Here is a 115343-nt window from a genome sequence, read left to right on the forward strand (position 1 = left end):
TCCGTGAATACTTGGAACATCACGCCGAATTTATCGGTCACGATGCCGTAAGCCGGGCTGAAAAACGTGCTCTGCATCGGCATGGCAACTTCCCCGCCCTGCTCCAGCGCCTCAAAGATTCGTTTTGCCTTCTCAGGATCGTCCATTGAGATGCAAACGGAAAGCTGGGTCCCCGACTTCGGCGGGTTCCCCGGAAATGCATCGGAAAACATGAGTATCGATTCTCCGATCCGAAGCTCAGCATACGTTATCCGATCCTCCGAACCCGGCGGTACCGTAAAATCGGGATGACTCGGCATTTCGCCGAAGGTCCTTACATTGACAGCCTTAGCCCCCAACACTTTTTCATAAAAAGAGATTGCTTCCCTGGCATTCCCGTCCATCGTTAAATAAGGAATAAGTTGAATTGCCATAGTACCACCCTTCTACTGATTGAACTGATTCTCCACCTGCTGCAGATCGTTACGGTCCTGCTCCAGGCTTTCGCGTGCCCTATCCAACGGTTCTTGGGACAGATCTCCCCGTCCCTCCGCGTTGATTAGTGCATTTTCCGCCTTGTTGATGGCATTACGGGCATTTTGAATCGTCTCTTCCCTGGGGTGGGATTGCGCCTGCTTCACGGCACGGTGTACATTTTCAATCGATTCCTGGGCGTGGGATATCGGGCTCTGCGCTTGCAAACTTGAATATGGATTTTCTTTCACGATGAGATCCTCCTCGAAAATATGACTCGCTTCTAATTTGAGGCAAAATCCCGGAAGTTATACAGCATCGTCAAGTACCCCCTCTTTGCATCCCCGGAGTCGTTTCCATTACAATCATGAAATAGGGAAAATTTAATTTTTCAGGAGGAACCCATAGTGAACGATTTCGATACATTATTGGAAAAATACGCGGAACTGGTCGTCAAGGTCGGTGTCAATATACAGCCCGGACAGGTTTTGATCGTTCAGTCACCGCTTGAAACGGTGGAATTCACCAGATGGATCGTCACCAAAGCCTATGAAGCGGGTGCAAAATATGTACAAGTGGATTGGGATGATGAAGCGATTTCCCGGATCCGCTACGAAAAAGCGCCGGAAGATTCATTCGGCTACTATCCGAAATGGCAGGCTGATACGATGGAACAGTTAGCCGAGGGCGGGGGTGCTCTTCTACATATTAAAGTTCCGGATCCAATGCTGCTCCAAGGAGTCGACTCAGCCAAAGTATCCACCGCTGTAAAAGCGGCGGCTGTCGCCCGGGAAAAATTCCAAGGATACATCCGCACCAACAAGGTCAGCTGGTCGTTGATCAAAGCACCGACGCGGGCATGGGCGAACAAAGTGTTCGCAGACCTGCCTGAAGAGGAACGAATCGGTGCCATGTGGAAAGCGGTATTTGAAATGAACCGCGTAGGGAACGGCGATCCGATCTCGGCTTGGCGGAAACATATTGAGGAACTGAAGCAGAAGCAGAATTACATGAACGCCAAACGGTATAAGGCGCTTCATTACCGCGCACCGGGGACCGATTTGAAAGTCGAACTGCCGGAAGGTCATCTGTGGCTCGGAGGCGGCGACACGAATGAAGCCGGGATCTATTTCGTTGCGAACATGCCGACCGAAGAAATTTATACCATGCCTCACAGAACGGGAGTGAACGGGACGGTGACGAGCACCTTGCCGCTTAATTTGAACGGACGTCTCGTGGATGGGATCCGTCTTACTTTTAAGGACGGCAAAGTCACGGACTTTGATGCAAAATCCGGGCGGGAACATCTGGCTTCCCTGCTGGCAACCGACGAAGGGGCATCTTATTTGGGCGAGGTGGCGCTAGTCCCTTACGACTCCCCGATCTCACGGATGAATCGCGTCTTTTACAACACCGGTGTGGACGAAAATGCTTCCTGTCACCTGGCGCTGGGCAGCTCCTATCCCGTGAATATCGAAGGCGGGACCAAACTCTCCAAGGAGCAGTTGTTGGCGAAAGGCGCCAATGTGAGCTTGACACATGTCGATTTCATGATCGGCTCCGCCGAACTGGAGATTGACGGCGAACGGGAAGACGGAGCGATCGAACCTGTTTTCCGGAAAGGAAATTGGGCGTAGTCCGCCGATATACTTGCGAACAATTAAAAGAGGGCCCCGAGGTTTATTCAACCGCGGAGCCCTCTGTTCGTGGGAAGCGATATGCTTATCAAGCTATTTTCCAATTGCTAGGGTATTCTACCGGACAAGAAACGAAGCAGTTTCTTTCGTCTCTTCCTTTTTGCAAGAGAGTTCATGGTGAATCAGCTACCTTTCCGGATGAAATTAACTCATCCAAGAACCGTATGATCACTACCACTTCCCACTTGTTCTATATTTAACCGACGGATCCGAAATGAATCGGATATTCACTCTTTTTTCGTCAAAAGATCCGCAATCGACATCGCCGTCTTTTCCCCGTTTGCGATGCAGTCCGGGATGCCGACGCCGTAATAGGAACAACCGGCCAAATAAACGCCCGGATAGGCGGCTGACAATTTTGCCTCCAACGATTCCACAAGCTCGTGATGTCCGATATGATAATTCGGCATCGCATCCAGCCATTTGGTGACCGCATGGGTTGCCGGCTTGCTCTCGATACCGAGACTTGCGGCGACATCCTTAAGGGCAACTTCAAGCAATTCATCTTCGGGCATCCCTTGAAGTTTGGCAAAGTACGGATTTGCGCTTTTGTAAAAAAGCCGTACCAAAAAGCGGCCATCCTTCGAAGTATGGCTCCATTTCCGGCTGGTCCAGGTGCATGCGTCGCATACGACGCCTTCCGATTGCGCCGTAATAAAACCGGTACCGTCATAGGGGAGCTTTTCGTCGGGAAGATCAAAGCCGAGATACACGCTGATCATCGAGCTGTTGACCAGTTGGTCAAAATCTTCATTCAGCGAACGGTCATCAAGGACCCTTCGGGCAACGTCATGCGGGGCGGCAAGCACGACGGAGTCCGCCTCCAGTTCCCGTCCATCGGCCAATGTAACCGAATATGGGTGTTCCGATCCGGATTTTTCGATGCGCTCCGCCCGGACTCCTTTCAAAAATTCAACCTGATCCAGCGCGCCTTCCATGGCGTCGACCAAGGCCGATACTCCGTTTTGAAAAGAGAAAAACTTTTTGTCGCCGTTCCCCTTGAATTGCTTGCGATTCTCCGCGAGCCCTTGCATGATGCTGCCGTACTTGTTTTTATAATCCAACAAATACGGCAGCGTCGATGCGATCGTCAGGTCGTTCAGTTTGCCGGAATAGACGCCGGACAAAACCGGAGCGATCTGCTTTTCCACGATTTCCTTGCCGAGAAAGGCTTCCAAAAACAATCCGACCGAATCATTCTCGCCGAACGTTTCATTGGGCGTATAATAATCCTTCAAGGCCTCTACTTTTCCTTCCGCCGAAATCAACTCGCTAGTGGCGAGCGCTTCCAGGCTCATCGGAATGCCGAACACCGCATCCTCGGGAATCAGCTTTAATTTGCCGTCGGCATAAATATACGATTTTCCGGTTTCATTGTAGACGACTTCATCGCGCAGGCCGAGCTCATCGATCAACGGAGCGGTGTTTTGCTTTCGCGTCACGATGGAATCCGCCCCGGTTTCCATGATAAAGCCGTCTTGATGAAGCGAGCTGATTTTTCCGCCCAACCGCTTTCCTGCTTCGATGACTACAATGCGGGGTTGAATGAGGCCATCCGCCTCGATCTTCTTTTGCAAATAGTAGGCGGTGGCTACTCCCGTTATTCCCCCGCCGATGATGACAACTGTCTTCAACAAACTCCACCTCGATTAGAGAACTCTTTCACATACTGTTTATAATGATACTCCAATTTCCGGGGCGGAGACAAATGATTAACGGGTAAAGATCAAAATGGCCTCGCGCAGAAATTCGGCGGTTCCCGAACCGTGCTGATCATAATAAGCTTTAAAACGTTCGTCGGCCACATACATTTCCGCAAGTCCGGCGTGCGCTTCCTTGGAGTATTGATCCCAATAGAACGTCAGCCATTCCTTATGCAATTGCGCCGCGCGTTGCGCCGCGTCCCCCGCGGGGTCTCCGGAAGCCATTCCTTCCCGGAGGGCTGCAAACATATCCTCTTGCAGCCGCTCTACCTCTGCGTACTCCGCTTCCGTCATGTTCTCTAATTTGGCATTCGAACGGATGATGGTGTCTTCTCCATATTTTTCGCGAATTTCCGCACCGTATTTCTCCTCGTTCTCCTCGATCAGCTTCCGTTTGAATCCTTCGAACTTTTCTTTATTTGACATGGTCATTCTCCCTTCATTCATTGCAATCGTTCTTTCAACGGTCGATAGTAAAGCATCCAACTGCTTTCTTCGCGCCAGGAGCCGTTCACGGTGTTCGATCAGCGCCTGAGCCGCGTCAAATCCGGGTTCGGTCACGATGGACTTAATCTGCTCCAGGGAAAAATCAAGCTCCCGGTAAAACAAAATTTGCTGCAGCCGATCCACCTCAGCCTGACCATAGATCCGGTAACCCGATGAGCTCATTCTCGCCGGCTTGAGAATGCCGATTTCATCGTAGTACCGCAAGGTTCTGGTGCTGATCCCCGCCAGACGCGCCAGCTTCTGAATCGTGTATTCCATAGGTTATACCTCCTGACAAACCGAGTGTACACGTTGACGCAACGTGAAGGTCAACAGATTTTTTACTTCATTGGAAAAAATCCAATAATTCAACGTGAATCCAATTAGAGCTGAACTACTCCTTATTCTATATAAGGTGATTGGATTTTTTCCAATCTTTGCAGGGAGACGTAAAACTGCGGCGTGGACGGCCTGAGGGCAATTCGGCGATACGCTAACGCTTGCTATCAGCCTTATTTGACTCAATTTCAGCTTTTCGTCAATGTAACGCTAGCCAGCGCGCTTATTTGCAGAAATGTAGGGAGAAACAGCTTATATCTGGTAAATAACAACTGTGGAAAGCGTTAGAATTTAAACTTGCCCGTTTTAGGTGAAATAACGCTGAATTCAAGCGTTAGAGCAACAATGGATGGGTCTGCATAGAGCGCGCGGTTTGCAAGGAGCAGAAAAATCCCATCCCGGCGAATCCGCCGGGATGGGATTATCAATAAGACCGTATTACCAAGCATATGCCCGGGGCGCTTCTCCGCCCGGACCCGGGAAAATCTCGTCCAACCGGTTCAGTTCTGCCTCGCCGAGCTTTATGTCGACCACGCGAAGCGCGCCTTCGAGCTGCTCCAGTGTCCGCGGGCCGATGATCGGCGCGGTCATTGCGGGACGCGTCAGCGTCCAAGCCAGCGCAACGTTCGCTTCGCTTTCGCCCAGTTCACGGCAGAACTGCTCGAACGCTTCCAGCTGAGCGCGATGCTTTTCCGTGCGCTCCGGGTTGTTGGCCCGCTTCGATCCCGGCTGGGGACGCAGGGCGTGTCCGCTCAGCAAGCCGCCGTCCAGCGGGCTCCACGCGATGACGCCGATGCCGTGCTCTTCGGCGGCCGGAAGCACTTCCAGCTCCGGCAATCTGCAGAGGAGGCTGAATTTATGCTGCTCGGAAACCAGGCCGAGCATCCCCTTCGCTTTCGCTTCATACTGCGCCTTCACCAGGTCTCGGCCGGCGAAATTACTGGAACCGACATACCCGATTTTGCCTTGATAAAGCGCAATGCTGAAGCCTTCCCAGAGCTCGTCCCATGACACGTTACGATCGACGTGGTGCATCTGGTAAAGCTCGATATGATCGGTTTGCAGCCGGCGGAGCGATGCCTCCAAATGGCGGCGCATTTTGTAGGACGACAAGCCCGGCGCATTGTTCGGCCCGTCGTTCACGTCGTTCATTTCCCCGTAAAACTTCGTGGCCAGTACGACTTTTTCACGGCGTCCCCCGCCTTGGGCAAACCATTTCCCGATGATTTCCTCGGTTCTGCCGGCGTTTTCGCCCCATCCGTAAATATTGGCCGTATCAAAAAAGTTAATGCCGGCATCTACAGCGGCGTCCATGATTTTAAACGCTTCGCTCTCTTCCGTATCCACGCCGAAGTTCATCGTACCCAGGCACAATCTGCTCACTTTCAATCCCGAACGTCCCAAATAGCTGTATTGCATGCATTCGTCACTCCTTATTTTAATAATGGAAAAAATTATAACGGCAGCTCCACGACTTTTGGCGACCACCTCCCTTCCATCCCTTGCTCTTTCTGGTATCATAAACATATCCAAAAATTCAGAAATCGGAGAAGGAACAATCCATGAGTTCACCATTAACGATTCGGTTGATCAAACTACTCTGCGGACCCATATCCTACGATTTGGGCGAGGCTTATTTCCGCAGGAGAAAAGTCGAATTTACCCATACCGACCCGCAAAGCGGCCAATACCAGGCTCTCGTTCGCGGCACCGATACTTACCGGGTTTATGTACAGCTCGAACATGACGGTAACGTCATCGCGGAATGCGGCTGTTCGGCCTATACTTCATACAATAACTACTGCAAGCATATCGCCGCCGTACTGCTCGGTATTCACGAACTGCAAAGCCGTATGGGAATGTATGCCGAAGATGAAGGATCCGAACGCAGCGGTGCTTCGGCTCGACGCCCTGCGGGGTCAACCCGGGACGTCTGGTTAACCCGGGATATGATCGGTCTGTTCGATTCCAAAACTTCACGGCGAAGCCGAAGCGAAACCCGGTTTGACACCCGTAACCGTTTACAAACGGAGTTTATCATAAAACCCGTTCCCTACGGCTCGGGCAGACATATGTTTGGAGCCGAACTGAAAATCGGAAACAAACGTCTTTATATCGTCAAGCAGATCCGGGAGTTTCTCGAGGCGCTGGAAGCGGGAAGACCGTTTTATTTTTCGGAACATTTCACTTACGATCCTGCGCTCTACTGCCTGGAAAGTGCCGACGATGACATTATCCGCCAGTTGATCGAAATATGCAACAATGAACGTTTATATATGGAGGGTTCGCCTGCCAGACCCCCATCCGGCAAACGTTCCGACAACGAGCGGTTGCTCGTCATTCCGCCTTATGTCTGGAGTACGCTTTTGCCGAAGCTTCTCAGGGCAACCTCCGTCAAGCTGGAGCGGAGTCCAGGCAAAGTTTCGCGTTTCCTGGTTTCGGATGTCCCGCTCCCCGTGGAGTATGGCTTCGAGCAAACCGAGGACGGTGAATATCGGCTAAACATCGAAGGTTTGGATAGACTTACCATCCTGGATGCTTACGGACTCGTCCTTTCGGACGGGCTCCTAATGAAGGTCCCGTTGGACGAATGCCGGCGTCTGGCCGATATGAAAAGCATGCTGGAATCTTCGCGCAGGCAGCATATCCGAATTTCTCCCGAACAAATCGAGCCCTTCATGCAAAAGGTGCTTCCCGGACTGGCAAAGCTCGGCCACGTCCACATCGCGGAAGAGGTTTCTAACCGGATGGTGCAGACTCCGCTAAAAGCGCGCCTCTATCTGGACCGGGTACGAGACCGGCTGCTGGCCGGATTGGAATTCCAGTATGGCGATATCGTCCTCAATCCGTTGGAAGAAGGCCCGGCCAGAGGCAGCGACCTGATTCTGATGAGGGATGACGAGCAAGAAAACCAAATTCTTCAACTGATGGACGAAAGCGCATTTACGAAAACGGAAAGCGGATATTTTCTGGATGACGAGGACGCCGAATACGATTTTCTGGTGCATATCCTGCCAAGGATGGAAAAGATGGTTGAAGTTTATGCGACCTCCGCGGTCAAAATCCGGATTCGCCCAGTATCCGCGCCGCCGAAAATATCGGTCCGCATGGACGAACGGACGGATTGGTTGGAGCTCTCGTTCGAACTCACCGGCATTTCGGAGCAAGAAATTCGAAACGTCCTGCACGCTCTGGAAGTAAAACGGAAATATTACCGATTGCCCGACGGGGCCCTGATGCCGCTGGACAACGAGCAATTCAAGGGAATCGTCGACTTTATGAACGAGATCAAACCGTTCCTGCCCAACGAGGCGGGTACCGGCTTTCGCGTCCCGGTGACCAGCGGCTTGCTTCTTCTGGATGAGGAACGTTATGCAGGCACGGTAAAACTCGGAAAGTCGTTCCGTCAGCTGCTGCATCATATTAAAAATCCGGACAACCTTGATTTTCCCGTTCCCGAACGCCTGGCTCCGATATTGCGGGATTATCAAGCCTATGGTTTTCAGTGGATGAAAATGCTGGCCCACTACCGGTTCGGCGGGATTTTGGCGGATGATATGGGACTCGGTAAAACGCTGCAGAGCATCGCTTTCCTTGTTTCCGTCCTGCCGGACATCAGGGAGCAAAAACTCCCTGCCATCATCGTCGCCCCGGCTTCGCTCGTCTATAATTGGCGAAACGAGCTTCGAAAATTCGCGCCGGAAATCCGCTCCGTCATCATGGACGGTAATAAATCAGAGCGCGTGCGTGCACTAAAAGATGCGAATGACGCAGACGTACTGATTACATCCTACCCGCTGCTGCGGATGGACATCGATTTGTTTGCCGGCAAGCAATTTCATACACTTTTTCTGGACGAGGCCCAGACATTCAAAAATCATGCGACGCAGACGGCGCAAGCGGTTAAAGCCTTGCAGGCCAAGCACCGTTTTGCATTGACCGGAACGCCGATCGAGAACCGGCTCGAAGAGCTGTGGTCGATCTTTGATGCCGTGTTCCCCGCCTTGTTCCATGATCGCAGGCAGTTTAACGAATTGAGCCGTGAACAGGTTGCAAAGCGCATCCGCCCGTTCCTGCTTCGCAGATTAAAGACCGACGTGCTCAAGGAGCTCCCGGAAAAAATCGAATCTGTACAGTCTTCCGAGCTGCTTCCGGATCAGAAAAAGCTTTACGCCGCCTATTTGGCCCAGCTCCAACAGGAAACGCTCAAGCATTTGAACGAGGACAGCTTCGAGAAAAACAAAATCCGCATCCTCGCCGGATTAACCCGGTTGCGGCAGCTTTGCTGCCACCCGGCCCTCTTTGTCGAAGACTACCAAGGGAAATCGGCCAAATTCGAGCAGCTTCTCGAGATCGTGGATGACGCTTTAAGCGCCGGGAAACGCCTGCTCATTTTCTCCCAGTTTACCGAAATGCTCGGTATGATCGGCAAAGAGCTGGGTTACCGGGGAATCCCCTTCTTCTATCTTGACGGGAAGACCCCGGCTCCCGAGCGGGTGGAACTATGCAACAAGTACAATGAAGGCGAACGCGACGTGTTCCTGATTTCGCTGAAGGCCGGCGGAACGGGCTTGAACCTCACGGGGGCGGATACGGTCATACTTTATGATCTATGGTGGAATCCCGCAGTGGAACAACAAGCGGCCGACCGGGCTTACCGGATGGGGCAAAAAAATGTGGTTCATGTCCTTCGGCTAGTTACCGAGGATACCGTTGAGGAAAAAATGTATGAGCTCCAGCAGAAGAAAAAGGATCTGATTGACGAAATTATCCGGCCTGGACAGGAAAAGGTATCGACGCTGACCGAGCAGGAGATCCGTGAGATTCTGATGATCTGAAATGTTTGCAATCAGCGGTAACGGGTAACTATAAATAAGGAATTACACTTAGATCAGTCACGCAAAGGAGGACATCCACATGCCGAATCAAAATAACCAATCGTTCAAGGATGAGGCCGAGCTCCGGAATAAGCCGGACCATGCGGGAGATTCTCTCGCCGAAAAGAAGAAGCTGGAGAACGGTGTAGATATCGAACCCGAAGCCGACGAATGGGTTGCCAAGCCGGTAGCCTTTACGGACACGGAAGAAGCCAAAGATTGATAAGTTGTACACCCTGCCGCCCGATTCGGGCGGCTTTTTATTGCGGCTTTAGCCAGTTGAGCTCGCGAAGCGTGCGAAACAAAAAACCACCCGCTATGCGGGTGGAGGGATCAAGGGTTTGACCAACAAGACCATTCCAATAAAATTGAGATGTTCAGGCTCAATAATGAAAGGAATGGTCTTAGATGGCAAACAAGAGCTATAGTCTAGCTCACACGAAGTGGATGTGCAAATACCACATTGTGTTCACCCCGAAGTATAGACGGAAAGAAATTTATAATCAAGTGAGAAAAGACTTGATCGAGATTTTCAAGCGTTTGTGTAAATACAAGGGAGTGGAGATAATAGAGGGCCACATGATGCCGGATCATGTACATATGTTAGTAGCAATTCCCCCAAAAATCTCAGTATCATCATTTATGGGATATCTGAAGGGAAAAAGCTCGTTGATGATATTCGAGAAACACGCGAGCTTAAAGTATAAGTATGGGAATCGGAAATTTTGGGCGGAAGGATATTACGTCAGTACTGTTGGCTTAAATGAGGCCACCGTCGCAAAATATATACGTGAGCAAGAAGCACATGATCAAGCAATTGATAAACTGAGCGTGAAAGAGTATGAAGATCCCTTCAGCAGGAACAGCAGCAAGAAGAAGTAAACCAGTTTAACTGGTAAGTGAAAGTGACAAATAACACTGAGCCTGAACAATTTTATTGTCAGGCTAGCGTCTTTAGGCGCAGTTTGGCAACAGGGGGTTATACCCCAAGAGCAAACCACCCGTTGGACGGGTGGTTATGATTTTTACACTTCTCAAAAGAGAGGTTTAAAGATATCACGGACCGAATACATACATAATTGGCAGCGATTTCATAAATAAGGAGGACTTGCGATGAACATATTTTCGGAGCGTCTGCTGCAGGATAAGGTCATTCTGATTACAGGCGGAGGTACCGGACTCGGGAGATCCATGGGGAGCCGGTTTCTGCAGTCGGGAGCCAAGCTGGCCATTTGCGGCCGCCGGGAAGACGTACTGCGCCAAACCGCCGAGGATCTTGCAACGGATCGGTATGAGGTCTTTTATCAAACATGCGACGTTCGAGATCCCGATCAGGTTCGCGAATTGGTTGCTGCCGTAGAGGAACGGTACGGAAGAATCGACGTGCTTGTTAACAATGCAGCCGGCAATTTTATCAGTCCCACGGAACGCTTATCGCCAAGAGGCGTGGACGCCGTCTTGAACATCGTGCTGCACGGCACGTTTTATATGACGCTGGAAGTTGGAAAACGCTGGATCGACAGACGGCAATCCGGAACGATGCTGAATATCGTAACGACATATGCCTCCACCGGTTCGGGTTACGTTGTTCCTTCAGCGGCGGCCAAAGCCGGCGTTCTGGCACTCACACGCTCCCTTGCCGTAGAATGGGCGCCTTACGGCATCCGGCAGGTTGCCATCGCTCCCGGTTCTTTTCCGACGGAAGGCGCCGGAGCCCGACTATCCCCCACTTCCGAACTGGAGGAGCGGATGCTGTCCCGTATCCCGTTTGGACGGACGGGAACGCCGGATGAGCTGGCCAATCTGGCGGCTTTCCTGATCTCGGATGCGGCGGCGTTCATCAACGGGGAGGTCGTAACCATCGACGGCGGAGAATGGCTTCGCGGAGCCGGACAGTTTAACGACCTCGCCTCCGTCACTGCCGAGGAATGGGATCATCTGTCTGCCTTAACCCGCAAAGGTAAGAAATAACGATACCATTTACATCAGGCCAGCTTCCCTAAGGAATCCTTTTGCCATCTCGGTTTGGTAACTTACACGATCCGCCTTGTTCAGGCTCCAGCACGTCTCAACCGTCACCGCGCGAGCTCGCAGCAACCGTGCCGCGGCAGTTCGCGACGAACCGGGTAGTTCGCGAATGCGTAAATTGAAATGACGGGACTTCTTGGCTATCGTACGGTTGATACTCCCGATGAGGCGCCTTGCCGAAGGCAGACTTCCGTTGCCCGAGTTGGCGATAAGCGTTTGTCCCAAACGTCTGGGAGAGAGCGCGGACAGCCCGTTCGCCTCGTGCAAATCAAGATACCAGGACAATCGGTGCTCCTTCGCCAAACGAAACAAGGCTCGCGATAAGGCATGTTGAGCCGGTTGCCCAGGGGAGCGGGGAAACGTACGGTTCAAATCGGGAACTCCCCGGATATTTTTCCGGTACGCCGCCTGATTCACGATCGGAACGATAATCAGCGTTCCCCTCCGTACTCTGATGGAGCCCGAACCTGCCAGGCGAACCAATCGCTTGGCAGCCGTCACGCTCGCTCGCTCATTGCCGTGAATTCCCGCTACGATCATCATGGTTGCTCCCTTTTTCTCCCCATGAACAACGTAATAAGGAGTAGAAAATGATGTTTTTGGAGCCAATATCCTTTTTTGAACAGGCATAACCTTCACCCCTCAGAAAGAATTTAGGTATGTATATATATGCCCCCATTCTTCTGCCAGATTGGACAGGGGTTTATTTCTGACGCCTTTTGTTGCGCCGGAGGATCATGACCCCAAGCAGCAAAGCCGGCATGACCATAAGTATATATGGATCCACTTTGTCCAGTAAAACCCCGATCCCTAGCCATAAATGATGAGTAAAATTCGGCGAAAGAAATGAAAAACCGAATATCGCAAGCCCCACCGGAATGACCCACTTTTTATAAGATGTACCGGTAATTCTCGAAAATCCTGTCGCCGCTCCTATATAGAAGATCAAAATCTTCGTCCCCAATCCCAAGAACAAAACGAGCACGAACAGGACATCCATCCTTTCAAAAACTTCGGCCATCTCGATCAATTGCACGACCTGCAACAGCGGAAACATCGTCATCCCCGTGATCGAAGGTCCAAGAACAAGGATGTTAATCTGATTCATGACAATTAGAAACAAAGCGACGACTGCGTAGGCGATCATGACGGATCGCCGTAAATTCGATGCCTTTTTTACTAGCGGGAAAAATACCAGATATAGCATGGTTTGAGCGAAAGGAAATGAAACGATTTGAGGAAAAGCCGCATCCCAAACCGGTTTAAAGCCATTTTCCAGCACCGGCAGCATGTAATCGAACCGAAGCATTCCCTTTGACGTGATCATGACGATCAATATCAAATAGCTGACGATCACCATAGGGAGCATGACCATACAAACCAAAAAAACCATATGCGGACCGTATCGCGCGCTGTTTCCCACTACGACAATGGCGATCAGCATAATGACCGAAAGCGGGGTACGGTCCAAAAGGACAAAGGCGGCAAGCTCCCCCAGATCCCGTAAATTCCGAGAGGATTCGTACGCAAAATAGACAGACAGAATCAGAGGAAATAACGTGCCTATCCACTTCCCCAAATATTCCCTGCATATCTCAAACAAATCCTTTTCGGGCTCTCTCCGATGGATTTCCAAATATAAAAGGAGCAGCAGAAAACCGAAAGAGGCCCCGATCAGCATCGCTAACCAGGCGTCCTGCTTGGCACTCGCCCCGATTTGGAAAAGTGTCGTACTTCCTATTTCGTACAAAACGAAACTGGCGATCAATTCGCTGGTTCTGCTTTTCCCAGAGTTCATGAGTTACAACCCTCTCGATGATCATCCTTAGTCCTTGAGGCGCTAATGGTTCTTTGATAAATGTTCGAAGGACTTGTTAAGCAACCCCGGACGTTTAACGGACACACTGATCGTGATCTCCAGCTTCATTTGTGAAAATAGTTCGGGCCAGTCCTTCTCGATTCCTCTCCAATCCTTCGGATACTTGCGATGCACCATATCTGCAAATCCCGCGAGGTCCGCGCCCATCCTTTGAGAAGCTGCCCAACCGTTGTTTATGAGTCCGCTAATTTCTTCGGCAATGCTCTGCTCGATAGACCGGATCGTTTCCGGTTTGGACAAATCCCCTTCGCAGTTATATTCCAGCAATTGGCCTTTGACTTTCACGTTGACTATAGCCTTATAGTGATCCCGCTCTTTCGTGATGGAGAGCTTCGTTTTGGATTGAGTGACGCGAAACGTGGACTGCTTGGGAGAATCCTTCTCTTGGCAGCGGAACGAAATGGTGCTTCCTTTTACTTTGTCCGTCAACCAGGAAATGCCGAGGCTTTCATCTCTTCCTATCCATCCCGCCAGCCGATCCTTTTTAATGACTGCAAGCCGCATTAATTTTATCTCTTCCTGGGAAAAGGTCTTTTTTTGATCATCGGTATTTTCCATCTCCCCGCTCTTTCCCGTGAACCCGACGACGGGTACGCCTGCCGCCCCGGCGTCCGAGGTTATCTTCTGAGCCAATTGGTACACTTTTATCATAGGAAATGTCGAAGAAAATTTCGATTCTTTCGACAAAATATCGGCCAGCGCAGCACCGGGCATCTTTTCAGGCGGTATTAGTTTTCTTAAAATCTCTTTGGCGGTCCCGTCCGTCAAGGTAACCAAGACAGTCTCCCTGGCATCGTTATTCCTGAAATAGAGATCGAGAATTTCCATCAATCCGTATTCCGCCGCCTCCTTGCCGATAACCATCACATCCGTATGCGCAAAATACAGCCGACGCGGATTCTCTACATAGCTGAAATCGGCGGCTTCCCTTATCGTGTGTCCTTCCGATGTAAAGGTGTGAACATTCGGATTGGATCCTCCTCCCCCGCCGCCCCCGCCTTGGATAGCTCCCATCGTAGAAGGAACGATCAATTGGTAGGACAGGACCCATTTTCCGTTTTGCCGGTCAAAACCGGTCGCGCTCGTAATTCCAAGTTCGTCAAGCTCCGTCCGGTTCCAGCAACCGGAGGTCAGAAGACAAATGAAAACGGCGGCTAAGCACCCTAATCCAGTCCGGCGCATGGCCTCGCCTCCTAATTTTTCCGGCTTCCTTTCGAAGAAGGAGATTGCCGCTTTTTATTTTGCACGCTGATATACGCAGGTCTTTTGTTCATGTATGGCCAAGGAATCCGTATGAACGTATCCTTCAAATTCGAGACAGCTATCGGAGAAGCCGGTAATACATACGGTACTCCGAAAGAACTTAAAGAGATCATATGGATCATAATGGGGACTAACCCTGCAAGTATCCCGAACAATCCAAAACTGCCCGCCAAAAACATCAGGGCAAAACGGATCAACCGGACCGCCGAAGACATGCTGATTACGGGAATCACGAAGCTCGATAAGGCTGTAAAGGATACGATGATGACCATTGCTGCGGATACGAGGCCGGCCTGAACGGCGGCTTGCCCGAGTACCAGCGCGCCGACGATGGAAATGGCGGGCCCGACCACGCGCGGCATGCGCACTCCGGCTTCCCGAATGACTTCGAAAGTCAGTTCCATGCCGGAAGAGGAGTTCCTTCCCGCTGTGCCGCAAGACTGATGAGAAGCGTTGTCGGAATCATTTCCTGCTGGAATGTCGTCACCGCAATGTAAATGGAGGGCAGCAGCATCGCGACAAAAAAGGAAAAGAGACGAACCAGGCGAAGGAAGGACGCTATCAAAAATCCCTGATAATAATCTTCGCTTGAGGTGAAGAACTTGAAAAAAGTCACCGGTGCAATCAGCACAAACGGAGTACCGTCGACCAAAATGGCGATCTGGCCTTCCAGCAGACTCCCTGCAACCGTATCCGGGCGTTCGGTATTCATTATCGTCGGGAACGGACTATGGGTGCCGTCCTGTATAAATTCTTCGATATATCCGCTTTCCAGGATACTGTCCGTGTCAATGGCATCCAGCCGTGCGAACGTCTCTTTAACGACTTTCGGATTGGCGATTCCGTTTATATAAGCAACGGAAACGCGGGTCTGCGTAAGCTTGCCGATATACCTGTCCTCAAATCTTAAATCTGCCGAGCGAATTTTTCGCCTCAATAATGAAATATTGGTCGAAATATCTTCGTTAAAGCCTTCTTTAGGACCGCGAATGACCGTTTGTGAAGAAGGCTCTTCGACTCCCCGCCGCTCGCCCCCGGGTAAAGGAACAGCATAAGCCTCCGGTATGCCGTCAATCATTACGACGCAATTTCCGTCAAGTATCGCTTGACTTAAAGACATTTCCGTCTTTGTTACGCTCAAATCGCCGGATTGCATGTAGTTTTTCAACAAATAAGGCAGTTTTTTGACGAGTTCGATGTTTTCCAGTAATTCATGACTGATCCGGGTTATCAGATCATTCAGCAATTTGAGGTCGACCAAACCATCAAGGTAACAAAAGGCTATCCTGACTCCCTCATCTTCAAGTTGCCCTAACTCCCGGATCGAAAAATCGGAACTGAGGCCGATACCGTCGCGAAGCATGCCAAGCTTCTTTGTCAGCGATACCTCCAAAAGGGATTCCTCTTCCGATGGGTTTACGTTTTCCGGGCTAATGGCCTTTTCAAACGAATATTTTGATGTTTGCCGCCGTTTCAGGCCCATTCGGTAACGTCCGGATTTATGCATGCATATCCTCCTGTCGCAGCCGTGGTATCCTGTAATATTCCCTTTTCCAATTCCTGTATTCAAAAAGAAAAGCCCAAGCAATTCAGCTTGGACTTGAACTAGCGGCTTCGCCGCGAACTTAGATAGATGATCAGATACAAAATAATAAACAAGACCATAAAGCCTGCGGAATAAAGGTACATCTCGGCATAATCCGTCGCCGAGGCGATTGCCCCGAGAATAACCGCCCCGATCGCAACGCCGAAGTCGGTTGAATTATAGAACATACTGTTGGCGGATCCGTATTGCTCCGGTGTTGAAGAGCGCAGCATCCACGCTTGAAGCGTCGGCTGGATCGCCCCGAAACCGAGCCCGTACAGGAGCGCGGACAGGATCAGCATCGGCAGCGCCGTGGTAAAAGACAGCACGGTCATGCTTGCCACGACGCATACGGCCGCAGGAATCAACACGGCTGCGTGCCCTCTCCGGTCGAATATCCGACCGGATATCGGCCGAATCATAATGATCGTGACCGCGTTAAACAAGAAGAACAGCCCCACTTGGTCCAAATGGACAAATTCGCCGAAAAGCGCGATAAAGCTGAGCAAACCGCTGTAAGTAATCGAAAGAACGACATTAAGCAATGCCGGGAACACCAGCTTGCGATTAAAAGGAGCAGGACGCTTTGGCGATTCAACGCTGGATTCCGGTTTAACCGGCGGAAGCGGCGGAAGCGAACGGGTTAAGACGAGAATCGGAATAATCAAGGCAACGGTAACCGTCCCGACCGCAGTAAGCGTGCCGAAGCCGGACCGTTCCATCACATTGAGTCCGATCATCGGACCGATCGACATCGCCAAACTGGTTGATAGCCCGAAATACCCGATTCCTTCGCCCATCCGCCGAAGCGGGATGATCTGCGAAACCAGCGTCGGAAGAATCGTGCTTGCGATTCCAAATCCGACCCCGTAACCTGCTCGCATTAGGATCAAAGTTCCAACCGAGCCGGCAAACACGTAGATGGCCGTAACGATCGCCGCAATGACCAGCCCGATGAACAAAAGCGCATTTCGCGAATATTTCCGTAGTAAAGCCGCCGTAAGAAACCGGGTTAAAATCGCCGAAACCGCAAAAACGCTCGTAACCAGGCTGACGAGCAAATCCCCGGCCTGAAATTCATTTTTGACGTATGCCGGAATCGACGACAACAGCATTTGCAAATTCAAAAAAAGCAAAAACGAGCAAATCGTTAAGGAAACAAACGATTTGGTCCATAATTTCCCCTGTTGTTCTTCTAGATGCATAAGCTTCTCCCTCTTCCTTCTATCTGGATGAACGAATGTAGCGGTTGTTCATCTTTACATTAGTCTTTGTTTTCAATGAGTTGGCCCATATGATCATTGATCCTCAACAATAGCTCCGTAAGCAGGCCATACTCTTCATCGGATAAACAGCGTTTGACTTCCTCGGTCACTCCTTCTTCGATCGGAAGCGTTTCTTGGATCAACGATTTGCCGCGCTCGGAGCTGTAAACCATATAAGATCTCCGGTCATGTTTACCGGTACGCTTATAGACGAGTCCCTTACTTTCCAAATGATCCAATATTCGCGTCGTCGTCGGTTTGTCCTTTCCGGTACGCTCGCCGATCTCCTTCTGGATCATGCCTTCCGACCGGTCGATCTGGTTCAGCACCGACCATTGCTCCGGGGTAATGTCGTATTCTTTTAACCGGTGATGCAAAACTGAAGCGATTTTCCGGTAAGTGACGCCCATGATGAATCCGATGGCCAGCCCGCTGGAGTCTTTTGAAGTCATAACGACCATCCTTTTCGATTAATAGTTGCATAAACAACTATATAGAATTCGTCTATTATTTGTCAAGGCTTTATTGTTTAAGAAGCCTGCCCGGCCGCCGGAATAACCCGATCACCCATAATACGAACGGAATCATCAAACCGTATATCATCGGATAAAAAGCGAAATACTTAAACCCATTTTGGTATGTGATCGAATTAGGCATAAAGCGGGTCAAAAACGCGAGAGTAAGCAGGCACAAAGGGAGCAGCAGCGGCCTGTAGTCCTTCATCCGGAATACGCCGGCTAATCCATCCGCGGCCACATAGAGAAACAAAGCCATCCGAAAAAATGTAGTCATAAAGTACAGCATCGCAAAAAGAATCTCGAACCGCTCGATAATTTCGCCCAAGGTGATCGTTCGCATCACAAAATAGCCGCTAAACGTCAAATTCCCGGTGACGCCTTCGGTTAGAACGCCAATCGTGGTGATGATCTCGCTGACAAAAAGAAACCCGCTCGTCGCCGTGCTCAAGTAGACGGCTCTCTTCCAATTTTTCGGCTCCATATGATGAACAACAAACAGCAGTAAAAAACTTTCGCAATACGGAAGTCCAAGTATTAGCACGGATCCGTGTACAATCGGCTTCACCCCATTTTCAAATAGGGGCAGTAAATAACTGATATGAAACGACGGCGATAACGTTAATAAAGCCAATATGTAGAACAAGATCAAGCTTAAAAACAAGATTTCCCCCGTTCGGCCGATGACGACGACACCCGATCTGACTACGCTGTAGACGGCGATCAGCATTAATATACCCACCGCCGTGGCCGGGGTTTCCGGAAGGATGGAGGTGAGCAAAAAATCGCATAGAACCCAGAGCGAAAACAGGAAGCCCGTCAACGAACCGAATATGGAGAACAAGAACAAGAACGCTTTTCCGATCAATTTCCCCAACAGCGATTCGATGTAATCGCCGAATCTCATCCCTTGCGCCTGTCCGCATATGGAAACGTACAGCGGAATGACTAAAATGAATTGGATCGTCAGCGCCAGCAAAATGGAGATCCATGCATCCTGATGAGCGATATCCGTCAGAAGGCCGGGAAGCGCCAAATAGATGCTGCCGAACTGGACCATCGCAAACCATTGCACCGCTTGTCTTAACGATAACTTTTCAGCCTGCTCCATCTGCAGGTCACCTCTTTTCAAGACAAAATAACCGATACCCATTCCCCGACCGGCCGTGATATAAAAAAGACGATACCTAACGGACTGGGGAGTTTTATGCCTGCGATGTGCAGGCACCAAAAAACGATTCCAACACCTAGAAAAATGGCACATACGGCTAGATCATGCAGGTTTCCGGATCTTTTAAGGCCGGCAAGTTCGAGCCCTGAGACCACTAAGGCAATCACGAGAATCAGCGTATTCATCTTCACTCCTGCTCCTTCCCGTTGGTATGGTCGTCGAATATATTGTTGATTTTCCCGTGGCGAATCAACCGATAATCCATTTCGATCTCATAAGTTAAATCGTTCTTGAACCTCTCATGCCAGTTATCCTTCCATGATCGCCATTGCTTCGGAAATTTCCGGTGGAAAGCTTCCCCGAATCCGAAAATATCGGCACCGTATTGCTGAACCTTTCTCATCCCGTCATTCAATATAGCCATCACTTGTGCGTGGGCCAGATTTTCAAGGGTAGTAAATTGTTGCGGATCCATGATATCGACGGAACACTGCATTTCGTCGAGGTTGGCCTCGATATCGGCTTTCATTTTGACATGGGGCTTACCTTCTAAAATGATCGGCGTTATTTTTACTTTGGATTTGGTGAGTTCTGCCGTAAACCAGCTTTTCCCGTCCGGGCACTTAACTCTTCCGGCCGTACTTTTAATATGGTTCGTAATATAGCTGTAGGCTTTGCTCTCATCCTCATCCAGCCAGCCGAGTAATCGGTCCTTGCGGAATACCCCTATGCCTTCGAACTTGAAGTCGGCAAGCGATATGGGCGATTTGACATTGTCTTCGGTTTTTCCCCTTTCGATATTCCCGATCAGCGACAATCCGGTTATTGCCGGATCCATTCCCTTCTTAGAGAGGGCGATCATTAAATCTTTGACATTGGCGGCCGAAGTGGGAGACCATACTTTTTCGGACGTTTTCAGCGAACGGTACATATCGATTCCCGACAACTTCTCCGTCGGGCTGACAAATCCGATCACATCCTTGGCTCGGCAGTTTTTCGCCACGGCCACGTAAAAATCCGGTCTGACCTCGTGGTCCCGAAACAGGAAATCGAGCATGTTGCTGATCCCCTCCCTGGCGGTTTGTTCATCGAAGACGATAAACCGCAGATGGGACACGTACAATCTCCGGGATGCCTTCGTCGTTATTTTTCTAAGCGCCTCAAATACGGATGGCTCGGTTTCGGACATGACGATGATGGGGGACGATGGGACTGATTTCGGGCCGCAGAGTTAGGGTCGATATATTGAGCGCTAATCTCGTACTCTTCGCCGACCTTATCCACACCGAGGGCAAGAACGATCGACAACTCGTTGAGTTCATTGCGATTCCAGCATCCGGTTTGAAAAACCATGAACAGTACGCACAAAATCAAACCTGCTTTTTTATGCATGATAGTCCTCACTTTGCTCCCTGTCCGGAATTATTCATTTTCGAACTCCGATAAGGAAAGCGGAATAAGGAATCTTTGAACAACCGCTTGTTATAAGGAGCGAACGGAGTGAAATACGGTTTGCCGAAAGAACGCAAATGACAAAGGTGAACGACCAAGAGAATAAACCCGATGGTGATCCCGTAAGCGCCGAAAGCAGCGGCCACAGCCATGAAGACGAATCGAATGATTCGAATCGGAATCGCCATACTGTAAGAAGGAATTACAAAGCTGGAAATCCCCGTTATAGCTACGACGATAACCATAGCGGCCGATACGATGCCCGCTTCAACGGCGGCTTGTCCGACGACGATCGTGCCTACAATGGAAACCGCCTGCCCGATGGTTCGCGGCATCCGAATCCCCGCTTCACGAAGAACCTCAAAGGTAACTTCCATGAGTATCGCTTCAAGAAAAGCCGGAAACGGGATTCCTTCCCGCTGGCTTGCAAGGCTAAGAAGCAGCTGCGTCGGGATCATATCCTGATGGAAAGTCGTCAGGGCTATATACACGGCAGGAGCAAGCATACAAATAAATAACGCAATATAACGAATAACCCTGATCATACTGCTGTAAAGGTAGGGCTGATAATAATCCTCCGCCGAATGGACAAAATCCGTAAACATAGTCGGCACAAGCAATACAAACGGCGTCCCGTCTATAAAAAAAGCGATTCTCCCCTCCATAATACCGGCGGCGATGGTGTCCGGCCTGTCGGTATTGTAAAATCTCGGGAAGATGGAAGGCTGCTTATCTTTTAGCAAAATCTCCTCCAATTGCTCCCCCTCAAAGATTTGGTCCTCGTTGATATTTTTTAATTCTCCGATCAGCTTGGCAACGAGCAGTTCATTTGCAGCACCCTCAAGGTACATGACAGCGACGGCGGTTTTTGACATCTTGCCGATCTGATATTCGGCCAAGCGTACGTTGGGGTCCTTGACTCTCCTCCGAACCAGCGTCGTGTTCGTCCGTAATTTTTCCGTGAAAGCATTTTGCGGCCCTCGAATGACCGGTTCCGTTTTCGATTCATCTACGGCGCGGTCTTCCCATTTCGCGGTGGATACCACCAAACCGGCCGCTTCCCCTTCCATTAAAATCACCAGGTTACCCGCAAGAATCTGATCAAGAGCGTCATCCAAGGAATCGGCAAAACCGACTTCGCTTGCCTGGATGACCTGCTCCGCAAGAAAAGAGAGAGATACGTTTTCCCTTTCGTCGCATTTTAATAATGGAGATATTATATGCCCCTGAATCGTCTGCACATCGGTCATGCCGTCCAAGTAGATTAGAGCGGCATGGATGTTTCGGCATATGACGATTTGACGTACGACAACATCCGAGCTATGTCCCATGAATGAGCGAATCGTACCGATGGTTTGATCCAATTTACCGGAAAAGCTTGAAGGCGAATACGTGTGGTTCATATGTCATCCCTCCGAGCTTACTATTTCCATGAAAATAAGAAAGAATGCGAATTTTACCAAAACAATTCATACATAAAAAAACCCGCCGTGACTCAAACGGTCGGGTTTTGAACGTATTAACCGGTAACTCGAAACGTTCCGCTACCAAAGGCGCACAATTCTCCGTTTCCCATGGTAACCGAAGCCTGCGCCGTTATCGTTTTCCTTGAAGCATGGACCAGTTCCGCCACCACGCGAATCGGGCTTTGATCCGCTTTTGCCACATAATTAATGTTGAGATTCGTTGTTACTACGCTCGCATCGGGTTTCGCGATCATCGCCAGCATCCCCATCGCCGAATCCATCATAGCCGCATGAACACCGCCGTGCAAAATGCCGATCAGGTTCATGTGGTGGGGCTTTGGCTCCAAGGTTACGACAACCTTGCGATCGTCCGCATATTCGATTTCGCAGCCGAGCACTTCCCAAAATGTGCCCGCCGCAGCTCGGTTCCATGTTTCCCATTTCGGATGAGCTTTTATTGAATCCGCTTCCATTTCACAGTCCTCCCAGTCCCGGATAAAGCCTTTCAAGGCCTTGCTACAGCTTCATGTCGGGTTTTCCATCGCCGGATCGGTTTCGTTCCTTTTCTTCTTCGATCAGCTTCCGGCGGAGTACTTTGCCGGCTAATGTTTTCGGCAGGCTGTCCCTGAATTCGTAGACCTTCGGAACTTTATAAGCGGCAAGCTTTTCCTTGCACCAGCGTTTCAGTTCCTCCGCGTCCGGCTTGGAACCGGTTCTGGGCACGATATAAGCCTTTACCGTCTCTCCGCGGTACGGGTCGTAAACACCAGCCACTATAGCTTCTTCCACATCGGGATGCTCGAAGAGCACTTCCTCCACTTCACGGGGATAAATATTGTAGCCTCCCGCAATGATCAGATCTTTTCTCCGGTCCAAAATATAGAAGTATCCGTCCTCGTCCATTCTCCCCAAATCCCCGGTAAGCAACCACCCGTCTTTGAGGCACTTGTAGGTTTCCTCCGGCTGGTTCCAATACCCTTTCATCACCTGAGGGCCTTTGACCGCCAGCTCGCCGATTTCGCCGATCGGTACTTCCTCCATCGTCTCCGGCTGGACGATTCGGGCCTCGGTATCCGGAAACGGGATCCCGATCGAGCCCGTTTTGCGTTTTTCCCAGATGTTATTCGCATGCGTCACCGGAGAGGCTTCGGTCAACCCGTAGCCTTCGATCAGCTTGCCTCCGGTCAACGACTCAAACCGGGTCTGCACTTCAAGGGGCAGGGAAGCCGCCCCGCTGATGCAGACATTGATGGACGACAAATCATACCCGCGATTCGCCGGGTGATTGATAATGCCGACATACATCGTCGGCGCCCCGGGAAAAACCGTCGGCTTTTTTCGATGGATCGTCTGGAGCACCTGATTGATTTCAAAACGAGGAACGAGGATCAACGTGCCTCCCAGTGCGACAGCTTGATTTAACAGTACGGTCAATCCGAACACGTGAAAAAAAGGAAGCGCTGCCATGTAACGCTCTTTTCCCGGCTCGGAACGGTAGAACCAGAGCATGGTCTGCAGCGTATTCGCAACCATGTTGGAATGGGTCAGCATGACCCCTTTCGCCAGCCCTGTCGTCCCTCCGGTGTATTGAAGCAGCGCGAGATCTTCATCGGCGTCGAGCGGAACGTTGATCGGTTCCTCTTTTGAATTCTTCAAAAGTTCGCCATATGGAAGCACTTTATCGTCGTATGTGACTTTTGCCGCCATGCCGTCATTCTTGGCTTTGATCGGATAAAGCACGTTTTTCGGGAACGGCAGCGCGTCTTTAATCGATGTCACGATCATATATTCCACGGGATTCGCAGACATTGCGCTTTTGACTCTTGAAACGAGAGCATCCAATGTCACAATGACTCGGGCTCCGGAGTCCGTCAATTGATGTTCGAGTTCCCTCGGCATATATAGCGGGTTCGTCATAACCACGATGCCGCCGATCAGCAATGTACCGTAGTAGGCAACGACCGTTTGCGGACAGTTGGGAAGCATGACCGCTACCCGGTCGCCCTTGCGGATTCCCAGGCTCCGCAAGGTATGCGCAAAACGGTAGCTTTGCTGAAGCAGCTCGCCGTAGGTCGTCCTTTTGCCCATAAAATCAAGTGCGACGCCGGAGGGATATTTCGCTGCGGTTTGAATCAAAAACTCGGCTAAGTTTTGCTTCGGATAATCATAGGATGATGGCACTTCGACGGGATAATGTTTTAACCAAGGCTTGCCTGATAACATCGCCTTACCTCCCATCCGATCTGCTTTATTACACTACATACTTCTCCGCCTCGATCACTTTTGCCGCGATCCGGCGTTTCAATTCCAGTGTATTCACGGGAGAACGTTTCGCCATTTTTTTCAGCACCGACAGTTGAGTGCGCAGTGTGTCCCCGGATTCCATCGCGGCCAATACTTCCTTGGCCCACGTTTCAACTGCGCCAAACTGTTCGTGAACAAATATCGTCGTCATGGCGATGGCAAGGGACGATTTGCCTTCTCCGGAACGATCGATCATCTTGCGGGTACGAAGAAGCGAGCTTTCCATCGCAAAGATCGAAATCATGATATCGGACAGACGGCTCAATATCTCCTGTTCCTGCTCGAGGTTCATTTGATATTTTTGTACGGCCTGTGCTCCGGTCATCAGGAACATTTTCTTCGCCATCGTGAGCAGATGGGCCTCCTGATCCAGAGTGCCTTCAAACTCCCGGGCCGGCATCGGCTCCATAAGCTCCGCCTGCAGCTTCTTCGCCTTTTGCAGCAACGGCAGTTCGCCCTTCATGGCCCGTTTCACCAGCGTTCCCGGGATCAGCAGGCGGTTGATTTCATTCGTCCCTTCAAATATCCGGTTGATTCGCGAATCCCGATAAATCCGCTCGATCCGATACTCCTGGATAAAGCCGTATCCGCCATGGATTTGAACGCCTTCATCGGCGACAAAGTCCAGCGCTTCCGAACCGAACACCTTGTTGATGGAGCATTCCAGCTGGTATTCGGCGATCGCTTTCGCCGATTTGTAACCGACATCAGGGCTGCCATGGTCCACATCGGCCAGGACCGCATCGAACAATCCGGCGGTACGGTAAACCATGCTCTCCATCGCAAAGGTACGGATATTCATGTCCGCCAGCTTTTGGCCGATCAGCGGAAAAGACGAAATTTTGCGGCCGAATTGGGTCCGCTCATTCGCATAGGCACTGCTGAGCTCGATGGCATCCTTTGCGGCACCTACGCAGCCGGCGGCCAGTTTGAACCGCCCGATGTTGAGGATGTTAAAAGCGATCAAATGGCCTTTCCCGACCTCCCACAACAAATTTTCAGCCGGAACCTTTACATCCTCCAAAATCAGCGGGCGTGTCGAGGAGCCTTTGATGCCCATTTTCTTCTCTTCCGGTCCAACGCCGACCCCTTCCATATCCCTTTCCACGATAAATGTGCTGAAATGTTGGCCGTCGACCTTCGCATAAACGATAAATATGTCGGCAAAGCCCGCATTCGTAATAAACTGTTTCGTTCCGTTCAAAACGTAGTGCGAACCGTCATCCGAAAGCTTCGCCGTCGTTTTGGCGCCCAGCGCATCCGAGCCGGAAGAAGGTTCGGTCAGACAATAAGCGGCGATTTTTTCCCCGGTGGCGAGCAGGGGCAAATACTTCCGCTTTTGCGCTTCCGTGCCGAAATAAACGATCGGGAGCGTGCCGATGCCGACATGGGCACCGAAGGATAACGCGAATGAGGAGGCTTTCGTCAGCTTTTCGTTGATCAGCGTCGTACTCACTTTATCCAGCCCCATCCCGCCGTAGGCCTCGGGAACATCGGCTCCGAGAAGACCGAGTTCCCCGGATTTGCGAAGGAGCTCTACCGTCAGCTCGTAATCCAGTTTCTCGATCTGCTCGTCATGGGGAGCGACCTCCCCTTCCACAAACTGCGCCGTCGTTTCGGCGATCATCCGCTGCTCCTCGGTGAAATCCTCCGGCGTCACGATGTCCCGGTAATCGAAATCCTCAATGACGAAGCTTCCGCCAAGCACCTTGCCCTTCGTATCCTGACTCAATTCGATCCTCTCCTTTTATGAAATTGGCATCGTTATTACTCATATGAAGAAAAAAACGTTACTCTTTGGATGGCGTGATGTAGTCGCGGTGCAGTTACTGATGTGCTTTCGATGTGCATCCGATGTGCTCCTGATGTGCATCAGCTTTCGTTTTGCTCTTGCAATGCGCTAACGGTTGCCACAGCCGCTAATCTCCCATTTTACGCACATTGCAGATTTTAACGGTTGCCACATGCCTTAACTGCCCCTTTTTACGGTGAACTGGCCCTTTTAGCCCAAATAGCGCTTACTGCAACCGTTAGAGTAATTTTTTGATTCAAATTGACCAATTAGCGTCGTTTATAATCGTTAGACGCGGTGACTTGCTTCTGATGTACTTCCGATGTGTTTCCGATGTGCAGATGATTTGCTTCCGATGTGCTTCCAATGTGCTTCCAATATGCAGAAGATGTGCTCCTAATGTGCTTTCGTCGTGCGTCCGGATGTGTTCCTGAGGTGCTTTAGCTTTCGTTCTGCTCTTGCAATGCGCTAACGGTTGCCATAGCCACTAAATTCCCATTTTACGCACTTTTCAGATTTTAACGGTTGCCACAGGCTTTAACTGCCCCTTTTTACGGTGAACCGGCCCTTTTAACCCAAATAGCGCTTTTTGCAACCATTAGAGTAATTTTTTGATTCAAATTGACCAATTAGCGTCGATTTTAATCGTTAGACTCGGTGACTTGCTCCTGATGTACTTCCGAAGTGCTTCCAATATGCAGATGATGTGCTCCTAATGTGCTTTCGTACTGCGTCCGGATGTGATCCTGTTTCCTGTCGTGTTCCTGATGTGTTTTAGCTTTCGTTCTGCCCTCGTAAAGAGCTAACGGTTGCCATAGCCGCTAATTTCCCATTTTACGCCCATTGCAGATTTTAACGGTTGCCACAGGCCTTAACTGTCATTTATTACGGTGAACCGGCCCTTTTAGCCCAAATAGCGCTTACTGCAACCTTTAGAGTTATTTTTTGATCCAAATTGACAAAATAACGTCGTTTATAATCGTTAGACTCGGTGACTTGCTCCTGATGTACTTCCGAAGTGCTTCCAATATGCAGATGATGTGCTCCTAATGTGCTTTCGTACTGCGTCCGATGTGCTCCTGTTGTGCTCCTGTTGTGCTCCTTTTGTGCTCCTGTTTCCTGTTGTGTTCCTGATGTGCTTTAGCTTTCGTTCTGCCCTCATAAAGAGCTAACGGTTGCCATAGCCGCTAAATTCCCACTTTACGCACATTGCAGATTTTAACGGTTGCCACAGGCCTTAATTGCCCCTTTTTACGGCAAACCGACCCTTTTAGCCCAAATAGCGCTTACTGCAACCGTTAGAGTAATTTTTTGATTCAAATTGACCAATTAACGTCGTTTATAATCGTTAGACTCGGTGACTTGCTTCTGATGTGCTTCCGACGCTCCAATATGCATAAGATGTGCTCCTGAAGTACTTCCGGCGTGCTTCCAATTTGCATCCATAGCGGTCATACAACCTTTATAGTAGTTACTTTTTAATCGATAAAGATCAAATTGCGATATTTATAGACGTGAGTGCTGCGAATTCCTATTGCGAGTTATTGGGAAACTGCCATCGTTTACAAGAGTGTTATCTTCCAATAACACATGCACGATCACGCCCACCCATTATCGCCATTCGTCCAATCGGCAAAACCGTGACTCATTTATGAACTTGCTCGCTGCGCATGCACCTCAAACACGCCGGCAGCGCCCATTCCCCCGCCGATGCACATGGATACGACGCCGTAACCACCCCCGCGGCGGCGAAGCTCATGGATGAGCGTGGCGGTCAGCTTGGTGCCGGTACATCCGAGTGGATGACCTAGCGCGATTGCGCCGCCGTTGACATTCACTTTGTCCTCGTCAATCCCGAGCTCGCGGATAATGTGCAGGCACTGCGAGGCAAACGCCTCATTAATTTCGAAAAGCGATACGTCGTCCAAAGCGATTCCCGCCATATCGAGCGCCTTCGGAATCGCCTTCACCGGGCCGACCCCCATCAACTCGGGTTCGACGCCCGCCACGGCGAAGGACCGAAACGTCGCAAGCGGCTGAAGCCCCAACCGTTCGGCCCGTTCCCGACTCATCAGCAAGACCGCGGCGGCACCGTCGCTCATCTGGGACGTGTTCCCCGCCGTCACGGTGCCCCGGGCTTTGAAACCGGGCTTGAGCTTCGCCAGCGCCTCCAAGGAGGTGTCCTCCCGAACGCCTTCATCCGTATCGAAGGTCAGCGTCTTTCGCTGGAGCTTTCCATCCTCTCCGATATGTGAAAGTTCGGCCCGGACGGGTACGATCTCGTCCTTGAATTTGCCTTCCGCAATGGCATTTGCCGCCTTCCTGTGCGAGCGGAGCGCAAATTCGTCCTGATCCTCGCGGGTAATTCCGAACTTTTCCGCGACCCGCTCCGCCGTATGGCCCATAGCCATGTAGACTTCCGGCATTTCCTCCACGATCTTCGGATTCGGCGACACCTTAAAGCCGGTCATCGGCACATGGCTCATGCTTTCGACGCCGCCTGCAATGATCACGTCCGCGTGTCCGAGCATAATCCGTTCGGCCGCAAATGCAATCGACTGCAAACCGGAAGAACAGAACCGGTTGATCGTAATCGCCGGAACCGTCACGGGAAAACCGGCGTACAGAGACATGATGCGTGCAAAATTTAACCCCTGTTCCCCCTCCGGCATGGCACAGCCGATGATGATATCCTCCACATCTTCTTTTTTCACTCCCGGCGCCCGTTCGACAACCGCTTCCAGCACCGTCTTGCCCATATCCTCCGCACGGGTCTGCGCGAGACTTCCCCGTTTGGCCTTGCCTACTGCGGTTCGCGCAACAGAGACAATAACCGCTTCCTTCATACCTTCACCCTCCCGTTGTAAGGTAGTCATTATTTTTGCAGCATCCTAATTCCGCAGCGGCTTTCCCGTGGTGAGCATATGCTGCATGCGCTGCCGCGTTTTCGGCTCGCCGCAAAGGCTGAGGAACGCTTCGCGCTCCAAGTCCAGCATGTGCTGTTCGGTCACAAGCGCCCCCGGCGGGACGTCGCCCCCCGCGAGCACATGGGCGAGCTTGTTTGCGATCAGCAGATCGTGGTCGCTGATAAATCCGCCTTCCCGCATACCGAGTGCGGCCATGCGCAATACGGCTTTACCCTCCGTGCCGACCACCCGGAGCTTCGTTTCCGGAATCGGCTCATAGCCTGACGCGACCATGCTCAGCACAGCCTGCTTCGCTTCGTGAATGCGATGGTCCGGATTCAGCACAACCCGGTCGCTCTGCCGCATGTATCCCAGCTTGATCGCATCATGTCCGCTGGTCGACACTTTGGCGGTTCCGACCGTCTCGAAAATCCGGTTGATATAGGGCTGAAGGTCCGCCTCAGGCAACACCGCCCGGCTGGCCCGTAAGGCGAGCTCCTTGCAGCCGCCTCCCGCCGGAATGAGGCCGACGCCTACTTCAACGAGGCCATAGTAAGTTTCGGCCGCGGCGATCACCTGGTCCGCCGGCAAGCAAGCCTCCACGCCGCCGCCCAGCGTCATCCGGTGAGGCGCGGCCACGACCGGCTTTTCGAACCGCTTCAGCTTCATCATCGTGTTCTGGAACAGACGGATGATATCATCGACCTCATCCCATTCCTCGTCCTGCGCCTCCATCAGCAGGAGCATGAGATTGGCGCCGACGCAGAAATTTTTGCCTTGGTTCGCGATCACAAGCCCGGCATAGTTGTTTCGGACCTCATCGACGCTTTGCGATATCATCGATAATATGTCCGCGCCGATAGCGTTATTCGGTGAGTGGAATTCCAAGCACGCCACGCCGTCGCCGATGTCGATCAAACTCGCGCCGCTGTTACCCTTTATCACTTTGTTCTGCGCCTTCAAACCTTGCAGCGAGATCGCTTCCGGCGGCAATTCGACATGCTTGAAGCGTCCTTCATGGACATGGAACAGCTTTCCTTCCTCCTTCCGGTAAAAAGAAGCATTGCCTGCCGCAATCCATTCCTTGACCCAGGAAGGTACTGATAAGCCTTCCGCTTCCATTCGGGCAACCGATCGTGTCAGTCCGATGGCATCCCAAGTTTCGAACGGTCCGAGCTCCCAGTTGAAGCCCCATTTCATCGCCTCGTCGATTTCCCGAACACTGTCCGCGATTTCGCCGAGCTTCTCGGCGGAGTAGATCAGCACTTGCTTGAGCACATCCCAGGCCAGTTCCGCATATTTATCGCCGCCGCTTAACAGGGCCGCCGTCTTCGCCTTCGCCCCTTTCGCCAATTTGGCGGCTTCGAGGGATCCCGAAACGGGCTTCCCCTGCGGCCGGTACTCCATCGAATTCAGATCCAGAGCCAGGATCCGACTTCCTTCCGGCCCTTTGACCTTTTTGTAAAAACCGGCGCCGGATTTTTCCCCGAGCAGGCCCTGCGCCACCATCCGCTTCAAAACTTCAGGTGAGGCGAACACGCTTTTTTCCGACGCGTCATCCACATTTTGATATACATTATCCGCCACATGCAGGAACGTATCGAGCCCGACCAGATCCAGCGTCCGAAAGGTCGCGCTTTTCGGACGGCCCATCGCGGGCCCGGTAACGGCGTCCACCTCCTCGACCGAATAGCCCTTTTCCAGCATGGCTCTCATTGTCACGAGCAGGCCGTAAGTTCCAATGCGGTTCGCGATAAAATTCGGCGTATCTTTTGCCAGAACAACGGTTTTTCCGAGCTTCCGCTCGCAAAACGAACGAAGTTCCGCAATCAAGCCGGGATCCGTCGCTTCCCCAGGAATGATTTCCAACAGCTGCATGTACCGGGGAGGATTAAAAAAGTGCGTGCCCAGAAAATGTTTCCTGAATTCCGGCGATCTTCCCTCCGCCATCGCATTGACGGAAATACCCGAAGTATTCGTACTGACGATGATGCCGGGCTTCCAAACCTGTTCTACTTTAGATAACAGTTCCCGCTTTACCTCCAGATTTTCGACGACGACTTCGATGACCCAATCGACTACGGAAATTTCCGATAGATGATCCTCCAAATTTCCCGCCGTGATGCGATCGGCAAAATCGTTGTCATAAAGCGGGGCCGGGTTCGTATGCTTCAGCCTCTCGATCGCCGCGGATGCCAAACGGTTTCGGACAGCCGGATGTTCCGGCGTATAGCCTTTTGCGGCTTCCGCTTCCGTCAATTGCTTCGGCACGATATCGAGGAGCAGGCATGGAATTCCGGCGCCTGCCAACAGGGCCGCGATCCCCGAACCCATAATCCCGGAGCCGATTACGGCGGCTTTACGTATCGGTTTGTTCATATTGCTTTACCCTCCAATCCATGATTTGGTTGTTGTTCTTCGAACACCGAGAGCGCAAGCAGTTCGGCGATGTCCCTGGTTTTCACTTCTTCCGAAACATCCTTCATTTTCGCGCCGTCCTCCAGCATGGTCAGACAATAAGGGCAGGCGCTGCTGATTACGGTCGGCCGCACCTGAAGCGCTTGCTCGGTACGGGCTAGGTTGACGCGTTTGCCGCCGTTTTCCTCCATCCACATCATCCCGCCCCCGGCACCGCAGCACATTGCGTTTTCCCGGGATCGCTCCATTTCCACGAGTTCAACGCCGGGGATCGCCCGCAGCACATTACGGGGCTGGTCGTAAACATTGTTGTAACGTCCCAAATAACATGAGTCATGGTAAGTGATCCGCTCCTTCACTTCATATTTGGGTTTCATCCTGCCTTCCCGGATCAGCCGGTCCAACAGCTCGGAATGGTGCAGCACCTCAACGTCCTTCAGGCCAAATTCCGGATACTCGTTTTTGAATGTATTGAACGTGTGCGGGCAGGCGGTGACGATTTTCTTGACGCCGTACTTCTGGAACAGGGCGATGTTCTCCTGGCAAAGCTGCTGGAACAGCAGCTCGTTACCCATGCGGCGCGGCGTATCTCCCGAGTTCTTCTCCTCGTTGCCGAGGACCGCGAAGCTGACGCCGGATGCATTCAGCAGCTTGACGAAAGCCTTTGAAACTTTGCGGCTGCGAAGATCATAAGAACCCATGGAGCCTACGAAAAACAGCACTTCAAAATCGGGGTTCTCCTTGACGGTAGGCACGCGAACCCCCTCGACCTCCCCGGTCCATGCGGCCCGGTCGTTCCGGCTGATGCCCCAAGGGTTCCCCTGCCGCTCGATATTGGTAAGCGCGCGCTGTCCTTCCTGGGGTACGCTGCCCTGCATCAGCACCAAATGGCGGCGAAGATCGATGATTTTGTCGACATGCTCGTTGCCGACCGGGCACTGATCCTCGCAGTTGCGGCATGTAGTGCAGGACCATATCTCCTCCTGGGTCATGACGTCGCCGATGAGCTCTAAACTTCGAGGATCACCGCCTTGCTCCCGCGGCTTCCAGGTTTTTTTCTGCCAATCCAAGGTGGGATGGATGTCGGTGATGCCATGACCTTCGGCAGAAATCCAATCGACCTCCACATCCGCCGCTCCCGCAGTCAAGCCGTGAGACGAAGTTCCGTCCATAGCGAATGCGAATGCCGGTGCCCAGGGCGATTTGCCGGTGACGGACGCCCCTTTTTCCTGCAAATGATCCCTTAGCTTGGTGATCAGATGCATCGGGGAGAGCGTCTTCCCTGTATTCGAGGCCGGACAGACATTGGTGCAGCGCCCGCATTCCACGCAAGCGTAAAAGTCGAGCATCTGTTTTTGCGTGAAATCCTCGATTTTGCCGGCGCCGAAGCTCTCCGCTTCTTCGTCTTCCAGATCCAGCGATTGGAGTCGTCCGGCCGGTTCGCGGCGGCGCATCAAGATATTGAGGGGTGCCGTAATGAGATGAAAGTGTTTCGATTGAGGTACGTATACGAGAAATGAAAGAAGAATGAGCAAGTGCAGCCACCAGAAAACGTAAAACAAGATTTCCGCTCCCGGGGAGGGGACTCCCGATAAAGCGGCCGCAATGAGCGAGGAAACCGGCGCCAGCGCCGAGGGCTCAAGTCCGAGCCACAAACGCTCGAAACCCAGCGAGAACACAACAGAAAGCATTAAAGCGTAAATGAAGAAGATGACGATGCTCGGCTTCCAGCCTTTTTTCAGCCGGGGCAGCTTTTCCCCGTACCGCCGATAAGCGGCATAGGCCATCGCCAGCAATATAAACAGCACCGTGATCTCTTGCAGCAGCCCGAACACTTCGTACGCGGGAAAAGGCAGGTGACCGCCCCGGGTCAATCCTTTGACGATCAGATCGATCGCGCCGAATTGCAGGATGATGAAGCCGTAGAAAATAACGATGTGCATGATGCCGCTTTTGCGGTCCTTCAGCAGCTTCTTTTGACCGAACACCTGGGAAAGAACCGGCCCGATCCCCCCTTTAAGACGCTCGGCAAAATTCACCTTCTGTCCCAGCTTCACGTAACAATAACGATGATAGACCGCCAGCCAGAACAGATAGACTCCATAACCCGTGACCGCCAAAAAAAGAAGCAGATTGAGGATTTGCCATGCCATTTGGGAACCCTTCCTTTCATCGAAATTGTGAAATCCGGCAGGGCCAAGCTTGGGTAAGCGTTTACAATATGGAGGTTTAAATGAGCGCCATGTATTGACAAAGCGCCGGGTTTACCCTAAGATTAAGAAAAAATGAATGAGCATTCATTCATTTGATTTAAATTTTAGCATTGAGGTGTCGTCATGACAAGTAGGAAACAGGAAAAATTTGAAATGATTTTGGATGCGGCGGAAAAAGTGATTGCGGAGAACGGCTTCCATGGGTCCCAAGTGTCCAAAATCGCCAAGGAGGCTGGGGTCGCGGACGGTACGATTTATTTATATTTCAAGAAAAAAGAAGATATCCTCATCTCTTTGTTCGAAGACCGGCTGGGCAAGCTCGTTGCCATGTTTAACGCCAGCATACGGGAAACGGATTCCGCCTCCGAGGCGCTCCGAAGAATATGCGAGATCCACTACACCCAGCTGGAACAAAATATTTCTTTGGCTTACGTGACGCAAATCGAGCTGCGCCAAAGCTCGCTGGAACTGCGCAAGGCGATCGGTTTGTCCCTGAAGCCCTATATTCAGTTGATCGAGCATATTTTAATACGAGGGATGGAGGAGGGAACGTTCCGTGCCGACCTGGATACGAAGCTGACCCGCCAGCTTATTTTCGGGGCCATGGACGAAGTCGTAACCTCCTGGCTCATCTCCGGCCGGAAGTACTCCTTGTCCGGACAGGTCGGCGGAACGGTCGACTTTTTCTTGCGGGGCTTAAAGTAAGGTTGACTTTTATCCTAGGTTGAGAGGAGATTTGCATAATGAATCTATTCGTGATCCTGAAGCAAACCTTTGAAACGGAGGAAAAAATCGTCATTCAAAACGGTGCCGTCAGCGACGAAGGCGTGAAGTATATCATCAATCCTTACGACGAATACGCCGTGGAAGAAGCGCTGCGTCTGAAAGAACAGCACGGCGGAAATGTGACCGTCGTCTCCGTCGGCCCCGAAAGGACCGCGGAAGCGTTGCGGACCGCACTCGCCATGGGTGCCGACGAGGCGGTGCTTATTTCGGACGATGGCTTGCAAACCGATGAATTCGTCGTTTCCGCCCTGCTTGACGCCTATTTCAAGAATCAAGCTTTCGATTTGATCCTCGGCGGCTTTTTTTCGGTCGATAACGGAGCGGGCCAGGTCGCCATTCGCCTCGCCCAGCTGCTAGACATTCCTCATACCTCGGCGATCGTCAAGCTTGAGATTTCCGGCGGAAAGGCCGTTGCGGTTCGCGACGCCGAGGGCGACAGCGAAACGGTCGAAACTTCCTTGCCGGGGGTATTTACCGCCCAGCAGGGGTTAAACGAACCTCGTTACCCTTCCCTTCCCGGAATCATGAAAGCAAAGAAAAAGCCGTTCCATCACTTGAGCCCGGAAGATCTCGGCGTTGAACCCGCAGCCATTTCCCCGAAGACGGAGCGTACTGCCCTTTTCAGCCCGCCATCGCGTAAAGCCGGGGTCATCCTGCAGGGAAGCTTGCCGGATCAGGCCGCGGAACTCGTTCAGCGTTTGAAAACCGAAGCCAACGTCCTTTGACCCAATCGCTAACCTATTCGAGGAGGAATCTCCTATGAGTAAAACGTATGTGATCGTGGCCGAAACCCGTGACGGCAAGCTTCGTCAGGTTTCGTTGGAAGCGCTTCATGCGGTGTCGTTGGCCCGGCAAGACGGGGACCGGACAGCCGCCGTGCTGATTGGTTCCGGGCTTGACGGAACCGCCGAAGAACTGGCCCGTTACTTTGAAGGCCAAGTCCACGTGATCGACCATCCCGATCTGAATTCGTATTTGGCGGAAGCTCATTTTTCCGCCCTTTCCCAGGTGCTTGAAGCCCTGCAGCCCGATGTCGTGTTGTTCGGCCACACTACGGTCGGACGGGACCTTGCTCCGATGGTCGCTTCGCGTTGGCAGCTCGGGCAAATCTCCGACGTTTCGGCCATCGATAAAGTGGATGACGCCATCCTTTACACGCGCCCCATCTATGCCGGCAAAGCTTTCGAGCAGAAAAAGCTGACCGGTGACGGCAGAGGCGTGATCACCTTGCGGCCCAATAATATTCCTCCTGCGGCCCCCGTTGCCGCGCCGGCCGAAATCGTGCCTTTCGACTATACGCCTGCGTCTTCCTTACGTTCGGTCGTCAAAAACGTTGTCCGCAAGGCGGCAGGCAAAATCGATTTGACCGAGGCCAAAGTCGTTATCTCGGGAGGTCGGGGCGTCAAAAGCGAGGACGGCTTCAAGCCGCTCGAGGAACTGGCCGAGGTGCTCGGCGGCGCGGTCGGCGCTTCTCGCGGGGCCTGCGATGCGGGCTACTGCGATTATGCCCTGCAGATCGGGCAGACCGGGAAGGTGGTCACGCCCGAAATCTACATCGCTTGCGGCATTAGCGGCGCAATCCAGCATCTGGCCGGGATGAGCCAGTCTCGGATCATTATCGCCATCAACAAAGACCCGGAGGCACCGATATTCAAAGTGGCCGATTACGGCATCGTTGGTGATTTGTTCGAAGTCGTCCCGTTATTGACGCAGGAATTCAAACAGGCACTTCAATAGATCAAGTGGACAGGAACCATGGAGCCTCCGGATTTTCGAGAAACCCGCGTCGATCGGATGTTGGGTTTCTCATTATCTATGAGTCTTCCGGATCTAATATCTGCGGTTATTGATTTCCAATTCCGCGGTGACTTCGGTAAAGACGCTTTCCGGGGTGACGATTTTTTTGGGCAGCGTGCGCCCTTCCATCAATTCATTCACCGCTTGCATCAGGTTCGGCCCCAAGAGCGGGTTACATTCCACAACAGCATTGATTTTTCCCGCGATCATTTTTTCCAGCGCCCTGCGCGTTCCGTCGACGGATATGATCACGATGTCCTTCCCCGGCTTCAATCCGTACGCTTCAATCGCTTCAATCGCGCCCAGCGCCATGTCATCATTATGGGAATATAGCACGTTTATCCCGTTTCCGAACTCTTGCAGAAACGATGTCATGACTTCCCTTCCTTGCTCATAGGTAAAATCGGCGTACTCGCTCTGCAACACCTGAAACTTGGCTTGTTCCCGAAGCGTATCCGCAAACCCCCGGCCCCGGTCGATGGACGGGGTGGAGCCCGCCGTCCCCTTCAACTCCACGATACCGACCGGTCCTACCGTCCCTGCCATTTTGTCCACCAGAAATTTCCCCGCTTTGACCCCTTCCTCATAAAAATCCGAGCCGATAAGGGTCACGTATTTCGACGCGTCCTCCACATCGACCGCCCTGTCCACGATGATAACCGGGATTCCCGCCTGCTGCGCCTCATCTAAAATAGGATCCCAGCCGGATTGAACGACCGGGGCGATCGCAATCACGTCGACCTTCCGGGAAATAAAGCTGCGTACCGCTTCAAACTGCTTTTTTTGGGACTGTTCGGCATTTTCAAAAATCAACTCGATTCCGGCTTCCTTCGCCGCTTCCTTGACCGATTGGCTGTTTGCGTTGCGCCAGTCGCTCTCGGTGCCCAGTTGGGAAAAACCCAGCAGGATCTGACGCTTACCCGTACTGAACGGCCCCTCGTCCGGCGTCAATCCGGCCGAATAGGTTAGGGACGCCCCATCCGCGGTTTCGGCTCCTGCGGGCGAAGTTGGAGATCCCGAGGTGGATTCGCAGCCCGCCAGAATGGCAATAACGGCGGCAAATAAGAACAGCATAAAAGGGGGGAGCAAGGTATGTACATAGAAGCGTCTGAAAAATTGCGCCCGTAAATATCTTGGATTTTGTTTGATCAAACTGCCGGCCTCCCTATTTAAATATCTATATGCCATTCTTACCACATGCTCCCAATGAAGAAAAGAGCGAAAAAACCTGATGCGGCCGCTTCAGGTTTTTTCTTTACTGCTCCGTTATCGTCTCTCCCTTATCCTGAGCTCCGCCCGGCCAGTCGCCGTTCACCAAGCAGCCTTTGAAGCAGAATGAACAGCAACAAAAGCGCGCCGATCACGATCCGCGTCCACCAGGAGCTGAGCGTCCCTTCAAAACTGATGATCGTCTGGATAACGCCCTGGATCAAGACGCCGAAGAAAGTGCCGACCACGTAACCGACGCCTCCGGTGAGAAGCGTTCCTCCGATCACGACCGCAGCGATGACATCGAGCTCCATACCGTTAGCATGCAACCCATATCCTGACAGCATGTAGAAGGTAAACACCACGCCAGCCAAAGCGGAGCAAAAGCCGCTGAAGCCGAACACCATCATTTTCGTGCGCGCCACAGGCAATCCCATCAGCATCGAGGACGGTTCGCTGCCGCCGATAGCATACGTGTTGCGGCCGAATTTCGTATAATGGGCCAGATAGATCCCCATAAGCACCACGGCCAGCGCAATCAGGACGCTGATCGAGATGAAGCTTCCGCCCGGGAGCATGATCTTCGTCTGGGCAGCCGCCGTGTAAAAAGCATTATCGATCGTAATCGTATTAACGCTGATGACGTAACAAAGGCCACGGGCCAGGAACATGCCCGCCAGGGTTACGATGAACGGCTGGATGTTAAAGTAATGAATGATGGCTCCCATGGCGGTTCCGAACAGTACGCCAATGATCAAGACCAGCAAAATGACGATCACCGGCGGCCATCCTTGCTGCAGCAAGCTGGCGGAGACCATCGTCGTCAAAGCGATCATGGAGCCCACGGACAAGTCGATTCCGCCGGAAACGATCACGAACGTCATGCCGACGGCCGCGATCAGGAGAAACGCGTTGTCGATCAGCAGGTTCAGCAGCACCTGCATGGAAAAGAATCCCGTATACCGGAAGGAACCGACGATAAAAATCAGCAAAAACAAGCCGATCGTTACCCATAGCGGAATGTACTGGCGTTTAAGCATGCCGCTTCACCTCCGGATTTAAAGTTTGCGAACGGCCCGCATTCGGACGACGGCGCAGCAATCCGCGGAATTTCTCGGATTGGACCAGGCAAACAGCCAGGACGACCAGCGCTTTGACCACCAGCGTAATTTCCGGGGGTACGCCCACCATGTATATCGTCGTCGTCAACGTCTGAATGATCAGCGCGCCGACCAGCGTTCCGGCCAGATAAAAGCGACCGCCGGTCAAAGAGGTTCCTCCGATGACGACGGCCAGAATCGCGTCGAGCTCGTACCAGAGTCCGGCATTGTTGCCGTCAGCGCTGGAAACGTTGGAACTGAGAAGCAGCCCGGCGATACCCGCGCACAACCCGCAGAACATGTACACGGCCAGCATCACCGTCCGTGAACGGACGCCCGCCAGCCGGCTGGCCGTCGGCTTGCAGCCGACCGCCTCGATAAATAGCCCGAGCGCGGTTTTTCGGGTGAGCAACGAGGCGATTCCGAACATCGCCGCGACGACAAAGATCGAAAACGGAAGCGTCAGCAAGGAGCCCGCACCGATGTATTGATATTTGGGGCTGAGCACGGTAATGATTTGCCCGCCCGTGATCAATTGGGCGATACCCCTGCCGGCGACCATCAAGATCAACGTGGCGATAATCGGCTGAATGCCGATGCGGGCCACGAGAAATCCGTTCCATAGGCCCAGCAAAGCTGACAAAACAAGCGCAAGACCGACCGCAGCAAGCACGGCGGCCAATCCGTTTTGGTCGTTCGCCCGGCTGATGCTGAGACAGGCCATCGCTCCCGTAATCGCCACGACCGAACCGACCGACAGGTCGATGCCGCCGGTAGCGATCACCAGCGTCATGCCGATCGCTACCAGGATCAGCGGTGAACCGAAATTCAAAATATCAATCATGCTTCCGTACAGATGCCCGTCCCGCATCTTGATCGAGAAAAAATCCGGCGAATAGATCAAATTAAACAACAATAACGCGACAAGCACCATGAACGGCCAAAACAAACGATGCTTCATCATCCCATATCCCCTCCTGCTATCGCCTGCATCACTTGTTGCTGATTCATTTCCGGCCCCGTCATTTCTTTCACCTTCCGGCGGTCCCTAAGCACGACGATCCTTTGACTTACCCGCAGCACTTCTTCAAGCTCGGAAGAAATGAAGAGCACCGACACTCCCTTTTGCGCGAGCGAAAGCACCAGCTTTTGGATTTCCGCCTTCGCACCGATATCAATCCCCCGGGTCGGCTCATCCAGGATAAGCAGCTTCGGCTCCGTCAGCAACCAACGGGCAAGCAACACTTTTTGCTGATTGCCACCGCTGAGATGACGGATCAGCTGCTCCGGGTCACGCGGATTGATGTTCAGCAGAGAAATATACGCCTCCGCAATTTCTTTCTGCCGCTTCCGCGGAATTTTCCGGAACCACCCCTTGGAAGCCTGAAGCGCCAACACGATATTTTCCCGGACCGTCAAATCGTCGATTATGCCTTCCGTTTTCCGGTTCTCGGAACAAAAGGCAACGCCCTGATCGATCGCCTGTCTTGGCGTATGGATGCTCCCGGCACGTCCCCCAATCCGGAGACTCCCCCTGTCCGATCGGTCCGCCCCAAAGAACAGCCGGGCCATTTCGGTCCGACCCGAGCCCAGCAGCCCGGCCAAGCCGAGCACCTCGCCCTGATGGATGCGCATGTCGAACGGCTCGATCGCTCCTTGCCGTCCAAGTCCCACGGCTTCCAACATGACATCGCCATGATGGCTGCCGCCGCTATCCGCCAAATTCGGAAGCGTCTCCAGCATCCCCAATTCCTTGCCGATCATTTTCGAAACCAGTTCGATTCGCGGCAAATCCGCAACGGGATACTCTCCAATGAATTCCCCGCCCCGCAAAATCGTAATCCGGTCCGATACCTCGTAAACCTGATCCAGAAAATGCGTGACGAACAAAATGGCGAGCCCATCCTGCTTCAGCTTTCTCATAATGTCGAACAACTGCTTTACCTCGCTTTGATCCAAGCTGGAGGTCGGTTCATCCAGAATCAATACCTTGGCTGAGATGCTTAACGCCCGGGCGATGGCGATCAATTGCTGCACCGCCACCGAATAGGACTCCAGCGGCCGGGTCACGTCGATCTGGAGATGAAGCCTTTCCTGAAGCAGCTGTTCGGCATTCCGGTTCATTTCTTTCCAGCGGATCCGCCCCATGCGGCTAGGCTCGTTGCCGATGAATATATTTTCCGCGACCGACAGATTCGGGCACAGATTCACCTCCTGATAGACGGTGCTGATTCCGGCGCGCTGCGCTTCCTGGGGGCTGTGCACCGAAAGGGCCCGTCCATCCATCTCAACGCTTCCCATATCGGCGTTATAAACGCCGGTCAGCACTTTGATCAACGTCGACTTCCCCGCTCCATTTTCGCCCATCAGCGCATGCACCTCGCCGGGAAACAAACGAAAATCCACTCCGCTCAAGGCTTTTACGCCGGGAAACTGCTTTTGGATCCCGGTCATTTGCAATATCGGTTGCAGTTCCTTCATCTGCTCTTATCTCCCCTCCAAGAGAACAGGCAGCTCCGGCGAAGTTCCATCCCCCTCGCGAAGCTGCCCTCCCTCCCGTTACTTGCAATTTTTACGCAGGGCCACTCGAACGAACCCGCTTAATATTGGCGATTTGGCAGTTCCCGTTTGGCATCCTCGGACGTAAATACGCCTTCTTCCGTGACGATCCGCTTCTCCACTTCCTTGCCGTCAACCACATCTTGCACCGCTTGCATCAGTTGGGGACCGAGCAGCGGATTGCATTCCACGATGAAATTGATTTTGCCTTCGCTGGCCGCGACGAATCCGTCTTTTACCCCATCCACGGTAATGATCTTGATGTCTACGCCCGGCTTCAGTCCGGCCGCTTCGATAGCCTGAATCGCACCGAGTCCCATGTCGTCGTTATGGGCGTACAGCACGTCGATCTTCTTGTGAGCCTTCAGGAACGCCTGCATGACTTCTTTCCCTTTGGCCCGGGTGAAATCGCCGGTTTGCGAAGCGATCACCTTCAGATTCGGGTTGGAAGCAATCACTTCGGCAAAACCCTTTTGACGGTCGATGGCCGGTGCGGAGCCCGTCGTCCCTTGCAGTTCCACAATATTAATTTCTTCCGTGGAATCCTTATATTGATCCACAAGCCATTGCCCGGCGCGACGGCCTTCTTCGACAAAGTCCGAGCCGATGAACGTTTCATACAGCGAGGTGTCCGCAGAATCCACGGCCCGGTCGGTCAAAATGACCGGAATGCCGGCATCCTTCGCTTCTTTCAGGACGGTGTCCCAGCCGGACTCCACGACCGGAGAAAAGGCGATGACGTCCACTTTTTGCTGGATAAAGGTGCGGAGCGCTTTGATCTGGTTTTCCTGTTTTTGCTGCGCATCGGAAAATTTCAGATCGAACCCGGCTTCTTTGGCCGAATCCTGGATCGATTTCGTATTGGCCGTTCTCCAGCCGCTTTCTGCGCCTACCTGCGAAAATCCGAGCGTGATCTTTTTATCTGCCGATCCGTCTTTTTGATCCCCATTGCTTTCCGCCCCCGCTTGCGTCGGCTGATTTCCGCCGTTTGCGGGCTCCTTCGCGTTTCCTCCGGACCCGTTGTCCCCGCCGCAGGCAGCCGAGAACAACAGCATTAATGAAGCGGCCAGAATCAAGCCCGATTTTTTGAACGAATTCATTTTGTTTCCTCCCCTTTTTGGTTCACCATAGCCTGGCGTGTCTCGATTATAAAACGCTTCCATTTCGGGAAGATACGGAGTTTCATCGCTTGCCGGTGGCTTTTTTTCGGCGGAATTTCCCGCTGAGCAGGAACGTCATTTGTTTTTTTGTGCCGATGGTTCAATTTTTTATTAATGATTGCGTTTTCATAGGCGATCCGTCATAATTTGGAACAAAAGAGAAGGTTTTGGTGTACCCGATGCCGTTATTCTCCATTCGAAAGGCAGACGTCCGATGAAGCTGATCAACTGGATCTCCTCCAGCCTGCGCGCCAAGCTGCTGATGATGTTCCTGTGTTTGACCGTCATCCCGTTAATAGGAATCGGGTTGGTTTCTTATCAGAAGTCATACAACACCGTCTATGAAAACAGCAAAGCCAGCGCGGTGCTCACCGCGGACCAATTGGCTCAAAGCCTGGAAACCCTGTTCACCGACAGCGGCAAATTGCTGGAACTCGGGAGTCATCCAAGGGCGCTCCATTTTCTATATTCGCAAAGCGATACCTACGAAGATGCCAAAGAGATTTTAAGAACGATAGATTCGTACCGCCAAACCTACAAATACGAGAGCGTCCGCAATATTACGATGATCAATTTATACGGAAGAGGCATTAGCGAACGGCGAGGTGTGTTTCAACTGGACAAAAATCCGCTGCGCAATCCTCATTTCGCCTATTTGATCAACCACCCCGATTCCGTGCTTAACATCCCGCCGCTCGACTCCGAGCCGCTGGACCGGGTCGACGGATTGCAGGAGAAGCCCGGGATTTCCATTATGGCCGCCGTAAAGCAGCGGATCACGCACGAAGTGATCGGTTTTATCATTATTGACGTTGACGACTCTGCGGTGGGCCGGTTTTGTGACGAGGTTGTCATTGGCGACACGGGCTTTTTTTATGTCATCGACGGCAGCGGCCGTCCGATATTTACCCCCGACCGGCTGGACCGGGACGGCGTTCTTCCGGGTCGAGACATCCTATCCGCCATGGCTTCGGGCTCTTTAAGCAGCTATGTCGATAAGACTAAAGGCTTGCCGAAATTTATTTTCGCCTCTTCCTCGCAAGCCACGGGGTGGAAAATTATCGGTCAGGTTCCCCTGCAGGAAATCGTCAAAGAGGCCGATTCGATTCGTCAGCTCATTATCGTCAGCGTAGCGCTAAGCATTCTTTTTGCCGTTTCGCTGCATTTTTTCATATCTTCCCGGCTCACGCGTCCGCTACAGCTGCTGAAGAAAAAAATGAAGCTCGCGGCGTCCGGTTTCCTCGACTCGAAGGTCACCCCGTCGGGTAAGGATGAAATCGCCGATTTGGGCCGGAGCTTTAACATTATGCTTGGAAAAATAAAAAACCTGCTCGAACAAAACATCCGCGAGCAGGAGGAGATCAAAAAGGCGGAGCTCAGGGCGCTGCAAGCCCAAATCAATCCTCACTTTCTGTACAATACGCTGGATTCGATCCTCTGGATGGCGGAAGCGGGAAAAAACGACCGGGTCATCACCCTGGTGGAATCGCTCTCCCGCCTGTTCCGGATCAGCCTGAGCAAGGGCCGGGACTGGATCACTCTCGAAAAAGAAATCGAGCACGTCCACAGTTATCTGGTCATCCAGCAAATGCGGTACCGCGATATACTCGACTATGAAATCGAGGCGGACCCCGAGCTCGGATCTTGTTCCGTCCTCAAAATGACGCTTCAGCCGATCGTGGAAAACGCGCTTTACCACGGCATCAAGAACAAGCGCGGAAAAGGACGGATTACGGTCAGCGCCAGGAAGGCGGGGACTCGCGACCTCCTCCTCACCGTTCAGGACAACGGCTGCGGAATGACGCCGGAGAAACTGGAGCAGCTGCGGCGGAATCTGCTTAACCGCCGGATGCCTGAGGAGACCGGAGAAGAGGTGTCGGGCGGATTCGGGCTCCATAATGTGCATCAGCGGATCAAGCTTTTTTACGGGGATCAATACGGGGTTCGGATCGACAGCGCCCCGCAAGAGGGCACGATTGTGACCATATCCATTCCGATGAAAGCGGGGGACTAACGGATGAAAAAAGTACTGCTCGTCGATGATGAAATCCTGATCAGAGAAACGATTCGGGACTGTATTCATTGGGAACGGGACGGGTTCAAGTATTTGGGAGACGCCTCCGACGGCGAGATGGCCCTGCCGATGATCGAGCAGCTGAAGCCCGATATTCTGATTACGGATATCAAGATGCCGTTCATGAACGGACTTGAGCTGAGCAAAATCGTACGCAACAGAATGCCGGACGTGAAAATCATCATTTTAAGCGGGCACGAGGAATTCGAATATGCGCGGGAAGCGCTCAGTATGGGCGTAGTGGAATACTGCCTCAAGCCGATCAGTTCCTCGGATCTGATGAGGCTGCTTCGCAGGGTTAGCGACAAAATCGATAAGGAACGAAGCGAAAAGGAACAGTTGGCAGGCTTGAAACAGCGGGAGCTTGAGAAGACCGAACTGTCCAGGCAAAAGCTGCTCAGCGATTTGTGCGGCGGCCTTCTGTCCGCGACGGAGGCGATTCAAACCGCGGAGGCCTTATCGCTCAGGCTCGTGGCCCACTGCTATGCCGTCGTTTTAATCGATCAGCGACATTCCGCCGAGGATTACGACCGTTTGGATACGGATACCGCCTTGTTAGCGTTGAAGCGGGTTGTCGATGAGCAACGGGAGCACTTTTTGGAATACCGGTCCAGCCTGACGAAGACGGTATGGATCGCGAAGGGCGAAACTGCGGAAACGTTGGAGATCTTACTCCGGCCGTTTCGGGAGATACAGGAAAAGATGGAAGCCCAACCTCAATGCTATGCCTTATCCCTAGGAATCGGTTCGGTACAAGAGCGGCTCCAGGGAATACATCTTTCTTTTTTGGAGGCGGAGGAATCTCTTTACTGGCAGCGGCTGAAGCGGCAAAACCGGCGAAATTTGCTGGAGGCGACGCGAAGCTCGATCCACCACAGTATTTTACTGGATCGTCAGGCATTTATACAGTTTCTTAAAATCGGAACCCCCCGGCAGCTGGAATCCTTTATCCCCGGGTTTGCTTCCGCGCTTGCTCAGGTCGACTGGAACGCTTCGCTTACCGGCTATTATATTTTGAACGATCTTACGCTTGAGGTTTTCAAAACCGCCGAGGAATTGTACAGAGGGCCTGAAGCCGCAAGGCAAAGCTTAACGGATTTTCAGCATTCGATTGAATCGATTCGTACCTGGGAAGAGGCATGCCATTATTTAACCAGGCTGGTCGAGCATTTCTGGCACTTGCGCTCCCATGCCTCCGACCGCTATGCCCATCTGCTGCTTCGGGTGAAGGAATACATCACTTCCAACTACGATAAGGATCATATCTCCTTGCAGGACGCCGCAGAATCCATCAACATGAGTCCCAGCCACCTCAGCAAAATTTTCAGTCAGGAAACGGGGCAGACGTTCATCGAGTTTTTGACGCAAACCCGGATCAATAAAGCAATGGAGCTTCTTCAGTCCACTCAGGCCAAAACTTATGAAATCGCTTTCCGGGTCGGTTATAGCGATCCGCATTACTTTTCCAACTTATTCAAGCGGGTTACCGGCATGACGACGACGGAATTTCGGAAACAAGGCGCATTGCCAACAACGGCGGTTTCTTTCGGGATATCGGAAGGAGAGCAAGATGAAAATGAACAGGCCTCGTCTTTTTCATAATATCAAATTATTAGCATTCGCTTTGGGGCTCATGGCGGTATCGGCGGTCGTGCTGGCAGGATGCCAAGAACAGCCGGACCCCGGCTCCTCTCGCATCTCCTCGCTTCCGTCGGAAACGTCCATAAATCAGGCGCCGCTCTATACCTTCGGTATCATTTACCCGATGGCGCATCCGTTTTATGAAGAGATTACCCGCTTGACGGAAGAGGCCGCGATCCCCGAAAGAGTCCGGCTTGTCGTAAAAGCGCCTGAAGCGATAAACCTGGAACAGCAAATCCATATGATGGAGACGATGATCCAGCAGAAAGTGGACGCCATCGCCATCTCGCCTATCGATTCATCGGCCCTGGCGTCCGTGATCAACAAGGCGGTTCTGGCCGGCATCCCCGTCATCTGTTTTGAATCGGATGTGAAGGACAGCAAGCGGTCTGCTTTTATCGGTACCGATAACGTTGAAGCGGGCGTTCAAATGGGCAAAATCATCAAGCAAATAATGAAAGACAAGGGTATGCTTCTGGTCGAATCCGGCGTACAGCGTATGGAGCTTCATCAGGAGCGGCTTCAGGGACTGCTGGATTACCTGCGGGACGAAACCCGCATTCAAGTGCTTGAAGTCCGACATAACGATGGAGACAGCGACAAAGCGCTGACCGATCTTGAAGCGATGATCGACGCCCACCCGCATTTTGATGCTCTGGTGTCCATAGACCTTATTTCCAGTTCCACCTCGGTTCTCGTCTGGAAAGCCAAGGGCCTTAGCCGCTACGCCGTCGCCTTCAACATGACGCCCGAAATGAAGGAAAGCCTGAGCAACGGCCAGATCACCTCCGTTCTATCGCAAAACGAAGAAAGCTGGGGCAAGCTGCTGATCGGCAATCTCCTCCAAGCGGCCCGGGGAGAACCCGTCCCCCCTTTCACCGATACCGGAAAAATAGTCATCCACAGCTCCGATTCATAGGAATGAATTAAATCACCCGCTTTGTTAGGCCATTCATCTGCGAGTGAAAATGAGCCAAGCGAGCGGGTAATTCAACGCGCTAGGTTTTTCCTGACGCATTTTGCCGGTTTCCTCCGATTTTACTTTGCATTCCTCTTTTATTCTCCCCTCTTCTTTTCAACTGCCCCCATATATCGGTCAACCCGGCTAACCAATGATGCCGGTTTCTATCTGCCGGTGCGATCATTTTCTGTTGGTTGCACTCTGCGGGTATCCTCATAGGATGGTTACGCGGATCATGAAACCTCTCCAGTTCCCTTTCACGTCTGAAATATTCCTCGTAGTTCATCATTTGCGCAAGCTCCTCTCTTACCACCGTTTCTTTTTGCGATCTTTTTTTCCATTATCTGCTTCAAAACGGGGAAGAAAAAGTGTACACTATGAAAAACGTATTTCCCCTTTTCGAGGAACAAGGGTGTCATGAGCTTATGAGGAGGTTGTTCAATGCTTACGGAGGAACGGTATTTTACCCTGCTGAACCATTTTGCGGGGCCGGGAAACCGGGATCGCGATGAATTCGAAGTCGCGCTTGAGGAATTGACCGGGCTTTTCCATTGTACGGAACGGAACGTCAAGCTGATCGTACGCAAGCTCCAGGAAGAGAACTTGATCGATTGGCTGCCCGGTCGCGGACGCGGGAACCGGTCGCGCATCCGCTTCAAAGTGGAGCGTGAGCCGTTTCTGCTGGAGTTTGCCAAACGTCTTTCGCAAAAAGGGGAATACCGGACGGCCTTCGAGTTCCTCCATCAATACGAAGAGGATAAACCGATCTTTGATCAGTTTATCAAATGGCTGAACGGCAAGTTCGGCGTGGAAAGAGCCGCGGCGGATTCTCCCGACAGGGACGTCTTCTGCCTTCCCGTCTATCGGGCTCCCGCTACGCTCGATCCTTCCGAGCTATACTTCGGCTTTGATTCCCACCTTGTTCGGCAGATATTCGACCGGCTTTTGGAATACGATTCGGAACGGGAACAAATCACCCCGAAGCTCGCCCACCATTGGGAAAGCAATGAATCGGGAACGGAATGGACGTTTTATTTGCGCAAGGGAGTCCAGTTTCATCACGGTAAAATGCTCGCTGCGGATGACGTTGTGTTTACACTGGAACGAATGAGGTCTTCCATGAACTCCTGGCTCGTGGAAACGATGGAGCGGGCGGTTGCGGTGGATCCGAGAACGGTTAAAGTCATCCTTCGCCAACCGAACGCGCTATTCCCGCGGCTCATGTGCTCCTCCTGCGCTTCCATCGTTCCGGCGGATAAAGTCGGCTTAACAGGCAGCGAAAGTCCGGACCTGCCCAGCGGAACGGGGCCGTTCAGAATGGTGCATTGGAGTGCCAGCCGGATGGAGCTCGCCGTCAATGAAGGTTACTTTTTGGGCAGGGCTTATCTGGACGGAGTCAAGCTCATTTTTATGCCCGATGACATCCCGAACGTATCCAAGTTGAAATGGGAACATCTCGTAGCGAATGATTCCCGGTTTCCCGCTAAAGCGGGCAGCGATTGGGCCCGGATCGAAACGCTCAGCAAAGGCTGCAGCCTGATCTCATGGAATCGTAACAAAGACGGACCTCACCAGTCCCTTTCCTTCCGGCAAGCCGTCAATCTCATTATGGACCGCTCCGGCTTGATCTTGCATTCCGGCAAGCAGGGCTATCCGGCGCGCAGCTTTTTGCCGCAAGAAGAAACGGCGTTCGGCGTGCATTGGCATGATCCCGAGGCTGCCAAGCGGCTGCTTGAGCAGTCCGGTTACGACGGCACCCCGTTGCGGCTGATCGCCGGAGAATCGGAATGCGAGGACGCCGAATGGATACGGGAGCAATGCGAGTCCATCGGTATCCCGGTCGATATCCGCTACGAAAAAAAGTATTCCCTCACTTATCCGGAAACCGCTATGGAGGCCGATGCCGTATTGATGTGTCTCGTTTTTGCGGATGATGAAATATGCGAGCTTGAAACCTTTCTCCAGAAGAACAGCATCATCAACCAGCATCTCCAACCGGGTTTGAAAAAATGGATTTACGGCCTGGTCGACGAAATCTATGCTTCACCGTCGAAGGCCAAGCGGCGCGCTTTATTGCAGCAAATCGAAAATCGGCTGCACGACGAAGCCCAATTGCTGTTTTTGTTTCATCAGAAGCTAAATACTTACGTCCACCCTTCCGTCCGCGGATTGATAATCAATAATCTGGGCTGGATGGATTTCAAGGACATCTGGCTGACTTCGGCAACGGAGCGGGAAGAGCGGCAAGAGCATGAGGTCCAAATGGCAAAAAGCGTTTGACGACGATTGTCGCCAAACGCTTTTTTTCTAAGGTTGCCCTTATCTTATTTGAACACTTTCAAGCGGCTGTCCAACGGAGCGAATTGTTTTTCGCCCGGCTCGGCGGCAATATTGCCGAACGGCATTTGCGCAATCAGTTTCCAGCTCGCAGGAACATTCCATTCCTTGGCCACTTGCTCGTCAACAAGCGGATTGTAGTGCTGCAACGACGCGCCGACGCCTTCTACCGCCAGAGCGGTCCAGACAACATATTGCAACATGCCGCTGGATTGTTGAGACCATACCGGGAAGTTTTCCGCGTATGCGGCGAATTGCTGTTGAAGGCCTTCAATGACGGCTTGATCTTCAAAAAACAAAACAGTCCCGCGTCCGCTGCGGAAAGCGGCCATTTTCTCTTCCGTCGGTGCAAAGCTGTCAGCCGGAACGAGTTTGCGGAGGGTTTCTTTGGTGATGTCCCAAAACTTGTCATGCTGCTCGCCGAACAGAACGACGACTCTTCCGCTTTGAGAGTTAAAAGAGGACGGCGAATGAAGAACCGCTTCCCCGATAATTTCCTCAATTCGGGCGTCCGACACCTTGGTGTCCTTGTTAATCCCGTATACACTGCGTCTTTTTTTGACTGCGTCCAAAAATTGGCTCATTTTTAGCTTCTCTCCTATTCCAACGATGTTTACTTACCCAAATTTAGTAGCTGCAAAATTTATACTACATAAACTATAATTCGTTTGCAAGCATTTCGTATTTTTCCCTCATTCAATTTTGTTAAGACTGGGTTATAATGGAAAAGGAGTGATCATCCGGGGGGAGGTTCTCGATTTGGCAAGAACCAAAATTTTTATTAGTTCCGTGAACGAAGACGGCCTCAAGCCTCTCAGACGAAGGGTATTCCGGGAACTGGAGGCCCTTGGGCATGAACCTGTCATGTGGGAAGAAAATCTAGGTCCCTGGCCGGCGCATGTCGATCCGGTCGTCCGTTGTCTGGAAGCCGTGGAGCAATGCGACATATATGTATTGTTTATCGGCGGCAAGGCAGGTACATACCACGCTAACGCCTTAAGAACGATTACCCATATGGAGTTCATCAAAGCGCACGAACAGGAAAAAACGATTCTCGTTTTTGGAGACGTGGAGGTCAAATCGATATTTTTCGGCACCGTCAGGCCGATTTTGGAACGCTTTATTGACGATTGCATCGCGAAGGAAGAGCGTTTTCCCACACCCGCACATATGATGGAAATGTTGAAGAAAGATAACCGCATGCCGAAAGACGTGGATCCCTACGTCTGGTATTTTTACTATGACATGCTGCTGAGAAAAGTGTATATCGATGATCTTTCCATGGGAGTCCCGATCGATTGGAAGGCTTATTTCAGCGATTTGCTTCGGCGCGGCGCCTTGCTCCTGCCGCTGGAGGATTCGATTGAACAAAACGCCGACCGGCTGGATCAATTCGATGAAGCATTTGAGCTCATGTCGGGTTTGCTGCCGCTTTTGCGGATATCCGGGCTCAGGCATGAAGGCGAACCGTTCCTCGAACTCATCATGAACCGCTTAGGCGGAGGCATGATCGAGCAAAAGTACGGGCAATATATGTCCGAAAGCGTGGGATATTACGGCGATTGCTGTGCGGCAACGCTTTATGAGCTTCGCGAGGACGGTCTTTTCCTCGTCGCCAAGGCCGGATCGGCCGCTTCGGCCCCGTTTTTCGCGCCGGACGACAAAAGCTCCTACATCGTGCTGACCGCCGAAATGGGCGATCCCGGGGAGCAAGTGTTTTTCAAAGAATCGAAAAGCATGTTTTATCACTGCATCCGGTCGGGGAACTATGTCATAACCCTTCACTACCCGGCGGATCCGGACTGGAATTATAAGAAATTCATCCACTACAAACAGAGTGTCAATCATGCTATAATGAGTAAAAATCCGCTTGTCGTCGAAATCGTCAAATTGTGCCTGGGAGGAATGCAGCCATGAGTTCGGGAGTGTTCGTATCCAAAAACGGACGGGTCACTAAAGCTGTCGGCAATCAACCCAAAGAAGCGCTGCTGTTCGCCCCTTTGGCGAAAAATTCGTCGCAGATCCTTCGCGAGCAGCGTATAGCGATGAAACGCACCAACAAACAAATCAAAGACCGCTTGGCTCAGGCGTCCAAGAGAGCGTGACTTTATATTTTCGGCAAAAAAAGATCAACCGCACCTTCCCTCTTCGTGATCTCCACGATTCGGAAGATGCGGTTTTTGTTATCCCGCCAGTTTCAATCCTACGGCCGCGGCAAGAACCATGGCGATAAATAAAAGTCGCTTCCAATCCTTCGATTCCCCATAGAGAAACATGCCGGCCAGCGTGCTTCCGACCGTCCCCATCCCCGTCCAAATCGCATATGCCGTCCCCATAGGTATGGATTTCATGGCGATCGACAATAGTCCCAAACTAAGGATGAATCCGCCGGCCATCAAGGCAAACGATTTGATATCCCGATAACGGTTTAACCGGTTGATTCCCGCCACTCCGATGACTTCACCTACTCCGGCAAGAACAAGCAAAACCCATGCCATATTATTTCGCCTCCTTCGGTTCGGATTGTCCTTGCGGCTCCGCCGTAATTACCTTCAGGCCGATCACGCCCGCCAACAACAGCAGAATCAGCAATATTTTGACGATCCGGAAGGGTTCTCCGAACAGGATCATCTCGGCAAGCACCGTACCCGCCGTACCGATCCCCGTAAATACCGCATAAGCCGTGCCGACCGGAAGCGTACGGGTGGAACGGATGAGCAGATAAGTACTAAACCCCAGGGACAAAATCGTGCCGGCCCATGTCCAAGCATCATGCGAATGCTTCAACCCGATGACCCAGCCGATTTCCAACAGCCCGGCAATCCAGATCAGATTCCAGTTTCGATTCATTTGTTTCTCCCCTTTTTTCTGATTCACACAAATAGCCCGGGAAGATATCCTTGCGGTATCCTCCCGGGCTTTTATCCCTCCGTGTACGCAAAGACGCTCTGCCTTGCGCGTCCCCTCTCGGACCAGATCCGGCCATCAGCCGCGGAACCCTAGGGGACAAAGCGAGACTATGTTACACGATACGGGCGTTTGGGTCAAGGGGGCGGACTTGTTTCCTGAATTCGTTTGTTCTAACATAGACAGCGGAGGCTCATAAATAAACCAAGCCTACAATCATGAAATAAGGAGCGGAAACCACTATGAAGAACAAACTGTTTTCACCCTATACGATAAAAAACGTCACTTTAAAAAACCGGATCGTCATGTCTCCGATGTGCATGTACTCTTCCGTGAATGAAGACGGAAAAATCACCGACTGGCACCGGGTTCACTATGCGACCCGCGCGGTGGGAGGCGTCGGCTTGATCATCGTGGAAGCGACCGCCGTGTTGCCCGAAGGCCGGATTTCGTACCGAGACCTGGGAATCTGGAGCGACGAGCACGTCCAGGGCTTAAAGGAAATTACGAATCTCGTTCACCAAAACGGCGCCAAAGCAGCTATCCAGCTCGCCCATGCCGGCAGAAAAGCCGAACTGAATGAAGATATCTTCGCCCCTTCGGCCCTTGCGTTCCCAGGTATGAAAACGCCGCTGGAAGCTGATGCAAACTACATAAAGGGGGTTGTCGCAGCTTTTAAAGAGGCGGCTCGTCGGGCCAAAGATGCCGGATTCGACATTATTGAAATCCATGGCGCCCACGGTTATTTGATCAATCAGTTCCTCTCCCCGCTCGCCAACAAACGAAGCGACGAGTACGGCGGCAGTCCTGAAAACCGGTATCGCCTCCTCGGGGAAATTATCGACGCGGTGAAAGCCGAATTCGACGGACCGATTTTCGTCCGCGTTTCCGCCAATGAATACGATCCGAACGGAAATAGTTTGGAGCAGTATATCGAATATGCCAAAAACATGAAGGCACAGGGCGTGGACCTCGTAGACTGCAGTTCGGGAGCCGTCGTTCCGGCGGAAATCAACATATTCCCAGGCTATCAAGTCAATTTGGCCGATCAAATTCGCAGCCAGGCCGGGATCGCCACCGGAGCGGTCGGTTTGATCACGGAGGTGGATCAGGCCGAAGAAATCCTCGGCAACGAACGGGCCGATCTGATTTTACTAGGACGGGAGCTGCTTCGCAATCCGTATTGGGCCCTGAATGCCGCCAAAAAGCTGGGTGCTGAAATCGACCGGCCGAAACAGTACGGGAGAGCTTAAAATGACGGAATCATCCCCTATGTCGAAGCGGGTACTGATTATGACCGCGGTCGACGCCGAGCGGGAAGCCGTGCTGCGCGGGCTTGCGGCCGCGGGCGGCGATGCCGCCGCCTACGTGGACGTGCGGCTCGCAGGGGTCGGGCCGGCGCTCGCGGCCGCCTCCACCGCGGCCGAGCTGGCGGGCGGCGGCTACGCGCTCGTGATCAGCGCCGGCATCGGCGGCGGCTTTCCCGGCCGCGCGCCGGTCGGCTCGCTCGTGGTCGCGAGCGACGTGATCGCCGCCGACCTCGGCGCAGAGACGCCGGACGGCTTCGCCGGCGTGGACAAGCTCGGCTTCGGCTCCGCGCGCGTGCCGGTAAATGGCGGCCTGGCCGCCCGTTGGGGCGCGGCGCTCGATGAGGCCGGCCTGCCGGCCTGTCTCGGGCCGGTGCTGACGCTGTCCACCGTCACCGGCACGGCGGCCACGGCCGAGCTGCTGGCCGCGCGCGTGCCGGGCGCGGCGGCCGAGGCGATGGAGGGCTACGGCGTGGCCGTAGCCGCACATCGGCTTGGCATCCCCGTATTGGAAATCCGGGCGATCTCCAACGCGGTCGGACCCCGCGACCGCGAAAAATGGAAAATCGGCGACGCGCTGCTGGCGCTCGAAAAGGCTTGCTCACTATTACCGGAGGTTTTGCAATCATGAATATCGCTTTTTCACCATGTCCCAACGATACATTCGTATTTCATGCCCTGGTGCACGGGCTTATTCCCGGCGCACCGCAGTTCGAAGTCACTTACGCGGATATCGACATTACCAACGGTCTTGCGGCCTCAGGAAACGGTCCTGATATCCTGAAAATCTCTTACGCCGCACTTCCATGGGTACTCGATGAATACGCGCTGCTTCCATGCGGCGGGGCGCTCGGGCGCGGCTGCGGTCCGCTCGTGCTGACGGCGGGAGAAAATCCAAACGCCGCGTCGCTCGCCGGAAAACGGGTCGCGGTTCCGAGCGAACGCTCGACCGCATACCTGTTGTTCCGCCTGTGGGCTGCACAAAACGTGCCGGGAGGAGTCGGCGAAATCATCGTCATGCCTTTCGACGAAATCATGCCTTCCGTCCGGAACGGTTCCATCGATGCCGGTCTCGTCATCCACGAAGCCCGGTTTACCTATCAGACCTATGGGCTGAACATGCTCGCCGACCTCGGAAACTGGTGGGAGTCGGATACCGGTCTGCCAATTCCTTTGGGTGCCATTATCGCCCGCCGGACGCTCGATCTTGAGTCCGTATCCGGCTGGATTCGCGAATCGGTGCGTTATGCTTGGGCTCATCCGGAAGCTTCCGCGAACTATGTATTGGAGCATGCTCAGGAAATGTCCCCCGATGTGACCCAGGCCCATATCAATCTGTACGTTAACGAATATACGGAAGATTTGGGCGACGACGGCTACGCGGCCATTACCGCCCTGCTCGACCGGGCCGCGCGCGAAGGGCTCGTTCCTGAAATCGACCTTTCCCTGCTAAAAAAGTAAACCGATGAAAAAAACGGCCGAATGTATCGGCCGTTTTCTTTATGTTCACTGTCTGTCATCATTCTAACGAAACTGGATAGTGTTATTTGAGTAAAATGAAGGTTTATCAAATTATAACGAAACACGGTATCGCTAATTTACAAAAATTCGTAGTTTATTCGCTCCAAATACCTAATAGCGTTACCTTGTTTCCTTAAGTTTTTGGAGAGGAAAAAACGGTGCAATAAAAATATACCGTTTCGTTAGCGTGCACCCGCCCTTCCGGTTCCGGAAAAACGGGGGCCGTTCGCCTGTTTTATTACGCCCCTCCGCCGAAACGCTGACGGTATCCGCATTTCCGGCACAGCTCCTCCACGGCGACGCGGCGGGAGAAACCGTCATACAACCGGGTGGCCCGCTCCCCCTCGATGATTTCCGAGAACGACGTCTCGTACACATTGCCCAGATTGATGACGCCTTCCCCGTCAAGGCAGCACGGAATGACCGTGCCGTCCACAAGAATGCCCGCCTGGTTACGGAGCGCATGGCAGAATCCCCTGCCGTCGTCTTCCTTCGCGTGCAGGCTTGGCCAGTCGAATTCATGATCCTGATTCAAGTAAATGCGGTCGGCCAATTTGATGCCGCTGCCGGGGATGACCTTTTCCTCGATCCGGTAGTCCAAACCGAACTCCTTCTCAATCAGCGCCAGGGTGGCACGGTTGCGGCTTCGCACCAAATTCGTTTCATTGTCCCTGGTCAAATTCCAGAGCCGGAAGGAGACAAGCATGTCGGATGCCGCCGTCGCCTCTCTGACAAAAGACAAAATACTCGTTAGGTACCCTTCCCTGTCGGTCGAGCCTTCGTGCCCGTCAAAGCTGTGCAGCGAAAAATTCATCTGCCGCAGCGCCGGCTTGCCCAGCAGCTTGTGCGCATTTTTCTGAATCAGCGTGCCGTTCGTCGTAATGTTGACCTTAAAGCCTTTTTCATGGCTGATGTCGAGCAATTGATCGATTTTCGGGTGGAGTAGAGGTTCGCCTTTGACGTGAAAATAAATATAGTCCGTATGCGGTTTGATGTCATCCAGAATTTTCGCGAAATCCTCAACGCCGATAAACTTGGCCTGTCGATGCGTCGGCGGGCAAAAGCTGCAGGCCAGGTTGCATATGCTTGTCGTTTCGATATAAAACTTTTTGAATTTTTTCATGATCGTCCATAACCTGCTTCTCTCGTAAATTGCTGAGCTTTTTCTTTTATGAAAATATGATACTTGTCACACCAAGCCTTATTCTATCGCATTTAGACGCAAAGCCACAAGCACATTGCCGAAATGGGATCTTTCAGTCAAAAAATTGAATGTGCGGCTTGCCCGATTTATAATACGCCAGCCTGTCCGCGAGGGTGCCCGTATGAAATTCGAACATGTGCCCGTCCGGATCGAGAAAATAAACGGATTTCCCGTCTCGTTCATCCCTCGATCTGCCCGGCAGAATTTCCGCCCCCGCCCAGTTCAATTTATCGATCCATTCGTCCCAATCCGCCTCCTCGATCGAAAAAGCGATGTGGGTGTATGTACGCGGTCCCGCATTTCGCTCCGTATCCTCCTGGTTCAGCGCGATCCAGAGTCCGTCCAGATCGTAATAGGCGAGCGCCCTTCCTTGCGCCAGCAGCTTTGCGCCGAAGGCTTGCCGGTAGAAAGAAACCGATTTATTCAAATCCGATACGGAAAAACATAGATGGTTAATTCCTTGTAGTTTCACTTTAATTTCAACTCCGTTTTGATTTTGACTTCGGTTCCTACGGACCGTGCATTTCAAACTTTTACAAATTCGGATTTTTCCGTTCTTCGTTCGGTTCCGCTCTTTTTCGGCTTTTCCACCCCGCAAGGTTGGATCCCACCGGGATTTCCAAAAGCCTGCTTTTGGAGGCGCCGATGAGCTGGGAGGTGTAAATGCCGCTATGTCCCGAAAACATATAGCTCACCAGGCAGGCGATAAACATGTAAACCGCCCCTTCCGAGCCAAACAGCTCAATGCCCATAATAAAACAGGCCAGCGGCGTGTTGGCGGCTCCACAAAAAACGCCGATGAATCCGAGCGCCGCGAGAAAAGGACCGTATACATGAAGGAAGCCGGAGAGCGCGCTTCCAAGCGACGCTCCGATCGCAAACAACGGCGTTACCTCCCCGCCTTGGAAACCGGTGCCAAGCGTAACGGACGTAAACAGCAGCTTCCATAAAAATCCGAGCGGAGATACCTCGCCATTTTCGAAGGAATCCACAATTAGCGGAACGCCGAGCCCCAGATAATCCCGGGTTCCCAACGCGTAGACGAGCCCAATGATGATTAGGCCCCCGACCGCGCTTTTAATAACCGGATTGGGAAGGATGCGCGCGGACCATTTTTTCAAGAAATGAGTCAGTTCACTGAAGCAGAGGGCGGTTAGTCCGAACAACATCGAAGCGACGATGACCTTGAACAATACGGCTGCCGAGAGACCGGGGACTTGTCCGATTTCATAGTGAAGGTGACTGACCCTCCAAACCTTCGTCGTGACCAGATCGCCGACAAAGCTGGCCGCAAAGCACGGAATAAGCGCCCTGTGGCTAATCAAACCCAGCGCGACAACCTCGAGGCCGAACACCGTTCCCGCCAACGGGGTCCCGAAGACCGAACCAAAACCGCCGCTGATGCCGCACATGAGCAGGATTTTCCGGTCGATCGCATCGATGCGCAGCAGTCTTCCGAAGCCGTCGGCCAAGCTGCCGCCCATCTGCACGGCAGTGCCTTCCCTGCCGGCCGAACCCCCGAATAGATGGGTGACCCATGTGCCGAACAGCACCAGCGGAGCCATCCGCAAAGGGATCGGGGCACCGCCGTTCTGGATATTTTCCAGGATGAGGTTATTTCCTTTCGAGCTATCTTTACCGATTTTCATATACAGATAACTTACCAGAGCACCGCCAAGCGGCAGCAAAAAAAGCAGCCATGGATAAGTCATCCGTTGATCCGTCACAAAATCCAGGCCTGTCAAGAACAGCGCCGAGGCGCTCCCGGTCAATATGCCGACCGCACTGCCGAGCAACACCCATTTGAAAAAGGAACCGGGAAAAGCCGCATACGGAAATTTCTGAGCCGCCCGCTCCCAGTACTGGCCGATCTTATTCGCGCTCATGTCTCTTTTCTCCCCTATATAACAAAAATAGACCCCTACCATGGCATAGCAAAACTGCTCTGGTAGGAGTCATCAGCCTTGTCGGCGGTTATGGCGAACTCCATCGCCGTATATGCAAATGTTTTGCCCGAGGCAACAAGCTATACACATTTTATCTCAGGTCCCCCGAATGAGTCAATCCCGCCCATTTTCAGTAAACCTTCAGGGCAACCGCATACTATATAGCAAATTGATGAAAAAAGGTGATGCCGTTTTGGCCAGTTTTTTCAAGGCTTATAAACTTAAACAGCGCTACGCGCGCCGATTGCTGAAGCAAAAAGGGATTCACGGCGTCGGCGTCGGTTACCTGAACCCCGCCAAACCGGGCAAGGGAGCGGCCGTCATTGTTTATGCCGATCAAGTTTCCGCCGCTGCCGCCAAAGGAAAAAAGGGAGCAAAAGCGGGAAAACATCGGTTCAGCCCGTCCCTTCCCGGCAAACTGAAAGCAGCGATCCCCGTTCGACTGATTCGTTCCTCCAGGTTTCGGAAAAACGCCGCTCCCTCTTCTCCCTTTCAGAGGCGCATTCGGCCCGTCATCGCAGGATTCAGCGTAGGTTCCCCGAACGTGTCCGGGACGGCCGGGTTGATCGTCAGCGATAAACGCCGGCCCGGTAGCCGCTTCATTCTAAGCAACAACCATGTACTCGTTAACGAAAATAGCACCAGGACCTCCTTAACGCTCCAGCCGGGGGGAGCCGATGGCGGCACGATCAAGAACGATACGATCGGCCGCGTGGACCGGTTTGTTCGCCTTCGGAAAAAGGGGACCAACTTCATGGATGCCGCACTTGCCAAACCCCGGCGCCCTTCCCTGCTGTTCCCCGCGTATGCCGTGTACCGTAAGGTTCCCGGATATGTCCGGTCTTACCGGATAGGCGATCGTTTCAAAAAAGTCGGCCGCACGACAGGAGCAGTGAACGGTATCGTCGAATCGATCCATACCGACATTCAGGTCGATTATGGCGATTACGGGGGGTTGGGGACGATCACTTTCAAAAATCAGAGCGTCATCCGCGGCAAGCGTCCGGTATCGCTGGACGGGGATTCCGGTTCCGTATGGCTCACGCGTCGCGGCAATTTGGCGGCAGCCGTCAATTTTGCCGGCTCGAATGAAGGCCGCCTGTCTATCGCATATCCGGTGGACTGGTTCATGGAGGTATTCGGCACCCGCGTCGCCAAGCCCGGGCAGCGCTCCATCGTTCGACCGGGTCGAGGAAGCAGACAGAAGTATATGTGCACTCGGCCGCTATCCCGACAAACGGCAGTCAAGCTTCGTACTTGCCGATGCCGGCCGGGTACGGCCAGAAAATCATAAAACAAAAAGGAAGGCTCACTTTATCCGGCCCGACCGGACTTCAAAGTAGCCTTCCCCTTTTTGTTAATTCAAAGTTATATTTACTCCATAAAATCCTTCAGACGTTTGCTGCGGCTTGGATGTCTCAGCTTCCGGAGCGCCTTGGCTTCGATTTGGCGAATCCGTTCACGGGTCACGCCAAATTCCTTGCCCACTTCTTCCAGGGTCCGCGTCCGGCCGTCATCCATGCCGAAACGGAGCCGAAGCACGTTCTCTTCCCGCTCGGTCAGCGTGTCGAGCACTTCTTCGAGCTGCTCCTTGAGCAATTCGTAAGCGGCCGCCTCCGCAGGAGCAGGAGCATCGTGGTCCTCGATGAAATCGCCCAGATTCGAGTCGTTTTCCTCTCCGATCGGCGTTTCCAGCGATACCGGTTCTTGGGCAATCTTCATAATTTCCCGAACCTTCTCCGGCGTCAGATCCATTTCCTTGGCGATTTCCTCAGGCGTCGGTTCACGGCCGATTTCCTGAAGCAGCTGTCTGGAAACCCGGATCAATTTATTGATCGTTTCCACCATATGCACGGGAATACGGATCGTTCTCGCCTGGTCGGCGATCGCTCTCGTAATCGCCTGGCGGATCCACCAAGTCGCATAAGTACTGAATTTGAAGCCCTTGGAATAGTCGAATTTTTCGACCGCTTTAATCAAACCCATATTCCCTTCCTGGATCAGATCCAGGAAAACCATGCCCCGTCCCACATAACGGCGGGCAATGCTGACAACGAGACGGAGATTCGCCTCGGCCAAACGACGTTTGGCCTCCTCGTCGCCTTGTTCGATTCGTTGTGCCAGCTCAATTTCTTCGTCGGCGGACAAAAGCGGAACCCGACCGATTTCCTTCAAATACATCCGTACCGGATCATCAATTTTCACGCCTGGCGGCAGCGACAAATCATCCGAAAAATCAAGCTCATTATTTTTGGTCAAATCTTCAGTCATGGCTCAGACCCCCACCCTAGAAATGGAAACAACATGAAATTTTCTCTACCCTGGTAATACTCTATTTGACAAATAAGTGCTATTATGCTATTATATATACAACATTGAATCTAAAACCGTTTGATTTGACTATCCGTCATTGTAGCATGAATTTTTATTTTTTACAACTTTATTTTTATAGTAAATGAACGCTGATTCCAATCGGAACCAGCGTTTTTTGTTATATTGTTTATTTTATGCACTATTTTTTAATCAATCCCATTTCCTTTGCTTGTTCCTCCGTCAAAATAAACTGTTCATTCTCCCATACATCATCTTCGCGTGAAATGCCGAACGCTTGCATGACTTGAGACCATATCCCCTTCTCAACGGCTTCGCTTTGCGTTATGATGACCTTCATCAGATCACGGCTCCTTCCCTTCCTGTATTTTGCCCGGTTTTAAAGAAAGCAAATAGTCGACCAGGGCTTGCTGCTCTTTTTCGGTAAAACCGGCTTCATCATCGACCCAGAAGAAATGCCCAGTTCCTGAAACATGAACATCCCGAAGCGCGGACGAACTCCGGTTTGCGGCCACGACCCTTTTTCTCAAATCCCTGTCGATCAAGGCGCGCAAGCTATTCACGGGATCCGGCTTGACTCCCTTCATAAGAGTGCCGGGTATCCCCAAATCCTTATTCGGGTCCGGGCCTACGGCAACGCCCCCGTCATGGAGATACGGTGCCGTCCAGGAAAGTCCGATCAATCCCTTTACTTTATATCCCCCTTTGGAATTTCCGTGCGCAAAGCCCATTTTCAGCTGTTCTTCGTCCAAATCCATGGAACGGACCGGAACGGGCTTTGTCCCTTCGGGAATCGGCACGGGTGTTCCCGGAGGAAAAAACAGCGACTCGCCGAACCCGTTTTCCGTTCTTTTGAGAGCGGCCGCCCTCGACGGTTCCGTGCCGATTTGCTCTACCGGAATGATCTTGTGATTGGTGTAAGCTTCCCCGGCGTGACAAGCAATACAGCCCGCCCTCCGAAAAACGTCTTGCCCAAGCTTGATTTGATTCGGATCTTGCTTTGGACGATTTGCCGGCGGCGGCGTTAGCGCGTCCTGATAAGCGGACATGGCATGGATCTGCTCGCCCGCAAACCTGCCTGGAGAGCTTGCAACAAGTCCATCGGGGGCAAAATACGTCATTTTGGGGTATGAAGGCGGCTTTATAAGTTCATTTACCCCGGGAACGCCCGGCGTCGGATCCCAGGAGGCAAAAAATTCGCTCGGTTTCCGGCCCGATTCCGGACGAAAGCGAAATTTGGGATTGGCCGCACGTTGCAAAATAGTTCCCACATAAACTTCCGGGTCGATCCCGAACAGATGATGGCTTGTCCATTGCTGGGCCAGCGAATCCGTATTTTGGGCGTTCACATTATTGGCGAATACGCTCAAGCCATGAAAGGGCCCGACAGCCGCAAATCCGCTCCAGCTGTAGGGATGGGCCCCTTTCGTAAAAGTATCCGGCGTTTGCGTCGGGTTGCTTCGCCAGTCGATCGTCGTATCAAAACTGCCCTTCGGCCATTTGGCCAACGTTTCGTCCACGGCCTTCTCCAAGCCTTCCGCATCCGGCAAAACGGCTGATTTTCCATCGGTCGTGACGACATGCTTCTTCCCTTCCTTAAAAAAACGCGCCGTCTGCTCCACTTCCGTATGCGTAAAATAAGCGGCGCTGTTCGGAGCCAAGGCCATCAAAAAGCCTGCGTTCAAATCGCTGTTCGGAGCGCCCTCCACTACCTTTCTTGTAACCGGATCCCAGGTCGCATGACACAACATGCAGCTAACTCCGACCCTTATTCCGTTTCGGCCGATTTTGACGGGAAGTCCGATTGGGGCAGCGGCTTTTGATGCCACGTCAAGGCCGGTATCTATTTTATCGCCTTTTTTGTATGTCTTGTTCCCAATCGTAATATCTTCAGCGAGTTCAACCTGCAGATTGCTCGTTCCGGCTCCTTTTAATTGCACGATCGCCTTCATGATCTTTTCTATACGAAGAGCGCCTTTGTTGATCCCCATAATATCGGAAAAGAACACTTCATTGCCGAAGGTTTCGGCGTACAACGCCTCCCGCCCGAGTTTCAACGTTTCATCATCAGCTTGGTTGTCCGATTTAATGCCGATCATACGATTTTCGAGGTTCGAGGGCCTTTGGATCGGTTCGGCGATTCGATTCGAAGCAGGGATATACGCATATTCCGGTTCAAAAATCGCTATGAAAAGGGCCGTGATGATCAGAAGGCAAACCATCCCCGTACCTGTCACCAACCATTTCTTCGTCTTCACCCGGCATCCCCCACTCCCCGAAAAGTTTAGTCCGATCCGATTATTGACTAGCTTTCCCTTGTTAAAAATATTAAATTCGCCCCAAATATCCATCCTTAGACCTATGGCAAAATTCGACATTTTTTACGAAAATGAATGTGTATTTACATTTCATATCAAAACAGGAGGTAAGGCCTGGATTTCACTCCATAACAACCTACTAATCGCCCGCCGTTCTCTCAACATCCATACTATAAGAACTATTTACTAAAGGAGCGTACATCCAAGTGAAAACCGGCACCATCCTCCGCCAAATTCCCATAATTATGTTTTGTCTTCTCATTATTTTCTCCACCGGAAACCGTAATGCCATAGCGGATAGTGCCGCACAGCCCATAAAAACGACCTGGTTGTGGAACACCGTCTTGATCAAATCATCCCCCGACGAACTTATAACGTTCAGCAAATCGCAGGGAGTACGAATTATCTATTTGCAAATCAGCGCGAAGGTAGATCTTCCATCCTATAAAAACTTCATCAAGAAGGCCGGGATGAACGGCATCGAAGTCCATGCATTGAACGGCGCTCCCAACTGGGCATTAACCGCCAATCAACCAAAGCTCGAAGCATTTATCAAATGGGTTAACGATTATCAAAAATCCGCCGCCGCCGATGAAAAATTCAAAGGAATCCATGTCGACATCGAGCCTTACGTTCTCCCCGAATGGAAAACCGACTGGACCTCGGTAGTCACCCAATGGCAAACCGCCGTCGATTATCTGGTCGGAGAAGCGGATGCGGCCGGTTTACCGATCTCTGCAGCTCTGCCGTTCTGGCTGGACAATTATAAAGCTCCGGACAGCGATCAAACGTTGAGTTCCTGGATGATCTCCCGCTTTCAGTCCGTAACCTTAATGTCCTATCGCGACAAGGCCACCGCCATTTACGATGCCTCCAAAAACGAGCTCGCCGAAGGCGAACGGTTGAACAAAATCGTATACACCGGCGTGGAAACGAAGGCCAGTTCGGAAGGTGATTTCATTACTTTTTATGAAGAAGGATACGACGTACTGATGGAACAGTTACAGCAATTGGAGAAACTGACCTCCTCCCATGCTGCCTTCGGCGGAATCGCCGTTCATGATCTGGCAGGCTGGATGGATTTGGCCAGCCGTGTCGAACCTTTAAAATAAGGGATATAAAGATCAGAGCCCCGGATGACCCGCCGTTTATGGCGGTAATCTCCGTGGCTCTGTTTCGTTTGGTTCAGCTTTTTACTTTGGAATTCTCGACACGATCAGCACATCCCGGCCTGTGGACCGGCGGATCAACTCCGGAGCAACCGTCCGGGGAACATTTTTCAGACAGCGCTTGCGCGGCTGACCTAATATCCCTCATCCAGCGAATGCTTGGAATCCGCTCCAGCCCTTCCATCTGTTCCGCCGTTCCTGATTTATTCAGCATCATCACCGCGCTGACCGCGACATCGATGCCAATAGCTCCTCCGGCGTCTTTCTTCGGTAATTCGTCATCGCAAGACACCGCTCCCGTCATTCCTTCGCTTGTTCCATTTCCTTTTGCAGAGCCAAATTTAACTTCAGGACGTTGACTCTCGGTTCTCCAAAAACGTTCAAGTCCCGTCCTTGCGTCGCTTCCTCAACAAGCCTGAGCAGCTTCTCCTCGCTGATGCCGGTCAAGCTTCCGATCCGCGGGATTTGTGCCTCAGCCGCTTTCGGTGTGATATGCGGGTCAAGCCCCGATCCGGAATTCGTGATCAAATCGATGGGCAGAAGTCCGAGAGGCACTTCGGAATTGTTAGCGGTCCAGTCTCCGATCGAGGCTTGAATCCGCTTGATCAGCTCGGGATTGGACGGCGCATAGTTGTTCGAGCCCGACCCTTCGGCATGATATCCAATACTGGAGACGCGGCCCTGAAACAGGCTCGGGTCAGTAAAGGACTGGCCGATCAGCTCGGAGCCTACAACCTTCCCCTCGCCGTTCTTCAACAGACTTCCATTGGCCTGAGTGGGAAACATCAGTTGTGCCAATCCCGTACTGACGAGCGGGTAAACGATCCCGCAGACGACGATCAGAAGCAAGCTAAGCCGCAATGAGGAACTAAAGACCGAGATAAAAGAAGACGACCACAATTGGCTTTTGACGCAATGAGACCGAAATTGATTCATAAGGATATCTTCCCTTCCGAAAACATGAATTCGGGCCAACGATGCACCCGGTCAATTTTTTTAAATCCACAAATGAACGACCAGATCGATCAGCTTGATTCCGATAAACGGCGCAAGGACACCGCCGAGCCCGTAAATCAACAAATTGCGGGACAGCAATCTTTGAGAGCTCATCGGTTTATAGGCTACGCCGCGCATGGCAAGCGGAATCAGCAACGGAATGATGACCGCGTTGAAAATTAAAGCAGACAGTACCGCCGACAACGGGGAGCCGAGGCTCATGACGTTCAGCGAATCCATTTCGGGGATCGCCACCATGAACATCGCCGGAATAATAGCAAAATATTTGGCGATATCATTGGCGATGCTGAACGTGGTCAGTGCGCCCCGGGTCATTAGCAACTGCTTGCCGATGGCGACGACCTCGATGATCTTCGACGGGTCGGAATCCAGGTCGACCATATTGGCCGCTTCCTTGGCAGACACGGTCCCGCTGTTCATCGCCAGCCCGACGTCCGCTTGAGCCAGCGCCGGCGCGTCGTTCGTTCCGTCCCCGGTCATGGCAACCAATTTACCCTGTGCCTGTTCACGGCGGATGACGGCAATTTTGTCTTCCGGTTTGCTCTCCGCGATGAAATCGTCGACGCCGGCTTCCCGAGCGATTGTCTGCGCCGTTAAGGGATTGTCGCCCGTACACATGATGGTCTTGATGCCCATCTTGCGCAGTTGTTCAAAGCGTTCCTTCATACCCGGTTTCACCGTATCCTTCAAATAAATGATCCCGAAAACCCGGTGGTCAACGGCCACCGCAAGCGGTGTCCCGCCTTCCGAAGCCACGCGGTTTCCCTTCTCCTCCAAATCGGGAGGGACGGCTCCCCCTTGCGAGACCACCCATCCCCGGATCGCGTCAATAGCCCCTTTGCGAACTTTGCGTCCGTCCTTTAAGTCGATCCCGCTCATTCGGGTTTCCGCCCGGAACGGAACGGGTTCCCCGCCTTCACCGAGTCTTGCGTCGCATGACATTTCGCGCGCCCGAACATACTCCATGACGGATCTTCCTTCCGGCGTCTCGTCATGGAGAGAGGCGATCGCTCCCCAGGCCGCAAGCTCCTGCACATGTACGCCGCCGACAGGGATCAACTCGGATGCCATACGGTTGCCGTAAGTTATCGTCCCCGTTTTATCCAGAATCATCGTATTGATGTCGCCCGCCGCTTCGACGGCTTTCCCGGACATGGCGATTACGTTGTAACGGGTGACCCGGTCCATTCCGGCGATCCCGATCGCGGACAGCAGCCCGCCGATCGTCGTCGGGATCAGGCAGACGAGCAGCGAGATCAACACCGGAATTTCAAGCGGAATGCCCATTTTATCGGCAATCGGCTTCAGGGTGACAACGACGATGAGGAAAATCAGCGTCAGCACGGTAAGCAGCGTGCTCAGCGCGATTTCGTTCGGCGTCTTCTGACGCTTTGCCCCTTCGACGAGCGAGATCATGCGGTCAATGAACGATTCGCCGGGATCGCTCATGATCCGGACAACGATCCGATCGCTCACCACCAACGTTCCTCCCGTCACCGAACTGAAATCGCCGCCTGCTTCCTTGATGACCGGGGCCGATTCCCCGGTGATCGCGGACTCGTCCACAGAGGCGAGCCCTTCGATAACTTCTCCGTCACCGGGGATCATCTCGCCTTGCTCCACGACGACGATGTCTCCTTTTCGCAGCTCCGCGGAGGATACATTACGAACGCATCCTCCGACAAGCTTATTCGCCGTTACCTCTTGCTTCGACTTTTTCAGCGAATCGGCCTGAGCCTTTCCCCTTCCCTCCGCAAGAGCTTCGGCAAAGTTGGCGAACAGCACCGTAAAAAGAAGAATCAGGAAAACCGATAAATTGAAACCGAACCCGTTGCCCGATCCGAACAGATTCGGGAACAACAACAGCAGAAGCACAAGGATCATGCCCAATTCGACGACGAACATAACCGGATTTTTCATCATCGTTAAAGGGTTTAATTTAATCAGGCTATCCAGTGCCGCATGACGGACAATCGGACCGGTCAGCATCGTTTTTCGGTTGTTTGTCATTATTCAACCCCTCTTTTCGCTTATCCTAAAGTTAAAAACTCGGCGATTGGGCCCATGGCCAAGACTGGCAAAAACGTAAGCGCGCCGATTAACATCACCGTGCCGATCAGAATGCCGGCGAATAAACGGTTGTCTGTCCGCAGCGTCCCGATCGTTTCCGGTACGGGCTCTTTGGACATGAGCGAACCCGCAACCCCCAAGAGGGCGATGATGGATACATAGCGTCCGAACAGCATAACCAGGCCGGTCATGATATTCCAGAACGGCGTGTTATCCGCCAATCCTTCGAATCCCGATCCGTTATTCGCGGCGGAGGAAGTAAATTCGTACAGCACCTGGGTCAAGCCGTGAAACCCGGGATTGGTTATGGCGCCGTGCCCCAGGTTCGTCATAAAGCTGATTGCCGTCGGCAGCAAAATAATGAACGGATGTACCAAGATCGCGACCGCGACGAGCTTTATTTCCTTCGCTTCAATCTTGCGGCCCAGAAATTCCGGCGTCCGCCCGACCATCAGTCCGCATATGAACACGCCCAAAACGGCGTACATCAACATATTCATCAGTCCCACGCCTTTGCCGCCAAACACGACGTTCAGCATCATCTGCGCAAGCGGAACAAGGCCGCCTAGCGGCGTCAGCGTATCATGCATATTGTTGACCGTCCCTGTCGTAGCGGCCGTGGTCACGGTTGTAAACAGCGCGGAGCCCGCGATACCGAACCTTACCTCTTTCCCTTCCATGCTGCCCTGCGAGGCGTCGATACCAAGCGCGTTGATCGCCGGATTCCCCTCCTTTTCGGAGAAATATGCGGTGGAAAGAAAGACAAGGAACAGAATCATCATGGCCGAGAATATCACCCAGCCTTGCTTTTTGTTTTTGGCGAACAGACCGAAAGTGTATGGCAAAGCCGCACCCATAATCCACATCGACCATATTTCGATCGCATTCGTAAGACCGTTCGGATTTTCGAACGGATGCGCCGAGTTGGCGCCGAAAAATCCTCCGCCGTTCGTTCCCAAATGCTTGATGGACTCGAGCGAGGCAACCGGTCCCACGGAGATGCGCTGCACGTTGCCTTCCAGCGTTTGAATCGCAAGTGTCGGCTCCAATGTCTGGGGAACCTGCAACGCCACCAGGATCAGCGTAACCAGCAACGCCGCAGGCAAAAACACCCGGATATGGGCTTTCGTAAAATCTTCGAAGAAGTTTCCGACCGTTCTCCCCCGCCGGGTCAGCCCGCGTATAAAGGCAATCGCCACGGACAAGCCGGTCGCCGCCGAGGTAAACATCATCATCGTAATGACGGCCATTTGCGAAAAATACGACAATCCCGACTCTCCGCTGTAGTGCTGCAAGTTCGTATTGGTCATAAAGCTGATGACCGTGTTGAACGAAAGCGTTGGCTCCATCGCTCCGATCCCGTTCGGATTGAAGGGAAGAATACTCTGAAGCCGCAATATCAAATAGCCGATTCCCGCCAGTACGACGTTCACCGCAATCATACTGAACGCATACTTTTTCCAGCTCATGCCTTCAAGGTTTTTGAAACCGATCAGCCTATATATCAGCCGCTCCGTTCCGCCGAAAATCTTGTCTGTCCGGTTCGGTTCTCCCGAAAATACATGATATAAATAAGTGCCTACCGGCTTCACCAACAGTAAGATGACGCCGATCACGACAAACATTTGCACAAAATCCATTGGGATCCCCCTCAATATGATGGCTTTGTTAAAACTTCTCGGGATGAATCAGAGCATAGATCAAATATAGAAATACCAGTACAACCATCAATCCGATCATAATCACGGTTTATTGCCTCCCTCGGTTCCAGTTTGCTATTTTTCAAGTTCGGCTTCCGGAAGCCCATTTGCCAAAAATCCGACCTCGCCGCTTGCGGAATGAATGATGAAGTCGGCCCCCAGCCCCTTATAAATCATTCTCGGATCCTGTTGGGGCGTGATGACGATAATCGGGCCGGCCGCCCACATGCGGCAAAGCTTCAAATACCTGCATGTCAGGGCCAGACTCGTTTCAAAAATAAACGCCCGCCCGATCGGATACCCGGGTGCCTGCCATGTATTCTCATCATCCGTCTTTACACGGATCACTTTTTGGGCTCCCAGCTTCCCTGCCTTTAGCTCTTCGGTCCTGTTATTGACGATTAAAACAACCTTCCGTCCCTTTGCCAGAAGCAACAGCGTAAAATTACGGGCCGATTTGTTCGGCGCGGCGACGAGGATGCAATCTTCTTCCAACTTGATTTCCTCCTTCAAACGAAAAAGGCCGCAGGAAAGGAGGGTACCTTTCCGCGGCTTAAAAATGGCGTTCGGGCCAAATCAGCTTATGGCGGGTGCCTCTCTCCATAACGCTTACGAGGTTAGCTGTCGGATTCGGACGCGAGAGTCGCCCTACGCCGGAAACATTCCGGCGATTCACCCCAAGAAATCTCCGATTTAACGGTCCGAAAACCGGTAAACGGAGGTTGATGGTTCCCCCGTTTCTGCGTAAGCAGAATTCAGCGAATGAGACATTGTTTTTCATGAAATTCAATCATTTTTTCATATTAGGCCATAAAAAGACCACGGAGGCATACCGAGGTCCCCTGTGGCCAATTTTGGTGCGGCTCGCAGTTCACCCATCCTCTCTCCATCCACGCTTACGAAGTTAGCTGTCGGATTCGGGCGGTGAGAGTCGCCCTACCCGTACGGAAGCCATGGATTCCGTACGCGATTCACCCCTGTCCGAAGGTCTCTCCCACTCTCACATGGAATTGAAATTCGAACTATACGGCCACTTTTAAATGGATGGCCGTCGGTTCCCCCGCTTTCCCGCTACCGGGAAATTCAGCGATCAGAAATGGTTGTTATTTATTTCATGGATTGAATCATAACTCCAGTTCCGAACAGAGTAAAGTCATGCTGGCGGCAAAAAAAGAAGGGGATTTGACGAATATACGAATCAGCAGCGTTTTCATTCATCACAATCTCTCTCATTTTCGCGATAACTCGACTATACTCTTATTTTCTAGATTTCGACCCGGCTTATCCGATTAAAGGACAATAAAAGGATATTGCCCTTAGAAAAAACTTGCGGATACAATAATAAATGTAAACGTTTACAATTATATGGAGGCGGGCCGCTGTACGATCCGTCAGAAAGCGAGGGGTATTTATGCCGAATTTTGATCAAAGTTTGATGAATCGGTTTGTTCGCCCGACACTCAAATGGCTTTCTGCTGCATTGTTTCTAGGCTTCCTGTTGTTTGTCCTTATCCAGGTTCCGTCCGTCCGCGCCGAATCCCAGTTAACGATGGATTCTCCGAAAAGCGGCGAGTATGTGTCACCGGGATGGCTGCGGGTCACGGGCCAATATTCCGACATCTATGACATCAAGCTGATTGTCAACGGCACGGAGCAGATTCCGGCCGTGGTGGAGCAGTCGGACGGATTTGAAAAGGGCAACTGGTACGCGGATCTGAACACTTCCAAATATGATGGAGACGTTTCAATCATCGTCAGGGGACTGCAAAGTGTGACTCGTTACGGGATCACTACCGCAACCACTTCCGTTTATGTGGATAACCCTGAAGCCAGCCTCCCTGTCGTGAAAATAACGAACCCGGACGACGGTACCACGGTTCACGGATCGGTTCCGGTAAAAATTCAGGTGGATTCCAAAAATGCGATCGATCAGGTGGAAGTGAGAATTAACGGCGGACCGTGGCTCTCTGCCAAACGTACGGGCAATCATTATCAGTTCAAGTGGGATGCCAAGCGCCTGGACAGCCGTACATCGAGCATCGAAGCGCGCGCCATCGATACGTTCGGCAATATCGGGCGGAGTACGACGGTATACGCACATACCGGGAATTGGGCACCCGAGCCGATCACACTGGAGCATCAAGACCGGGCCATGTGGATCTGGGAAAAAGCAGCTTACAACTTGTTCCTGAATCCCGGTTCGAGAACGGCGCTCCAACAGATGGCCGACGATACCGAAACGTTCGGCTCCGATCCGATCACGACCTTCTATATCGGCGTCTTCCCTTACGAGGGCGTGGACATTCTTGAAGACGAGCCCGGAAAGGTCCGCGATTTCATCCGCTGGGCGCATGCCAATGGATATCAGGTTCATGCATGCATTGCCGGAGGCACGGTTCCTCCCTACTACGGTGCATTAGAGCCCTACCACGGCTACGCGATCCGGGAAATCGAAAAAGTAATCAACTTCAACCTTTCCTCTTCGGAAGCGGAACAATTTGACGGCGTGAACGTGGACATTGAGCCGTATATTTTACCGGAATTTAGAGCGGAAAAACCATCCGTCCAGCTTCAATATCTCGATATCCTGCAAAAAATGATCGACCGCAGAGATACCGCCGGCATCGATCTTCCCTTCGGCCCTGCTATTCCGCGCTGGTTTGACAGCAGCGATGCAGCACAGGACATTACGTGGAACGGACAAACAAAATGGCTTTCGGAACATGTCCAAGACATTAGCGACTATATTTCGATCATGGATTATAGGGATACCGCCGAGGGTGGGCCTGGCATTATCCCTCAAGCACAAGGCGAACTCGATTATGCCAACGCGATCGGCAAACCGGGCTCGGTCATTGTCGGCGTCGAAACGCTGGATATTGCCAGCAGCGGGGACCCTGAAACGATCACCTTCCGTGAAGAAGGCAGACTTTATATGGAAAGCGAACTTGATAAGGTGTACGCCGCCTTTAACGGGAACCCGGCATTCGGCGGAATGGCCATGCATCATTACGATTCCATCCGCTGGCTGCCTTCAGCCTGGGGGCCCGGAGGTTTCAAATGGAACGTAACCCCTACGGATACCTCGCCTCCTTCCGGACTGAATCGCGAGCCGGAGGCTGCAGTGTGGGATTACAACTCGATCCAGCTCAACTACGGGCGGGCTACCGACAATTCCGACATCGAGGAATATGTCATTTACAGAAGCACGGAACCCGGATTCACGCCGGACGAATCCACGATTGGCGGAACCTCCCGTAATCTGTCCTACCGGGACACCGGACTGTTGCCGGACACGACCTATTACTACCGGGTAGCCGCGGTCGATATCAGCGGCAATATCGGCCCCGTATCGAGCGAAGTCTCGGCTACAACAGAGAGCACGAGCCTCCGCCCCATGATCATTGGCGATATGACTATCGTATTTGACGGCACACGCGGAAAAGTCACCCTGCAAGTCATCGACCTGGAGACAGGAGCACCCGTTGCAGCACAAGTTCATGGCCGTTTCACCTACAACGGCGGCAGATATGTGGATCTTGTGGCCGATGCCCAGGGCATGACTTCGGCAACCTCCGAAGCGTTGCCCAAATCCGCCGGACTGGTAGGATTTTTGCCGCAGCGGATAACGGCTCCCGGCTATTACTGGGCTTCCGCGCTTGACCGGCCTCATTCCGTAACCGTATCCTGGCCGGAGTGATAGAAATTCGCCGACAAAATCCCCCGGACGACAATTCGTATCGTCGTCCGGGGGATTATTATTTTCGTCCTAACGGTACGTTTTTAAGAACGCACCAAATCCGTTGGATTTTTTCTCGCCCTACGGAAAAAGGCTTTCATATAAAATTCAAAAAGGGATTATTTAACATATCAAATATTAATTGTATACTGAGATTAGGATACTAGAGATAGATGCAGGTACATACCATTCGAGCAACAACGTATCTGTTAATTTTATTCTAAAGGAGCGAGAAAAGAATGAAGAAAACAAGATTTCTGAAAGCGCTTTTATTAGTTTGCGTATTTCTTGTTAACCTCCCTTCCCTATCTATGGCAAGTGTCAGTGATCCTGTCGGAACGGCTAATGTTACCAGAGAGGAGGCAGATACAGTTGCAGCATTATTCTTGGAGAGGCATCAATTTTCGGAACCATTTTCGTCTTTGATTTCCGTTGAACCAGTTTACAATATTAATGAAATATTGCTTGGATATTATTATAAGTTTGACAAGCAATACGTTCTAGTATCGGCTAACAAATCTTACTCGCCGGTATTGGCTGCAGGTAAAGGATCTCTTGAAATTACTGAACTGAGCAATGGAGAAAGACTGTATTATATGGGAGGTATTGAAGCGGTTTATGCTTCAAATTCCCAGAATGTTATATTGGGAGATCGGGAGAATGGACAGAAAGTTTCCGCCCAATCACCCCCCCTCCTTTCAACAAACCCTAATGCGGCATCCGCATGGAATGCTTATTTAAACGGTTCGGCAACTGCCATAGGGATTAGAGCGCTATCGGAGAGAAAGCTGACGATTGAAACGTTTGACCAGTACGCTTCCGGTGTAAATCATTCTAACTCGGCATGCGGGCCAACAACTATGGCGGCTATTTCGGAGTACTGGAGAACCAATGGATTTGGTCTGTTGCCATCCACTACTTACTACGGCTCAAAAGCTGCCACGATCAATCACTTTTATAGCGAACATGGGGGTACCATAGTAGGAATGAGCGTTGCAGGAGTAAAAAACGGGCTTGTCGCCCATAATGGCGATTTTTACCGTTCCGCAACGGCTTCTACAATCACAACAGGATATGCCACGTATAGAAGTGAAATTAATGCTGGCCGCCCGGTTGCGGTAAAATTTGATACGAAATTCACGTTTTTTGAACCGGATAGGGACTACGCATACGATTATCACTGGACAGTGGGTAAAGGGTATGCATACGATAACTTTGACAGTATGATTATTATTAATGACAATACCGGAACCTCCCAAGAGCATTACATTGATTTCCCAACCAATCAGCCGATTTTGTCTTTAGTCTCATTCTCAATGTAACTAAACTCCGGAAATAAGCAGGAAAGGAAAACTAGTGAAAAATAAACGTACATTAATCATGTTCATTGCACTTCTAACGATAATCATCATTTCGGTGGTATGCTTCTTCATTTCCGAGCATCGAAATAAACAAGCAGCGGAAAAGCTGGGAAAAGCCTACGTCATCGAAACTTACGCGGAGAACAATGATTTGAAATTAACGGCTTCATGTCATCCGTTCTTCAGCAAAGGGGATTATCAAATCATTTTGGAAAATTCACGCGGTGAAGCCTATTTTCTAATGATCATGCTTACAAGAGACCGAGCCCTGATGTCCGTCGATGATTTAACGTCCGACGTCCGCCAAGGAGATTCTGTGTTCCCATGTCGGCCTTGATTCGCCCAGTCCAAACCTTTAATCGCCGCAGAAAATCCCCCGGGACGAATCCGTATTGTCGCCCGGGGGATTTTTTAATTTACGTTCATCCGATAGGTTTTTACGGCATGAACCAAATCCATGGCGTTTTGCGTGATTGCCTCGTAACGTCCTTCACGAATCAAAGCCGGATTGGCCAAACATCCTCCGAGTCCCACGGCTGTCGCTCCCGCGGCCAAAAACTCGCCGATGTTGTCCAATCGCACTCCGCCTGTGGCGATCAGCGGAATCCGATCGAGCGGAGCCCGGATTTCTTTTAAATAACCGACACCTAAAGTAGCCATCGGAAATACTTTGACCGCCGTCGCCCCGGCCTTCCAGGCCTTGACGATTTCCGTAGGCGTCATTGCGCCCGGAAACACGCCTACGCCTTTTTCCAAAGCGTATTCGATGACCTCCTCGTCCAAATTTGGAGAAACCAAATACTCCGCACCGGCGCAAACGGCCTCTTTCGCAGCCTCAACATCCAGGACGGTTCCGGCTCCGATACGCATTTTGGGTCCGAATCTTTCTCTCCACTTCGAAATGATATCGAGCGCGCCCTCGGTATTCAGCGTCACTTCGGCAAATACGATTCCGCCTTTGCATAGCGCTTCCGCTACGTCTAATCCGCGTTCCTTTGGAATACCGCGCAAGATGGCGACGATCTTTTCTTGTTCCAACAGCTCCATCAACGGTGTTGTCATTCCTGTCCTCCTTGATTGGCATCTCTTTTATCCTCATTTTAGCCGATGAATTAGGACTTGGGGAGTCAAACCGATATAATAGAATTGAAAACTTCCATTTTTTCAAAGGAGTGATCTATGTTGAAGCTGACCTATTTGGGGCATTCCTGCGTGCTGATCGACACCGGCGAGCATCGACTGATTATCGCCCCTTTCCTGACGGGGAATCCGGTCGCCGCGGCACAGGCTGAGGATATCCATGCGGATTACGTGCTCCTCACTCACGGGCATTCCGATCATATCGGAGATGCGGAAGCCATTGCCCGCCGTACCGGAGCAACGATTGTAGGGATTGTGGAGCTGGCAAGCTTTTTTGAAAACAAAGGGTTAAAGACGGCCGGGATGAATTTGGGAGGTTCGTTTCAATTTCCGTTCGGCAAGTTAACGTTTACCCCTGCCTTGCACAGTTCTTCCGTTTCCGTTGACGGAACCAATGTCTATCTTGGCGTGGCGGCCGGCATCGTCCTGGATCTTGGAGGCTTTGTCGTGTACCATGCCGGGGATACCGCGTTGTTTAGCGATTTAAAACTGATCGGAGACCGAAAACAAATCGATCTTGCTTTTCTGCCGATCGGCGATTACTTTACGATGGGGCCCGAGGAGGCGCTGATTGCCGCCGAATGGCTGCATCCGAAGCATGTCGTACCGGTCCATTACAACACCTTCGGATTAATTGCCCAAGACGCCGGACAATTCACGGCTGCGCTTGGCAAGTACGGCATCGAAGGACATGCCTTGAAGCCGGGCGAAAGCCTGGATTCGGAGCAGCTCTCCAAATAATCTGCACTTCAAGCCAAATACCTCCACAACCATTCGCCCGAATGACTGTGGAGGTATTTTTAATCCGCCAATTCTTTGCCTTTCGTTTCCGTTCCCAGCACCAGAACCGCCAAGGCTCCGATGAGGATCGTGATGAAGAAAATCCAGAAAATCGCGCCGATCGATACTTGGCGGGCAACCAGCATCCCGACCAGATATGGCCCGATGATGCCTCCCACCCGGCCAAAGGAAGCGGCGAGCCCCACCCCAGTGGAACGAACCCGGGTAGAATACAGCTCGGGCGTATAGGCATACATGCCTCCCCATGCGCCAAGGTTGAAGAAGGACAAGCAAATGCCGGCGGCGATCAGCATGCCTTCGCTCGTGGCATTTCCGAACCAGGCGGCGCTTGCCGCCGTTAACAGCAAATACAGGACTAACACGAATTTCCGGCCGAACTTCTCGATGAAATAAGCGGCCGTAAAATATCCAGGCAATTGGGCAAGGGTCATGATCAGCACGTATTCAAAGCTCTTCACCAAGCTGAAGCCTTTCATGACCATCACGTTCGGCAGCCATAAAAACATGCCGTAATAAGAAAACACCACGGTGAACCATAAGATCCACAGCATAATCGTAGGCCGTCTGTTCGGACCCGTCCAAACCGACATAAACCGTTCGCGGGCCGTAAGCTTTCGTTCCCTGGATTTGCCCGCTTGTTCAATGAATCTTGGCGGATCCTGAATCGACTTGCGCAAGTACAATGCATACAAGGCGGGAATTGCCCCAATCAGGAAGGCGGCTTGCCAGCCATAGGAAGGAATAACAAAATAGGCGATCAGCGCGGCGGCGATCCAACCGGCAGCCCAGAAGCTTTCCAGGAGCACCACCATCCTGCCCCGATCCTTGGCGGCTACCGATTCGGACACGAGCGTTGACGCGACAGGCAGCTCTCCGCCCAAGCCGAAGCCGGCGATAAAGCGCAGCACGCACAATACGGCAAAGCCCGTAGCCGCCGCGGACAGCCCGCTTGCCAGCGAAAAGATCAGGAGCGTCCAAAGCAGCACCGCTTTTCGCCCGTATTTGTCGGCCATGATTCCCGCGATGGCGGCACCGAACGCCATGCCGATCGAGTTGATGCTTGTAAACAAACCGGTTTGCTGCGGTGTCAGGCTCCATTCCGCAGCCAACGCGGCGGCAATAAACGAAATGATCCCGACGTCCATCGCGTCGAACATCCAGCTGAGGCCTGCGCTCACAAGCAGCTTCCGCTGCTTGGGGGCGGCGGCCGGTGCCGCTTCCGTATGATTCATATGATTTCCCCCACTCTTCCTTATCGTGCTTTTCTATATATTGCACTTCTAGCGTTTGATTGAATCGCCATTTTATGCGGTCATCCCGCTGTCCTTATGAGTCATCTTACGTTGTCTTACATAAAACACCACGATGAGCGCAAGCAGAAATCCCGCATATGACAGAATCAGCATCCGCAAATCCATATCCGGAAAAACGATCGACGCGCTAAGAATGCCGAACAGCCATATGCTCGACAGATTTCCGACGATGTTGGACCAGGCGTAGGAGGATGTTTTTAAATTCGAGACGGCCGCCATAAAGGAAATGAGGTTATTCGGCATGATCGGAAGGGTCCGCAAAAAAATAACGGCCCATACCCCGTACCGGTCCAAGCTCCGCTGCCAACGTTCGTATTTCTGCAGCTTGGAGAGCCATTTGCGGTTAAACCAATCGGTAAATAAAAATTTACAAAGCAAATATACGGCCATACCGGCCAACGAACCGCAAATCCAGCTTGCGGCGAGACCGTTCATGACCCCGAGCACGGATATGTTCAGCATGACGATTGTCGCAAACGGAAACACGCCGAATATGCCCTGGATGAGCGCCATGGGAATCGTGATCAGCAAAATTCCAAAACCTTCAATCTGGGTCACGTCGAGTAGCCAGCCGGTGAACTGTTCTATCCATTCATTCAATGAAGTTCTGCTCCATTCTCTTCATCCTGTTCGACTCTTCGCCCCAGAATGATCAAATCTCGTTCCACGCCGTCCAGGTTTGCTACTCGGGGTAACAAAGCCCAATCCTCGAACCCGAATTTGTGCAGCAAGGCCAGACTAGGTTCGTTATGGCCGAAAACAAAGCCCAGCAGCGTTTTCACCCCGATTTGCGGACAGGCTTCAATCGCTTTCTTCAGTAAAATGCTCCCGATGCCTTTACCGCGAAAAGCGCCTGATATATAAATACTGATTTCCGCAGTCGCCAAGTAAGCGGGTCTTCCGTAAAATGATTGGAAACTGATCCAAGCGACTACGCGTCCTTCCGATCTCATCACCCATAGCGGACGAAAATCCGGGGAATGCTCTTCAAACCAGCGCATCCGGCTTTCTACGGTGACCGGCTCCAAATCGGCCGTCACCATTCTCCCGGCGATCGTTTCATTGTAAATGGCGACAATTTCAGGCAAATCGGCCAGGTGTGCGTCTTCGATAGTATAATTGTTAAACTCGGATTTGCACATAATGTTCCACCGTTGGAAAAGGATCGTAAAAATGATGCAGTAGCGCTTTCCATTCTTCATATTGAGGGGATTGTCTGAAGCCCACCTCATGATCGTTAATGGAATCCCACTTGACGAGCAGCAGGTATTTATCCGCGGTTTCCACGCATTTATGAAGCTCATGGCTTATGTATCCGCGCATCTGCGAAATAATGGCGGACGCTTTTCGGAAATTGCTTTCAAAATCATTGATGGTGCCGGGTTTTACCCGCAGTTCAGCCACCTCGAGTATCATCCTATCGTCCCCTTTCGATACCTGATTATAGCACGGACCGGATGCATAATAAATTCATATCCGCATTTTGGTTTAACCGCCATGCATACGAGGTAATGATCAGGGAACCCTAGACCTACTTGACACAGAGCTGATAGGGAGGTGAAATCATGGATAAAATATTGGTAAAGCTGCTCGGAAACGGTGTCATCATCGTCGCGATGATGTTGATGTTAAGCAATGCCAGTTTTATCGGTTCACTGCTGACCGCCATCGTTTTGTCGGCGTTAGCTTACATGCTCGGCGATCTGTTTATTTTACCCCGGACAAGCAATATGGTAGCAACCCTTGCGGATTTTGGACTTGCGTTCCTTCTCCTGTGGGCCATTGCCGCCAACGCGGCCTGGACGCTCTCCATCGGTGAAATTTTGTCCATTTCTTTGGTACTGGGCATTTTCGAATATGCCTTCCATACTTGGCTGCTCAAAGACGGTATTCGCCGCGACGAAAATGTTAGGGTAAGATAAAGTTTTGAAAAAGCCTGTTGGTGACCGGCATGACGCCGATCCACCAACAGGCTTTTGAATGTCTGCAATTAGGAGCCTAGCCCAGCACGACGCGGTCGTCGGACAGTTTGTGACCGCTGATCCGCTCAAACTCGCCGATCAAGCGCTCCATCGTCAAATCGCGTTTCATTTCCTCGTTCACGTCGAGTATGATGCGCCCAGCATCCATCATAATGAGCCGGTTGCCGAGACGGATCGCCTGCTCCATATTATGGGTTACCATGAGGGTAGTCAGCTTTAGTTCGCTGACGATGGATTGCGTAAGACGGGTTACCAGTTCCGCGCGCGCAGGATCTAGCGCTGCCGTATGCTCGTCGAGCAGCAGAATTTGCGGTTCCGTAAAGGTGGCCATCAACAGGCTGAGCGCCTGGCGTTCCCCGCCGGACAGTGTACCGACTTTGGCGCGAAGCCGTCCTTCCAAACCGATGCCGAGCCGGCTTAATTGCTCCCTGAACAGGCTCCGGCGTTTCGCGTTCACCCCGAAACCGAGTCCGCGGCGTTTCCCGCGGGCGTACGCCATCGCGAGATTCTCCTCGATCGTCATATGCGGAGCGGTCCCCGCCATCGGATCCTGGAACACGCGTCCGATCCAGCGGCTCCGCTTATATTCCGGCAAATGGCTGATCTCATGACCGTCGATGCGGATTTCACCCGAATCCGGTTTTAATACGCCGGAAATCATGTTCATCAGCGTCGACTTTCCGGCCCCGTTGCTGCCGATGACGGTGACAAAGTCACCCGGTTTAAGATGCAGATTGACATCGATCAGAGCGATCTTTTCGTCGGGAGAGCCGGCATGAAACAGTTTAGACACATGGCTAAGCTGCAGCATCAGAAACCACCCCCAACTTGTTTCTGTTCAGGCAGGCCGTTGATTTCCGCAGATCGCCGTTTCGCCACGTTCTGCTGTTTCCAGGATCTCTGGATCGACGGCAGCACCAGTGCGAAAACGACGATGACCGCCGTGATCAGTTTCAGGTCCGTCGGATCCAGCCATTCGATGCGCAGCGCCAAAGCGACGACAACGCGGTAAACGATCGAGCCGAGTACGGCGGCCAGTGTCGCAAAAAACACCGTTCTCGCCCCGAAGATCGCTTCGCCGATGATGACGGAAGCCAGTCCGATGACGATCATCCCGATACCGGACGAAATGTCGGCAAACGCGGTTTGCTGGGCAATCAACGCTCCGGAAAGAGCCACGAGGCCGTTGGACAAGCTTAGCCCGAGAATAACCGTATTATCCGTATGGGTACCGAAGCTTCGGATCATTCGCTGATTGTCGCCGGTGGCGCGGAGCGCCAGTCCAAGTTCCGTATGAAGAAACCAGTCGAGCAGCAGCTTCACGATCACGATGAAAAACGGCATCAGGACCAATGGAGCGATGTTTTCGAACACGGTGCTTTCACCCAGCAAACTCACGTTGGGCTTGCCCATAATCCGCATATTAATGGAATGAAGAGCGATCATCATCAAGATCCCGGACAAAAGTCCGTTAATTTTTCCTTTGGTATGAAGCAGTCCGGTGATTGCGCCGGCAACCATCCCTCCACACAGCGCGGCCAGCGTAGCTATCCAGGGGGAGGCTCCCCCCGATATCATAATCGCGGCTATGGCGCCGCCGGTCGTGAAACTTCCGTCAACCGTCAGATCCGGAAAGTCCAAAATTCGGAACGTAATATAAACGCCCAGCGCCATCAGCGCATAGATCAATCCCGATTCAAGCGCTCCAAGCAATGAGTTCGCCATGATGTTTTCCTCCTAATGTGAGGCCGTGCCCCTATTCGATCAGATTGGTCTCCTTGTCTTGGATCTGATCCTTCATCGCATCGGTCACTTCAATGCCTTGCTCGGCGGCAGCCTTGACGTTAAGAATCAGATCCAGCTTCTCGGGCTTCGTCACGGGCAGATCACCGACGTTCTTGCCGTTTTTCAGTACTTCAACCGCCATTTGTCCGGCTTGGTAACCATGATCAAAATATTTGAAGCCCACAGTGGCAAACGCCCCGCGTTCTACCGTATCCCGGTCGCTCGAGAAAAACGGAATATCGTTGTCGTTGGCGACTTGGATGACGGTATTGACCGCCTCGACCACCGTATTGTCAAGCGTGATGTAAATGGCGTCCACGCGACCCACCAAGGATTCGGCAGCCTGCTTCACCTCGGAGGTGTTGGTTACCGTGGCTTTAACCATTTTGATGCCGTGCTTCTCGAGCGCTTTTTCCGCCAAATCCGTCATAATGACCGCATTCGGTTCGCCTGTATTCAAAATAACGCCGACATTTTTGACGTCCGGAATGTTGCCGGCGATAAAGTCCATGATTCTCGTAATTGCTTCCGGGTTCGTATCGGAAGCGCCGGAAATGTTACCGCCCGGATGCTCCAGGTCTTTGACAAGCTTTGCGTCGATCGGATCCGTTACCGCCGCAAACAGAACGGGCGAATTTTTAACCTGTCCCGCCAGCGCGATCGCCGGAGGAGTAGCGATGCCTAAGACAAGGTCGTACTTTTCTCCCGCGATTTTTTGGGCGATCGACATATTGTTGGTCGAATCATTTTGCGCATTGTTGTAATCCACCGTCAAATTGTCGCCTTCAACCAGACCGGCGTCTTTCAATGCCGCCATGAAACCTTCGCGAGTCGCGTCCAAAGACGGATGCTCGACATATTGCGAGATTGCGATCTTGTAGGACTTTTGCTCGCTGTTCTCCGTTGCCCCGCCATTGGAAGCGTTCACGGCAGTTTCACCGCCGTTTCCTTTTTCCGTGTTGGAAGCCGCCGTATTTCCCCCGTTATTGCCGCAGCCGACCACGCCGATCAAGAGCGCCGTCATCGCCAAAAACATACCAAGCCTTTTTTTCATCTTCATCGTGAATCCCCTCTCTTTTTTGAACATAGATTCGCCCTTTGGTCATTTAGACCATGAAAGCACAATCCTATTACCGCTTTTATCGGTGAAAGTATTAAAGCAAGAAGGTGCAAAGTCATGGCCATCCTGCTTCCCGATGTATTATTCCTATATTAAATGGTGGTCAATTTCCCGTCAATCCATTTTGTAAAGTCCGAGCAAAAGAAATGGAGCCGCAAGACGGGCTCCAGGTTTTTTTGACTAAAATTTTCAAATTCGTAATTTGTATTATTTGTCAGATATTACTTTTCCGAGTCAATATATATGTGTTTTGCATGGATTCCTTGGGTTGTCAGTTCCAAAATGCCGAAAGAGCATTTAGGCGCTCTCCGTTTGTCGGTCGGCGAACCCGGGTTAAACAAAAGAATCCCGTTAACCCGTTCAAGCAGAGGCTGGTGGGAGTGACCGAACAAAATAACGTCCAACGGGTGGCCCTTGAAAGTGCGGAGTGCCTTTTCCCTTGCCACAGCCCGCCCTTCCGGCAAAAATCCGTGGGTCAAACCGATGCGAGTCCGGCCAGGCCCCAGGGTGAGCACCTTATGATATCCGAACCGGGCAACGATGTCCTCGGGATCATTGTTTCCGGCGACCCCTTCCACCGGTGCCAAGGCGGCAAGCTGCTTTAATACCTCCGAGGACGTCCAGTCCCCCAGATGAATAATCAAATCCGTCTCCCGAAAGGCTTCGACCAGCTTTCGCGGCAGCGATTTGGCTTTTCGCGGCATGTGCGTATCCGAAACAACTCCGATCCTCATTATTGATTATCACCTCACCGGGGAAGCAGCCATACGGATATAGGTGTGTCTGCGTCCGCGAATGGCGACCGATAACGCCATTATATTCTCGGGGACCGCCATCCCCGCAAAACCGGCGTCGCCGATGTGAAAGATATCGGCTCCCGCCCGCTTGGCGCTGAGCCCGATGGAACGGATCGTCTCTTCGTCCGCCCCCTCCTGGCTTGTGCCGATCGCCGTGAGCGCCAAAGCCCCTTTTGCTTTCACCTCGCCGATGATCGCGGCCAGTTCTTCTTCGAGAAGGCCCGGCACGGTCCCCGGAGCCGGAAACAAAACCACGTCCGCGCCCGCTTCGGCGAAAGAAACGGCAGCATCCCTATCGATGACCGTCCCGCGCGTGCCTGCTCCGTGCATTTTTCCGGCAATGATAAGCCCGCCGAATTCCTTTTTCGCCGTTGCGATGGTCCGCAAAATCTGCGGGTTGGTTACGCCGGTTTTCGGATTTCCCGTCAAACATACGAAATCGCATCCCAATTCCTTCGCTTTGGCCAGGCTTCGAGCCGTTGCTCTGCGCCCTTCCGGAAGCGCCTGCAAGGCTTCGACAGTTTCGGCCTGCTCATCGACCGGCTCCAGATTGATGCCGACCGGAAGCCCGGTCAGCGCTTTAAGCTCCGCGACGGGATTGGCCGTTCCATGTCCGGGATTCGGATGGAACATATCGAATGGAACGATGCCGTTCACTCGCGGATGAAATACGTCAAACACGTTCAACAGAATCATATCGGCACCGAAAGCCTTGGCCAGCTCGGCATTCGTGATTTCCGGCAGCAGCGGCTGCGATACGACGACCGTCTCCGCGATCAAAGTCCGGCCTTCCGCCGCCAGAATAGCCCCCTTCAGCTCCTCCCTGCCCATTTGCCGAAAATCCGAGGCACGGCAATCCAGCATTCTTTTCATAAGTCACCTCATTTTTTTAGATACACCCTTGCTTCGTAAGGACGCAGTTTTAAACGGTATAAATCTTCGCCTTTTTTCGGCTCGTAATTCGATATCAGAAGCTCCATGCCATCCGGATTCACTTCCTCCGGCAGTTCGAACACCGGTTCTTTGCCGAAAAAGTTCAGGATCACCAGCAGCTGCTCCTTATCCAAAGTCCGGGTATACGCATAAATTTCCTCATGATCCGGCAGCAGCAAATCGTATTTCCCGTACACGATCACTTTATGCTTTTTACGGAGCTCAATCATTTTTTTATAGTATTGATAGATGGAATCCGGATCCTTCACCGCACTGACCACATTGATTTCCATATAGTTGGAATTGACGTTAATCCACGGTGTTCCCGTCGTAAACCCGGCATTCTCGGTAGCATCCCACTGCATCGGCGTCCTGGCGTTGTCGCGGCTTTTTTTATGGATCGCCCGCATGATCTCCTCTTCGGGGACGCCTATTGACCGCTGCTCTTCATAGTAGTTCAGCGTTTCGACATCCCGATAGTCTTCGATCGAATCGAAGGCAATATTGGTCATGCCGATTTCCTCGCCCTGGTAGATGTATGGCGTCCCTTCGAGAGTCAGCAGGAAAGTGGCCAACATTTTGGCGGAGGGAACCCGGCAGAGCATATCGTCCCCAAACCTGGACACCGCGCGCGGCTGATCATGGTTGCACAAATAATTGGCGTTCCACCCGCGATTGTGCAGTACCGTCTGCCAGTTGCTCATTACTTTTTTCAGCTCGGTCAGCCTCCAAGGGACGGTATCCCATTTCCCGCTTCCCGCCGAAGCGGCATCCAGAAACATATGCTCAAACTGAAAGGTCATATTGAGTTCGCGCCTGCCGTCACCCACATAGTCCAGCGCTTCCTCCGGTCCCAAGCCCGACGTTTCGCCTACCGTCATGATATCGTAAAAATACAACACCTTATCATATAAATTTTGCAGCAGGGTGTGCACATCCTCCAGGTTAGAGAACATTTCGTAAGCCCGGACCGTCGTCGTCTGATGCGGATTGTCCGCGTCGGGAAGCCCTTCTTGCTTTACGATATGGGCGATGGCGTCAAACCGGAACCCGTCCACGCCTTTTTTAAGCCACCACTCGACCATCTCATGCAGCTTTTCGATGACCTCCGGATTTTCCCAGTTCAAATCGGGCTGGTATTTGGAATATAGATGAAGATAATATTCATCGGTCTGCGGATCATACTCCCATACCGAGCCGCTGAAATAAGACTCCCAGTTGTTCGGGGGACCTCCGTTTTTGCCTTTTCTCCATATGTAGTAGTCCCGTTTTGGATCGTCCTTGGAGCGCCTCGAATCCTGGAACCACGGATGCTCGTGCGAGGTATGGTTGAGCACCAAATCCATCATGAGCTTCATTCCCCGGAGATGGATTTCTTTCAGCATCAGGTCAAAGTCCTCCATCGTCCCGAATTCCTTCATAATGTCGCAATAATCGCTGATGTCGTATCCGTTGTCATGATTCGGGGATTTATAGATCGGGCAAACCCAAATGACATCGACCCCAAGGTCCTTCAAATAGTCCAGCTTGGAGATGATCCCTTGCAGATCACCGATGCCGTCCCCGTTCGAATCCATGAAACTGATCGGATAAATCTGATAAACGACACACTCTTTCCACCATTTTGGATTCATACGTCACGCCTCCTTGTTGTCCATATGTATAACATACCCGAATCGGTCCCGATGCTTTACGTAAATCGCGATCTCGGTATAGTATAATTAACTAAATATTAAAAATGGATAATGTTAGTATGTCCAAAATAAGAGCAAGGAGAGGGATCGAGTGATCAAATTTTTAAATGGGATCGGAATTGTGATCATTGCGGGAAGCTTGGTGTCGGGCGCGGTTATGGGCTTTTCGATGGGGGAATGGGGACAAGCTTTCTGGACCGTCGTTGCAGGGATTCTATTCGGAATCATTTATATCGCGCTTGCCGTTATTCTTGAACGGGTCGACGATAACCGTTACTATCTCGAGGAAGTGATGAACAGATTGCCTGAACCCGAAAGACCGGAAGCACCTCCTAAAGCACGGGTTTTCGCCCAATCGCAGAAAAGCGCCCTGGAGGCTTTGAAAGGGTATAAGATGAACGGCGAGGATTAGGATTTGGATCGGACTCGGTTCGATTCGCCGCCCGTCAAAAAATAAGGACATTTTTGGGCTCTATTTTGTCGAAAAAAGCTCATTCGCAAAAAATAAGAACCATTTTGGGCGCTATTTCCGCTTTTCACCCCATTTTATCCCCTTTTAGCCTGTAAAGCGAAAAATAAGGACTTAAAAGGTCTCTATTTTGCTCTGCATGCCCGAATTGTGTGAAAATAGCGACCTTTTTTGTCCTTATTTTATGAAGTCAAGAGGTATTACTCATACCTCTCCACCAATTGCACGTATTTCCTATGCACCGTATCCAGCTCATTCCGGATTCCCCGTTCGGCGCTGCTTAGTTCGGAGACGATCCGGCTTACTTCACGATGCTTCGCCAGCACTTGATCCAATGCGTCATTGATGCGTCCCTGCACCAGCCAGTCGGCGAGAAATCCGTCAAAAAAGAAATCCGAAAATCGCAGCAATCCGCCAACCTCCAGCTTCGAAGCATCCAGACTGCCTCCGACATCCCGAAGCTCTTGCTCAAACCGGCGTAAATTCGTTTGCGCCGCGTAAATCCGATTCATCGCCTCATCGAGGCGATTGTGCTTGATATGCGTGGAAATCATGCCTCCGCCCAGCATATCGTAAGTCCCCCAATTCCGGGCGGATTGGAGCTCTTCTTCAGCCCGGCTCAAGTCATCCTGAACCGAGCGTCCCGCTCGGATCGCTTCGTTCAGTTCCTTTGCCTCCACGCCAAGATCGGCTTGGCGCTCGGCCAGCTCTCGAAGCTCGGTATTTTCGTCGAGAATCTGCTGTTCCTTTTCCCGGAAAACCCGGTCGTAGTCATTCTTCCAGCCCGCGATTTCAAGGAGCTGCCGGTCGATGAGCGCGATCTGAAGCTGCGTATCCCGGACCGCACGGTCGGCTTCTTCGTATTTCAGACGCGCCGCAACCGCTTCCCTCTGCTCCTCGTCAAGCTTTCGCTCTTTTTTCCCCGCCAGCGTATACAGAAAATTGGAAATGGAAACTCCGGTCAGCCGTTCTACGTCCTTCTCTTCCTCTTCAAGCCTGTGATTCGCCGTTTGAAGGGCTTGTTCCAACCGGACTAACTCCTCTTTTAAATGGTTACGGCGTTTTTCCCATTTCTCCTGCTGACGCCCTTTTTCTTTGAGTTCCGTTAACCTTTCGTTCAGGTGCTCGAACAACGCGATCTCCCCCTCTTTGGAATCAACCTTGTAATCCGGCTAATTCTCTTCCTGTCCTGCGAATGACCATAAAAATCATCATGAATGCGATCCATGAAATTCCGCCGGCCAAGAGTACTACTTCATTCAATCGTTCGAAATTAAATATATACGGAAAAAATAGCATATAAAGCGCCGAACTGCCGAAATATAACCACCAGCGGAACCGGATCGCGGCTGCCAGACCGCCTTTTCCACGAATGGCCGCCAGCTTGAAGGCCCCGTTGCAAATGCTGTACAGCAGTGCCCAATTCAAAAATGTCTCGGCCAGTTGAAAGATCAAACCGACATGGAGGGACTCGCCCGGATAGCTAAAATTGAGTATAAATCTCTGAAACGCGCTTGGGATCGAAATGACCGTGAGTACTCCCGAAATCCAAGCCCCCATAGTAAAACTTTTCTCCAGTCTTCGTAATTCCAAAAGTGCAGACATCATGATCAGGTAACCGATCGGATCAGGAAGCAGATCAAAGGTGTTGCCAATATTGAATATGACGAAAATCATGCCAAGGCCGACACGGTAAAACAACTTTTTCATTGTCCCGCCCTCCTGATCTGCACGTATTCGGCAACCTGCCTATTCGTAAGGCTTGGGGTGTATGAAATATGTGCCGGATAGCGATACGTATTTCCTTCCTCGTCCTTCATCTCCATTCGGAACATGAGATGGTATACATCGGTTTGATCCGCAACCGTCGTATGGTCCGCAACATTCATCCGATAAGCCAAAGTCACGAACTCGTCAGCTTCAAGCTTTACGGGATACGGAATCGCTTCGATCGGCGCTCCGGTATAGGCGGCCTCGCTTCCGACCTGGATTTCCTCAAGGGAAACTGTATTCTGGTCCAGCATTCTGACCTGTTTTGCATCAAAAATAAACCTCCAATGATCCGCCAGCTGCGGCATAAAACCGGAGACAATCCCCGTAAGCTCGGCATCTTTCAGCATTTTTAACCGGTCATACCCCGTTCCCTCGGACGAAGCGCCGGATGAAGAGTAACGCGCTACATCCTCTGCTTCAGAGCCGGGGGCATAGACTCGGATCTCGCCAATGTCCATTATTTTTGAAGTGCCGTCATCAAAAAAAGTCTCGACCTGCCGGATAATCATCGGTTCACCATCCGTCAATCCGGGCTTTCCGCTCATATCGGCATTTGAGATGGATACACGCATCAAACCCTCGACTTGATGAGTATAATTTTCATAGGACGTCCATGGCTGAATTTTCGCTTCCGGCAACTCGGGGATCCGAATCGTTTGAATATGGTTCTCGGCTGATTTATTTTCAAGATAGGCCAGTTCAAACGAAGCTCCCTCCCCATATTCGATTTCAATATAATGCTTGAAAAAGACCGGCTCAGGCAACTGAGAGCGATTATATATCCATAAGTTACCCGCCCAGCTTCCTGCGGACAGAACCAGGACCGCGATCACGACGATCCGGATTATTGCAGCGTTTTTGACCATGGAAAAGCTCCCTGTTCTTCCGCCTGCCGAACGATCCGCTCGCACAACCGGTGGCTTTCAAGCGCATCCCTCAGCGAAATAGCCGGCTGCTTATTTTCCCGGACGCAAGTCAGGAAATGGTCGATGATTTGCACGAATCCCCGGCGGTACAGCACGGGATCCCAATCCTTGAAACCGATCCGGCTCTCCTTGCCCCCGGAATAATGAACCGTCGAATTCAACCCTTCCACGACCCATTTGTTCCCCGGATTCATCACCTCGAGAATTTCGTCATTAGCGCCTGAATCCCGGTTCATCGTACCTGTGCCTACGAACCCGTCTCTCTCCAACTGCAGCTGGACATGCACCAGCTTGCCTTCCTTGGCGAATACGGAAATTCGCTCAGGCGCTGTCGGTTCGCCCGGCGTCAAGTAACGAATCGTATCCGCAACATGGATGAAATCGTCATAGATGAACCGGCGGGCAAAGTCCGGCGAATGAAGGCGGTTTTTTTGCAGCAAAACGATTCGGCGGTCTTTCTCCTCCTTCAATGCGGCCACCATCGGCGCAAACCGGCGGTTAAAGCCAACCATCAGCATCACGCCCAGCTCTTCGGCCAACGCCGCCACACGCTCCGACTCCTCCAGATGGTAGGAAATCGGTTTATCCACGTACACATGGATTCCATTCCGCATCAGCTGCTCCGCAATTCCCGCATGCGACTCCGTCGCCGAATGGATAAAAGCCGCGTCGATCCTCGCCGCAATCAACTCCTCCACCGTATGTACCGCTTCCGCTACCCGGTATTTGGCCGCGAGCCGCCCCAGCGTCTCCCGGTTCCGGGTACAAAACACCAGCTGAACATCCTCTCTAGCCGCAATGACCGGAAGGTACGCTTTTTGTGCGATATCTCCAAGCCCGATAATTCCAACCCGCATCGTTCAACCTCCTGGAAATTCTGATTAGTTCCATTTTGGCATAAGGAGGGAGGGGTGTAAACTTTGGGGAGGTGTTAAGAGAAGATTTGTTACAAAATTCACGGTCTATTACCGATATATATATAAGATAGGTTAAAACTAATCTATCAACCTCAATGATTTCTTTTAAAGGAGGTGAGCAAAATGCATATTTCATTTTCGACACCGGCTTCAACGCATTTTTCAATACCCGGAATCAAGGTCTCTGGCCTTGAACAAAAACCAAACAAGCAAGATTCAAAGCAAGACTCCGGGCAAGATTACATATCGATCAGTTATAAAGCTCGAAACTTGCAAGGTGATCATGGCCGTTCCAAGGTCAATCAAATCGTTGAATCTTTGATGAAGCAGAAGGAAAACCTGCAGGAAAGCAAAAAGAACTTAATCGACAGAACTTTGGAAAACGGCGGGCAGCTGAATTTGATCAAGGATCAGCTCAGCGATTTGGATGAGCAAATCCGAAACATTGACGAGCAAATTAGTCAACAACTCCTGGACGAGCGTAAAAAGGCGCTGGGCCTGGACGATGAAGATCCGAAAAATGAAAAGGCCGATGCAAACAAACCTAAAACAGAGCAGGAAGCTGAAGCGGAAAAATTGCAAAATGTAGTCTCTTTGGTAGGAAATATGGATCAAGTGAAGACGATGTCTTCTTTAAAACGTAATCTGCAAGGGCAAGCACGTATTTTACAAATGGAAATTTCACTTGACGAGCAGCGTTCTTCTTCCCCGTCATCCTTGAAGCGTGAACAACTGGACAAATTAAAAAAAGGAATCTCCGAGCTTGAGCGCCGAATTGGCGAAACGACATCGGGGATTATGGACAAACTGAAGGAAGATTCGAAGGAATCCGGTCAACAAGAGGTTTCCGAACCTTCAGTGACCGATTCAGAGCGAATTCGATCTGCTTATAGCCTGACTCAACAAACTGCAAATCAAAAAGAGGACGAACAACAGTTCGATTTCATCGCATAAAAAAAGGGGTAGTCCTTAAATAAAATGTACCCTATAGAATAGACACTTAAAAAAAGTGCTCTTTCTATAGGGTGTTTTTTGTATAATTTAAAGAATAACATAGAGAAATACGTGGAGACGGAGAATTATGAGTAAAAAATTATTTACAGAGAAAGATATCACAACACTATCTAAGAACCGATATGTTAAAACAGTCAGTTCAAAGGGCATCACATACACTGATGAATTTAAACAACACTTTGTTACTGAATATAGGGGTCCCGCCAACATTTTATCGAAAATATACGCTAAGCCTTCGGATGTTTCCGGCTTCGCTTTTTTTCTTACTCTAAGTTCAATAGTCCGGGCGGCATAGCCCGGACCACCGGTTATTCAACTTCCAGTTCTTTCAGCGGTGGATTGGCCATCTTCAAATAAAAGGTTGGCGCTACGGCGCTGACCCTTTTCTTTTTAAGGAGTAAAAAGATCAAACTGGACTCTTTGGCTTGAGATACTCACGTTTACAAATATGGTCCATAAAGTAATCCGTCATCCAATTATGGCGGACGTCCCAGAAGCACATATTGCAACTTCTTTGATACAGGAATACTTCCAGGATTTGTGGGAATAAATGTTTATTAAGTTCATGGCTTCCTTCCAGTTTGGATAACAAGCTGAAGAAGAAGGAACCATTTGTTGTTGAGGGGACTATTCGATATGGTTAATAAAACAGGTTTCGCCATTGGCACAATCCCATCGTTTTCCATCATTGCCTTAGCGGTAGGGTTAATGAACCATGTCATGGTCATTCCCTCCTTGTTGCAAGAGGCGAAAAGAGACGCGTGGTTAAGTGTTTTGGCCATGATTTTGCCGTATATAATATGGACACTTATTCTCTACTACATCATGAAAAAGACAAAACAGCAACCGATTGTGACCTGGTTACAGGGGAATTATGGAACGGTCATTTCCGTCGCATTTCGTTTTTTTTTCATCGCCTATCTATTTTTGATTATTGTTTTAACGGTAAAGGAAACAACCACTTGGACGCATGCCTCCTACTTGCCAAAAACGCCACAACTTGTTTTATCCGTTTCATTGATTCTTTTATGTTGTTATGCCGTCCATTTCGGACTCCGAACCATTGCGATTACTGCAGGCATTTTGCTGCCGTTCGTGGTCGTATTTGGGGATTTTGTCATGAGCTCCAATCTTCCCAAGAAAAATTATGCTTTGTTGACACCCATCATGGAACATGGAGTGGAGCCCGTTCTCAAAGGATGTATGTATGTAGGTGGAGGACTTGCAGAATTCATTATTATTCTGCTATTCCATCATCGAATGAAATCAAACGTTCGTCCATGGTCGCTATGTTTATTGGCTATCTTTCTGATCATACTGGTATTGGGGCCAGTTACCGGCGCAATTGCTGAATTTGGTCCTTTTGAAGCGTCGAAACTGCGGTACCCGGCTTATGAAGAATGGCGTCTCGTACAAGTTGGAAATTATATTCGGCATGTAGACTTCTTATCCATTTATCAGTGGCTATCGGGGGCATTTGTCCGGGTTTCCATTTCGCTGCTTTTACTAATCGATCTATTGCCAGCAAGTCATAACAAGAACTTTAGGCTTGTATGGTTAACGCTCCTCGGCATCATTATTGTCGTCGTTGTTGAGTTACCCGTCAGCGACATGCAATATGCCAGCTTTTTGAAACAGGTATATTTACCTTTGTCATTAGGTTTAGTTGTAGGGGTATCGCTTTTGTTGTTTATTGCTGTACTCGTGAAAAATAGAACTGGAGTGAGACATAAATGAAATTTCGCCGGTTATGGAAATCCCTATTGAAAAATCATACATCTTCCCCGGTACCATCGGTTGCCCTGCCCCAAAATCACGAATGGTCACCGGAAGGGTTCCGCTCCTTATTTCGCAATTGCGCAGATGTGAAGATGGATAAGTATGACTTTGGCGATGTGGACTCCCTGCAAACGGTACACCTTATCTATTGCGAAGGGTTGGCGGATATACAGCAGATCAACGAATACGTGTTTCCGCGATTGGAAAGTATGTTGCATCATTCGAAACCTGGTATAGAGTTCGATAAAAAGCTCGAATTAACCCGAGTCGATCAGACAGGGGATCTGACAACCCGCGTATTTTCGGGTCAACTCATCATTTACCTTTCAAACCTGAATGCTCTATATGCATTGGATATTGCTTCTCCCCCTCATCGAAGCCCCTCGGAATCAAACACGGAAATATCCATCAAAGGGCCAAAAGATGGGTTCGTGGAAGAACTAACAACCAACGTAGCATTAATTCGCAAACGCCTTCGCACCAATTCCCTTTGTTATGAACAATTTACGATTGGAAGAAGGAGCAACAGCAAAGTGGCTTTGCTCTACATCGAAGATATCATTCAGCCTGAAATTGTGAAGGAGGCGAAAACCCGCTTACAACACATCGATATAGATGCCATAATGGGGAGCAGCCAATTGGAAAAAATCATTTCCGATTATTCGTTCACCTTATTCCCTTTACTGGATTATTCCGGTCGCCCCGATTATGTGGCAGACTGTCTCATACACGGACGATTCGCCGTTATTGTCGAGGGGGCCCCTAATGCCATTATAGGACCTGCCAATTTAACCCTCTTACTAAAATCACCTGAAGATGCCTATTTCCCGTTTTATTATGCTACTTTGGGGATGTTTTTGCGTCTTGTGGGTCTAGTCATATCATTGCTGCTGCCGGGTTTTTGGATTGCGCTTTCGTCCTTTAATGTGGAACAAATACCGTATCCACTTTTAGCAACGATTTCGATGTCAAGAATTGGCTTACCTATGCCTGGGCCCATGGAGGCTTTATTAATGATCTTTATGTTCGAGCTGTTTCGAGAAGCCGGAGAGAGGCTGCCTAAAGCGGTTGGCCAAACGGTAGCTGTTGTTGGGGGAATTGTGGTTGGGGATGCAGCCATTCGTGCTGGACTTGCCTCAACGACTTTGCTTGTCGTAGCGGCCGTAACCGCAGTTTCAAGTTTTACATTGGTCAATCAATCGCTCGTTGGTTCGGTAACCATCATCCGATTTTTTGTATTGATTTGTTCGTCGGTGCTGGGCATGTACGGATTTATTTTGTCTACGATTGCGATTGTTTTGTATCTTTCGCGGTTGGAGTCCTTTGGTGTACCGTATCTTGCCCCCTTATCCCCTTTAACTTGGAAGGACTTTATTGCGGCTGTTATCCGAAAACCGTGGAACACAATAAATCGCCGACCCGAAATGTTGCATACGAAAGATTCCACGAGAAGAGGTGATTCCTAAATGTCGGGATGGAAGAAATTGACGTCCATCTATTTGATATTCCCACTTCTTTTAACTGGCTGCTGGGATATTAAGGATATTCAAGATGTCAATTATTTAACAAGTATCGGGATCGATTATGTCGAGGGTCAATACGTCGTTTATGGGCAACTGCTGGACTTCTCGGATGTCGCAAAAATGGAATCAGGGAAGCCGCTCCGGCCAATTCCCGTGTGGGTCGGTCAAGGCATGGGGGATACGACACTTAGTGCCGTTAATGATTTGTACCACACATCGGAGATGCGGATTTTTTATGGCCAAATTATCACCGTTGTCGTAAGTGAGAACGTATTGAAAAAGGGATTAAAGGAGATCGATGAACTGCGGCACCGCTATTATGAAATGCGCTACACACCATGGTTTTTTGGCACTACAGAGCCGATAGACCAAATTTTCGCGGTAACTCCTTTTTTTAATCTATCACCGCTTATGTCATTGCTTCATCAACCGCAGGAGAGTTACAAACAAGAATCGGTCATTGCCCCGATAACCTCGAGGGAGTTCGTGTCCGATATCCACGAACCAGGAAAGGCGACCCTTTTACCTTCTTTATCCATTTCGGATCGGCATTGGAAAAAAGGTGGAGACCCGCATTCGATGCTTGAAATGGATGGTGTTTTCGTTTTGCAGGATGGAAAATATCGAGGTCGGCTCACCAGGGAAAACATTCCGGGCCTCCGCTGGGTGGAACCCCAAACCCAACGTAGCCCTTTAATACTTCGCAGTGGTGGAAAGCCACAGGTTGCATTGTCTCTCGAGAATCCAAAGGTTAAAATCATTCCGCATGTCAAGGGAAAGGAAGTTACGTATACCGTCGATGTTAAGCTTTCGGGAAATGTTAGCGAGATCATCCAACCCATGTCTGAACGGCTTATGGAGGAGAAAGCGGCAGAACTAGTACAAAATGAAATCAAAAGAACGTTCGAAAAAGGGCTTGAAATCCATTCCGACCTGTTACAACTGGAACATGCGCTGTATCGTCAGAAAAATAAAGATTGGAAAAAGATCTACGCGGAAAGAGATTTCAAAATAACAACGGAATCCCTTCAAGAGATCAAGGTTTCGGTTAAATTGAACAATGCAGGGAAACTAAAGTTACCTTGAAACATGGTAAGTGTTGAAGTGGATGGAAGGGGGTCGATCAGGATAAAAGGAAGGAATGGCTAAATGAAACCCATTTCCAGATAACTACAAAAGAGGTGTTCCACAAAATGACACGGGGTAGGAAACTGTTATGTTCGTTAATTCGAATCTGCATCACTCTTAACTGGATCGTTGCGATTTTCTTCGCGTTCCACTTCGCAATAACCGGGAGGATGTATATGTCAAGCTCCCCGGTTTCCTCAATGTTTGTTATATTTACCTGTATCCTTGATGCAGTCCTGATTTTACCCCAATTTCTCAAAGACATAGAGAATGGGGTTAATAACCCCGAGGATAGTAAATGACGTCTATTGCTTCTCGTTGGCTATTTCATGGGAATCCAGGAAAATGCAACGAACGGCCGAATGATGAAGAGAATTTAACAAAACATCTTGTGGGTATTTCCAGATTTATTTTCGTGGTTAGTATTGCCAGCCAGATCGGGGATTTCGTAAAATATCGTTCTGGGAAGACAGTTGGCGCAATCAGTCATGTTTAAACTATTGCCGCAATCTGGAGAACTCATTTGGGAGCATTATAACGCGGACTGGGAAACTGGGAAATCGATTGGAATTATAATAAGGGAAAAACAAAAGACGAAACTCGTCCGTATGGATATATTTTTGGTCATTCTATTGAATGGTGCAAAGTTGCTTGATCAGTACGCTCCGGAGGTTTGGCATGCCCTCTATGCCGAGCGATTATTTCGATTTGCAGCGACCAAGGGAGTGGACCGAGAGAATGGAGGGATTTTCTACTCGATGGATGATCCCAATAGGAGAATCATCGATACCGACAAATCGTATTGGGTCATGGCCGAAGCGATCGGTGCATCTGCACTGTTAGCATCAAAAATTGGGCAATCTGAATATCGAAAGTGGTATATCGATATTTTCAGTTATTGTTGGTGACCATAAATTCGGAGGCTCCAAATTGTGCCGTTTCTTCATTTTCGGCAGATGTTCGGGGGGCCGGATAATGGCACTAAATCAGGACCTAACGACGAACGTCGACCTCAGACGTTAATCAATCTCATTTTCCTAATCTTCGTTCCTTTACGTTGAAGAGGTCAACAAATAATAGCATGCTCCCTCGACGGTTTGTTCCTAAATCACAGGATAATATTGTTTATATCTTGGGTTACAGTAGTAGGTTTACCCAAATTCGGAAACTTCCCATTTCCCTTAATTACTCCAAACTCTACAAAGCGAAAGAAAAGTTATTTGTAAATCCCGCCGTGCGAATCAATAGCTCGTATATAAACCACCTTCTCATCGTGATTGATTTCGAAAAGAATTCTTAACGTACCGATCCGCAGTCGGTACAGGCCAATAAAGCCTTTCATTGGTTTGATATCTCCAACTGGAGGAATGATGAGCAGACCTTTCAAACCTTGCGTGATTTGTTCTTGAATCCGCTTCTCTTGCTTGGCGATAAATTTTACCGCATCTTTATGGTAAGTCAACTTGTAGCCCAAACTCACACTTGGCTACCTCCCCCGACACATATCCGGCATCGCTTTTTAATTGGCGAAGTTCTTCTTCCGTCAAAGGCTCGTCATCGGGTTCTTGCCGATCTATCTCTTCCCAGCTCAGCGGCTTTCTTTCCGAACGTTCTATTAAATATTGAAGAAAGTCAAAAGCTGTTTTTTGATCGGGTTCTTGGAGCCGTTCAATCAGGCTATGCAAATCGTCTTTACGAACTACCATGAAGGAATGACCTCCTAATTTTCTAATGACCGCTAATTAAGATTAGCGGTCGTTATGCATTTTCAGAACGCACACTTGATGTCCGCTAATGTATAGGTTAAGATAAGAATACCATGTCCGCTAATGTAAGTCAAGATTTGGAGGCTTTGCTAATGAGAGAGACGACCGGGATTTCGGAACAGGGTGAGCAGACTATTCATGACTTCATTCACGCTCTCACCACCCGCGAAGATTTGAATCCCAAAACGCTAAAGGAATACGCAAGTGACCTGAAACATTTTATTGGTTGGTTTGAAACAGCCGACCACCAAGAGGAAGAAGTTATATTTCGAATCGAAGATGTGGCTACTCCAACATTAACACGATACCGGGAAGCCGCGCAAAAAGTGATGGAATTAAAACCGGCGACCATTAATCGGCGACTTATAACTCTGAAACGTTTTTTTGAGTGGGCCACTTCGGAATCCAGGATTCGCCGTGATCCTTCCAAGCCGGTCAAATTGGTTCCGGAAGAAAAGGTAAGCCCTCGGCAGATGACTGACAAGGAAGAAGCTGCATTGATTGCTGCGGCCGAGCATAGCGGCTCTCTCCGGGATCAGACGATCCTTATTGTCATGCTTCATACCGGCATCAGAACGATGGAGGTTTGCGACTTGACTCCCGGCGATATTCAAATCGGAAAACGCAGCGGTCAACTTACGGTGCGGTCCGGAAAACGAAATAAACAGCGTGAAGTACCTTTGAACGCAACGTGCAGATCTGCTTTGGAAAAATATCTGACAGTTCTTCCTCCGGATAGTCCTTATCTGTTTCCTTCGGAGAAAACTGGCGATCGATTAACCGAACGAGCTTTACGCCATTTGATTCAAAAATACATGAAAGTGGCGCGGCTCGAAGGACTGAGCGCACACGATCTACGGCACCGGTTCGGGTACGTGATGGCAGAGAACACGCCATTGCACCGCTTGGCGCAAATTATGGGACACGATAGTCTGGATACAACGATGATTTACGTCAAGGCGACTCGCGCGGATCTGCAATCTGAAGTCGAAAAAATAGCATGGCAATGAGGGGATGAGAACGATGTACGCGAGAGTAAGGGAATTGCTAACTCCGGAGGAACGGCTGCAATATTTGCAAATACCGCCTAATCTCGGCGAATGGGAATTGGGCACCTATTTCACATTTACCCAGCATGACCTTGAAATCATTCAGCAGCGGCGAAGAGATTATAATCGACTCGGCTTTGCCGTGCAGCTGTGCGTACTTCGCTATCTCGGCTGGACGCTCTCTGACGTAAAAGAAGTACCAATTCAAGTCCTTCGTTATATCGCTAAACAAATCAACGCCGATTTGGAGTCTTTTGCATCTTACGGCGAACGAGAAGCCACGAAATACGAGCATTTGGAGGAAATCAGGAAGGAATATGGCTTCCAGACGTTTACCTTGAGTGAGTATCGTTCCCTGTGCAAGCATCTTTTTAACCATGCAATGGCGAACGGTAATCCTCTACACTTGATTCAACTCGCACTCGAAGAGTTACGCAAGCGTAAAATCATACTTCCTTCAATGGCCACGATTGAAAGAGCAGTTTGGGAGACTCGCAAACGAACAGAAGAAAAAATATTCAGGCTGCTCAGTAGCTCGCTTACAGAAATACAGATTGCTAAGCTGGATCGAATCTTGACCATAATGCCGGAAAGCAGCAAAACCTACTTGGCATGGTTAAGGGAAATTCCCGGTACCAGCTCTCCGGATTCTTTTTTGAAGGTTATTGAAAAACTCGAATTCATACGTGACTTGCAGCTACAAGTCGATACAAAAGGCATTCATCCGAACCGGCTGCGGCAACTTTCTAAAATTGGTTCACGCTACGAACCTCACTCCTTCCGTCGCTTTGATGATCCAAAAAAGTACGCGATTTTAGTAGCGTGCCTACTGGAGCTGATTCAGGATTTGACAGACCTGGCTTTCGAGATTCATGACCGGCAGATCATGATACTGCTCTCGAAAGGGAGAAAAGCCCAAGAAGAAATTCAAAAGCAAAACGGTAAATCGATCAACGAAAAGGTTGTTCACTTTGCCGATCTTGGGGCGGCTCTGATCAAAGCTCGTAGTGAAGGTGTTGACCCATTTGTTGCGCTTGAAGCCGTTATGCCGTGGGATCAGCTCATCGAATCCGTGGAGGAAGCCAAGCGGCTGGCGCGGCCCGTAGATTATGACTATTTAGACTTATTGGAAAAGAAATTCTATGCGCTCCGGAAGTATACGCCAACGCTGTTAAAATCGTTGGAATTTCACTCAACTAAGTCGGCGGAACCGTTAATGAAGGCGGTTGATATCATCCGGGATATGAATGAAACCGGGAAGCGAAAAGTTCCGGAAGGCGCACCGCTAAATTTCGTTTCAAACCGTTGGCAAAAGTACGTCTACGATGATGACGGAACGATCAACCGGCATTATTACGAAATGGCCGTTCTGACAGAACTGCGCAATTACGTTCGTTCTGGTGACGTTTCCATTGTCGGGAGCCGTCAGCATAAAGATTTCGAGGAATACCTTGTGCCGAAAGAAGACTGGAATGGCATCGATCCAAATGCTACAAAGCTTGCCGTCAGCCTTTCGGCAAAAAATTATCTTGAAGAACGGACTGAATCGCTTCTTCAAAGATTAAACTGGGTTTCCGAACATATCGACGAGCTGGACGGCGTGAATTTGGAGAACGGGAAATTGCACATTGAAAGATTGGAGAAAGATGTTCCGGACGAATCTCGGAATTTCAGTCTTTCCCTTTACGAACTTCTTCCACGAATCAAACTAACGGATCTGCTCATGGAAGTAGCCAACTGGACGAATTTTCATGAACAGTTTATTCACGCCTCCAGTAACCGCACTCCGAACGAGGAAGAAACGAAAATTCTTATGGCTACCATTATGGCAATGGGAACGAACATTGGACTTACGAAAATGGCTGAAGCCACGCCGAGCATTTCATATCGGCAGATGGCTAATGCAGCGCAATGGCGGCTGTACGAAAACGCGATGAATAAAGCGCAGGCCGTTCTTGTTAATTTCCATCATAAGCTGGCGCTGCCCTCATACTGGGGAGACGGTACCACCTCATCATCCGATGGAATGCGCGTCCAGATCGGTGTTTCGGCGCTTCATGCAGATTCGAATCCTCACTACGGTACCGGGAAAGGCGCTACGATTTATCGGTTCGTGAGCGATCAATTTTCTACGTTCTACACGAAAGTCATCAATACGAACGCTCGGGATGCCGTACATGTCATTGATGGATTGCTGCATCATGAAACGGATCTGACCATTGAGGAGCATTATACCGATACAGCCGGTTACACCGATCAAGTCTTTGGTTTAACACATTTGCTCGGATTTCGCTTTGCGCCGCGCTTACGCGACTTGGCTGACTCCAAACTGTACACAATTGGGAAGCCTGCCGACTTCCCTAAACTGGAGAAGCTGCTGCGAGGTCAGATCAACACAAAAATCATTCAGGAAAACTATGACGATGTTCTCCGACTGGCTCACTCCATCCGGGAAGGAACGGTTTCGGCATCACTCATTATGGGGAAAATCGGCTCCTATGCAAGACAAAATAGTTTGGCTACCGCACTCCGGGAAATGGGTAGAATCGAAAAAACAATCTTCATCCTGGATTATCTTTCAAGTGAAGCGCTACGGCGAAGAATCCATCGGGGATTGAACAAAGGGGAAGCCATGAATGCATTGGCCAGGGCGATCTTTTTCGGCAAACATGGAGAACTGCGAGAACGCGCTCTACAGGATCAGCTCCAGCGAGCCAGCGCATTGAACATCATCATTAATGCTATTAGCGTTTGGAATACCGTCTATCTCCAGCAAGCATCAGAACATCGCAAAAAGCAAGGTAAGCTTCAGGAAGATCTACTAAAGCATATTTCACCACTTGGATGGGAGCATATCAATTTCTTAGGAGAATACAAGTTCAATTTAAGGCAGAATACTTCTCTTAATTCATTGCGTCCGCTTAAAGAACAGGACATTGAATGAAAGGTTGGTCCGGGTGATAGTCCCGGACCAGCTTAGAGTAAGAAAAAACGCCAAGCCGCACATAATTGAGGGCTTAGCGTATATTTTCGTTAAAATGTTGGCGGGACCCCATATAGTGAAGGGAAGCTTCCAAGAGAAATCTTTGAAGAAGCAGGATTTAATATTGACGTTATTGGCATGAAGAGAGTTAAATCAGCTTCAGATCGTTGGAAAGCTGCTTATAAAACCGAAGGAGTGTTGGGCCTTAAAGATACCAGAAAGGGTAGTTCTGGCAGGCCACGGATTAAAGAATTATCTATTGAAGAGAAGTATGCCAGATTGGAAGCACAGATGAAGCTTGTGCAGGCAGAAAACGAACTCTTAAAAAAGATTCGTTTGTTGGGAAGGGGGCTAAAGAAGTAAAGCTGCCCGTCAGTCAAAAATATATTCTCATTCATGAGGTCATTGAAAAATATAACCTTATCCATATGGTGAAATTCCTTTGTGAAGTTGCCGGAGTTTCAAGAAGTGGTTACTATAATTATTTCTCAGCCAAATCTATTGAACAAAGGAGACGCAAGGATAAAAAGGATGAAGAAACGAAAGAAATGATTCTAAAGGCCTTTAACTTCAAAGGCAGAAAGAAAGGGGCACGCCAAATTAAAATGACATTGGCAGGTCAATTTCAGTGTGTCTTCAACTTGAAGAAGATCCGTAGAATCATGAAAAAATACGATATCGTCTGCCCTATTAGGAAGGCAAATCCGTACCGGAGAATGATGAAAGCCACTCAAGAACACCGAGTGGTTCCTAACTTCCTAAACCGCCAATTTAAACAGGGGATGCCTGGCAAGGTCCTTCTAACGGATATCACTTATCTGAACTATCACGGTGGACAAAGAGCTTATTTGTCCGTCATTAAAGATGGTTCTACAGGTGAAGTTTTAGCACATCACATGTCTAGCCGAATCATCATGAATCTGGCCACAGATACCCTCACTAAATTGAAGAAGAACAGAACCTTTAAGAAAGCTAAAGGGGCCTTCATTCATTCTGATCAGGGTACCCATTACACACATCCAGATTTTCAGAAACAGGTTAAGAAACTCGGATTGTACCAATCCATGTCCAGGAAGGGAAACTGCTGGGATAACGCCCCTATCGAATCATTCTTTGGCCATCTTAAAGACGAAGTGGATATAAAATCATGTAAAACGTTTGGAGAGCTTCAACAAGAAATTGATAGGTATATCCGCCACTATAACCATACTAGATATCAATGGAACCTGAAAAAGATGACTCCTGTACAGTACAGGAATCATCTTTTTCAGGTAGCCTAAGCCTTTTTTTAAAATGTCCTTTACAAAGGGTACACTTTAAAAGGGCTATCCCTTTTTGTCTCTTTTCCTGCCCTACTCCCCTACCTCCACAAACCTCGCAATACGCTCCTTAATCTGATCCCTTACCCGGCGGAATTCCGTGAAGATCTCCTCTTCCGTCCCTGTCGCTTTGGCGGGATCGTCGAAGCCCCAGTGCCAGCGCGTCGCGTTCGGATTGGAAACGGCCGGGCAATGTTCATCTGCATGGCCGCAAAGGGTAATGATATAATCGGCGCGGTTTAAAATCGCCGGGTCGATGACCTCGGAACGGTGGCCGCTGATGTCGACGACCGCTTCGCCCATCACCTGAACCGCCCGCGGATTCAATCCGTGCGCTTCGAGCCCGGCGCTCAGCACTTCGTAACGTTCTCCGCCGAGGTGCTTCAAGAACCCGTCCGCCATTTGGCTCCGGCACGAATTCCCCGTACACAAGAAGTAGACTGTCTTTTTGTCCATGATGAATTACTCCCCTTAATTATGAAATCAAAATTAGCCACAGATAAAGCCCTGTTAACGTAATGAACAGCGTCGGAACGGTCAACAGGATTCCTGTTTTAAAATAGCGCCCCCAGGTGATTTTGATGCCTTTTTTGGACAGCACATGGAGCCAAAGCAACGTCGCCAGCGAGCCGATCGGCGTGATTTTCGGTCCCAAATCGGAACCGATTACGTTGGCATAAACAAGCGCTTCCCGTACCAGACCATTGGTGTTCGTGCTATCAATCGCCAGCGCGTCAATCATCACGGTCGGCAGGTTATTCATGACCGAAGACAAGATCGCGGCAATAAAGCCCATCCCCACAGTCGCCGCATAGACGCCTTGATCGGCCAGCCACTGAATCACTTCGCCCAAGTAGTCGGTGAATCCGACATTGCGAAGCCCGTACACGACCACATACATCCCGATGGAAAATACGACGATCGACCAAGGCGCTTCCTTGATCACGCGCCGGGTTTCCACCGCCGGACTGCGACGGGTGGCGATCACGAAGAACAGGGCGACCACTCCTGCCGCCAAGGATACCGGAACGCCGATGAACTCGGCGGACAGGTAAGCGATCAGCAGCAAGCCGAGAACAATCCAGGACAACCGGAACATGCGCGGGTCCCGGATGGCCTCTTGCGGTTTTTTCAACTGATTCAATTCGTAATCCTTAGGGATTTGCTTGCGGAAAAACAAATACAGCACAAGCATGCTCGCGCCCAGCGAAACGAGATTCGGCACGAACATATCGACTGCGTACTCCATGAATCCGATGCCGAAATAGTCGGCCGAGACGATATTGACCAGGTTACTGACCACTAGAGGCAGAGACGTCGTATCGGCGATAAACCCGCTCGCCATAATGAACGGCAGCACCATCCGGTCGTCGAACTTTAACGCGCGAACCATGGCCAGCACGATCGGCGTCAAAATCAATGCCGCCCCATCGTTGGCGAACAAAGCGGACACGGCCGCTCCGAGCAAAATGACGTAAATAAACATCCTTTTCCCGCGTCCTCCGGCCAAGCGGGCCATGTGCAGCGCGCACCATTCGAAAAAGCCGATTTCATCCAGCAAAATCGAAATAATAATGATGGCGACGAACGCCAAGGTTGCGTTCCATACAATTCCCGTCACGTCCCCGACATCCGCGAAGCTGACTACTCCAAACAATAATGCCAACACGGCGCCGCCCATCGCGGACCATCCGATGCCAAGCCCTTTTGGTTGCCAAATCACAAACACTAATGTTAGTAAAAAAATAATACCGGCAATGTACTCCAACGTTCGATTCCCCTCTATTTGTCAAGTGCAGCAGTTGTCGTCCGCACATCGGCCAAGCGACTTTCGAAGCTCCTGCGGTAAGGCCACCGCTTCCATGACGGCTTGAACGTAAGGCTTGTCGTCTACCGTAAGCCGGTAATACGCCCACTGCCCTCTCCGCGTTTCCTGAACCAGGCCCGCTGCACGCAGCTTACGCAAATGCTGGCTGATATTCGGCTGCGTCGTCTGCAACGCTTCGACCAAATCGCATACGCAGCGTTCCCCGTCTTTCAGAATCGCCAAGATCGTCAATCGCGTCTTATCGGCGAGCAGTTTGAGTATCGTGATCATCTCGTCCATGTGCGTCACGCTCCTTTCCGAATCCGATTATATAACCAGTCAATTATATATTCAATGACTTATTTTAGGCGGATAAAAAAACCGCACCCCAAACGGGATGCGATTAGAAATGGCAACGAACGTTTATCATTGTCGGATGACGGTATTCTCTTTCATTTCCGTCGGCGCGAAGGCTCTCCGGTTCAGCCACCCTACTCCCGCCGCCAAAACGCTGATACAGGCCGCAAACAAGTACATATTGACGATGCCCATCCACTCGGCGACGACGCTCATAAACAGCAGGGATAAACCGAATATCGTATTCAACAGCGTAGACTGCGCCGAAAATACTTTCGGAAGCATGTCCGGCCCGACGCTTCTCTGAATCAGCGTCCTTCTGGAGACGGCGGCAAGTTCGGTAAACGGGCCCGTCAAAAGGACGATCAGCAGCGCGAGCGGAGCGATATCGTTCAACGCGAACCAAGCCGTCATGATGGCGTATCCTAACGTTCCGACCAGCATCCACTTAAAAATGGACTTTTCCAGCCGCGCCACCAAAGCGACGACAAGCAGCCCGCCCGCAACGGCTCCGGCAAAATAACTGGCATTGATATACCCCCACCACTGTTCATCCTTCAGCAATACTTCTTTCACAAAGACGAGCAGGAACGCGCCGGCCCAAACGGAGCCACCCAGCATATCCGTCGCATCCATCAAGGTTAACGCCCGCAAACGGGGCGATTTCCATAAGGCGACCCAACCTTCCTTCAATGTGTCCCAACGGGAAGGCTTCGTCGACGTAGGCATGCCGGATTCCGAGTATTCTTCTTCGGACTTTTCTACGTTTGCGGATCCGACTTTGGAGCGCACATCCCAAAAACTTTTCCGTTTGGGTTCCACCGGATCATCAACCATGACGGTTAAAGCCATGGCCACGCCATAACCAACCGCGACGGCAACCAATACCGGGAAAGACCCGAACACCGCCACGAGCAGTCCGCTGACGCCCCATCCCGCAAACTGGACGATTTGATCGGTCGTCGCCATCAGACCGTTTGCCTTCATGAGTCCCCGATCGGAAACGAGCCGAGGAACAAGAGCGTTTCGGGCCGGTGTCGTCCACCCGTCAAGGAAGGAAATGCAAGCAATGATCGAGTAGACCGGCAGCACCTGCGTTCCTCCGACCAGGGGCGACAGGTATCCCGCCAACAGCAAGAACATCACAAACTGCCCGCACTGCGAAAAGGTCAGCAAGAAAGGCAATCGGTACTTCTCCACCATGAGCGGCGCGACCAGTCCGCTGAGCAGTTGGGCAGTGACCCGTAAAAAAGGGACCAGCGTGGCAAAAACGACCGAGCCCGTCCGTTCCAGCACAAAGGTGGTAAGGGCCACCAAATAGAGGACGTCTACCGTGTTGGACAACGTCTGAGAGCCCCACAAATAATAAAAAGACCGTTTAAACATGAGGAATTCCGCTCCTTATTCTGTTTTTTGTGAATGTATCCCCAACTCAAATCGGTCTCATTTCAAATAACACTCCTATTAATGAAGTTATAGCAGGAAAATATGGCGTTAATTCGAACGATCGACCTAATCATTACGAAATAACGGGAAAAGCTCCCGCAAATTCGGCCCAAATTTCAAAAAATAAGGGTTTCCGGGCAAATTAACGCCAGGTTTTCCGTCTATTTATCTCGAATAAGTGAATTCGTTGAATTTAGTTCCCTATTTTCCCGTTAAATTGCATCCGTCCGCCTGAGATTACAGCTATTTTGGACTTCCGTTAACAATCCGGCGATAAAATGATGAATATGTACTTCGTGAAAGGGGACCCAAGATGAGTATCGACCGCGTTTCCGCAACAGATAGGCCCAAAGCTCCTAACCAATCCGGCTTCAAACGGCTGCTCGAAATCGGCATCGTATCCGCCAAGCTCGGGCTCACCTCATTCGGGGGGCCGATCGCGCATTTGGGTTATTTTCACGAAGAGTATGTGAAAAAACGCAAGTGGTTGGACGAGCAAAGCTACGCCGAACTCGTGGCGCTTTGCCAGTTCCTGCCCGGCCCGGCGAGCAGCCAGGTCGGCATGGGCATCGGCCTCCGCCGCGGAGGCCTCGCCGGTGCCGCAGCCGCCTGGCTCGGCTTCACGCTGCCGTCGGCCGCGGCGATGGCGCTGTTCGCGCTCGCGCTGCGCGGTGCCGACGTCGGCGGCGCGGCCTGGCTGCACGGCCTGAAGCTCACCGCCGTGGCGGTGGTCGCCCAGGCCGTGTGGAGCATGGGCCGCAAGCTGGCGGCGGGCCCGCTCCGCGCGGCGATCGCCGTCCTTGCGGCGGCGGTCGCGCTGCTATGGCCGGGCGCCTTCACGCAGGCGGCCGTCATCGCCGCAGCCGGCGTCGCCGGGCTGTGGCTGTTCCGGCGCGGCGACGCGCCGCCCGGGCCGGGGGCATCGCCCGCCGCGCAGCCTGCCGCGCGGCAGCATGCGCACAACGCCGCGCGCGCAAAGCCAGCGTCCGCACGGCGGCCCCGCCGCTTGGGCGCGCTCATCAGCCTGGCGATTTTCTTCGCCCTGCTGATCCTGCTGCCGCTGCTCGCGCGGCGGTTTCCCGAAGCGCTCGGCCTGTTCGACAGCTTCTACCGGGCCGGCTCGCTCGTCTTCGGCGGCGGACATGTCGTACTCCCGCTGCTTGAGCGCGAGGTGGTCCCGGCGGGCTGGGTCAGCCCTTCCGACTTTTTGGCCGGTTACGGTTTTGTTCAAGCCATGCCCGGCCCGCTCTTTACCTTCGCCACTTATTTGGGCGCGGTGAAAGGCGGTCTCTCCGGCGCGGTCATTGCCACGCTGGCGATATTTCTGCCGGCGTTTCTGCTCATCGCCGGGACGCTGCCTTTCTGGAGCCGGCTCTGCCGGAACGAACGCGTCCAAAGCGCCATGCACGGCGTCAACGCCGCGGTCGTCGGCATCCTGCTCGCCGCTTTGTACGACCCGATCTGGACGAGCTCGGTCCATAGCCCGGGCGATTTCACGCTGGCCCTGCTGTTGTTTGCCATGCTGGCCTGGTGGAAGCTGCCTCCATGGTCGGCCGTGCTTGCAGGTGCCGCCGGAGGAGTGCTGCTTGGCCTGCTCTGACTTCGCCTTATTCCTCGTACATCATCTTCCGCGTCATCCCGCCGTCCACGACGAGATGCGCACCGGTGACGAACGTATTGTCCGGGTGCGTCAAGTACAGGCATGCCCGGGCGATATCCTCCGGCGTGCCGACCCGGCCGGCGGGATGCTGGCGATGGTCGATGTCCCGCAGCGCGGCGTAATCCCCGGTTTCGATCCAGCCGGGGCTGACGCAGTTCACCCGGATGCCGTCCGGCCCGAAGGAAACCGCCAGCGCGTGGCTGAGCGAAACGATCGCGCCTTTCGAAGCAGCGTACGCCTCCGAGTTCGGCTCGGACATGAGCGAGCGCGTCGAGGAAATGTTGACGATCGCGCCGCCCTCCGGCTGGCGCTTCATCACGCCGGCTGCCGAACGGGAAGCCAAAAACACGCTCCGCACGTTCGTGTTCAGCACATCGTCCCATTCATCGAGCGTAAGCTCGAACGGAGATTTGAAACGCGAAACCCCGGCATTGTTGATCAGAACGTCGAGCCGCCCGAATTCCCGTTCAACGTTGCCAATCAGGCGTTGAATCTCCGCTTCCGAGCGAACATCGCACCGGATAAACCGCGCCTTCCCCCCGTTTCGGGCGATCTCTTCCGCGGCCGCAGCCCCGGTGGCTTCATTCATCTCCGCCACGATCACTTCCGCTCCTTCGCGGGCGTAAGCCTCCGCCACCCCGCGGCCGATCCCTTGACCCGCGCCGGTCACGATAACGATACGATTCTCAAACGATGCATTCACGCAAATTTCGCCTCCTTGAAAATCCCTCTCTGACATCCATTAAAGCAATCTCACATTCTTTCCTTCCATTCAAGCCTTCCCTTCCGCAATCCGCCGAATCAAATCCGGCATCCAGTCCTTCGTCGCACCGAACCGGTAACCCGCCGCCGTCGCTTTGGAAATATACATGACCCAGGAGGAGGGCACGCCGAACGGGGAATCATTGTCCTGCCCCGCTTCTCCCTCCGGCACGATCAACGCCCTTTTGCCCGTGGCTTCCTCGATCCATGCAAACAGCTGGTTCAACGTCAGGGCTCCTACCGAACCGGCATTTATCGGTCCCGTCACGTCCGCGCTTCCCAGCCAATGCAAAAAAGCGGCCGTTTCCGCCGAAGAAATGAACGACATGGCGGCGTCAGCATTCGGCAGACCGATCGGCGTCCCGTTCATCACCCGCTCCACGTGAAAATGAAGCCGGCGCGTGTAATCGTCCGGACCGAGCACGATCGGAATCCGCATCGCCGCGACCGGAAAACCCGCTTCCCGGAAAAACGCCGCTTCGGCCTGTCTTTTTCCTTCTCCATACTCCAGCTCTTCCCGGCCCGCAGATTTCCATGCATACGCATAGGGATCGAAATCCGCCTCCGTCAGCGGCGATTTTCCGAATTCGTACACGGACAACGTCGAGGTTAAAACGTACCTTCCCGCCTTGCCGTCAAAAGCCCGCACTGCGGCCATCGCCTCATTCGGCGAATAACAAATATTGTCGTAAACGATGTCCCAGGGGCCGGCGGCAGCCGCTTTGGCCAATGAATCCTCGTCGGAACGGTCCACGACCATCCGGCTCACCGGACCTTCAAATTCCGTTTCGGTCCGCCCGCGCGTGGCCACGGTCACCTCATGCAAACCTTCCTGTACGAGCCGGTTTACCAATCTTTTACCAAAATACCGAGTTCCGCCCAATACCAGTACTTTCCCCATTTCATCTCCTCCTTTTCATCGCTTACGACCCGGTAAATCAGGCTTCTTCGCGTCCCGTTACTTACTGTCGAACAAGCTTTTCATCAAGCTCAGTCCGCAAAGCAGCGAAAAGTAAAAATAACCTTCCTGGGACGTTACATCCATATATAACGAGTAATAAGGCATGTTCAGATACAGGCTCAGCACCGGATAAAGCATTAAAATCAAGCTTGGGATGAACACGAAAAAGAATAATGGCCGAATAAACGCCCTCCGGTTCGGCAATCCGCCAAGCAAGCTGACGTATGCGCCCAGCACGAGCCCGTACAGTATATTTCCCAGCAAGCCATAGCTGATCTCGTAAAACTCCTGCGTTTTGTGCTCCATCATCGAAACAAAACGGTTACCGTAATACGCCAATACAAGCGCCCCGATCGTCCAGAGCAAATAATAAAAATAGCCTTTGGTTTTGTTCATGCAACCTTCCCCCTCCATCCCCATTACGCGAACCCTGCCATTAGAATTTTTTCGGGCTTTCGGTCATTCCTGCTTTGACCCGCTTCAACTGGGCGACAATGATGACGCTGATGACGACGAGCAGAAACCAGGAGCTGATTTTGCCGATATGCACAAGCCGCCACACTCTTTCCTGATCCGGGTAGCTCCACGCTCCAAGAAACGTCGATATATTTTCCGCGATCCAGATGAAAAAGCCGATCAGTAAAAATGATACCGTCAAAGGCATCCAATACGTTCTTCCGAGCACCGAAAAGTAAACCTTGGTCCGCCAAAACACCACGACAAGCAGCGCCGTCAACACCCATCTGAAATCCCAGGTATAATGATGCGTGAAAAAGTTAAAATAAATGGCCGCGCAAAGCAATACGGTATACACCGCCCGGGGCCAGCCGGTCATCCGCAGCTCCATTCTACGCCACGCCTGACAGATGTAACTCGCCACGCTTGCATACATGAAGCCGCTGTACAGCGGCACGCCGAACACCTTGCTCCACCCCGCTTCAGGGTACGACCATGACCCCATATGTACTTTATAAAGCTCAAGGCCAAGTCCGATCAGGTGAAATACGCAAATGACCTTCAGTTCATCGACGGTTTCCAGCTTAAAGACAACCATGCCGGCTTGGGCGAGCAAACAGATCAGCAAGATCAGGTCATACCGGTGAATGCCCGGCACTTCCACGATTTTCGTTAAAGCCAACGTCCCGAATATAATGACCGGAAAAATACAGGACAACGCTTGCAGCCACGCAAACCGAAACAAGCTGCGGATAAATTTCATAGCCCCTCCCAGATCGTGTTCATTTTATATAGTCACGGAAACCTGTTTTCCATTCCATACTCTCAAATTTTAGCACATCAACGATCCATCCGGCACTACGTTAAGCCGCGGCCAAATCCGCAGCCACTCCTTCTTCTTTATCCGGTTTACAAAAATTTGGCGATCGCGAAAATACGGACTTTGCCGTACCTTTAACCCTACCAGGTCATCCAGTCCGAAGGGAGCGATAAGCTCCACGTGATGGTCCTGGTCCAGACGGGCGCCGATCGCCGTCGCCGTTTCCGGCCAATGCCGCATGGCTTCTTCCACCGAACGGTACGGGGCGTCCCCGTTTTTCAAATGCATCCGGGCCTGGTTTTTAACGGACCAGTTCAAGCCGGGATGTCGCCGCCGCAGCAATTCGTCATAAGCTTTTTCCGCCTCTTCTTTTAAGCACTCTGGATCGTAATACAGCACGTCGACATCATGGAGCGGAGTTCTGGCGGTATAGCCGTGCAGCACATCCCATACAAAATTCCGGATATAACCTGCAGCGATGCATCCCTGTGGAAGCCCAAGCTCCGCAACCGCCCTCAGATCGGCGATCATGTCCGGCTGGCCGGCAATCGCTTGGCGAAGCTCGGCGGCATTCGTGATCGTATTTCTCTTCATTCAAAAGCACCTCCGGTCTTTTTTTCGTCTAACGAAACGGACAAACCTTATTTGCCTCAAAATAATGGATTTATTAATCTAAGGGAAACTCGTATCCTTATTGACTGATTTCAGCCGCGTTTTTCTAAAAAACCGGGACAATAAGAATCCGCTGTTTCGTTAGAATGGGAAATGCCGGGAAATAAAGGGAAGAACGTTTCTCAGTTTCCTTAGCTGTACGGAACAAAAAATGCGGCTATATCCACGCATCAAATCATGGACATAGCCGCGCCACTTACATTCGATTCATCGATGTCCCGATGGCTTCAAGAATTTGCCGAAAGCAGGTCAGCCCGACTTCAACGCCTTATCCTTCGGCAGGAGCACCGTCAGCAAGCCGATCAACGGCAGATAGGAACTAAGCTGCATAATGAACATAATCCCCCATTGATCCGCAAAATGGCCTAACAATGCGGAACCGAGTCCGCCGAGCCCGAAGGACAAACCGAAGAACAAGCCGGAGACCAGGCCGACCTTTCCCGGCAACAGTTCCTGGGCATAGACGACGATAATCGAAAACGACGAGGACATGATGAACCCCGCCAGCACGACGAGTACGCCGGACCAGAACAGATTCGCGTACGGAAGCAGCAGCGAGAACGGCGCTGCGCCGAGAATCGACAACCAGATGATGTTTTTGCGTCCGTACCGGTCGGCCATCGGGCCGCCGAAAAACGTCCCGACCGCGGCGGCTCCAAGGAACGCAAACACATACCACTGAGCCGCGCTTTTGCCGACCCCGTAGTGATCCATCATAAAAAAGGCGTAAAAACTTGAAATGCTGATCGAGTACACGTTTTTGGAAAACAGCAGCAGGATCAGCACGCTGATCGCGAGGCCGATTTTCCCTTTGCTCAGCCCTCCGCGCTTCGGCTTGTCCGCTGCAGCAGATTTCCGCGGTTTGGGGCGAACGCCAAGCGAGGCATACCACCTGGCGACGAAAAACTGGATGATGATGGCCGCCACAGCGGCGAAAGCGAACCAGGCCACGCTTCGTTGTCCAAGAGGTATAAAGATCAGCGCGGTCATGAGCGGTCCCAACGATGTACCGATATTCCCGCCGACCTGGAAAATGGATTGCGCCAAACCGCGCCGTTCCCCTGCCGCCAAATAAGCGACCCGGGACGATTCCGGGTGGAAGATCGACGACCCCAGTCCGATGGACGTCACGGCGAGCAGGATCAGACTATATTCGGGCGCGAAAGCCAGCATCACGACGCCGATCAGGGTAAAACAGACGCCCAGCGGCAATATGTAGGGACGAGGCCGAATATCCGAGTACAGACCGACGAGCGGTTGAAACACGGAGGCGGTCATATTCATCGCAAAGGAGATCCAGCCGATCTGGCTGTAGCTGAGCGCAAGCGAATCACGCAGGATCGGGAATAGTGCGGGAATGGCCGATTGCATCGTGTCGTTCAGCAAATGCACCATACTGATCGCAAACAGGATCGGATACACCGTCATGGCTTGCGCGGTGGTGGTGGATCCCGCAGCCGTTTTGTTCATCTTTAGAAATTAAAGTTGTCCGGATCCGAGCCGAACCGCTTATTCAGATTCAGTCCGTCGATAGCCGCAATATCTTCGGCGCTGAGTTCAAAATCGAAAATATCGCCGTTTTCGATGATACGGCTTTCCGTGACCGATTTCGGAATCGTCACGACGCCCACCTGAACATCCCACCGCAAAATCACCTGTGCCGCGGATTTGCCGTATTTTTTGCCGATCGAAACAAGCGTTTCATGATTCAAAAGATTGCCTTGTCCAAGCGGTGACCATGCTTCCAGCTGGATTCCCTTGTCTTGGCAGTATTTCAGCAGTTCCTTTTGCGTCAGCTGCGGATGCAGCTCGACTTGGTTGACCGTCGGAACAACTTCCGCGTCGGCCAGCAAATCTTCCAGGTGGTGAATTTGGAAGTTGCTCACGCCGATCGCGCGGACTTTGCCTTCTTTATATACCTTTTCCAAAGCGCGCCAGGTGTCTTTATATTTGCCCTTCACCGGCCAGTGCACGAGGAACAGGTCGATATATTCCAGGTTCAATTTGTTCAAGCTGGTTTCGAATGCCTGCAATGTCGTTTCATAGCCTTGATTGGAGTTCCACACTTTCGAGGTGACGAAAATCTGCTCGCGCGAAAGACCGTTCTCCTCCATCGCCTCGCGTACCGCGCGGCCGACGCCTTCTTCATTGTTGTAGGCTGCCGCGGTATCAATGCTGCGGTATCCGGCGCGAATCGCCGATTTCACAGCGCGGACCACTTCCTCTCCTTCCTGGGCCTTGTAAACTCCCAAACCAAACCATGGCATCTCTACTCCGTTGTTAAGCTTCACTGTGTCCTGCAAACTTTTTGGCATGAATAAGTTCCTCCTTAGGTTAGGTTGATCCCGAGAAAATGTTACCAATCCTATTATGACTGACATCGGCGGAAATTTAAAGTTCTGCGGATAAGCATGTATTGTTGACTCGCTTTAGTACAAACGGCACTTCCGAATATTTTCCCGCAGCTCCTGTATCTCGCTTTTTTCCATTTTCCAACATGCGTTTGAACCCGTAACGATATCGTTCGCCGCCTCCTCGGGGATCACGCCTTCTATTGCAAGACACCAGAGCATCCGCAAAATATACTTGTCCATCGGCCGGGTAAACGTAGCCATCGCATAGGCGTCCACCCGGGACGACAATTCCACGAACCGTGCATAATCCTGCTCCCGGTAAGCCCGGATCAAATCGCTCTGGATATTCGGATAGGCGGCTCCCAACCCGACCAGCGCGCCGGTTGCGCCGCACATCAGGGAGTAGCCGAACATCCGGTCCTCGCCGGTGATCAAAAGCCGGTCCGAAAATTCGCCGGTGACCAGTCGCGACAAATGTTGCAGTGTCATTACGCTGTCCAAGGCGGCCGACTTGATGCCGATCACCGACGGCATGGCGAGCAGCTCCCTTATTACGGAATCGGAGTAATTGAGCCCCCCCGCTTCTTCGTACAAGTAAAAGAGGATGATCGGCAGTCCCAAAGCCGCCATTTCCCGGTGGTATTCGATGATGGCAGCATCCCTTTCGGAAGACTTCAACGTTTTGAAAATGACCGGCGGGAAGACCAGCAGCGCATCGGCGCCTCCGGCCTTCGCCTCCTCGCCCATCGCCAGACTAGCCAGCCTCCATTTTTCGGTTTGCCGATTACCATCCCCGGATAACAAAGGATCCGGCAGCGCTCCCGCCCCGGCGATCAACAGCTGGTCCGGGCGAAGATGCGTTTTCCAGGAGAGCAAAAGGTGCCTGCGCTCCTCCGCGGTCAAGTATAACCCTCTGCCGGTATGGACCCAAACCGCGACCCCTGCGATGTTTTGCCGGGACAAATATGCCGCATAATCCGCCTGTGCCTTGGCGTGAATCCGCCCGTCCGCAAATCTCGGTACGGGAACAGCCGGGATCAGGCCACCCCGAAGGGCTTTCGCTACCTTTGCTCTTCGTTGCTCCAACGTCATGGTCATGATCCTCTCCTTCCATGATTGGCAAGATCAAATTTCGGGCTGCCGCAAAAACCAGTCTCGTCCGCGTTCACGATACCAGGACGTCACGTGAGAATATCTGGTGATGCCGGAGGAATCCACGATCTCCTCGGCCGCCCGTAAATGCAGCATCCAAAGGATGAGTCCGTGCTCCGGGTGGAAGTACAAATCATGAAGCGCCCGTGCCGTTTTGGATCCCTGCCGCATCGCATATGCATAGCTCGGCTTTTGAAATAGCGTATGCATCTGGAGACTTTCCGCTCCGCGCAGCGCATATTCAAGCGCCATTTTGCCCGACCCGATATTGCCCGTTCCGGAAACCGGCGGCATAGGGCCTCTGATACGCCCCTCCAATTCGAGCTTTCGCAGTGACGTGAGGATGCGCAAATTACGGCGGCTGAGATCCGGCCCTCCATACGCCGCCCCTATTTTCCCCGAAAACCGGCGATCCCGGTCATAGAGTCTATTGGCGTATACGATATAGTCCGGGCATGACTTCCCTTCCTCGATCAGCGCCCGGATGAGTTTAAGTTGAAATTCGTCGTCAAAAACCGAATTCATCAGCTTGACGCCAAGTACGAGATCGCCTTCGGGGATCTGCGTCCGGATCCGGTGGGGTACCTCGCGCAGCCAGCGGAGCACCGTATCCTGCTGCCTTGCCTTGGTGGAACCCGCGAGGGTCGGACTGAAGTCTT

105 protein-coding genes, 2 pseudogenes and 4 riboswitches (2 of these 111 only partly in view) are annotated in these 115343 nt (G+C 51.6%); of the genes and pseudogenes, 34 read left to right on the top strand and 73 right to left on the bottom strand.

All coding sequences use genetic code 11. The features are described from left to right. Both ACSFXJ_RS14070 and ACSFXJ_RS14075 read right to left on the bottom strand, forming a co-directional pair. On the bottom strand, window positions 1-413 hold the 5' portion of the coding sequence (locus ACSFXJ_RS14070) for a VOC family protein (protein ID WP_435920975.1). It extends 13 nt beyond the left edge of the window; only the first 413 of its 426 coding nucleotides appear in the window; its start codon is at window positions 411-413; its stop codon lies beyond the left edge, outside the window. Window positions 414-425: 12 nt separating this feature from the next. After that, window positions 426-704: a hypothetical protein gene (locus ACSFXJ_RS14075; RefSeq protein WP_435920976.1), complete on the bottom strand. Its 279-nt coding sequence runs from the start codon at window positions 702-704 to the stop codon at window positions 426-428. A gap of 156 nt (window positions 705-860) precedes the next feature. On the opposite strand from ACSFXJ_RS14075, the gene ACSFXJ_RS14080 reads away from it, so the two are divergent. Continuing rightward, window positions 861-2090 carry an aminopeptidase gene (locus ACSFXJ_RS14080; RefSeq protein WP_435920977.1) on the top strand — a complete coding sequence of 410 codons (1230 nt, stop codon included), beginning with the start codon at window positions 861-863 and terminating at the stop codon, window positions 2088-2090. A 287-nt stretch (window positions 2091-2377) separates the two neighbouring features. On the opposite strand, the gene hemG is transcribed toward ACSFXJ_RS14080, so the two are convergent. The 3 genes from hemG to ACSFXJ_RS14095 form a co-directional block, all read right to left on the bottom strand. Beyond that, entirely contained in the window at window positions 2378-3784 is a 1407-nt protein-coding gene (hemG, locus tag ACSFXJ_RS14085; protein ID WP_435920978.1) for a protoporphyrinogen oxidase, read from the bottom strand. Window positions 3785-3862: 78 nt separating this feature from the next. Further along, window positions 3863-4618, bottom strand: a complete 756-nt coding sequence (locus ACSFXJ_RS14090) for a MerR family transcriptional regulator (protein ID WP_435920979.1) — start codon at window positions 4616-4618, stop codon at window positions 3863-3865. Between the two features lie 498 nt (window positions 4619-5116). Next, on the bottom strand, window positions 5117-6097 hold the full coding sequence (locus ACSFXJ_RS14095) for an aldo/keto reductase (protein WP_435920980.1): 981 nt from the start codon (window positions 6095-6097) through the stop codon (window positions 5117-5119). Window positions 6098-6240: 143 nt separating this feature from the next. Between ACSFXJ_RS14095 and ACSFXJ_RS14100 the strand changes: the two genes are divergently transcribed. The 4 genes from ACSFXJ_RS14100 to ACSFXJ_RS14115 all read left to right on the top strand — a co-directional run bounded on the left by ACSFXJ_RS14100 (window position 6241) and on the right by ACSFXJ_RS14115 (window position 11526). Beyond that, entirely contained in the window at window positions 6241-9516 is a 3276-nt protein-coding gene (locus ACSFXJ_RS14100) for an SNF2 helicase associated domain-containing protein (protein ID WP_435920981.1), read from the top strand. Between the two features lie 79 nt (window positions 9517-9595). Continuing rightward, window positions 9596-9778, top strand: coding sequence for a hypothetical protein (locus tag ACSFXJ_RS14105; RefSeq protein WP_435920982.1), 183 nt, complete (start codon window positions 9596-9598; stop codon window positions 9776-9778). Window positions 9779-9963: 185 nt separating this feature from the next. After that, window positions 9964-10437 carry an IS200/IS605 family transposase gene (gene tnpA, locus ACSFXJ_RS14110; protein ID WP_148450401.1) on the top strand — a complete coding sequence of 158 codons (474 nt, stop codon included), beginning with the start codon at window positions 9964-9966 and terminating at the stop codon, window positions 10435-10437. A 231-nt stretch (window positions 10438-10668) separates the two neighbouring features. Beyond that, complete coding sequence (locus ACSFXJ_RS14115) at window positions 10669-11526, top strand: SDR family oxidoreductase (RefSeq protein WP_435920983.1); 858 nt, start codon at window positions 10669-10671, stop codon at window positions 11524-11526. Between the two features lie 9 nt (window positions 11527-11535). Here the strand turns inward: ACSFXJ_RS14115 and ACSFXJ_RS14120 are convergent, their stop codons facing one another. The 17 genes and pseudogenes from ACSFXJ_RS14120 to ACSFXJ_RS14200 form a co-directional block, all read right to left on the bottom strand. Beyond that, window positions 11536-12213 carry a succinylglutamate desuccinylase/aspartoacylase family protein gene (locus ACSFXJ_RS14120; RefSeq protein ID WP_435920984.1) on the bottom strand — a complete coding sequence of 226 codons (678 nt, stop codon included), beginning with the start codon at window positions 12211-12213 and terminating at the stop codon, window positions 11536-11538. Window positions 12214-12286: 73 nt separating this feature from the next. Continuing rightward, window positions 12287-13381 (bottom strand): GerAB/ArcD/ProY family transporter, encoded by a 1095-nt coding sequence (locus tag ACSFXJ_RS14125; RefSeq protein ID WP_435920985.1) that lies wholly within the window; start codon window positions 13379-13381, stop codon window positions 12287-12289. Between the two features lie 42 nt (window positions 13382-13423). After that, window positions 13424-14644 (bottom strand): Ger(x)C family spore germination protein, encoded by a 1221-nt coding sequence (locus ACSFXJ_RS14130; RefSeq protein ID WP_435920986.1) that lies wholly within the window; start codon window positions 14642-14644, stop codon window positions 13424-13426. A gap of 11 nt (window positions 14645-14655) precedes the next feature. Beyond that, window positions 14656-16232: pseudogene (locus ACSFXJ_RS14135) on the bottom strand (spore germination protein). Between the two features lie 98 nt (window positions 16233-16330). Continuing rightward, entirely contained in the window at window positions 16331-17515 is a 1185-nt protein-coding gene (locus ACSFXJ_RS14140) for an MFS transporter (RefSeq protein ID WP_435920987.1), read from the bottom strand. Between the two features lie 59 nt (window positions 17516-17574). After that, window positions 17575-18027 carry a MarR family winged helix-turn-helix transcriptional regulator gene (locus ACSFXJ_RS14145; protein WP_435920988.1) on the bottom strand — a complete coding sequence of 151 codons (453 nt, stop codon included), beginning with the start codon at window positions 18025-18027 and terminating at the stop codon, window positions 17575-17577. A 70-nt stretch (window positions 18028-18097) separates the two neighbouring features. Then, window positions 18098-19201, bottom strand: a complete 1104-nt coding sequence (locus ACSFXJ_RS14150; protein ID WP_435920989.1) for a GerAB/ArcD/ProY family transporter — start codon at window positions 19199-19201, stop codon at window positions 18098-18100. A gap of 17 nt (window positions 19202-19218) precedes the next feature. Next, window positions 19219-19446: a hypothetical protein gene (locus tag ACSFXJ_RS14155; protein ID WP_435920990.1), complete on the bottom strand. Its 228-nt coding sequence runs from the start codon at window positions 19444-19446 to the stop codon at window positions 19219-19221. 2 nt (window positions 19447-19448) lie between these two features. After that, entirely contained in the window at window positions 19449-20450 is a 1002-nt protein-coding gene (locus ACSFXJ_RS14160; protein ID WP_435920991.1) for a Ger(x)C family spore germination protein, read from the bottom strand. Next, on the bottom strand, window positions 20405-20653 hold the full coding sequence (locus ACSFXJ_RS14165; RefSeq protein ID WP_435920992.1) for a hypothetical protein: 249 nt from the start codon (window positions 20651-20653) through the stop codon (window positions 20405-20407). The genes ACSFXJ_RS14160 and ACSFXJ_RS14165 overlap by 46 nt, the downstream gene beginning before the upstream one ends. Window positions 20654-20661: 8 nt before the next feature. Further along, complete coding sequence (locus ACSFXJ_RS14170; RefSeq protein WP_435920993.1) at window positions 20662-22116, bottom strand: spore germination protein; 1455 nt, start codon at window positions 22114-22116, stop codon at window positions 20662-20664. A 116-nt stretch (window positions 22117-22232) separates the two neighbouring features. Beyond that, window positions 22233-22652, bottom strand: a complete 420-nt coding sequence (locus ACSFXJ_RS14175; RefSeq protein WP_435920994.1) for a PaaI family thioesterase — start codon at window positions 22650-22652, stop codon at window positions 22233-22235. A gap of 43 nt (window positions 22653-22695) precedes the next feature. Next, the gene (locus tag ACSFXJ_RS14180) at window positions 22696-24402 is read right to left on the bottom strand and encodes a long-chain-fatty-acid--CoA ligase (RefSeq protein ID WP_435920995.1); all 1707 of its coding nucleotides are present in this window, start codon (window positions 24400-24402) and stop codon (window positions 22696-22698) included. 28 nt (window positions 24403-24430) lie between these two features. Further along, window positions 24431-26215, bottom strand: coding sequence for an acyl-CoA dehydrogenase family protein (locus ACSFXJ_RS14185; protein WP_435920996.1), 1785 nt, complete (start codon window positions 26213-26215; stop codon window positions 24431-24433). A gap of 1709 nt (window positions 26216-27924) precedes the next feature. Then, a complete protein-coding gene (locus ACSFXJ_RS14190; protein ID WP_435920997.1) occupies window positions 27925-29121 on the bottom strand; it encodes an acetyl-CoA C-acetyltransferase in 1197 nt (398 codons plus the stop codon). A gap of 45 nt (window positions 29122-29166) precedes the next feature. Continuing rightward, window positions 29167-31560 carry a 3-hydroxyacyl-CoA dehydrogenase NAD-binding domain-containing protein gene (locus ACSFXJ_RS14195; protein WP_435920998.1) on the bottom strand — a complete coding sequence of 798 codons (2394 nt, stop codon included), beginning with the start codon at window positions 31558-31560 and terminating at the stop codon, window positions 29167-29169. Next, on the bottom strand, window positions 31557-33752 hold the full coding sequence (locus tag ACSFXJ_RS14200) for a (Fe-S)-binding protein (RefSeq protein ID WP_435920999.1): 2196 nt from the start codon (window positions 33750-33752) through the stop codon (window positions 31557-31559). Before ACSFXJ_RS14200 ends, ACSFXJ_RS14195 begins: the two co-directional genes overlap by 4 nt. Before the next feature lie 183 nt (window positions 33753-33935). Between ACSFXJ_RS14200 and ACSFXJ_RS14205 the strand changes: the two genes are divergently transcribed. The 3 genes from ACSFXJ_RS14205 to ACSFXJ_RS14215 are packed head-to-tail and all read left to right on the top strand — an operon-like array spanning window position 33936 to window position 36335. Continuing rightward, window positions 33936-34517, top strand: coding sequence for a TetR/AcrR family transcriptional regulator (locus ACSFXJ_RS14205; protein ID WP_435921000.1), 582 nt, complete (start codon window positions 33936-33938; stop codon window positions 34515-34517). Window positions 34518-34555: 38 nt separating this feature from the next. Then, window positions 34556-35323, top strand: coding sequence for an electron transfer flavoprotein subunit beta/FixA family protein (locus tag ACSFXJ_RS14210; protein ID WP_435921001.1), 768 nt, complete (start codon window positions 34556-34558; stop codon window positions 35321-35323). A 34-nt stretch (window positions 35324-35357) separates the two neighbouring features. Then, window positions 35358-36335: an electron transfer flavoprotein subunit alpha/FixB family protein gene (locus ACSFXJ_RS14215; RefSeq protein ID WP_435921002.1), complete on the top strand. Its 978-nt coding sequence runs from the start codon at window positions 35358-35360 to the stop codon at window positions 36333-36335. A gap of 93 nt (window positions 36336-36428) precedes the next feature. Here ACSFXJ_RS14215 and ACSFXJ_RS14220 read toward each other — a convergent pair whose 3' ends face one another. The 5 genes from ACSFXJ_RS14220 to ACSFXJ_RS14240 all read right to left on the bottom strand — a co-directional run bounded on the left by ACSFXJ_RS14220 (window position 36429) and on the right by ACSFXJ_RS14240 (window position 42363). Next, on the bottom strand, window positions 36429-37547 hold the full coding sequence (locus ACSFXJ_RS14220) for an ABC transporter substrate-binding protein (RefSeq protein WP_435921003.1): 1119 nt from the start codon (window positions 37545-37547) through the stop codon (window positions 36429-36431). 128 nt (window positions 37548-37675) lie between these two features. Then, entirely contained in the window at window positions 37676-38644 is a 969-nt protein-coding gene (gene yjfF, locus ACSFXJ_RS14225) for a galactofuranose ABC transporter, permease protein YjfF (RefSeq protein WP_435921004.1), read from the bottom strand. Beyond that, complete coding sequence (locus ACSFXJ_RS14230; protein ID WP_435921005.1) at window positions 38637-39668, bottom strand: ABC transporter permease; 1032 nt, start codon at window positions 39666-39668, stop codon at window positions 38637-38639. The genes yjfF and ACSFXJ_RS14230 overlap by 8 nt, the downstream gene beginning before the upstream one ends. Then, window positions 39665-41185 (bottom strand): sugar ABC transporter ATP-binding protein, encoded by a 1521-nt coding sequence (locus ACSFXJ_RS14235; RefSeq protein WP_435921006.1) that lies wholly within the window; start codon window positions 41183-41185, stop codon window positions 39665-39667. The genes ACSFXJ_RS14230 and ACSFXJ_RS14235 overlap by 4 nt, the downstream gene beginning before the upstream one ends. A 119-nt stretch (window positions 41186-41304) precedes the next feature. Further along, window positions 41305-42363 (bottom strand): ABC transporter substrate-binding protein, encoded by a 1059-nt coding sequence (locus tag ACSFXJ_RS14240; RefSeq protein ID WP_435921007.1) that lies wholly within the window; start codon window positions 42361-42363, stop codon window positions 41305-41307. Window positions 42364-42637: 274 nt separating this feature from the next. On the opposite strand from ACSFXJ_RS14240, the gene ACSFXJ_RS14245 reads away from it, so the two are divergent. Genes ACSFXJ_RS14245 through ACSFXJ_RS14255 form a run of 3 tightly spaced genes read left to right on the top strand, consistent with a single transcriptional unit; the run spans window position 42638 to window position 47057 of the window. Next, window positions 42638-44437 carry a sensor histidine kinase gene (locus ACSFXJ_RS14245; protein WP_435921008.1) on the top strand — a complete coding sequence of 600 codons (1800 nt, stop codon included), beginning with the start codon at window positions 42638-42640 and terminating at the stop codon, window positions 44435-44437. Window positions 44438-44440: 3 nt separating this feature from the next. Then, on the top strand, window positions 44441-46099 hold the full coding sequence (locus tag ACSFXJ_RS14250) for a response regulator (RefSeq protein ID WP_435921009.1): 1659 nt from the start codon (window positions 44441-44443) through the stop codon (window positions 46097-46099). Next, window positions 46068-47057, top strand: a complete 990-nt coding sequence (locus ACSFXJ_RS14255) for a sugar ABC transporter substrate-binding protein (RefSeq protein WP_435921010.1) — start codon at window positions 46068-46070, stop codon at window positions 47055-47057. Before ACSFXJ_RS14250 ends, ACSFXJ_RS14255 begins: the two co-directional genes overlap by 32 nt. Before the next feature lie 79 nt (window positions 47058-47136). Here ACSFXJ_RS14255 and ACSFXJ_RS14260 read toward each other — a convergent pair whose 3' ends face one another. Beyond that, window positions 47137-47388 carry a hypothetical protein gene (locus ACSFXJ_RS14260; protein WP_435921011.1) on the bottom strand — a complete coding sequence of 84 codons (252 nt, stop codon included), beginning with the start codon at window positions 47386-47388 and terminating at the stop codon, window positions 47137-47139. A 152-nt stretch (window positions 47389-47540) separates the two neighbouring features. Between ACSFXJ_RS14260 and ACSFXJ_RS14265 the strand changes: the two genes are divergently transcribed. After that, window positions 47541-49379 (top strand): ABC transporter substrate-binding protein, encoded by a 1839-nt coding sequence (locus ACSFXJ_RS14265; protein WP_435921012.1) that lies wholly within the window; start codon window positions 47541-47543, stop codon window positions 49377-49379. A gap of 44 nt (window positions 49380-49423) precedes the next feature. Here ACSFXJ_RS14265 and ACSFXJ_RS14270 read toward each other — a convergent pair whose 3' ends face one another. Then, a complete protein-coding gene (locus tag ACSFXJ_RS14270) occupies window positions 49424-50020 on the bottom strand; it encodes a nitroreductase family protein (RefSeq protein WP_435921013.1) in 597 nt (198 codons plus the stop codon). A 175-nt stretch (window positions 50021-50195) separates the two neighbouring features. On the opposite strand from ACSFXJ_RS14270, the gene ACSFXJ_RS14275 reads away from it, so the two are divergent. Next, entirely contained in the window at window positions 50196-51353 is a 1158-nt protein-coding gene (locus tag ACSFXJ_RS14275; protein WP_435921014.1) for a DUF4062 domain-containing protein, read from the top strand. After that, a complete protein-coding gene (locus ACSFXJ_RS14280; protein ID WP_435921015.1) occupies window positions 51350-51541 on the top strand; it encodes a hypothetical protein in 192 nt (63 codons plus the stop codon). Before ACSFXJ_RS14275 ends, ACSFXJ_RS14280 begins: the two co-directional genes overlap by 4 nt. Window positions 51542-51619: 78 nt before the next feature. Here ACSFXJ_RS14280 and ACSFXJ_RS14285 read toward each other — a convergent pair whose 3' ends face one another. Beyond that, the gene (locus tag ACSFXJ_RS14285) at window positions 51620-51934 is read right to left on the bottom strand and encodes a DMT family transporter (protein WP_435921016.1); all 315 of its coding nucleotides are present in this window, start codon (window positions 51932-51934) and stop codon (window positions 51620-51622) included. Window position 51935: 1 nt separating this feature from the next. Next, window positions 51936-52286, bottom strand: a complete 351-nt coding sequence (locus tag ACSFXJ_RS14290) for a DMT family transporter (RefSeq protein WP_435921017.1) — start codon at window positions 52284-52286, stop codon at window positions 51936-51938. Between the two features lie 58 nt (window positions 52287-52344). After that, a riboswitch (guanidine-I (ykkC/yxkD leader) is annotated at window positions 52345-52450 on the bottom strand. Window positions 52451-52585: 135 nt separating this feature from the next. Between ACSFXJ_RS14290 and namA the strand changes: the two genes are divergently transcribed. The 3 genes from namA to ACSFXJ_RS14305 are packed head-to-tail and all read left to right on the top strand — an operon-like array spanning window position 52586 to window position 55111. Next, entirely contained in the window at window positions 52586-53596 is a 1011-nt protein-coding gene (namA, locus tag ACSFXJ_RS14295) for an NADPH dehydrogenase NamA (protein WP_435921018.1), read from the top strand. Between the two features lies 1 nt (window position 53597). Then, window positions 53598-54281 carry a futalosine hydrolase gene (locus ACSFXJ_RS14300; RefSeq protein WP_435921019.1) on the top strand — a complete coding sequence of 228 codons (684 nt, stop codon included), beginning with the start codon at window positions 53598-53600 and terminating at the stop codon, window positions 54279-54281. After that, window positions 54278-55111 carry a 1,4-dihydroxy-6-naphthoate synthase gene (locus tag ACSFXJ_RS14305; protein WP_435921020.1) on the top strand — a complete coding sequence of 278 codons (834 nt, stop codon included), beginning with the start codon at window positions 54278-54280 and terminating at the stop codon, window positions 55109-55111. Before ACSFXJ_RS14300 ends, ACSFXJ_RS14305 begins: the two co-directional genes overlap by 4 nt. Window positions 55112-55409: 298 nt before the next feature. Here the strand turns inward: ACSFXJ_RS14305 and ACSFXJ_RS14310 are convergent, their stop codons facing one another. The 3 genes from ACSFXJ_RS14310 to ACSFXJ_RS14320 all read right to left on the bottom strand — a co-directional run bounded on the left by ACSFXJ_RS14310 (window position 55410) and on the right by ACSFXJ_RS14320 (window position 58261). Continuing rightward, a complete protein-coding gene (locus ACSFXJ_RS14310; RefSeq protein ID WP_435921021.1) occupies window positions 55410-56294 on the bottom strand; it encodes a radical SAM/SPASM domain-containing protein in 885 nt (294 codons plus the stop codon). 133 nt (window positions 56295-56427) lie between these two features. Then, window positions 56428-56847, bottom strand: coding sequence for a metallothiol transferase FosB (gene fosB / locus ACSFXJ_RS14315; protein WP_435921022.1), 420 nt, complete (start codon window positions 56845-56847; stop codon window positions 56428-56430). A 61-nt stretch (window positions 56848-56908) separates the two neighbouring features. Beyond that, window positions 56909-58261, bottom strand: coding sequence for a voltage-gated chloride channel family protein (locus ACSFXJ_RS14320; protein WP_435921023.1), 1353 nt, complete (start codon window positions 58259-58261; stop codon window positions 56909-56911). 56 nt (window positions 58262-58317) lie between these two features. Next, window positions 58318-58378, bottom strand: a riboswitch (Fluoride riboswitch). A 136-nt stretch (window positions 58379-58514) separates the two neighbouring features. Between ACSFXJ_RS14320 and ACSFXJ_RS14325 the strand changes: the two genes are divergently transcribed. Continuing rightward, entirely contained in the window at window positions 58515-59615 is a 1101-nt protein-coding gene (locus tag ACSFXJ_RS14325; protein ID WP_435921024.1) for a hypothetical protein, read from the top strand. A gap of 80 nt (window positions 59616-59695) precedes the next feature. Here the strand turns inward: ACSFXJ_RS14325 and rpoD are convergent, their stop codons facing one another. The 3 genes from rpoD to ACSFXJ_RS14340 form a co-directional block, all read right to left on the bottom strand. Next, the gene (gene rpoD, locus ACSFXJ_RS14330) at window positions 59696-60592 is read right to left on the bottom strand and encodes an RNA polymerase sigma factor RpoD (RefSeq protein ID WP_435921025.1); all 897 of its coding nucleotides are present in this window, start codon (window positions 60590-60592) and stop codon (window positions 59696-59698) included. A 241-nt stretch (window positions 60593-60833) separates the two neighbouring features. Continuing rightward, window positions 60834-60992 (bottom strand): hypothetical protein, encoded by a 159-nt coding sequence (locus ACSFXJ_RS14335; RefSeq protein WP_435921026.1) that lies wholly within the window; start codon window positions 60990-60992, stop codon window positions 60834-60836. A gap of 4 nt (window positions 60993-60996) precedes the next feature. Continuing rightward, on the bottom strand, window positions 60997-62874 hold the full coding sequence (locus ACSFXJ_RS14340; RefSeq protein ID WP_435925768.1) for an electron transport protein: 1878 nt from the start codon (window positions 62872-62874) through the stop codon (window positions 60997-60999). A gap of 302 nt (window positions 62875-63176) precedes the next feature. On the opposite strand from ACSFXJ_RS14340, the gene ACSFXJ_RS14345 reads away from it, so the two are divergent. Continuing rightward, the gene (locus ACSFXJ_RS14345) at window positions 63177-64082 is read left to right on the top strand and encodes a hypothetical protein (RefSeq protein WP_435921027.1); all 906 of its coding nucleotides are present in this window, start codon (window positions 63177-63179) and stop codon (window positions 64080-64082) included. Between the two features lie 73 nt (window positions 64083-64155). Here the strand turns inward: ACSFXJ_RS14345 and ACSFXJ_RS14350 are convergent, their stop codons facing one another. From ACSFXJ_RS14350 to ACSFXJ_RS14375, 6 genes are read right to left on the bottom strand one after another with little or no spacing between them, the layout of a single operon-like run. Next, on the bottom strand, window positions 64156-64443 hold the full coding sequence (locus ACSFXJ_RS14350; protein ID WP_435921028.1) for a hypothetical protein: 288 nt from the start codon (window positions 64441-64443) through the stop codon (window positions 64156-64158). Further along, window positions 64440-65075 (bottom strand): potassium-transporting ATPase subunit KdpC, encoded by a 636-nt coding sequence (gene kdpC, locus ACSFXJ_RS14355; RefSeq protein WP_435921029.1) that lies wholly within the window; start codon window positions 65073-65075, stop codon window positions 64440-64442. The genes ACSFXJ_RS14350 and kdpC overlap by 4 nt, the downstream gene beginning before the upstream one ends. A 60-nt stretch (window positions 65076-65135) precedes the next feature. Next, window positions 65136-67166 carry a potassium-transporting ATPase subunit KdpB gene (kdpB, locus tag ACSFXJ_RS14360; protein ID WP_435921030.1) on the bottom strand — a complete coding sequence of 677 codons (2031 nt, stop codon included), beginning with the start codon at window positions 67164-67166 and terminating at the stop codon, window positions 65136-65138. Window positions 67167-67186: 20 nt separating this feature from the next. Further along, window positions 67187-68866, bottom strand: a complete 1680-nt coding sequence (gene kdpA, locus ACSFXJ_RS14365; RefSeq protein ID WP_435921031.1) for a potassium-transporting ATPase subunit KdpA — start codon at window positions 68864-68866, stop codon at window positions 67187-67189. A 28-nt stretch (window positions 68867-68894) separates the two neighbouring features. After that, window positions 68895-68966, bottom strand: a complete 72-nt coding sequence (gene kdpF / locus ACSFXJ_RS14370) for a K(+)-transporting ATPase subunit F (RefSeq protein WP_435925769.1) — start codon at window positions 68964-68966, stop codon at window positions 68895-68897. A 35-nt stretch (window positions 68967-69001) separates the two neighbouring features. Next, window positions 69002-69421, bottom strand: a complete 420-nt coding sequence (locus ACSFXJ_RS14375; protein WP_435921032.1) for a hypothetical protein — start codon at window positions 69419-69421, stop codon at window positions 69002-69004. A gap of 96 nt (window positions 69422-69517) precedes the next feature. After that, window positions 69518-69697, bottom strand: a riboswitch (cyclic di-AMP (ydaO/yuaA leader). A gap of 106 nt (window positions 69698-69803) precedes the next feature. Beyond that, window positions 69804-70025: riboswitch (cyclic di-AMP (ydaO/yuaA leader) on the bottom strand. A 312-nt stretch (window positions 70026-70337) separates the two neighbouring features. Between ACSFXJ_RS14375 and ACSFXJ_RS14380 the strand changes: the two genes are divergently transcribed. The 3 genes from ACSFXJ_RS14380 to ACSFXJ_RS14390 all read left to right on the top strand — a co-directional run bounded on the left by ACSFXJ_RS14380 (window position 70338) and on the right by ACSFXJ_RS14390 (window position 74363). After that, window positions 70338-72626 carry an Ig-like domain-containing protein gene (locus ACSFXJ_RS14380; protein WP_435921033.1) on the top strand — a complete coding sequence of 763 codons (2289 nt, stop codon included), beginning with the start codon at window positions 70338-70340 and terminating at the stop codon, window positions 72624-72626. Between the two features lie 278 nt (window positions 72627-72904). Beyond that, window positions 72905-73987 carry a C39 family peptidase gene (locus ACSFXJ_RS14385; protein ID WP_435921034.1) on the top strand — a complete coding sequence of 361 codons (1083 nt, stop codon included), beginning with the start codon at window positions 72905-72907 and terminating at the stop codon, window positions 73985-73987. A 34-nt stretch (window positions 73988-74021) separates the two neighbouring features. After that, complete coding sequence (locus ACSFXJ_RS14390) at window positions 74022-74363, top strand: hypothetical protein (RefSeq protein WP_435921035.1); 342 nt, start codon at window positions 74022-74024, stop codon at window positions 74361-74363. 74 nt (window positions 74364-74437) lie between these two features. Here ACSFXJ_RS14390 and ACSFXJ_RS14395 read toward each other — a convergent pair whose 3' ends face one another. After that, window positions 74438-75088, bottom strand: coding sequence for a bifunctional 4-hydroxy-2-oxoglutarate aldolase/2-dehydro-3-deoxy-phosphogluconate aldolase (locus tag ACSFXJ_RS14395; protein WP_435921036.1), 651 nt, complete (start codon window positions 75086-75088; stop codon window positions 74438-74440). 120 nt (window positions 75089-75208) lie between these two features. On the opposite strand from ACSFXJ_RS14395, the gene ACSFXJ_RS14400 reads away from it, so the two are divergent. Next, the gene (locus tag ACSFXJ_RS14400) at window positions 75209-75907 is read left to right on the top strand and encodes a metal-dependent hydrolase (protein ID WP_435925770.1); all 699 of its coding nucleotides are present in this window, start codon (window positions 75209-75211) and stop codon (window positions 75905-75907) included. Between the two features lie 59 nt (window positions 75908-75966). Here ACSFXJ_RS14400 and ACSFXJ_RS14405 read toward each other — a convergent pair whose 3' ends face one another. From ACSFXJ_RS14405 to ACSFXJ_RS14420, 4 genes are all read right to left on the bottom strand, one after another. Continuing rightward, on the bottom strand, window positions 75967-77199 hold the full coding sequence (locus ACSFXJ_RS14405) for an MFS transporter (RefSeq protein ID WP_435921037.1): 1233 nt from the start codon (window positions 77197-77199) through the stop codon (window positions 75967-75969). A 72-nt stretch (window positions 77200-77271) separates the two neighbouring features. Then, window positions 77272-77880 (bottom strand): TVP38/TMEM64 family protein, encoded by a 609-nt coding sequence (locus ACSFXJ_RS14410; protein ID WP_435921038.1) that lies wholly within the window; start codon window positions 77878-77880, stop codon window positions 77272-77274. Continuing rightward, window positions 77877-78422: an N-acetyltransferase family protein gene (locus ACSFXJ_RS14415; RefSeq protein WP_435921039.1), complete on the bottom strand. Its 546-nt coding sequence runs from the start codon at window positions 78420-78422 to the stop codon at window positions 77877-77879. The genes ACSFXJ_RS14410 and ACSFXJ_RS14415 overlap by 4 nt, the downstream gene beginning before the upstream one ends. Then, a complete protein-coding gene (locus ACSFXJ_RS14420) occupies window positions 78403-78696 on the bottom strand; it encodes an antibiotic biosynthesis monooxygenase family protein (protein WP_435921040.1) in 294 nt (97 codons plus the stop codon). The genes ACSFXJ_RS14415 and ACSFXJ_RS14420 overlap by 20 nt, the downstream gene beginning before the upstream one ends. A gap of 149 nt (window positions 78697-78845) precedes the next feature. Between ACSFXJ_RS14420 and ACSFXJ_RS14425 the strand changes: the two genes are divergently transcribed. Next, the gene (locus ACSFXJ_RS14425; RefSeq protein WP_435921041.1) at window positions 78846-79202 is read left to right on the top strand and encodes a DUF2512 family protein; all 357 of its coding nucleotides are present in this window, start codon (window positions 78846-78848) and stop codon (window positions 79200-79202) included. Between the two features lie 76 nt (window positions 79203-79278). On the opposite strand, the gene ACSFXJ_RS14430 is transcribed toward ACSFXJ_RS14425, so the two are convergent. The 6 genes from ACSFXJ_RS14430 to ACSFXJ_RS14455 form a co-directional block, all read right to left on the bottom strand. Next, window positions 79279-80073 carry an ABC transporter ATP-binding protein gene (locus ACSFXJ_RS14430; protein ID WP_435921042.1) on the bottom strand — a complete coding sequence of 265 codons (795 nt, stop codon included), beginning with the start codon at window positions 80071-80073 and terminating at the stop codon, window positions 79279-79281. Continuing rightward, window positions 80073-80987, bottom strand: coding sequence for an ABC transporter permease (locus ACSFXJ_RS14435; protein ID WP_435921043.1), 915 nt, complete (start codon window positions 80985-80987; stop codon window positions 80073-80075). Before ACSFXJ_RS14435 ends, ACSFXJ_RS14430 begins: the two co-directional genes overlap by 1 nt. Before the next feature lie 31 nt (window positions 80988-81018). Then, window positions 81019-82101, bottom strand: coding sequence for an ABC transporter substrate-binding protein (locus ACSFXJ_RS14440; RefSeq protein WP_435925771.1), 1083 nt, complete (start codon window positions 82099-82101; stop codon window positions 81019-81021). 287 nt (window positions 82102-82388) lie between these two features. After that, a complete protein-coding gene (locus ACSFXJ_RS14445) occupies window positions 82389-82901 on the bottom strand; it encodes a metallophosphoesterase family protein (protein ID WP_435921044.1) in 513 nt (170 codons plus the stop codon). A 9-nt stretch (window positions 82902-82910) separates the two neighbouring features. Further along, complete coding sequence (locus ACSFXJ_RS14450; RefSeq protein ID WP_435921045.1) at window positions 82911-83837, bottom strand: DUF7916 family protein; 927 nt, start codon at window positions 83835-83837, stop codon at window positions 82911-82913. Between the two features lie 8 nt (window positions 83838-83845). Continuing rightward, window positions 83846-85531, bottom strand: coding sequence for a glycoside hydrolase family 13 protein (locus tag ACSFXJ_RS14455; protein WP_435921046.1), 1686 nt, complete (start codon window positions 85529-85531; stop codon window positions 83846-83848). Between the two features lie 151 nt (window positions 85532-85682). On the opposite strand from ACSFXJ_RS14455, the gene ACSFXJ_RS14460 reads away from it, so the two are divergent. Continuing rightward, entirely contained in the window at window positions 85683-86003 is a 321-nt protein-coding gene (locus tag ACSFXJ_RS14460) for a hypothetical protein (protein WP_435921047.1), read from the top strand. 257 nt (window positions 86004-86260) lie between these two features. On the opposite strand, the gene ACSFXJ_RS14465 is transcribed toward ACSFXJ_RS14460, so the two are convergent. Genes ACSFXJ_RS14465 through ACSFXJ_RS14480 form a run of 4 tightly spaced genes read right to left on the bottom strand, consistent with a single transcriptional unit; the run spans window position 86261 to window position 89616 of the window. Continuing rightward, the gene (locus ACSFXJ_RS14465) at window positions 86261-87193 is read right to left on the bottom strand and encodes a hypothetical protein (protein ID WP_435921048.1); all 933 of its coding nucleotides are present in this window, start codon (window positions 87191-87193) and stop codon (window positions 86261-86263) included. 22 nt (window positions 87194-87215) lie between these two features. After that, window positions 87216-87770, bottom strand: coding sequence for a hypothetical protein (locus tag ACSFXJ_RS14470; RefSeq protein WP_435921049.1), 555 nt, complete (start codon window positions 87768-87770; stop codon window positions 87216-87218). Continuing rightward, a complete protein-coding gene (locus ACSFXJ_RS14475; RefSeq protein ID WP_435921050.1) occupies window positions 87767-88699 on the bottom strand; it encodes a hypothetical protein in 933 nt (310 codons plus the stop codon). The genes ACSFXJ_RS14470 and ACSFXJ_RS14475 overlap by 4 nt, the downstream gene beginning before the upstream one ends. Then, entirely contained in the window at window positions 88678-89616 is a 939-nt protein-coding gene (locus ACSFXJ_RS14480; protein WP_435921051.1) for a Gfo/Idh/MocA family protein, read from the bottom strand. Before ACSFXJ_RS14480 ends, ACSFXJ_RS14475 begins: the two co-directional genes overlap by 22 nt. A 183-nt stretch (window positions 89617-89799) precedes the next feature. Between ACSFXJ_RS14480 and ACSFXJ_RS14485 the strand changes: the two genes are divergently transcribed. From ACSFXJ_RS14485 to ACSFXJ_RS14505, 5 genes are all read left to right on the top strand, one after another. After that, window positions 89800-90630, top strand: a complete 831-nt coding sequence (locus tag ACSFXJ_RS14485; protein ID WP_435921052.1) for a hypothetical protein — start codon at window positions 89800-89802, stop codon at window positions 90628-90630. 696 nt (window positions 90631-91326) lie between these two features. Continuing rightward, window positions 91327-92427, top strand: coding sequence for a GerAB/ArcD/ProY family transporter (locus ACSFXJ_RS14490; protein ID WP_185178647.1), 1101 nt, complete (start codon window positions 91327-91329; stop codon window positions 92425-92427). Then, the gene (locus tag ACSFXJ_RS14495) at window positions 92424-93935 is read left to right on the top strand and encodes a spore germination protein (protein ID WP_185178648.1); all 1512 of its coding nucleotides are present in this window, start codon (window positions 92424-92426) and stop codon (window positions 93933-93935) included. Before ACSFXJ_RS14490 ends, ACSFXJ_RS14495 begins: the two co-directional genes overlap by 4 nt. Next, window positions 93936-95078 carry a Ger(x)C family spore germination protein gene (locus tag ACSFXJ_RS14500; RefSeq protein WP_435921053.1) on the top strand — a complete coding sequence of 381 codons (1143 nt, stop codon included), beginning with the start codon at window positions 93936-93938 and terminating at the stop codon, window positions 95076-95078. 515 nt (window positions 95079-95593) lie between these two features. Then, window positions 95594-96028: an AGE family epimerase/isomerase gene (locus ACSFXJ_RS14505; RefSeq protein ID WP_139255010.1), complete on the top strand. Its 435-nt coding sequence runs from the start codon at window positions 95594-95596 to the stop codon at window positions 96026-96028. Window positions 96029-96336: 308 nt separating this feature from the next. On the opposite strand, the gene ACSFXJ_RS14510 is transcribed toward ACSFXJ_RS14505, so the two are convergent. Further along, window positions 96337-96600 carry a type II toxin-antitoxin system RelE family toxin gene (locus ACSFXJ_RS14510; protein ID WP_071977827.1) on the bottom strand — a complete coding sequence of 88 codons (264 nt, stop codon included), beginning with the start codon at window positions 96598-96600 and terminating at the stop codon, window positions 96337-96339. Beyond that, window positions 96569-96826 carry a hypothetical protein gene (locus tag ACSFXJ_RS14515; RefSeq protein WP_071977828.1) on the bottom strand — a complete coding sequence of 86 codons (258 nt, stop codon included), beginning with the start codon at window positions 96824-96826 and terminating at the stop codon, window positions 96569-96571. Before ACSFXJ_RS14515 ends, ACSFXJ_RS14510 begins: the two co-directional genes overlap by 32 nt. A 152-nt stretch (window positions 96827-96978) precedes the next feature. Between ACSFXJ_RS14515 and ACSFXJ_RS14520 the strand changes: the two genes are divergently transcribed. The 3 genes and pseudogenes from ACSFXJ_RS14520 to ACSFXJ_RS14530 form a co-directional block, all read left to right on the top strand. Continuing rightward, window positions 96979-97896, top strand: coding sequence for a tyrosine-type recombinase/integrase (locus ACSFXJ_RS14520; RefSeq protein WP_071977829.1), 918 nt, complete (start codon window positions 96979-96981; stop codon window positions 97894-97896). A 13-nt stretch (window positions 97897-97909) separates the two neighbouring features. Further along, entirely contained in the window at window positions 97910-100879 is a 2970-nt protein-coding gene (locus ACSFXJ_RS14525; protein WP_435921054.1) for a Tn3 family transposase, read from the top strand. 117 nt (window positions 100880-100996) lie between these two features. Beyond that, window positions 100997-102198: pseudogene (locus ACSFXJ_RS14530) on the top strand (IS3 family transposase); the annotation flags it as partial. Window positions 102199-102270: 72 nt separating this feature from the next. Here ACSFXJ_RS14530 and arsC read toward each other — a convergent pair. From arsC to ACSFXJ_RS14550, 4 genes are all read right to left on the bottom strand, one after another. Then, window positions 102271-102693 (bottom strand): arsenate reductase (thioredoxin), encoded by a 423-nt coding sequence (arsC, locus tag ACSFXJ_RS14535; RefSeq protein WP_435921055.1) that lies wholly within the window; start codon window positions 102691-102693, stop codon window positions 102271-102273. A gap of 19 nt (window positions 102694-102712) precedes the next feature. Next, the gene (locus tag ACSFXJ_RS14540) at window positions 102713-104005 is read right to left on the bottom strand and encodes an arsenic transporter (protein ID WP_435921056.1); all 1293 of its coding nucleotides are present in this window, start codon (window positions 104003-104005) and stop codon (window positions 102713-102715) included. 21 nt (window positions 104006-104026) lie between these two features. Further along, window positions 104027-104344, bottom strand: a complete 318-nt coding sequence (locus ACSFXJ_RS14545; RefSeq protein ID WP_435921057.1) for an ArsR/SmtB family transcription factor — start codon at window positions 104342-104344, stop codon at window positions 104027-104029. Between the two features lie 126 nt (window positions 104345-104470). Further along, the gene (locus ACSFXJ_RS14550) at window positions 104471-105787 is read right to left on the bottom strand and encodes an MFS transporter (protein ID WP_435921058.1); all 1317 of its coding nucleotides are present in this window, start codon (window positions 105785-105787) and stop codon (window positions 104471-104473) included. Window positions 105788-106160: 373 nt separating this feature from the next. On the opposite strand from ACSFXJ_RS14550, the gene chrA reads away from it, so the two are divergent. Beyond that, window positions 106161-107447, top strand: a complete 1287-nt coding sequence (gene chrA / locus ACSFXJ_RS14555) for a chromate efflux transporter (protein WP_435921059.1) — start codon at window positions 106161-106163, stop codon at window positions 107445-107447. 7 nt (window positions 107448-107454) lie between these two features. Here the strand turns inward: chrA and ACSFXJ_RS14560 are convergent, their stop codons facing one another. From ACSFXJ_RS14560 to ACSFXJ_RS14600, 9 genes are all read right to left on the bottom strand, one after another. After that, window positions 107455-108210 (bottom strand): SDR family NAD(P)-dependent oxidoreductase, encoded by a 756-nt coding sequence (locus tag ACSFXJ_RS14560; protein WP_435921060.1) that lies wholly within the window; start codon window positions 108208-108210, stop codon window positions 107455-107457. Between the two features lie 69 nt (window positions 108211-108279). Continuing rightward, complete coding sequence (locus ACSFXJ_RS14565; RefSeq protein WP_435921061.1) at window positions 108280-109170, bottom strand: NAD-dependent epimerase/dehydratase family protein; 891 nt, start codon at window positions 109168-109170, stop codon at window positions 108280-108282. Between the two features lie 57 nt (window positions 109171-109227). After that, window positions 109228-109626: a hypothetical protein gene (locus ACSFXJ_RS14570; RefSeq protein ID WP_435921062.1), complete on the bottom strand. Its 399-nt coding sequence runs from the start codon at window positions 109624-109626 to the stop codon at window positions 109228-109230. Window positions 109627-109666: 40 nt separating this feature from the next. Next, window positions 109667-110449 carry a DUF817 domain-containing protein gene (locus ACSFXJ_RS14575; protein WP_435921063.1) on the bottom strand — a complete coding sequence of 261 codons (783 nt, stop codon included), beginning with the start codon at window positions 110447-110449 and terminating at the stop codon, window positions 109667-109669. A gap of 69 nt (window positions 110450-110518) precedes the next feature. Further along, entirely contained in the window at window positions 110519-111100 is a 582-nt protein-coding gene (locus ACSFXJ_RS14580; RefSeq protein ID WP_435921064.1) for a nucleotidyltransferase family protein, read from the bottom strand. Between the two features lie 327 nt (window positions 111101-111427). Continuing rightward, a complete protein-coding gene (locus tag ACSFXJ_RS14585; protein WP_435921065.1) occupies window positions 111428-112648 on the bottom strand; it encodes an MFS transporter in 1221 nt (406 codons plus the stop codon). Window positions 112649-112650: 2 nt separating this feature from the next. Then, the gene (locus ACSFXJ_RS14590) at window positions 112651-113493 is read right to left on the bottom strand and encodes an aldo/keto reductase (RefSeq protein WP_435921066.1); all 843 of its coding nucleotides are present in this window, start codon (window positions 113491-113493) and stop codon (window positions 112651-112653) included. Between the two features lie 114 nt (window positions 113494-113607). Next, the gene (locus ACSFXJ_RS14595) at window positions 113608-114630 is read right to left on the bottom strand and encodes a dihydrodipicolinate synthase family protein (RefSeq protein ID WP_435921067.1); all 1023 of its coding nucleotides are present in this window, start codon (window positions 114628-114630) and stop codon (window positions 113608-113610) included. Window positions 114631-114657: 27 nt separating this feature from the next. Then, window positions 114658-115343: the 3' portion of a hypothetical protein gene (locus ACSFXJ_RS14600; RefSeq protein WP_435921068.1), read on the bottom strand. Its footprint extends 619 nt past the window's final position; the window shows 686 of its 1305 coding nt (coding positions 620-1305); its start codon lies off the right edge, out of view; it ends in the stop codon at window positions 114658-114660.

Origin of the sequence: Paenibacillus salivarius (assembly GCF_051307165.1) — a bacterium.
Classification (GTDB): Bacteria; Bacillota; Bacilli; order Paenibacillales; family Paenibacillaceae; genus Fontibacillus.

Bases quoted from the DNA above. Each gene is read 5' to 3' on its own strand.
- ACSFXJ_RS14280 (WP_435921015.1), top strand. From the start codon at position 51,350: ATGAGTTCGGGAGTGTTCGTATCCAAAAACGGACGGGTCACTAAAGCT.
- ACSFXJ_RS14190 (WP_435920997.1), bottom strand. From the start codon at position 29,121: ATGAAGGAAGCGGTTATTGTCTCTGTTGCGCGAACCGCAGTAGGCAAG.
- tnpA (WP_148450401.1), top strand. From the start codon at position 9,964: ATGGCAAACAAGAGCTATAGTCTAGCTCACACGAAGTGGATGTGCAAA.
- ACSFXJ_RS14235 (WP_435921006.1), bottom strand. From the start codon at position 41,185: ATGAAGGAACTGCAACCGATATTGCAAATGACCGGGATCCAAAAGCAG.
- chrA (WP_435921059.1), top strand. From the start codon at position 106,161: ATGAGTATCGACCGCGTTTCCGCAACAGATAGGCCCAAAGCTCCTAAC.
- ACSFXJ_RS14490 (WP_185178647.1), top strand. From the start codon at position 91,327: ATGGTTAATAAAACAGGTTTCGCCATTGGCACAATCCCATCGTTTTCC.
- ACSFXJ_RS14160 (WP_435920991.1), bottom strand. From the start codon at position 20,450: ATGTCCGAAACCGAGCCATCCGTATTTGAGGCGCTTAGAAAAATAACG.
- ACSFXJ_RS14210 (WP_435921001.1), top strand. From the start codon at position 34,556: ATGAATCTATTCGTGATCCTGAAGCAAACCTTTGAAACGGAGGAAAAA.
- ACSFXJ_RS14090 (WP_435920979.1), bottom strand. From the start codon at position 4,618: ATGGAATACACGATTCAGAAGCTGGCGCGTCTGGCGGGGATCAGCACC.
- ACSFXJ_RS14470 (WP_435921049.1), bottom strand. From the start codon at position 87,770: ATGAAAAAGTTGTTTTACCGTGTCGGCCTTGGCATGATTTTCGTCATA.
- ACSFXJ_RS14585 (WP_435921065.1), bottom strand. From the start codon at position 112,648: ATGAACAAAACGGCTGCGGGATCCACCACCACCGCGCAAGCCATGACG.
- ACSFXJ_RS14395 (WP_435921036.1), bottom strand. From the start codon at position 75,088: ATGACAACACCGTTGATGGAGCTGTTGGAACAAGAAAAGATCGTCGCC.
- ACSFXJ_RS14430 (WP_435921042.1), bottom strand. From the start codon at position 80,073: ATGCTGCAGCTTAGCCATGTGTCTAAACTGTTTCATGCCGGCTCTCCC.
- ACSFXJ_RS14320 (WP_435921023.1), bottom strand. From the start codon at position 58,261: ATGAGCGCGAATAAGATCGGCCAGTACTGGGAGCGGGCGGCTCAGAAA.
- ACSFXJ_RS14105 (WP_435920982.1), top strand. From the start codon at position 9,596: ATGCCGAATCAAAATAACCAATCGTTCAAGGATGAGGCCGAGCTCCGG.
- ACSFXJ_RS14300 (WP_435921019.1), top strand. From the start codon at position 53,598: ATGACGGAATCATCCCCTATGTCGAAGCGGGTACTGATTATGACCGCG.
- ACSFXJ_RS14515 (WP_071977828.1), bottom strand. From the start codon at position 96,826: ATGGTAGTTCGTAAAGACGATTTGCATAGCCTGATTGAACGGCTCCAA.
- ACSFXJ_RS14245 (WP_435921008.1), top strand. From the start codon at position 42,638: ATGAAGCTGATCAACTGGATCTCCTCCAGCCTGCGCGCCAAGCTGCTG.
- ACSFXJ_RS14175 (WP_435920994.1), bottom strand. From the start codon at position 22,652: ATGGAAGCGGATTCAATAAAAGCTCATCCGAAATGGGAAACATGGAAC.
- ACSFXJ_RS14425 (WP_435921041.1), top strand. From the start codon at position 78,846: ATGGATAAAATATTGGTAAAGCTGCTCGGAAACGGTGTCATCATCGTC.
- ACSFXJ_RS14545 (WP_435921057.1), bottom strand. From the start codon at position 104,344: ATGGACGAGATGATCACGATACTCAAACTGCTCGCCGATAAGACGCGA.
- ACSFXJ_RS14255 (WP_435921010.1), top strand. From the start codon at position 46,068: ATGAAAATGAACAGGCCTCGTCTTTTTCATAATATCAAATTATTAGCA.
- ACSFXJ_RS14380 (WP_435921033.1), top strand. From the start codon at position 70,338: ATGCCGAATTTTGATCAAAGTTTGATGAATCGGTTTGTTCGCCCGACA.
- ACSFXJ_RS14265 (WP_435921012.1), top strand. From the start codon at position 47,541: ATGCTTACGGAGGAACGGTATTTTACCCTGCTGAACCATTTTGCGGGG.
- ACSFXJ_RS14230 (WP_435921005.1), bottom strand. From the start codon at position 39,668: ATGATGAAGCATCGTTTGTTTTGGCCGTTCATGGTGCTTGTCGCGTTA.
- ACSFXJ_RS14115 (WP_435920983.1), top strand. From the start codon at position 10,669: ATGAACATATTTTCGGAGCGTCTGCTGCAGGATAAGGTCATTCTGATT.
- ACSFXJ_RS14405 (WP_435921037.1), bottom strand. From the start codon at position 77,199: ATGAATCATACGGAAGCGGCACCGGCCGCCGCCCCCAAGCAGCGGAAG.
- ACSFXJ_RS14385 (WP_435921034.1), top strand. From the start codon at position 72,905: ATGAAGAAAACAAGATTTCTGAAAGCGCTTTTATTAGTTTGCGTATTT.
- ACSFXJ_RS14440 (WP_435925771.1), bottom strand. From the start codon at position 82,101: ATGAAAAAAAGGCTTGGTATGTTTTTGGCGATGACGGCGCTCTTGATC.
- ACSFXJ_RS14590 (WP_435921066.1), bottom strand. From the start codon at position 113,493: ATGCCAAAAAGTTTGCAGGACACAGTGAAGCTTAACAACGGAGTAGAG.
- kdpA (WP_435921031.1), bottom strand. From the start codon at position 68,866: ATGGATTTTGTGCAAATGTTTGTCGTGATCGGCGTCATCTTACTGTTG.
- ACSFXJ_RS14595 (WP_435921067.1), bottom strand. From the start codon at position 114,630: ATGACCATGACGTTGGAGCAACGAAGAGCAAAGGTAGCGAAAGCCCTT.
- ACSFXJ_RS14570 (WP_435921062.1), bottom strand. From the start codon at position 109,626: ATGAACAAAACCAAAGGCTATTTTTATTATTTGCTCTGGACGATCGGG.
- ACSFXJ_RS14285 (WP_435921016.1), bottom strand. From the start codon at position 51,934: ATGGCATGGGTTTTGCTTGTTCTTGCCGGAGTAGGTGAAGTCATCGGA.
- yjfF (WP_435921004.1), bottom strand. From the start codon at position 38,644: ATGCTTAAACGCCAGTACATTCCGCTATGGGTAACGATCGGCTTGTTT.
- ACSFXJ_RS14310 (WP_435921021.1), bottom strand. From the start codon at position 56,294: ATGAAAAAATTCAAAAAGTTTTATATCGAAACGACAAGCATATGCAAC.
- rpoD (WP_435921025.1), bottom strand. From the start codon at position 60,592: ATGACTGAAGATTTGACCAAAAATAATGAGCTTGATTTTTCGGATGAT.
- ACSFXJ_RS14495 (WP_185178648.1), top strand. From the start codon at position 92,424: ATGAAATTTCGCCGGTTATGGAAATCCCTATTGAAAAATCATACATCT.
- ACSFXJ_RS14260 (WP_435921011.1), bottom strand. From the start codon at position 47,388: ATGATGAACTACGAGGAATATTTCAGACGTGAAAGGGAACTGGAGAGG.
- ACSFXJ_RS14420 (WP_435921040.1), bottom strand. From the start codon at position 78,696: ATGATACTCGAGGTGGCTGAACTGCGGGTAAAACCCGGCACCATCAAT.
- ACSFXJ_RS14450 (WP_435921045.1), bottom strand. From the start codon at position 83,837: ATGAAAAGAATGCTGGATTGCCGTGCCTCGGATTTTCGGCAAATGGGC.
- ACSFXJ_RS14205 (WP_435921000.1), top strand. From the start codon at position 33,936: ATGACAAGTAGGAAACAGGAAAAATTTGAAATGATTTTGGATGCGGCG.
- ACSFXJ_RS14500 (WP_435921053.1), top strand. From the start codon at position 93,936: ATGTCGGGATGGAAGAAATTGACGTCCATCTATTTGATATTCCCACTT.
- ACSFXJ_RS14170 (WP_435920993.1), bottom strand. From the start codon at position 22,116: ATGAACCACACGTATTCGCCTTCAAGCTTTTCCGGTAAATTGGATCAA.
- ACSFXJ_RS14120 (WP_435920984.1), bottom strand. From the start codon at position 12,213: ATGCCTGTTCAAAAAAGGATATTGGCTCCAAAAACATCATTTTCTACT.
- ACSFXJ_RS14200 (WP_435920999.1), bottom strand. From the start codon at position 33,752: ATGGCATGGCAAATCCTCAATCTGCTTCTTTTTTTGGCGGTCACGGGT.
- ACSFXJ_RS14100 (WP_435920981.1), top strand. From the start codon at position 6,241: ATGAGTTCACCATTAACGATTCGGTTGATCAAACTACTCTGCGGACCC.
- ACSFXJ_RS14270 (WP_435921013.1), bottom strand. From the start codon at position 50,020: ATGAGCCAATTTTTGGACGCAGTCAAAAAAAGACGCAGTGTATACGGG.
- ACSFXJ_RS14350 (WP_435921028.1), bottom strand. From the start codon at position 64,443: ATGACGGGAGCGGTGTCTTGCGATGACGAATTACCGAAGAAAGACGCC.
- ACSFXJ_RS14140 (WP_435920987.1), bottom strand. From the start codon at position 17,515: ATGCATCTAGAAGAACAACAGGGGAAATTATGGACCAAATCGTTTGTT.
- ACSFXJ_RS14130 (WP_435920986.1), bottom strand. From the start codon at position 14,644: ATGCGCCGGACTGGATTAGGGTGCTTAGCCGCCGTTTTCATTTGTCTT.
- ACSFXJ_RS14095 (WP_435920980.1), bottom strand. From the start codon at position 6,097: ATGCAATACAGCTATTTGGGACGTTCGGGATTGAAAGTGAGCAGATTG.
- ACSFXJ_RS14180 (WP_435920995.1), bottom strand. From the start codon at position 24,402: ATGTTATCAGGCAAGCCTTGGTTAAAACATTATCCCGTCGAAGTGCCA.
- ACSFXJ_RS14165 (WP_435920992.1), bottom strand. From the start codon at position 20,653: ATGCATAAAAAAGCAGGTTTGATTTTGTGCGTACTGTTCATGGTTTTT.
- ACSFXJ_RS14455 (WP_435921046.1), bottom strand. From the start codon at position 85,531: ATGAATCCAAAATGGTGGAAAGAGTGTGTCGTTTATCAGATTTATCCG.
- ACSFXJ_RS14150 (WP_435920989.1), bottom strand. From the start codon at position 19,201: ATGGAGCAGGCTGAAAAGTTATCGTTAAGACAAGCGGTGCAATGGTTT.
- ACSFXJ_RS14565 (WP_435921061.1), bottom strand. From the start codon at position 109,170: ATGGGGAAAGTACTGGTATTGGGCGGAACTCGGTATTTTGGTAAAAGA.
- ACSFXJ_RS14580 (WP_435921064.1), bottom strand. From the start codon at position 111,100: ATGAAGAGAAATACGATCACGAATGCCGCCGAGCTTCGCCAAGCGATT.
- ACSFXJ_RS14155 (WP_435920990.1), bottom strand. From the start codon at position 19,446: ATGAATACGCTGATTCTCGTGATTGCCTTAGTGGTCTCAGGGCTCGAA.
- ACSFXJ_RS14335 (WP_435921026.1), bottom strand. From the start codon at position 60,992: ATGAAGGTCATCATAACGCAAAGCGAAGCCGTTGAGAAGGGGATATGG.
- ACSFXJ_RS14435 (WP_435921043.1), bottom strand. From the start codon at position 80,987: ATGGCGAACTCATTGCTTGGAGCGCTTGAATCGGGATTGATCTATGCG.
- ACSFXJ_RS14525 (WP_435921054.1), top strand. From the start codon at position 97,910: ATGTACGCGAGAGTAAGGGAATTGCTAACTCCGGAGGAACGGCTGCAA.
- ACSFXJ_RS14240 (WP_435921007.1), bottom strand. From the start codon at position 42,363: ATGAATTCGTTCAAAAAATCGGGCTTGATTCTGGCCGCTTCATTAATG.
- ACSFXJ_RS14480 (WP_435921051.1), bottom strand. From the start codon at position 89,616: ATGCGGGTTGGAATTATCGGGCTTGGAGATATCGCACAAAAAGCGTAC.
- ACSFXJ_RS14415 (WP_435921039.1), bottom strand. From the start codon at position 78,422: ATGTGCAAATCCGAGTTTAACAATTATACTATCGAAGACGCACACCTG.
- ACSFXJ_RS14340 (WP_435925768.1), bottom strand. From the start codon at position 62,874: ATGGTTTGCCTTCTGATCATCACGGCCCTTTTCATAGCGATTTTTGAA.
- ACSFXJ_RS14195 (WP_435920998.1), bottom strand. From the start codon at position 31,560: ATGAACAAACCGATACGTAAAGCCGCCGTAATCGGCTCCGGGATTATG.
- ACSFXJ_RS14550 (WP_435921058.1), bottom strand. From the start codon at position 105,787: ATGTTTAAACGGTCTTTTTATTATTTGTGGGGCTCTCAGACGTTGTCC.
- ACSFXJ_RS14485 (WP_435921052.1), top strand. From the start codon at position 89,800: ATGCATATTTCATTTTCGACACCGGCTTCAACGCATTTTTCAATACCC.
- kdpB (WP_435921030.1), bottom strand. From the start codon at position 67,166: ATGACAAACAACCGAAAAACGATGCTGACCGGTCCGATTGTCCGTCAT.
- ACSFXJ_RS14575 (WP_435921063.1), bottom strand. From the start codon at position 110,449: ATGAAATTTATCCGCAGCTTGTTTCGGTTTGCGTGGCTGCAAGCGTTG.
- ACSFXJ_RS14305 (WP_435921020.1), top strand. From the start codon at position 54,278: ATGAATATCGCTTTTTCACCATGTCCCAACGATACATTCGTATTTCAT.
- ACSFXJ_RS14250 (WP_435921009.1), top strand. From the start codon at position 44,441: ATGAAAAAAGTACTGCTCGTCGATGATGAAATCCTGATCAGAGAAACG.
- ACSFXJ_RS14215 (WP_435921002.1), top strand. From the start codon at position 35,358: ATGAGTAAAACGTATGTGATCGTGGCCGAAACCCGTGACGGCAAGCTT.
- arsC (WP_435921055.1), bottom strand. From the start codon at position 102,693: ATGGACAAAAAGACAGTCTACTTCTTGTGTACGGGGAATTCGTGCCGG.
- kdpC (WP_435921029.1), bottom strand. From the start codon at position 65,075: ATGAATCAATTTCGGTCTCATTGCGTCAAAAGCCAATTGTGGTCGTCT.
- ACSFXJ_RS14445 (WP_435921044.1), bottom strand. From the start codon at position 82,901: ATGAGGATCGGAGTTGTTTCGGATACGCACATGCCGCGAAAAGCCAAA.
- ACSFXJ_RS14290 (WP_435921017.1), bottom strand. From the start codon at position 52,286: ATGAATCGAAACTGGAATCTGATCTGGATTGCCGGGCTGTTGGAAATC.
- namA (WP_435921018.1), top strand. From the start codon at position 52,586: ATGAAGAACAAACTGTTTTCACCCTATACGATAAAAAACGTCACTTTA.
- ACSFXJ_RS14475 (WP_435921050.1), bottom strand. From the start codon at position 88,699: ATGGTCAAAAACGCTGCAATAATCCGGATCGTCGTGATCGCGGTCCTG.
- ACSFXJ_RS14125 (WP_435920985.1), bottom strand. From the start codon at position 13,381: ATGAACTCTGGGAAAAGCAGAACCAGCGAATTGATCGCCAGTTTCGTT.
- ACSFXJ_RS14520 (WP_071977829.1), top strand. From the start codon at position 96,979: ATGAGAGAGACGACCGGGATTTCGGAACAGGGTGAGCAGACTATTCAT.
- ACSFXJ_RS14145 (WP_435920988.1), bottom strand. From the start codon at position 18,027: ATGACTTCAAAAGACTCCAGCGGGCTGGCCATCGGATTCATCATGGGC.